The following is a 115,343-nucleotide window of genomic DNA, read 5'->3' as shown; positions in this document are numbered from 1 at the left end:
TTCGTCGACGGCGTCACCGATGCCATGCGCGCACCGGTGCGCTTCCACGAGAAGACGAGAACAGTGCCGGCCAGTATCGGGATCGCTCGGTTCCCGGCCGATGCGAGCGACATCTCCGAGCTGCTCGTGCGCGCTGACGCCGCCATGTACGACGCGAAGGAGCGCGGAGCCGACGACGCGATGCGCTACCGCGAGGGCCTGCTCGAGCATTCAGCCTCACGTCGATTCCTCGGACGGCAGATTGTGGGCGCCATCGCACGCGACGAGTTCACCGTGCTCTATCAGCCGCAGTCGTCGCTGAAGGATGCAGCCGTCGTGGGATGGGAGGCCCTCGTCCGGTGGAGGCACCCCATTCTCGGTCTGCTGCATCCGGGGGAGTTCATCTCCATCGCCGAGGCCAACGGCACCATCGTGCAGCTGGGAGAGTGGGTGCTGCGACGCGCGTGCCGAGATGCAGCGGGCTGGGGCAACAGCTCCCGCGTGGCGGTCAACGTTTCAGCGGCGCAACTCACAGACGATCAGTTTCTGGGGTCGGTGACGCGCGCCCTCGAGGAGAGCGGGCTCGAACCCGGCAGGCTCGAACTGGAGATCACCGAATCAACGCTGATCTCGCACCGGAAAGAGGTCGTCTCGACCTTCGAGGAATTGCAGAGGCTCGGCGTGCTCATCGCGCTCGACGACTTCGGGACCGGTTTCTCATCGTTGGACACGCTGCTCTCGTTCGGTTTCGACCGGGTGAAGATCGACCGCTCCGTGCTGTACGAGAGTCTGCAGCCGTCTCGCACCCGCGATGTGCTTCGGGCGATTCTTGCCCTCGGCCACGCCCTGACGGCCACAGTGCTGGTGGAAGGCGTGGAAACCGAACAGCAGCGCGAGATCCTCAAGCTCGAAGGCTTCGACGAGATCCAGGGATTCCTCACCGGCCGACCAGGTGCCGGGCCGTCGGACCCCTCGCAGAGCGAAGACGCGGATGCGCCCGGTGCTCAGGGAGCCGGTCGTGACACGGGACTCGAAACGGGACAGATCCTGCTCCCGCGCCCATGACGCCGCAGGCGAGGGGACACTCCGCCGATGCGGGGGGCCCGGAGTGCGCGAACGACGAGAATGAGACCATGCGATTGTCTACAGCCGTCGAGCGGTTCCTCGCGGCGGTGCAACTGGAGTACGGCTACTCGGAGCACACCGTGCGCGCCTACCAGCGGGACCTCGCCTGGTTCGTCTCATTCGCTGCGGCTTCCGATCGCGACGATCTCGCCTCCTGCGACATCGAGCTCATGCGCGAGTGGCTGTGGCAGCGGCAGCAGCAAGGGCTCGCGGCGACGACCATCGCCCGTAACGTCGCCACACTGAAGTCGTTCGGAGTCTGGCTCGAGCGTTCCCGACTCGTGCCTGGGAACCCCGCATCCCGACTGCGCGCGCCGAAAGCAGGGCGGGATCTTCCTCGAGTCCTCGCCGATGAGCAGATGCGCCGACTGCTCGCGCGCGTCGAGGCACGTGCGACCGTCGAGCATCCCGAATCGCTCCGCGACCATGCCGTGTTCGAGCTGCTGTACGCCGCCGCGCTGCGCGTTTCCGAGCTGTGCACGCTGCCGCTGAGCGGCGTCGACACGGAAGCCCGCACCGTCCGAGTGCTGGGAAAAGGAGGGAAGGAGCGAGTCGTGCCGTACGGCGGCCCCGCCGCACGCGTGGTGGATTCGTACGCGACGCTCGCTCGCCCCGCGCTGCTCGCCCGCGCTGCGCAGTCGCCCCGCGCTGCTCCGCCCCCGAGCGATCACGGAGCCCTGTTCGTGGGGAGCCGCGGGGGGCGACTGACTCCGAACGCGGTGTACCGCATGGTGGCACGGGAGCTCGGGGAGGAGACGGGAGGAGGCCCGAGGGGGCCGCACACCTTCCGCCACACGGCGGCGACCCATCTGCTGAACGGTGGGGCTGACTTGCGGGTGGTGCAGGAGATGCTGGGGCATTCGAGTCTGGCGAGCACGCAGGTGTACACGCACGTTTCGACCGAGAGGCTGGCGCAGAGCTATCGGCAGGCGCACCCCCGCGCGTGAGAACCGCACCGCCAGCGCTCACCACGGCAGCAGCACGGGTCGGCTGACGAAGTACCGCATCGGATGCACATACGATCCGTCGATGCGCACTCCGAGATGCACGCACCGCGCGCCGCAATGACCGCCCTCGCCGACGGTGCCGATGGGGGAGCCGATGCCCACGGTGTCTCCCTGCCGCACATCGCTGGACACGGGTTCCATCGAGTACACCGTCTGGTCGTCGACGCGCACAGAGATCACGGGTCGGTCCACGACGGAGCCAGCGAAGCTGACCGTCCCGCCCGCGGGCGCCCGCACCACCGCGCCCGTCGGTGCAGCGATGTCGATGCCCCGGTGGCCGGGCCCGTACTCGTGCGGCGGCGCGCGGAATGTCTCGAGGATCACAAAGCCGGGCAGTTCCAGTGGTGGCAGCCAGCGCGCTTCGCCAGAAGCACCCGTCATTGCCGTGGAGTGGGTCAGAGCGAGCCAGAGAGATGCACCGACCATGAGCCAGCGCCCCCGCGGCATCAGTGCGATTCGTGCGTTCATGCAGACATCGTGGACCAACACGTGCTTTGGATGGTCGGTACCAGCGCGGCTGTGAGGAAGTCGCGCGGGTCGTCCGAGAATTGAGTGGTGTGAGCGAATCAAACGGTGACTGCGCTGGTGTACACTGGACCAGCACCTTGCAAGAGGTGACTTCGCGTGCCCACGCATCGGAGTGACGCCAACGGTCCGTGCTCGTATCGAGCGCGGCGGCTGATCCCGAGGGCACCAGGATCTGGTCGCAATCGCGACCGATGTCAACCGTAATAGGCGCGCCCGCGAGGGTGCGCAGGACAGGAGGACGGCAATGGCCGTCGTTACCATGCGCCAGCTGCTCGACAGCGGCGTTCACTTCGGACACCAGACCCGCCGTTGGAACCCGAAGATGAAGCGCTTCATCTTCACCGAGCGCTCGGGCATCTACATCATCGATCTGCAGCAGTCGCTCGGATACATCGATGCTGCGTACGAGTTCGTGAAGCAGACCGTTGCCCGTGGCGGCAACATCCTCTTCGTCGGCACCAAGAAGCAGGCGCAGGAGGCCATCGCCGAGCAGGCGACCCGTGTCAACCAGCCCTACGTGAACCAGCGTTGGCTGGGTGGACTCCTCACCAACTTCCAGACGGTCACCGGTCGACTGGAGCGCATGAAGGAGCTCGAGCAGCTCGACTTCGAGGGCACGACGAGCGGCTTCACGAAGAAGGAGCTCCTCCTCAAGAAGCGCGAACTCGAGAAGCTGCAGAAGTCGCTCGGCGGAATCCGCCACATGGGCAAGACCCCCTCGGCTCTCTGGGTGGTCGACACCAAGAAGGAGCACCTCGCGATCGACGAGGCGAAGAAGCTCGGGATCCCCGTGATCGCGATCCTCGACACCAACTGCGATCCCGACGAGGTCACCTACCCGATTCCGGGCAACGACGACGCGATCCGCTCGGTCGCGCTGCTCACCCGCGTCATCGCCGATGCTGCTGCTGAGGGCCTCATGGAGCGCCACCAGAAGCCGTCGGAGGGTTCCGAGCAGGCCGCTGAGCCGCTCGCCGAGTGGGAGGTCGAGCTGCTCGGCACCGACGCTCCCGCCGCAGAGGCGCCGGCCGCCGACGCTGCCGCTGCCGAGGAGGCACCTGCTGCCGAGGAGGCACCTGCCGCTGCAGAGGCACCCGCAGCGGAAGAGGCACCGGCCGAGGCCGCTGCCGAGACCCCGGCCGCAGAATAATCTCTGACCGTTCACCGAACGACCACTGAAGGAGTCACACATGGCTGCAGTAAGCATGGCCGCTGTGAAGGAGCTGCGCGATCGCCTCGGCGCCGGCATGCTCGACAGCAAGAACGCACTCATCGAGGCTGACGGAGACGTCGAGAAGGCCATCGAGATCCTGCGTCTCAAGGGCCTCAAGGGCGTCGCCAAGCGCGGCGACCGCGAGGCGAGCGAAGGCCTCGTCGCCGTTCGGCAGACCGAGGGCGCCGCAACGATGATCGAGCTCGTCTGCGAGACCGACTTCGTCGCGAAGAACGAGAAGTTCATCGCTCTGGCGGAGCGCGTGCTCGACGCGATCGTCGCGGCGCAGGCCTCGACCGTCGAGGAGGCCCTCGCGGCCCCCGCCGAGGGCAAGACCGTCGCCGACGTCATCACCGAGGAAGCCGCCATCATCGGCGAGCGCATCGAGGTGCGCAAGCTGTCGCGCGTCGAAGCACCAGCTACCTCGGTGTACCTGCACCAGACCTCGAAGGATCTGCCGCCGCAGATCGGCGTGGTCGTGGGGTACGAGGGCGACGACGCCGAGGCTGCGCTCAGCATCGCGCGTCACATCTCATTCGCGGATCCGCTCTACCTGAGCCGCGAGGATGTGCCCGAGGCCGATGTGGAGAAGGAGCGCGCACTCGTCACGGAGATCTCCAAGAACGAGGGCAAGCCCGAGGCCGCACTGCCGAAGATCGTGGAAGGTCGTCTGACCGCGTTCTTCAAGCAGGTCGCACTCAACGAGCAGGTTCACGCGCTCGACGCAGACAAGCGCGAGGTGAAGAAGGTCGCTGAAGCCGCAGGCATCACCGTCACCGGCTTCGCGCGCTGCAAGGTCGGCGCCTAACCACACACACCGGGACCCGGGCCAGACGGCTCGGGTCCCGTGCTGTGTCCGCACTAATATGGGCTCCGGATGCGATCCGGGCCCGACGACGCTTCCAGCGTCCACGTTCGAAACAAGGAGACACCCCACATGACGAAGACCGCCGATCGTAAGCGTCGCGTACTGCTGAAGCTCTCGGGGGAGGCCTTCGGAGGGGGAACGCTGGGAGTGAACCCAGACGTGGTGAGCCAGATCGCGCGCGAGATCGCCGCGGCGATGGAAGAGGCCGAGGTCGCCGTCGTCGTCGGGGGAGGGAACTTCTTCCGCGGCGCTGAGCTCTCGCAGCGCGGCATGGATCGCGCGCGCGCCGATTACATGGGCATGCTGGGAACCGTCATGAACGCGCTCGCCCTGCAGGACTTCCTCGAACAAGCAGGGATCGAGACGCGCGTGCAGTCGGCGATCACGATGACGCAGGTCGCTGAGACGTACATCCCGCTGCGCGCAATCCGACATCTCGAGAAGGGGCGCGTGGTGATCTTCGGGGCGGGAGCCGGCCTTCCGTACTTCTCGACCGACACCGTTGCCGCGCAGCGCGCGCTCGAGATCCAGGCCGATGAGGTGCTGGTCGCGAAGAACGGCGTCGACGGCGTCTACACGGCCGACCCGCGGCAGGAGCCGAATGCGACCCTCATCGAGAAGATCACCTACAACGACGCTCTCGTGCGCGGCCTCAAGGTCGTTGACTCCACATCCTTCAGCCTCTGCATGGACAACGGCATGCCGATGCGCGTCTTCGGCATGGAGCCGGCCGGAAACGTGACAGCTGCGCTGCGAGGCGCAGAACTCGGCACACTCGTCCACGCCTGACACCGCCTTGCGGGCGGTGCCCGCTAAGCTGGAAATCCGAGCGTTTTCACTAAGGAGTACACCGTGATCGAAGAAGTCTTCGCCGACGTCAAGGACCGCATGAGCCGTGTGGTCGAATCCGCGAAGGAGAGCTTCGCCACGGTTCGCACGGGGCGTGCGAACCCGTCGCTGCTGCAGAACGTGCAGGTCGACTATTACGGAACCCCCACGCCCCTGTCGCAGCTCGCTTCGGTGCAGAACCAGGATGCTCGGAGTCTGCTCGTGACCCCCTACGACAAGGGCGCGATGAAGGGCATCGAGCAGGCGATTCGCGATATGCCGAACCTCGGTGCGAACCCGTCCAACGACGGCACGGTCATCCGCTTGTCGCTTCCCGAGCTGACGACTGAGCGCCGCAAGGAGTTCGTCAAGATCGTCAAGGGCAAGGCCGAGGATGCTCGCGTGGCGGTGCGCAACGTGCGTCGCTCCGGCAAGGACGACCTGGACGCCCTCAAGGGCGAGGTCGGCGAGGACGAGATCGCTCGCGCTGAGAAGGAGCTCGAGGCGGTCACCAAGCAGTTCATCGAGCAGATCGACGAGGCGTCCAAGCGCAAAGAAGCCGAGCTGCTGGAGGTCTGATCCGGATGGCCGGCTCGGAGAAACGCGACGAGATTCGAAGCGCGCTCGAATCGACTCGCGCGCAGCTCGAAGCGACGAATGCTCGCATCGAGGCTCGAGCCGGCCGCAATCTCGCATTCGCCATCGCCTCGGGAGTCATTCTCGGCGGTGTGTTCCTCGCGAGTCTGCTGCTGGTGAAGCAGATCTTCATCGTGCTCGTGGCGATCCTGGTCGGGATCGCGCTCGTGGAACTCGCTTCGGCTTTCCGGGTGGCCGGCCGGCGCGTGCCCCGGGTGGGCGTCGTTCTCGCAGGCCTCGTCGTGGTCGCCGGTGCGGCGTTCTGGGGCGCCGAGGGCATGCTCATGGGCCTCTTCGCCGGATCGCTGCTGCTCATTCTCTGGAGGCTGGTCGAAGGCCTCGTGCCGCGTTGGGAGGCGCCGGCGCGGACACTCGTGCGTGACGTCTTCTCCGGCTGGTTCACGCTCGTGTACGTCGCATTCCTGGCATCGTTCACCGTGCTGCTGGTGCTCGCGGAGCACGGCGAGTGGTGGGTGTTCGCGCTCGTTCTGGTCGTCGTCTCGGTCGACGTGGGCGCTTATGCAGCGGGCGTGACGTTCGGCAGGCGCAAGATGACCCCCCGGATCAGTCCGAACAAGACCTGGGAGGGCTTCGCAGGGGCTGCGATCGTTGCGGCAGGAGCGGGCGTCCTGGTATCGGTGCTCGCCCTCGGACAGCCCTGGTGGGTCGGCATCATCATCGGCGTCGTGGTGCTCTTCACCGCGACGGGCGGCGACCTCACCGAGTCCCTCATCAAACGCAATTTGGGTGTGAAAGACATGAGTTCCTGGATTCCTGGTCACGGCGGTTTTCTCGATCGCCTCGATTCTCTGCTGCCGTCCGCGGTGGGCGTCTACGGCGTCGCGCTCGCGCTGGGTGTCGTGTGATGGCGCGGCGCTCTCAGCCGGCGGACACGGCTTCCGTGCAGAATGGTCGGGTGCACACCTCATTCCCGCTCGCGACGGGCTCGCAGCTCGGCTATCAGCCGGAGCAGGTCGACCGCTTCCTGAACGATGCCCGCTCCGCGTACGAAGGTGCGACGGAAGGCGAGGCGATGACCTCCGCCGCGGTGCGGAGCCGCGCGTTCGCGGTGAAGCGCGGCGGGTATTCGGCGCGATACGTTGATGCGGCGATGGATCGCCTGGAAGAGGTGTTCTACGAGCGGGAGCGGCGTGCGCGGGTACGCGCGGCGGGCGAGGACGCCTGGTGGGATGAGACCCGCCAACTGCTCTCGGAAGTGCGCGGACGCATCAATCGTCCGCGAGGCAAGCGGTTTCGGCGTCGTGGGATGTTCGCGACGGGGTACCGCCGGTCTCAGGTCGATGCGTTCCTCGATCGCGTGTCGGAGATGTTCGAGCGCCGTGAGCTCGCCCTGCAGCCCGCAGAGGTGCGCGACGTCGTATTCCATTCGCAGTGGCGCGGGTACGACGAAGAACAGGTGGACGCGCTGCTCGACGCCGTCGTCGAGTTGATCCTTGCCACCCGCTAGCGCTCGGGCAACAGGTTTCGGGACGATCCGCTCCTCCCGGTTGTCGATTCGAGGCTGCCGAGATAGAATCGTTACATTGTGGCTATCGTGAAGTTTGCTCCCGTCTCCCGTTGGTCGAAGCTTCGAGCTCCGGTCGCGGTGCTCGCGGTATCCGGGTTCTTGGGTGCAGCGATCGTCGCTCCGTTCGCGATGCCGAGCGAGCCGGCTGACGCGGAGACGCTGGCGTTCCAGGAGCGCATCCATCAGGAGTTCATCCCGGCGACCACGGCTGAAGCGGATCTCGTCTACACCGAGGTCGGCGTCGTAGAGCTGCCGGATCCCGAGGAGGTTCGGAAGAAGCAAGAGGCGAAGCGGGCTGCCGACGCGGCGAAGGCCGCGAAGGAAGCGGAGGAAGCCGCGAAAGACGAAGCTGAGGCAGGGGGCGCCCCAGCTTCGGATGCCCCCGGAGCTCCGCCGAAGTACACGGGCGGCGGCTCACCGGCGGAGTGGATGGCGGCTGCGGGAATTCCGGAGTCGGACTGGGGCTACGTCGATTACATCGCCTCACGTGAGAGCACGTGGAATCCGAATGCCACGAACGCGAGCTCCGGAGCATGCGGGCTGATTCAGGCCCTTCCGTGCAGCAAGGTTCCCGGCAACGGATACGATCCAGTCGACAATCTCCGGTGGGCTTCGGGCTACGCTGCTGATCGCTACGGGGGATGGGCTCAGGCGTACGCGTTCTGGACCGCCAACCACTGGTGGTGACCGGGCGTCATGGCGAAGCGCCGGGGCCCGAACAAGTACCAGCGCGCGGCGCTCGCCCCGCAGGTTGACGTGACGCGTCTCGCTCACGGAGGTGCCAGGACCGAATCCCGAGCCGGAACCGAGTGGTTCGTTCGCGACATCCCGTCCCAGCGCGCTGAGAAGGCTTACGTATGCCCGTCATGCCGCATCGAGATCCCTCCGGGGCAATCCCACGTCGTAGCCTGGCGGGCCGACGATTTCTTCGGCGACGAGGCCGCGGTCCGGGATCGCCGCCATTATCACGCGCACTGCTGGCGACTGACTTGAGACCGAGCACACCGAGCATCGGCCCTCGCCGATCTCAGTGAACTAGAACAAGGTCGGGGGTGCGACGGTCTGCGGCGCATCGACCACGGGCGACGCGGGAGTCCGTGAGGCAAGGCCCGGGCCATGATCCGGCTGGCGGCCCGCCTGGAACGCCGTCGCGGCGGCACGGGCGCGGAGATCCGCGGCCTCGTTGAGCGGGTGCCCGGCATGACCCTTGACCCACTCGAACGAAACGTCACGTCCTGACATCGCAGCGTCGAGGCGTTCCAGCAACTCGCGATTGAGAACGGGTTTTCCGTCTGCCTTCCGCCAGCCCCGTCGCTTCCATCCGGCCATCCACTGCGTCACGGAATTGATCACGTACTGGCTGTCGCACAGGATGCGCAGGGGCTCTTCTGCGCGGTCCGATGTCGCAGTGAGGAGGTCGAGCACCGCCATCAGTTCGCCCTGGTTGTTCGTGGCGCGCGGCCAGCCGCCTGCCCGCCACTGCTCGTCATCGACGTACCAGGCCCAACCGGCGGGGCCTGGGTTTCCGAGTGCCGAGCCGTCTGCCGCTGCCGTAAGTGCCATGGCTTCTATCCTGCCAGAGCGTAGGCGCCGACCTGGATAGGCTGGTGGCATCAGCTTGGAGTGAAGGGTGAACGGCATGGTGGAGATTACGAGCAATACCGTCTTGCGAGCGCGTCGCGAGGATGTGGAGCTGCATACTGCCGACGGGCTCACACTCTACGGAGAGCTCGCGCTTCCTGCGGACCGCGAGCCTCGAGCCACGCTCGTCACCCTGCACCCGCTCCCGACGGCCGGCGGGTTCATGGAATCCCACATCATTCGGAAGGCCGCGAATCGGCTTCCCGAGCTGGCCGACCTCGCGGTGCTGCGATTCAATACGCGCGGCACCTCATCTCCCCGCGGCACCAGCGAGGGAGAATTCGGCGACGGGGTGTCCGAGGAGCACGACGTAGCGGCGGCGATGGCCTTCGTCGCGGAACGAGGGCTGCCGAATCCCTGGCTGCTCGGGTGGTCGTTCGGAACGGAGCTCGCCTTGAAGTACGGCCTTGCGCATCCGATAGCGGGGGCGATCCTCCTGTCTCCGCCGCTCCACCGTGCGACAGCGGATGACGTCGCGTCATGGCAGCAGGCCGCACCAGAACTCGTCGCGCTGATCCCGGAGTTCGACGACTACCTGCGCCCGGCGGAGGCCGAGCAGCGCTTCGCGAGCGTGCCGCGGATGACGCTCATACCGGTCGAGGGCGGTCGGCACCTGTGGGTGGGGGAGAAGCAGACGCGCCGGGTGCTCGACGAGGTGGTCTCAGCAGTCGGCACTGCAGCCGCTCCGCTTCCGACCGTCGTCGAAGAGGATCGGCTGCAGCGCTAACGCGTCACTGCGTCGTCGAAGACGTGTCGGTCCCTGGCGCTTCAGAGGCGCCCGGCTCCGACGAGTCTGCCGAGGCGGCACGGGCGTCTTCCGGGGTGGAGCGAGCCGCTGCGGTCGACTCGGCCTCGTCGGCTGGCAGCGCCTCAGCGATGGGCTGCGCCACAAGTCGGCCCGCGACCGTGCTCATCTTCTGCGCATTGGTGATGACCTCGCCGAGACTCTCGAAGTAGCGCGCTACGGCACCGCGTTCGACCTTCAACTGCGTCATCCGATCCTCAGCGGCCGCGAGCACCTTGGTCGCGCGCTCTTCAGCAGCGGCGAACGTCGTCTGGGCGCGCTGCTCCGCCTCCATGACGATCTCGGCGGCATGGCGCTCCGCTGCTGCACGCACGTTTCGTGCATCCTGAGTCGCTTCCGTGCTCAGGCGCTCGTATTCCTCGCGCGCGGCTTCCAACTGGGACTTGAGCTCGGAGAGTTCGGATCGCGTGGCTTCGAGTTCCCGTTGCGACGTCTCAGATGCGAGACGCTGACGCTCCGCGAGATCGCGCTCGAAGTCCTCTCGCTGCTGCGCGATGCCGGTGCTGAAGGTCGCGCTCTCCCGCTCGATGCGTTCCGTCATCTGGCGCACCGCGTCCTCGGTCTCTTCGCGCGCACGCGCCAGGCGCGCTTCTTCTTCGGCGCGATGCTCGGCCAGTTCTGCCACAGTGTCTGCGCGCAACAGATCGGTCTCTTCGATGACCGCTGCGCGTTTCGCGGCGACCTCGCGTTCGATAGCGGCTGCCTGCTCCTCGCGCTCGCGCGCGAGGTCCGCCTCGTGCTGCGCGACCGCCGCCGCGATCGTGCGCTCGTGCTCCTCGCGCTCCCGCGACACATCATCGGCGAGGCGTGCTCGCTCGCGCTCGATCTGGAGTTCGAGGCTCTCCCGCTCGAGGCCGAGCGCCTCGGCCGCCTCGTCACGCTGGATCCGGAGCCGCTCCGCCTCGGCGGCGCGCTCATCGGCCAGTCGCTGCTCGTGCTCTCGGGACTGCGATGCCAGGCGCTCTTCGTGAATGGTCGTCTCGTCGGCGATCCTCGCTGCGTGCTCCTGCTGATCCCGCTCCTGCTGACGTGCGATGGTTTCTCGCGTCTCCAGCATTTCGCGCTCGTGAGCGGTGAGCTCCGCGGCAATGCGCTGGCGATGCTCGTCCCATTCGGAGATCACGCGATCCTGATGGGCTGCCAGCTCGGCGCCGAGTCGGTCTTCGTGCGCCGCGACCTCGGCTGTCAGGCGGGCATCGTGTTCTTCCTGCTTCGCGGTGAGTTCCCGTTCGAGCGCTGTCCGCGCAGCCTCCTGCTCGCTCGCGAGCTCGGCACGACCGGCAGCCAGCGCAGCCTCGTGCTCTGCGCGCTCCGCCTGGATCCGCGTCTCGTGCTCACTCAGTTCTGCCGCGAGAGATGCGTCGTGGTCCTCGCGCTCATGCGCGATCGTCGCGCGATGCGCATCCCATTCCTCAGCGATGCGCCGCTCGTGGGCAGCTCGCTCCGAAGCGATCGCCGTATCGTGCGACTCCCGTTCGGATCGAAGATCCGCGTCGTGCTGGGAGCGCTCCTCCGTGATGGCACGGTCGTGAGCGGTCCGCTCCTCGGCGATGGCGGCCTCGTGGGCGTCCCGCTCCTGCGCGAGCCGCGATACGTGAGCGGCGAGTTCATCCGAGAGTCGCACTTCCTGCCGCTGCTGCTCGTCGGCGATGCGGGCCTCGTGCGCCGCTCGCTCGTCGCTGAGGGCGGCATCGTGCGCCGCTCGCTCGTCGCTGAGGGCGGCATCGTGCGCGGCGCGCTCCTCGCGAATGGCGGCCTCGTGCTCCGAGCGCTCGGCGCTGATGCTGGTCTCGTGCTCGTTTCGCTCGCGCGAGATCAGTTCGCGATGCTCGGCGATTTCGGCCGCCAGTGCTGCGTCGTGAGCATCGCGCTCGTTCGACAGCTCCGCTCGGTGCGCTGCAGCTTCACGCTTGAGGAGCCGGTCGTGATCCTCGCGCTGCGCTGCGAGTCGCGTCTCCAGGCTCGCAGCGGCCGCGGCGCGATCCTCGGCCGCCGAGGCGTCGGCTCGCTCTCGTTCTCGTTCTGACTGCGCGGCCCGGCTCGTCAACTCCTGCTCGAGCGCTTCGCGCTCTCGGACGATGCCGGCCTCGTGCTCCGCTCGCTCCTGAGCGATGCGGTCGACGTGCGTCTGAGCCTCGGCGCGCAGGCGACGGTCGTGCACCTCCCGCTCCTGGCTGAGTGCTGCATCGTGCTCGGCCCGCTCTTGCGCGATGCGTCCGCGGAGCGTTTCGACCTCGGTGGTGAGCGCGCGTCGCTGAGCTTCGATGTCCGCCTCGAGGGTGCGCTGCTGCTCGGTGTAGCGCTCCTCCAGCTCAGCTTCTTCGCGCTGTCGTCTCGCTTCGAACTCCGCGCGGGCCCGCTCGCCCTCCTGCACGAGGCGCGCACGCTCGAGTTCCGCCTCGCGCTCGTTCTCCGCCTTCTGGCGCTCGAACGCCTCGGCCTGGATCTCGGTCTGGGCGCGGAGCTCATTGGCCGCGGCACGGGATTCCGTCGTGATCCGCTCGGCCTGCGCTTCGGCCGCGGCGATCGCGGCTTGGGCCTCTCGATGCGCGGTCTCGCGCTCCGAGAGCGCCTCTCGCTCGGCGCTGCTCCGGGTCAGCTCGGCTTCCCTGCGCGCTTCATCGAGGAGCCGCTCGCGCTCGGAATTCGCAGCGGCGCTCTGCGTCGCAACGTCGTTGCGCGCACCCGTCAGAATGATCTCCGCCTGCTCCGAAGCCGACGTCAGCAGTTCGTCGGCGCGTCGCTGCGCCTGGGTGAGCACCCGGCGGCTCTCCTCCTCGGAGGAGCGACGCAGCTTCTCAGCGTCGAGGTCCGCCTGCGCCATCAGTCGCTGGGCGTGATCCTCGGCAACCTGCAGGCTCTTCTCCACTCGAAGCCCGAGCCCGGAGTACCCGGAGGCGCCGAGTTCGGCTACCTGCTCCTGCAGATCGGCGATCAGCTGCCGCTGCTCGTCCCCGGCCTGCGATGCCTGCCGGTGCGCCTGCTGCAGGGATTCGAGGTGCGATTGCAGGGTCGCGATGTGACCGGTCAGCGCGCCGACGCGTTCGTCGACCTCATCACGGTTGTAACCGCGGAACGCGGGGGAGAACTGCTGGGCTGGTTCGGACACGGGCCCTCCGGAATCTGAATGTCGTCGCGTGCCCGACCGGGTCGCGACGAGAACACAATTGCCCCCCAACGATAGCGTAACCGACGGCGGACGGCAGGGGAGCAGAGCCCCTCCGGGCGGTCGTGGCGAAGGCCTCAGAAACGAAGTCCTCATGTCACACCCGGGAAGCTCCGGTAGCGTTGGAGGCTGAAGATCCGTGTTCGGGCCCCGCGGCTTCCATCGCTCGCTCCCGGACCGACGCGAAAGTAGAGGAGATCCCGTGCGACATGCGCTTGCGATCGCAGTGCTCGTGCTGTCTGGAGTGCTTCTGCTGCTCGGGCTCGGGCAGCGCACATTCCTCGCCGGTCCGGCAGAGATCAGTTTGCCCGTCGACACCCAGTCGGAAGCGGCCTTCGCCGTGGTCGACGGCACCGAGTTCTCGAAGCTCCCCGGCCAGGCGAACGTCGTGGTGCAGGGCGCCGACGCGTTCGTCGCCACCGCGATGACACGCGACGTCGATGCCTGGCTGGCCCCGTTCCCGCACGCCGAACTCACCGTGGACCAGCGGAAGCAGCGACTCCTCACGGCGTTGATCCCCGGGGCCCCTGCGGAAGCGCCGGAGACCGGTTCCGGAGCCGCGACGACGGAGGCCGACGAAGCGGGCGACGGGCTCGACCCTCGGGGGAGCGACCTGTGGCTCGACTCCCGATTCATCGACGGCAACGGAGGATCGACCGAGACCGAGACCGAGACGCTCCGCGTTCCGGTGTCCATCGCCGTCGACCAGTCGGTGCTGATCGCGACCAACGGGACGGACCCGATCCCGAGCGAGGTGTCCCTCGTGTGGGCGCAGGATCGCAGCACGCCGTGGGCCGGGCCGTTGCTGGCAGCGGGAGGCGTGCTCGCGATCGTCGGCGCGGTGCTGTACCTGCTCGCCGTCGACCATGATCGTCGGGGCCTCGGTCCTCGCCGTGGACGCCGAGGACCGCTGCAAGGGTTGAGGAATGCGTTCGCACGACCGGAGCGCCGCGGTCGGAGTGCTGCGCCGCGAGCCGATGCCCGTGCAGACGCTCCGCCGAGAGGAGAGCGCATGACGCTGAACATTCGGAACCGAGCGGGTCGGGACGGCATGATCGCCCGAACGAGGCAGAACCGACGATACGGGCGCCGCCTGCTCCCCGTGCTGGGAATCGCCGCGGTGCTCGGGCTGTCGGGTTGCTCCGCCGAGTACTGGCCGCAGATGGGCCCGAAGCCGGTGGAAGAAACTCCGACGGCGCAGCCGTCGTCCATCGCGCCGGTGCCCGTCACGGAAGCGCAACTGCATCGCATCGTCGAGCAGGTCTCCGCGGCGGCGAACGAGGGCGACGACGACCTCGACGCGGCCGCGCTCGACGAGCGGTTCGTCGACGACGCCCTCGCACAGCGCACGGCGAACTACACGATTCGCGCGTCGGTGCCCGATTATGCGGTGGTTCCGCCCAGGATCACCGATGAAGAACTCGACTACGCGCTGGTGCAGAGCACGGAGTCCTGGCCGAGAACCGCGTTCGTCACCGTGGCGTCGTCGTCCGGCAAGACCGATGCCGATGCTGCGGCCGACGGGACCGCCGACGGTTCGGCGGATGCCGCTTCCGAAGCGGCTGACGCCGATGCGGAAGCGGGCGACGGCGCGACCGATGAGCAGACCTCTCCGTCTCTCGCCCTGATCATGACGCAGCAGTCGCCGCAGGAGAACTTCGAGGTGTCGCGCGTGATCGCGCTGCGCGGAGGCATCTCAATGCCTCAGGCGGCTCCGGCCGAGGACGGCACGGCACTGCTTTCCAACGACATCGAGACGCTGATGCTGCCGCCCGGCGAGGTCGGGGCAGCCTACGCTTCGCTGCTCGAGAACGGCACTGAAGCTCCGGAGGCCGAGCTCTTCGACCTCGAGAGCGACACGCTCCTCGAGAACTACGGCAAGGCTCGTGCCGCTGCGGCGCAGCAGCAATCCGACGAGAAGGGGCAGACGATGAAGTACAGCGCGACTGCCCGACAGGGCGACGCGCCGGTCGTCGCGCTCTCGACGGGTGCCGGCGGCGCGCTGGTCGCCACGACCGTCATCGATGAGCAGATCGTCGACGCTGCCGGCGGCCGATTCAAACCGCAGGCGCAGGGTGCGATCACAGCGCTCTCCGGCCTGGAGGGCGAGCAGGAGCGTCTCGTACAGCAAGTCGCGCACCAGATGCTGTTCTTCGTGCCCAGCAAGTCGGAGGATGCGAAGATCGAGCTGCTCGGCGTCACGAGCGAGCTCGTCGGCGTCACGAACTAGCGTCGACGGGGCGCCGCGGCCAGACGGCTCATGCCGCCCCGTCGATGAGGACCGAACATGAGGAAGGATCGATCACGATGACACAGCAGATTCCAGAGCGACTGCCAGGTGGAGGGGTGGATCTCAGCCACCTCGCAGCGCGCGCGGCTGCTCCCCAGGGGGGTGCCCCATCTGCGGCGCCCGGGAGCGCTGCTGGCGGCTCCGTCGTCGATGTCCCGTCGCTCGTCATCGACGTCACCGATGCCACATTCGAGCAGGCCGCTCAGCTTTCCAGCGTCGTCCCCGTCGTGGCACTGCTGTGGTCTGCTCGGAGCGAGCCCTCCGTGTCGCTCGGATCGGTGCTCGAGCAGGTCACTCGCGAACTCGGCGGACGACTGCTCCTGGCCAGGATCGACGTCGATGCCAGCCCCGGTCTCGCGCAGGCGTTCCAGGCGCAGGCGGTTCCAACGGTCATCGCACTGGTCGCGGGGCGGCCGGTTCCCCTCTTCCAAGGCCCGGTTCCCGAGGAGCAGGTTCGCGAGTACTTCGGGCAGCTCCTGCAGCTCGCGGAGCAGCACGGCGTCACCGGCCGCGTGAACGCTCCCGATATCGAGGACGCTGACGAGCAGGCCGCTCCGGCAGAACCGGAGATTCCAGCGGCGCACCTCGCGGCCATCGAAGCCGCCGAGCGCGGTGACTACGAGCAGGCCATCACCGAGTGGGAGGCCGTGCTCACGCGCTCCCCGGCGGACGCCGAAGCGCGAGCTGCGCTCGTGCAGGTGAAACTGCTGCATCGCCTGCAGGGGCTCAGCGCCGACGAGATTCGCAGCGGTGCGGCAGCCGCGCCCGGCGACGTCGAGGCGCAACTCCGCGTCGCAGATCTGGACGTCTCCGGGGGCCATGTGGAAGACGCCTTCCTGCGGCTGCTCGACCTGTTCGTCGAGCAGGATGCCGAGGGGCGAGCAACGATCCGTGAACGGCTGCTCGAACTGTTCGAGGTCGTGGGCGTCGCCGATCCGCGAGTCGCAGCGGCCCGCAGCCGTCTCGCCAACCTCCTCTACTGAGCGCGACGCCATGATGGTGGGCGGGCGCGCGTATCTCGACCATGCTGCGACATCGCCGATGCCCGAAGCGGTGCTGGAGGTCTACACCGATGCACTCCGCACGGTGGGGAACCCGGCGTCGACGCACGGACACGGCCAGCGGGCGAGTCAGCTGCTGGAGGCTGCCCGCGACAGCATCGCCCGGATGGTCGGCTGCGACCACGCCGAGCTCATCCTCACGGCGGGCGGGACAGAGTCGATCAATCTCGCGCTCAAGGGACTCTACTGGTCGCGTCGTCGCTCCGGTTCAGGGCCGGTCGTGCTGATCGCCGAGGGCGAGCATCACGCGACCATGGAGACCGCGGAGTGGCTGCGTGATGTTCAGGGCGCGGAGCTGGTCGGCGTGCCGATCGATGAGAACGGCCTGCTGACGCCGGGGGCGCTCGAAGCCGCGATCGCCGCAGCGGGCGCCGATCGAGTCGCGGTCATCTCGTTTCTCTGGGCGAACAACGAGGTCGGCACGCTGCAACCCGTGCGGGAACTGTGCGCGATAGCCGCGGCCCACGGCGTGCCGGCCCACGTCGACGCCGTCTCGGCGCTCGGGCAGGTTCCGATCGATTTCGCAGCATCGGGAGCCTCGGCGCTCAGCCTTTCGGCGCATAAGGTGGGTGGACCGGTCGGCGTCGGCGCCGTGATCCTCGGCCGCCGGGTCACCGTCGAGCCGCTGCTGCACGGCGGGAGCCAGCAGCGATCCCGTTCCGGTACGCAGGACGTCGCCGGTGCCGTAGCCTTCGCTGCGGCGCTCGAGATGCTCCTCGACGAGGAGGGGCGTCCCCGACGCAATGGCCTCGCCCACCTGGAGCGCCTGCGCGACCGACTCATCTCCGGCGTGCGCGAGGCGGATCCGACCGCGGTGCTCCGCGGAGCCCCAGCCGGTGCGGGCCGACTACCGGGCAATGCCCACTTCACCTTCCCTGGCTGTCAAGGGGATTCGCTCGTCTTCCTCCTCGACGGTGCCGGCGTCTCGGTCTCCGTCGGCTCCGCGTGCCAGGCCGGGGTGGCCGAGCTCTCGCATGTGCTGCTCGCCATGGGGGTCGCGCCCGAAGACGCGGCAGGGGCGCTGCGTTTCACGCTGGGCCAGGAGAGCACGGAGTCGGAGGTGGATGCGCTCCTCGCGGCGCTCCCTGCGGCGCTGCGTTCGGCCCGTGCGGCAGGGCTCAGCTGACTCGAGCCTCGCGGTCCGATCCGCGACGGGCAGCCGACGATTTCGCGGAGTCGACTCCCGGGTTTCGGACGACTAGAATGCTCTGGTGAAGATTTTGGCAGCGATGAGCGGGGGCGTGGACTCTGCCGTGGCCGCCGCCCGCGCTGTAGAGGCCGGCCACGAAGTGGTCGGCGTGCATCTGGCGCTCAGTCGGATGCCCGGCACCATCCGCACCGGCTCGCGGGGGTGCTGCACCATCGAGGATGCGATGGACGCGCGCCGCGCCGCGAATCTGCTCGGCATCCCGTTCTACGTCTGGGACCTGAGCGAGCGGTTCAAAGAAGACGTGGTCGACGACTTCATCGCTGAGTACGCTGCGGGCCGCACACCGAACCCGTGCATGCGCTGCAATGAGAAGATCAAGTTCGCCGCCCTGCTCGACAAGGCGATGGCCCTCGGTTTCGACGCGGTCGCGACGGGACACTACGCGACACTCGCGGAGGGTGCTCACGGCCCGGAGCTGCATCGTGCGAGCGCTTGGGCGAAGGATCAGTCGTACGTGCTCGGCGTGCTGACGGAGCGCCAGCTCGCTCATTGCTATTTCCCGCTCGGCGATACCCCGTCGAAGCAGCTCATCCGGGCCGAGGCCGCGGAGCGCGGATTGCAGGTCGCTCAGAAGCCGGACAGCCACGACATCTGCTTCATCCCCGACGGAGACACGCGAGGATGGCTCTCGGATCACGTCGACCGCACGCCCGGAGACATTCTCGATGAGTCGGGCGACGTCGTCGGCAGTCACGACGGAGCGCACGGATACACGGTGGGCCAGCGCCGCGGGCTGCAGCTCGGGCGCCCGGCTCCGGACGGGAAGCCGAGATACGTGCTCTCCATCCGCCCCGTTTCGAATCAGGTCGTCGTCGGCCCGAAAGAGCAGCTCGAGATCTCCAGGATCGCTGGGGGACGTTTCAGCTGGGCCGGGGAGCCCGGGTTCGAGCTCTCGGAGCGCTTCGGATGCGATGTGCAGATCCGGGCGCACGCCGATCCCGTGCCCGCCTTCGCCAGGCTCGAGCCGATCCTGCCGGAGGAGCGAACGGAGCTGCATCGCGCGGACGCGACCCACGAGGTCGTCGTCGATATCGACCTCGAGCACGCGGAGCCGCTCGTCGGCGTGGCGCCGGGGCAGACAGCCGTGCTCTACGTGGGAACGCGTGTACTCGGGCAGTTCACGATCGATCGTGCGGTGCCGCTGGAGACGGCCGCAACCCGCTCCTGAATGTCGGACCTCGCTTCTACACTGGAGGCGTGAGCACGAACGCGCAGCAGATCCCCGAAGACTTCGACGCAGCCCGCGAGGAGGCGAAGCGTCTCTCCGACGAGGTCGAGCGACTGCGCGTCGCCTACTACTCCGAAGCATCGAGCCTCGTATCGGACGCGGAGTACGACGAGATGTTCCGTCGGCTCGAAGCGATCGAGCGGGCATTCCCCGAGTTGGCGAGCCAGGACAGCCCGACTCGCGAAGTCGGGGCTGCTGTGGTGTCGGCAGGGTTTCCCGAGCACCAGCACGCTGAGCGCATGCTCAGTCTGGACAACGTCTTCTCCATCGAGGAGTTCCGCGAGTGGGCGGCGAAGGTCCGCACCGCAGCCGGTCGCCCCGTGCGCTGGCTCTCCGAGCTCAAGATCGACGGATTGGCGATCAGCCTCGCGTACCGAGACGGCGTACTGGAGACGGCGACCACTCGCGGCGATGGGCGCGTCGGAGAAGACATCACCGAGAATGTGGCTCTCATCCCGGTGATTCCGCGCAGATTGCACGGAAGCGGGTTCCCATCGTTCTTCGAAGCTCGCGGCGAGGTGTTCTTGACCTCCGAGGACTTCGCCGCACTGAATGAGCGCCAGCACGAACTGCAGCAGGCCTACATCGACGAGCAGTCGGCCAAGGGGCGCGACATCGAGCAGATTCCCGTGCGGTACGCCGAATTCGCGAACGCCCGTAACACCGCGGCCGGGAGCCTGCGCCAGCGAGCGGAGAAGAAGTCCGAGACCGAGCTCACCCTCATGCGGGAGCGCCTCGCGAGGCTGTCGCTGTACGTGCACGGCATCGGTGCATGGCCGGATCCGGCCATTGAGAATCAGTCGGACGTGTACGAGCTTCTGGCGGAGTGGGGTCTGCCCGTTTCGCCGCACTCGCGAGTGTTCGACTCGGTCGACGAGGTCGCCGCGTTCATCGAGGATCGGGGGGAGCACCGCCATGATGTCGAGCACGACATCGACGGCATCGTTGTGAAGGTCGACGAGCTCTCGCTGCACGGAGAACTCGGAGAGACGAGCCGGGCCCCGCGGTGGGCGATCGCGTACAAGTACCCGCCCGAGGAGGTGCACACGCGCCTCATCGACATCCGCGTCGGCGTCGGACGCACTGGGCGCGCGACACCGTACGCCGTCATGGAGCCGGTGAAGGTCGCCGGTTCGACGGTGCGCCAGGCGACGCTGCACAATCAGCAGGTCGTCCAGGCCAAGGGCGTGCGGATCGGCGACACCGTCGTGCTGCGCAAGGCGGGCGACGTGATCCCGGAGGTGCTCGGTGCCGTGCTCGAGCTGCGGGATGGCACGGAGCGAGAATGGCAGATGCCCGATGTCTGCCCCGAGTGCGGTACGCCGCTCCGGCCGATGAAGGAGGGCGACATCGACCTCCGCTGCCCGAACGCCCGAGCATGCCCCGCGCAGGTGCGCGGCCGAGTGGAGCACATCGGCTCGCGCGGAGCGCTCGACATCGAGGTACTCGGTGAGATCACCGCGGCGGCACTCACGCAGCCCGAGGTGCCTGCAGCGCCGCCCCTCGAAACCGAGGCGGGGCTCTTCGAGCTGACGTTGGAGCAGATCGTGCCGATCGAGGTGATCGTCCGGGACGCCGAGACGGGCGAGCAGCGCGTCGACGAGGCAACGGGTGAGTTCGTGCGGCGCGCGCCGTTCCAGCGCGTGACTTACGAATACCCACCTGCCGCCGATGGGCTGAGCGCAGCCGAGCGACGTCGAGCGGGGCTTCGCAAAGACCATCGCGTCGTCCGGCCTTCTCGCGACGCCGAGACGTTCCTCTCCGAGCTCGAGAGAGCAAAGACCAAACCGCTCTGGCGTCTGCTGGTCGCGCTCAATATCCGGCACGTCGGGCCCGTAGCGGCTCGGGCGCTCGCCGACTGGTTCGGTTCGCTCGACGCCATCCGCAGCGCGTCGCAGGAGGCGCTCGCCGAGGTCGACGGGGTCGGCGGCATCATCGCGGAATCGTTGATCGCCTGGTTCGACGTCGATTGGCACCGCGAGATCGTGGATCGGTGGAGCGCCGCCGGCGTGCAATGGGCCACTCCCGGGCATGCCGGGCCGGGTGCCGCTGGTGCGGACGGGGTGCTGTCCGGACTCACGATCGTGGCAACGGGATCGCTCGACGGATTCACCCGTGAGGGCGCGACCGAAGCGATCATCGCCGCCGGCGGGAAGGCCGCTTCGAGTGTCTCGAAGAAGACCGATTTCGTCGCTGCCGGGCCAGGGGCGGGCTCGAAGCTCGCGAAAGCCGAAGAACTGGGCATCCCGGTGCTCGATGCAGCTCAGTTCGCGCTGCTCGTGACGGAGGGGCCGGATGCGATCGGACAGCCTGATTCTCCGCCCACAGACGCTGAGTGAGACGAAATTTGTCGACTTATGCACACCCGTCCGCTCGAACATGTCTGCGCATCTCGCGGAAGATACGGTGAGATGACCGATAGCGGCTGCAGGCCGCGCCGATCTTCGTGAAGGAGCGCCGATGGCAGAGAACACTGACACACCGGTTCGCGCAGCATGGGCACTGCAGGATCCGCTGCTGACGGCCTACTACGACGCGGAGTGGGGGATGCCGGTGTTCGACGACGACGGCGTCTTCGAACGTCTCTCCCTCGAGGCGTTCCAATCAGGACTGTCGTGGCTGACGGTGCTGCGCAAGCGCGTCGCATTCCGCGAGGCATTTGACGGTTTCTCGATCGAGCAGGTGTCGCGCTACAGCGATGGCGACGTCACGCGGTTGCTCGCCGATGCGCGCATCATTCGCAACGAGCGGAAGATCATCGCCACGATCGCGAACGCGCGGGCGGCCCTTCGGCTCCGCGAGGAGGATGGGATAGGCCTCGCAGAGTTCGTCTGGTCGTTCCGCCCGGAGCGATCGCCCGTGCCCGCGCGCGACGTCGACGTACCGACGCTCTCCTCGGAATCCACAGCGTTGGCGCGTGCGCTCAAACGCCGAGGGTTCGCGTTCGTCGGTCCGACGACCGTCTACGCCCTGATGACGGCGATCGGGATCGTCGACGCGCATGTGGCGACGAGTCATCGACGCGGATGCTCGGAGCTCTGGTCGCCCGATGGGACCTGGGCGGGAGCCGATCTGCCGTTTCAGGCTCCGGTGACGGCCCCGCGAATCCCCGGCTGAGCGCCGCTGAGATCTCGCGCTCGAGCCGCCGATAGGATGGTGGGCGTTCCCAGATGACCCCTCCCGATGGAGCAGCATGCCTGAAGCCAGCGCGGCGAGCACCGAGATCACGGCGGACACCGTCGCACATCTCGCGGGCCTCGCACGAATCGCCCTCACCAACGACGAGATCGGGGCGCTCACCAGCGACCTCGACTCGATCCTGACCCACATCGCGAAGGTCGGCGAGGTGACGACCCCCGATGTCCCCGCGACCAGTCACCCCATTCCACTGAGCAACGTCACGCGGCCCGACATCGTCTCCGACGTGCTGACGCAGGAGGAAGCGCTCGCGAACGCACCGGAGACCACCGACGGCATGTTCCGCGTGTCGTCGATCCTCGGTGAAGAGCAATGAGCGCCGCGATGAACGACGTGATCCAGCTGACTGCGGCCGAGCTCGCCGCTCGGCTCACCGCGGGTGAGGTGTCCTCCGCAGAAGCGACGCAGGCTCATCTCGATCGCATCGCCGCCGTCGACGGAACACTCAACGCGTTTCTCGCGACCGACGCCGAGATCTCACTCGCAGCGGCGCGCGACATCGACGCCCGCCGCGCATCCGGAGAGTCGCTCGGAGAGCTCGCCGGAGTGCCCCTCGCCATCAAGGACGTGCTCGTCACGACTGACATGCCGGCGACCTCGGGATCGAAGATCCTCGAGGGATACCGTTCGCCCTTCGACGCGACGGCCGTCGCGCGGGCGCGTGCAGCCGGTCTGATTCCCATCGGCAAGACGAACATGGATGAATTCGCGATGGGTTCTTCGACCGAGAACTCGGCCTACGGACCCACGCTGAATCCGTGGAAGCTCGACCGCGTTCCCGGTGGTTCAGGAGGCGGCTCCGCCGTGGCGGTGAGCGCTTTCGAAGCCCCGCTCGCACTCGGCTCTGATACCGGCGGATCGATCCGTCAGCCTGCCGCCCTGACCGGCACCGTCGGCATGAAGCCGACCTACGGCGGCGTGAGCCGATATGGCGCGATCGCGCTCGCCTCGTCGCTCGATCAGATCGGGCCGTGCGCCCGCACGGTGCTCGACACGGCGCTGCTGCACGACGCCATCTCCGGGCACGATCGGCACGACTCGACATCGCTCGACTTCGCGTGGCCGTCGATGGCTGCAGCTGCGCGAAGCGGTGCAGACCCCGCCACCCTCGCCGGCCTGCGCGTCGGCGTCGTGAAGCAGCTGATGATCGACGGCGTGCAATCAGGGGTGCAGGCGCGGTTCGAGCAGGCGCTCGATCTGCTCACCGCTCAGGGTGCGGAGATCGTCGAGATCGATGCGCCGCATTTCGAGTACGCGGTGGCGGCCTACTACCTCATCCTTCCCGCAGAGGCCTCGAGCAATCTCGCGAAGTACGACTCCGTGCGATTCGGGCTCCGCGTGACGCCGCAGGGCGGGGCGACCGTGGAGGGCGTGATGAGCGAGACTCGTGCGGCAGGGTTCGGTGCCGAGGTGAAACGACGCATCATCCTCGGCACCTACGCGCTGTCAGCGGGCTACTACGACGCCTACTACGGCAGCGCCCAGCAGGTGCGCACGCTGATTCAGCGTGATTTCGCCGCCGCTTTCGACCAGGTCGACGTGATCGCCTCGCCGACCGCGCCCACCACCGCTTGGGCGCTCGGCGCTCACTCCGGAGACCCCATGCGCGATTACCTCAATGACGCGACGACGATTCCCGCGAACCTCGCGGGAATCCCCGGCATCAGCCTGCCCATCGGCACGGCGAGCGAAGACGGCCTCCCGGTCGGTCTGCAGCTCATGGCCCCCGCCTTCGAAGACGCGCGGCTCTACCGCGCCGGAAGCGCCATCGAACAGCTCATCGCCGATCGCGACGACGCGCCGTTCTGGACGCAGGCACCGGAGCTCGATGCAGCCTTCCTTGCGACGGCCCAGACCGGAAAGGCGACGAACTGATGGCCAAGACGAAGCTGATGGATTTCGACCGCGCACTCGAGCTCTTCGAACCGGTGATCGGCCTCGAGGTGCACGTCGAGCTCAACACGAAGACCAAGATGTTCTCGACCGCGCCGAACATCTTCGGCTCGGAGCCGAACACGAACCTCGCGCCGGTGTGCCTCGGGTTGCCCGGCTCACTCCCCGTGCTCAACCATGAGGCGGTGCGCTACTCCATCAGCCTGGGTCTGGCGCTCGGATGCGAGATCGCCGAGGTTTCCGGGTTCGCGCGCAAGAACTACTTCTACCCGGATATGGGCAAGAACTACCAGATCTCGCAGTACGACGATCCGATCGCCCACGACGGGTCGGTCGAGATCGAACTCGCGTCAGGTCGCATCATCCATGTGCCGATCGAGCGTGCTCACATGGAAGAGGACGCGGGCAAGCTGAACCACGTCGGAGGATCGACGGGCCGCATTCAGGGCGCCGAGTACTCCCTGGTCGACTACAACCGGGCGGGCGTGCCGCTCGTCGAGATCGTCACCCGTCCGATCTTCGGCGGAGAGGCGGATACCCCGGAGATCGCGGCGGCGTACGTCTCGACCATTCGGGACCTGGTCGTGTCGCTCGGCATCTCAGACGCGCGCATGGAGCGCGGGAACATCCGATGCGACGCGAATGTGTCGCTGCGACCGCGAGGCAATGAGGGCGCCGGAATGTCGGTGCTCGGCACGCGGACCGAGACGAAGAACGTCAACTCCCTGCGCTCCATCGAGCGCGCCGTCCGGTTCGAGATCCAGCGCCAGGCGCTGATTCTCGATGGCGGCGGGACGATCACGCAGGAGACACGGCACTGGCACGAGGATACGGGGGAGACCTCGCCCGGCCGCCCCAAGAGCGATGCAGATGACTACCGTTACTTCCCCGAACCGGATCTCGCCCCGCTCACTCCCGAGCGCGAACTCATCGAGGAACTGCGCGCGCAGCTCCCCGAGCATCCGACGTTGCGTCGTCGACGCCTCCGCGGGGAATGGCAGTTCTCGGCGCTCGAGTTCCAGGACCTCGTCAACGCAGGCCTGCTCACCACCATCGAGCAGACGGTCGCCATCGGGGTGCCCCCGCAGACGGCTCGCAAGTGGTGGACCGGTGAGATCGCGCGCATCGCGAATGAGCGGTCGACGCCCTCGGCGGACCTCATCACGCCCGCCCAGGTCGCCTCGGTCGTCGAGCTCATCGATGCGGGAACGCTCAACGATAAGCTCGCGCGCCAGGTGATCGCCGGAATCATCGACGGCGAGGGGACCGCCGCCGAGATCGTCGAGTCCAGAGGTCTGGCGATCGTCTCGGACGACGGCGCGCTCATCGAGGCCGTGGATGCGGCGCTCGCCCAGCAGCCCGACGTCCTCGCGAAGATTCGCGACGGAAAGGTGCAGGCAGCCGGCGCGATCATCGGAGCGGTCATGAAGGCGATGCGAGGCTCGGCCGACGCGGCGCGCGTGCGAGAACTCGTGCTCGAACGGGCATCAGCCGCCGAATAGCTTCGGGGGAGACGTACAGAGGCCGGCAGCTCGATGAGCTGCCGGCCTCTGTACGCACGCGCGCTGTGTCAGCGCACGTCTTCGTCGACCCAGTCCATGGACTTCGTCACAGCCTTGCGCCACTGACGCAGCAGCCGCTCCTGCTCGGCGGAGTCGAGCTCCGGCTCCCATCGGCGATCCTCCTGCCAGTTGGCGGACAGATCATCGAGCCCCGACCAGAAACCGACCGCGAGCCCCGCCGCGTACGCCGCACCGAGCGCGGTCGTCTCCGAGACGACGGGCCGCACGACCGGTACGCCGAGGATGTCGGCCTGGAACTGCATGAGCATGTCGTTGGCGACCATGCCGCCATCGACTTTCAGCTCGGTGAGATCGACGCCGGCATCTGCGTTCACCGCATCGAGCACGTCCCGCGTCTGGTACGCGACGGCCTCAAGCGCAGCCCGAGACAGGTGTCCCTTGTTGGCGTAGCGCGTGAGTCCGAGGATGGCGCCGCGCGCATCGGGGCGCCAGTAGGGCGCGTACAGGCCGGAGAAGGCGGGCACGATGTACACGCCGCCGTTGTCCGGCACGCTGTCAGCGAGCTGCTCGACCTCCGGCGCGTCCGAGATGATGCCGAGCTGGTCCCGCAGCCACTGGATGAGCGATCCGGTGACGGCGATGGAGCCTTCGAGCGCGTAGTGCGTGGGTCCGTCGCCGAGCTTGTAGCCGACGGTGGTGAGGAGGCCGTTCTTCGAGTGGATGATCTCCTCGCCCGTGTTGAAGATCAGGAAGCAGCCCGTTCCGTACGTGTTCTTCGACTCACCGGCGGTGAACGCCGCCTGGCCGAAGGTAGCTGCCTGCTGGTCGCCCAGGATGCCGGCGATCGGCGTCTCGCGCAGCAACGAGGAATCCTCGGCGGTTCCGTACACCTCGGAGGATGACTTGATCTCGGGAAGCATCGACCTGGGGACGCCGAACGCTTCGAGGATGTCGTCTCGCCATTCGAGAGTCTTCAGATCCATGAACAGCGTGCGCGATGCGTTGGTCACGTCGGTGACGTGCACGCCGTGCTCCGAGCCGCCGGTGAGGTTCCAGATCACCCAGCTGTCGGTGGTGCCGAACAGCAGATCGCCCGCATCGGCGGCTTCGCGCGCCCCCTCGACATTCTCGAGGATCCAGGCGACCTTCGTCCCGGAGAAGTAGGTCGCAAGGGGGAGGCCGACGATGTCCTTGAAACGTTCGATCCCGCCGTCCGCCGCGAGTCGGTCGACGATGTCCTGCGTCCGCGTATCCTGCCAGACGATCGCGTTGTAGACGGGCTTGCCCGTCTTCCGGTTCCAGACGACCGCGGTCTCGCGCTGATTGGTGATGCCGATCGCCGAGATGTCGTGCCGAGTGAGATCGGCTCGCCCCAGTGCGATCCCGATGACCTCCTGCACGTTGCGCCAGATCTCGAGCGCGTCGTGCTCGACCCAGCCGGCCTGCGGCATGATCTGCTCATGCTCCTTCTGACCGACCGAGATGATGGTGCCGCTCTTGTCGAAGATGATCGCCCGACTGGAGGTGGTTCCCTGGTCGATCGCGATGATGTATTCAGACATGGTGTTCCTTTCGTATCAGCTTCGTTGCTCGTGCGGGTGCGCGGGTCAGGCCGCGGCCGCGGCGAGGCCCAGGACCAGCGGGGAGACGAGTGCGGCGATCGCTCCGCCGACGAGCGGTCCGGCGACGGGCACCCAGGCGTAGCCCCAGTCGCTGCCGCCCTTGCCCTTGATCGGCAGGATCGCATGAGCGATGCGCGGGCCCAGGTCTCGGGCGGGGTTGATCGCGTAGCCGGTCGGTCCGCCGAGGGAGGCGCCGATGCCGACGACGACGAGCGCGACGGGAAGCGCGGTCAGCGGCCCGAGGCCCCCGGGCACGCCGACCTGGATGTCGCCGTAATCCGCGAAGGCGAACACCGCGAAGACGAGTACGAAGGTGCCGATGACCTCGGTGAGGAAGTTGCCGAACGGGGTTCGGATCGCCGGGCCGGTCGAGAAGACGCCGAGCTTCGCGGCGGGATCGGGTTCTGCATCGAAGTGCGAACGGTACGCAACCCAGCAGAGCACGGCACCGACGATGGCTCCGAGGAGCTCGGCGGCTGCGGCGACGAGGAACTGCACCACGCTGATCTTGCCGGCGATCGCGAGCCCGATGCCGACGGCGGGGTTCAGGATGGCGCCGGAGTAGGCGGAACCGAGCACGCCGACGAAGACGGCGAGGCCCCAGCCCCAGTTGACCAGCAGGAACCCGCCGGCGTTCCCCTTCGTCTTCGCCAGGGCGACGTTGGCGACGACGCCGCAGCCCAGGAGTACGAGGAGAGCGGTACCGACGAACTCGGAGAGGAAGTAGTACCCGAGATTGACATCTGGCATGTCGTCATTGACCTTTCAAACAAGCGAGGGCTGAGCCTCGCGATGGGTGGTGAGTTCGGGCGCGGAGCGTTGTCGCCGCACCCGACGGGTCGCCCCGCTCAGATATCGACGACCGCGCCTCCGCGTTCGACATCGATACGGTGAGCGGTGCGAAGCAGTTGCGCCATGCGGCGGATCTCCTCATCGACGCGAGCACCGTCCCAGTTCAGGACGGGCGCGATCGCCTCCGCGGCTGCGCGCACGCGCTCGAGGGTCAGTCCCCCCAAGAATGCGATGGAGGTGCGGCGGAGCAGGAGGTCGTCGAGGTGGACGACCTGCTCGGAGGCTGCGAGATGCGCGAGCTCGGGTGCCGTGTATCCCGGGAGCGGAGCGATCGTCTCGTCCTGCTCGGGCGTCGCGGCCAGTACTTCGTCGGCTCGGGTGCCGTACCGGTCGAGCAGCACCTCGACGCGACTGCGGTCGTTGCCGTCCGCGCGCTCCGCCACCCAGCGCGTGCGCGCGGCGCGGCCTTTCGGGAAGTCCTTCCCGCCGCCGATCGCGAGTGTCTCCGTGCCGACGCTGCGGGTCTTCCCGAGCAGCTCGAGGGTGTCGTTCGCGAGGTGCGCGGCGAGTGCTCGGAAGGTGGTCCATTTGCCGCCGACGAGGCTGAGGAGCGGAACCCCGGCGTGCTCGGAGGGCTCGATGCGGTAGTCGCGGGACACGAAGCCGGGCGCCGTGTCGTCGTGGCGGGGAAGCGGCCGGATCCCTGAGAACGTGTAGACGATCTGCGACCGATCGACGGAGATGTCGGGGAAGACGTGGCCCACGAGATCGAAGAAGTAGTCGACCTCCTCGCTCGTGCAGGAGGTCGGCGCGCTGGGGTCCGCGTCGATGTCGGTGGTGCCGACGAGCACGCGATCCTTCAACGGGTAGATCAGCACGATCCGGCCGTCGGAGTGCTCGAAGAAGATCTCTCGTCCACTGGTGGCGGCGAGGAGCTCGGGGTGGTCGAGCACGATGTGCGAGCCCTTCGTGCCGCCCATGAACCGAGTGCCGCGGCCGAGCGCTTCGTTGGTGAGATCGGTCCACGGCCCGCTGGTGTTGAGGATCACCTTCGCCGTGACGTCGAAGACGTCGCCGGTGGTCTCGTCGCGCAGTTGCACTGCACCGTTCTCGAAGCCGACAGCGGGAAGGTAGTTCGCCGCCCGCGCGCGGTCGCCGCCCGCGACGATTCCGTCGTGCAGGACGTCGAGGGCGAGGCGCTCGGGGTCGTGCATCGACGCGTCGTAATAGGTCGCCGTGTACTTCACATCGCTGTTCAGGCGCGGCAGCTCGCTGAGCGATCGGCGGCGTCCCCGGAACTTGTGGCGGGGCACCTGTCCGCCGTCGCGCGAGAAGGTGTCGTACAGCGTCAGCCCGATCTTGATGAGCGCGGCTCCGCGCTCCCGAGCCTTTCCGCGGCCGTGGGTCACGAGCAGACGGAACGGCGCCGAGAGAATGCCGGAGAATGTCGAGAAGATCGGGATCGTCGTCTCGAGGGGGCGCACGTAATGCGGTGCCGTGCGCAGCAGGCGGTTGCGCTCTGCGACCGCCTCCTGGACGAGGCGGAACTCGCCGTTCTCGAGGTAGCGCACCCCGCCGTGCACCATGTGGCTCGATGCCGAGGATGCGCCGGAGACGAAGTCGCCGCGCTCCACGAGTGCGACGTCGACTCCCTGCAGCGCGAGTTCGCGGAATGTCGCAATACCGTTGATGCCGCCGCCGATGATGAGGACTTCGGCGTGGGGGCGATCCCGCAGGCTGCGAACCGCGGGACGGGTGGTCGGCGTGCGATCATTCATGACTTCAACCTTTCGACGTTCGAGGTCAGCTTCCACCCGCCGTGCACCAAGTTGCAAGCTCATTGCACGTATGTGCATGATGTGTTCATCAAAGCGAGCGAAGGGGGCAGTAATGACTGCACATTCGTCCAGATCGCGTGACGCTCTGCGAGCGGCGCAACTCTACTACCTGCAGCATCTCACGATGGAGGCGATCGCGCAGGAGATGCGCGTGTCCCGATCCTCGGTGTCGCGCCTGCTCACGCACGCGCGCGACTCAGGGCTCGTCGAGATCCAGGTGCATTCACCCCAGGAGGCCCGATCCCAGCTCGAACTGCGCATGGCCGAGCGGTACGGCATCACCGCGCACGTCGTGTCCTCTCCCGCGCGCGCGACGGAGGCCGACCGCCTCGAGCGAACTGCGCGCACCGCCGCGCATCGCGTCGCCGCCGCCGTCGTCGATCGTTCGACCGTCGGCGTCGCATGGGGCGCGACCATGAGCGCGGTCGCTCGGCATCTGCCCTCGAAGACGGTGCACGAGGCGCGAGTCGTGCAGATGAACGGTGCGGCCAACGTGCGCACGACGGGCGTGTCCTACTCCGCCGAGCTGCTCGGCGGGTTCGGCAACGCGTTCGCGGCCTCCGTGTACCAGTTCTCCGTCCCGGCGATCTTCGACGACCCCGACACGCGCCGAGCGCTCTGGCGGGAGCGATCCGTGAGCCGAGTGCTCGAATTGCAGGCATCGAGCGACGTCTACGTCTTCGGGCTGGGATCACGGATCGGCGACCCGAGATCGCGGATTTACTCGGGCGGATACCTCGACCGCGAGGACCTGCAGGAGCTCGTGCGGGCCGGTGTGGTGGGCGACTGCGGAACCGTCTTCTACCGCAACGACGGAAGCACCGACGGCGTCGCCCTGAACGAGCGCTCGAGCGGACCTTCGCTCGACACCGTGCGGCGCATCCCGCATCGACTGTGCGTCGTTTCGGGTGCCGCGAAGCGGGAGAGTCTTCGCGGGGCGCTCGCTGCTCGGATCATCACGGAGCTGGTCGTGGACGAAGAACTCGCGCGGCTCGTCGTGGACGCTGGCGGCTGAGCCGTGGACGTGGTGGAATAGTACACATGTTCGATTCGCCGCGAGAGATCGCCTCCGTGCTGCACGTCGACATGGATTCCTTCTTCGTATCGGTGGAATTGCTCGAACGCCCGGAACTCGTGGGGCTGCCGGTGGCGGCCGCGCACGACACCGCGCGTTCCGTGGTGTCGAGTGCCAGCTACGAGGCGCGCCGGTTCGGGGTGCGTTCGGCGATGCCCGTCGCTCGCGCCAAACAGCTCTGCCCGCAGCTCGTGCTCGTCGAGCCCGTCTACGCGAAGTACCGCAGCGCTTCGAAGGCGGTGATGGCCGTGTTCCAGGAATTCACTCCGCTCGTCGAACCGCTGAGCATCGACGAGGCGTTTCTCGACGTCGCCGGCACCGTACGGCTCTTCGGACAGCCGGTGGAGATCGCCCGTGCGATCCGCGAGCGGGTGCGCGAGCGCACGGGCCTGCCCGCTTCGGTGGGTCTCGCCGGGACGAAGTTCGTCGCGAAGCTCGCGTCGCAGCGCGCAAAACCTGACGGCATCCTCGAAATCCCTCCGCATCGCACCCTCGAGTTCTTGCACCCGTTGCCGATCGGAGCGATGTGGGGTGTCGGGCAGGCGACGGAACGGGCACTGCACGCGCGTGCGATTCGGACTGTGGGGGAGCTCGCCCGTGAACCGATCCACTCGCTCGAACGAATCGTCGGTGGGGCGAGCGCACGGCGGCTGCACGAGTTGGCGAATGGCCGAGACGCGCGGCGCATCGAGACCACTCGCTCGGAGAAGAGCATCGGGCACGAGGAGACGTTCGCGCACGACGTCTCAGACGCTGGAGTGCTGCAGCGTGAGCTCCTGCGGCTCGCCACGCGCACGGGCGAGCGCCTGCGCGGAGCCGGAGCCGAGGCGCGGACGATCTCCATCAAGGTTCGCTGGGGCAATTTCGAGACCATCACGCGTTCGCGCACCCTTCCGGAGGCGACGGATGCGACGCAGCGGATCTATCACACCGCACGGGAACTCTTCGACGGGCTCGATCGCGGCGGACGCGCGGTGCGGCTCATCGGCGTCAGAGCCGAGCAGCTGCTGCCCGCAGGCAGCGATATCGCTGCGCTCTGGAGCGAAGACGACGGCTGGCGAGCCGTCGATCAGGCCGTGGACGAGGTTCGTGAGCGGTTCGGCGCCTCCGGGGTGACCTCGGCCAGCCTGCTGACGGGAAGAGGCTCCGTCGTCGATCCGCGTTCCCTTGAGACGCCGGGCTGAAGCGGCCTCAGTCGTCGCCGGGCGTCGGCTCGGCATCGGGATGCGTGCCGGCGGATTCCGGTTCACCCGACTCGACGATGGCGAGCACCGATTCGAGAATCGCGGCGAGCCAATCGAACACGAGCACGGTGCCTCGAGTCTCCTCGTCATCGAGGAGCCGCGGCCGGTCATCGGGCTCGTCGAGACCGATGCGCGCAGCGATCGCGAGGCGGAGCGCCGTCACGGTGCGCACCCATGCGGGAAGCGTCGTCGGGGAGATGTCCACCTCGACCAGCGCCGTGTCGTCGGGGGCCCCGCCCCCGAGCCCCAGAGCGGCCGTGACGTCCATTGCGTCCTGCAGCTTCCGATTGAGCAGCCCCTGCTCGGTGACGCTGCGAAACGCGCCTGCTTCCGCATCCTGCTCGTAGGCGTCTGGGAAGAGGCGGGCGAGCGCCGGATCGTCTGGGGTCGAGTCTGAGCCGCCCACTTCGAGGCTCGCGAACAGGGGATCCGGGTCGAGTGCAGTGCCGCTGTGACTCTGCAGCAACTGGATGAGCTGCGCGATGAGCTGGTCGAGCATGGCCGCCTCGTCGTGGTCGAGCAGGAGCCGCAGGCCATGATCGGGCAGAGGCAGGAGTTTCACAGTTCGCCCGCCCGCCGCACCGTCGCCCAGAGGCCGTATCCGTGCATCGCCTCCACATGCATCTCCATCGTCTCCCGCGAGCCCTCGGCCACGACCGCGCTTCCGGTCTGATGCACCTGCAGCATGAGCTCCTCAGCGCGATCTCGCGTGAACCCGAAGTGCTTCTGGAACACGAACGCGACGTACGACATGAGATTGACCGGATCGTCCCAAACGACGGTCTGCCACACCGGAGACTCCAGATGTGCCGGTTCGCCGAGACGCCGCGTCTGCGCCTCCGGCTGCGCCGCCGACATCAGCCCCACCCGAGTTCGTGGATGCGCTCCTCGGTGATGCCGTAGAAGTGCGCGATCTCGTGCACGAGGGTCACCCGGATCTCGTGGAGGAGATCCGATCGATCGGAGCAGTGGCCCAGCAGGTTCTCTCGGAACAAGATGATGCGGTCCGGCTCCTCGCCGTACCCGTAGACTCCCCGCTCGGCGAGTGAGAAGCCCTCGTACACGCCGAGAATCTCGCTCCCGTCCGACGGGTGGTCCTCGACCAGGAAGATCACGTTGTCGAGCTGCGCGAGCATGTCGTCGTGCAACGAGTCGAGGCCGTCGGCGACCAGCGATTCGAACTCCTCGTGTGAGATGTCGAGCATGTCTTCACCCTACACAGAACCCCTCTGCGGCGTCGTGGAACATTGCGCGAAAACCGGGCGCCCGGTGCGTGACATAATGAGCTGCCGCGTTCATGCACTGAAGCAGGGGAATGCGCCGAACATGGGGAGGAAAGTGGTCGCAGTGAAGCGCTCTGGAGTGGCGAAGGGTGACACCGTATTCGCTGCACCGTTCATCGTCTTCGCGCTCATCGCGATCGGCACCGGCATCGCGCATCTCATCGGGACGGCGCCGTCCTCGTGGACGCTGGTACTCGCCGTCATCGCAAGCGTCATCATCTGCGGGCCTTTCCACATCCGCATCGGCTACGACCGCGGGTTCCCGCAAGCCGGCGTCTCGATCGTGATGCTCTCGATCGAGCCGCTCACCGAGGCTCCGTTCATCGGTGTGTGCATCTGGACGATGGGAGTCCTGATCGCGCAGATCTCCCTTCGACGAAACCTGTGGCTGGCGCTGTACACGACAGGGCTCGCCACCGTCGGGGCAGTCGCCTTCGTCGCCGTTCGCAACGGGCTCGACGCGCTCGGGGTGTGGTTGCTCCCGAGCTTCGTCGCCGCGACCGTGGCCTTCTACGGCGTCGTGCTGCTCGGCGAGTTCGCCCGCCAATGGGGCCGTGAAGAGGTCGACCGCGGCGTGAGCGCGTCTTCGGTGAAACCGAGCCGGCTGGTCCTGCTCGTGGTCGTGGTCTCGCTCACCGCCACACTGATTCACTACATCGATGCGACCGTCATCTCGTGGATCGAGGGCGACCCCGATGTCAGCTTCACGCCGTTCGTCGTGCTGCTCGCCGGTTCGATCTTCTACGTGCTCGCGCAGCGCTCGCGCTCGGACGACATCGAATCCCGTCTCTCCGCGGTGGTGGATGCCGCGATCGAACTCCCGAGGGAGAGCGGTGAGGCGCTGGGCACCGCGCTGCTGAACCGCGCGAGAGGGATCGTGCGCGCCAACGCCGTCGAACTGCGGGACTCACCTCCCGAGAGCGACGAGATCGGCGCCCCGGTGAGCCTCGCCGCAGGGTCGGAGCAGTACCTCGTGGCCTCGCGCAAGCTCGGCGGCAGCGCCTTCAGCCGGGACGACGAGCGGGCCCTGGTCTCACTCGCCCACCTGGCGAGCGAAGCGGCCCGCATGCAGTACGAAGTCGACTCGCTCGAGCAGCGGGCCAACACGGACCCGCTCACGGGCCTGCCGAATTACGGGGCGTTCCAGCAGGCGCTGATCGACGCCAACGAGCACCGCCCCTACCACGAAGGCATCGCGCTGCTGTTCATCGATCTCGATGACTTCAAGAAGCTCAACGACAACTTCGGCCACCGTGCCGGAGACGCGCTCCTCCAAGCCATCGCGGTGCGCCTCGAACGATCGTCGGGCGGCGGCGATTTCGTCTCCCGCGTCGGAGGCGACGAGTTCGTCGTCATCTTCACCGGCCTCGTCTCGATCGATCAGGCCAAAGAGGCCGCCGACCGCGTCATCGCCGCGGTGAGCGAGCGCCTGGACCTCGAGGGGCACGATCTGACGCCGCTGGTGAGCGCCGGTCTGGCCTTCTCGAGCCACCGTGAGATCGATGCTCAGTCCCTCGTCGAGGATGCGGACCGTACGATGCTCCAGGCGAAACGCTCCCGTCGGCAGGGGACGATCGTCGCCGGAAGCACGGTGAGCATCTCGTCGCATCGTTCGACACGGCTCAACGACATCGTGGCCCGAGCCATCGAGGGCAATCGGCTCATGCTCGCCTTCCAACCCATCGTCGACATCTCGACCGGCAAGATCTGGGCGTTCGAGGCGCTGACGCGATACGTCGATCCTGAATTGGGTCCGATCTCGGCTCCATCGCTCATCGCCCGCGCGAAGAGCCTGGGGCTCATGAACGCGCTGACGGAGCAGGTGATCACAAAGGCTCTGCAAGCGGCCGAGCAGTTCCGCAGGCTGGAGCCCAGCATCACCTGCATGACCGTCAACCTCGACCTCGGCCAGATCAGCGACTCCGAGCTCGGACCGTATCTTCGCGAGGCGGCGCAGACGCACCCCGACGTCACCCTCTGCATCGAACTCAACGAGCGCTCCCTGCGTTCCGTCACCGACGAGCTCCGTCGCGATGCGGAGAACCTGCAAGCCGCCGGCCTGATCATCGCGCTCGACGACTACGGCTCGGACGACTCGTCCGTCGGGGCTCTGGTCCACTTCCCGATGAACATCCTCAAGATCGACAAGAGCCTGATCGGCAACCTCGACGACTCCAGGCAGCGGGAGCTCATCAAAGCGCTGCAGGGCTTCGGCGATAATCTCGGTCATACCGTCGTCGTCGAAGGCATCGAGAGCGCCGCCGTAGCGGAGACGCTGCGAGCGCTCGGCGTGCGCAGCGTGCAGGGCTATTACTACGGCCGGCCGCAGTCGTTCGCGCTGACGCGCGACCGGCTCCGTCGCACCGGCACGCGCGCGGAGATCGCGTAGTCGCCGCCCAGTACGTCGGCAGCGGTCAGCGGCCGATGCAGGTCAGTACGCCGCGTCGGCCTCGGGCGACGGGGGAGTGACATCGACGCCCGAGCTGAGGCGCGAGATGGCCTCCGTCGGGACGAAGTGCGGATCCGGTTCGATGAAGGCATCGACGACACCCATGAACGCGAGCGCTGACACGGACCAGGAGTCTTCCTGCGCCTGCTCATCAGCGTTCCCATCGGCGCCCGCAGACGACCCGTCGAAATGCGCCTCGACGAGGGCGGGGACGGTCGCGCGAACGATGCCCAGGCCCTCGATCACTGAGGCCGCAGCGACGACGAACGGCTGGTAATCGTTGTGGAACATCGGCTTCAGGCGATACCCGACCGTGGGGAGGACGTTGCGGTAGAAGCTCTCCATCGTCTCGACGAACGAGAGCTCGCTCGCCTGCAACGCGTCCAGTACACGCGTCCGCGCGGGTCCTTCCGGCCAGGCCACGATGGTGGTCGAGAGCGCTGCGTACGTGCGCCACTTGCTCGATGCCGTGATGACCTCGAAGTTGTACTCCGCGGCGGTGCGAATGATGTCGTTCAACACGCTGCGCCGACCTTCGAGCGTGTGCAGGTCGTCGGTGCGCATGCTGAGGTACTGCCACGTCGTCAGCAGCGTTTCGGTATCAGCGCGGTCGATCTGCGCCTGGTTCGCGAGTTCGCAGAAAAGATCCGCCATGAAAGCGTCAGGGGACGACCACACCTGCGCGAACTGCTTCGCTGAGACACCGGCGTCCGAGCAGATCTGGTCGATGAGTTCTTGCGAGACGCCGAGGGAGAGTCCGACGGTCTCGACGTGCTTCACTGCGCTGAGCAGGACTTTCGCTCCCAGGTCGTCAGTCGTCGAGCGAGATCGAACACTGCTCCCGCGGTTCCAGCCGTCTGCCTGCACCGTTCCCCCAATTTCGACGTCAGTAGTGCACATATGCTAGCATCCCGCTTCCGTCGCCACGCACGCGTCTGCCGCCATCGAATGGCACTCCTTCGCGCATCCGCGACTCGCCGGGCGGCGGAAGCGATGCGCGAAGAACGGCGATTCGGGCACAATAAGACTTACACGAGTCGTTCGAGGTCACACCCGGGCATTCAATGACGTATCCGCGGTGCAGCAGGCCGCGCTAACAGGAGGATCCCCGGCGTTGTCCCATATCGACCGTTCCGTGACGAACCACGACGTTATCCCGGTGATCGGCTCCTCGCTCTTCGTCGATCACCCGACCGCGCGCATGTGCGTCGGCATCATCGCAGAGAACGACGTCGCGCGCCCCGGGCTCGAGGCCGAGTATCTCGCGCACTTCGTGCTGCGGCGCAAGGTCTACGTCGACCAGACGGGACAGCTCGATGAGAGCGAGATCCAGCCGGACGGTACGGATCGCGATAGCGACGACGCACGCTCCGTGACGTTCGCAGTCTTCGAGAACCACGTCGAGGGCGTGCGCGTCGTGGGAGTCTCACGGCTGATCGTGCGGGGCGACGAAAGCCCGCTGCCCGTCGAGGAGTTCTGCCCGGACTCGTTCACCGACGATGGGCTGACTCCGCGCAGCGTCGAGGTCTCGCGAGTGATCGCGCGCCATGAGCACGCCGTCATGCAGGAGCTGGTGCAGTGGCATCTGTTCGCGGTCATGCTCGCGTACGAGGCGAACCACGCGTTGGAGCGCACATTCGCGATCATCGAGCCGTGGCTCGAACGCCATCTGCGCGGAACGATCGCCATTTCGCGCATCGGCGAGCCCAGGTACGTGGAGCACTACCTCGACTATAATCTCCCGATCGAGATCGACATTCCCGCCTCCACGGAGCGCGTGAATGCTCGCCAGGGCGGATTCATCGATCAGTACCGGGCCGAAGACGGCGCCATGACCTACGTCGGCCGCGCCCCGAAGCGCGCGCTCACCGAGCAGCCGCGGTGATGCGTCTGGGCACCGAGGCTCCGCAGTTCTCTCGCAACTACGGCTTCTGGAGCGAAGACGAGCAGCGCGCGCTCGTCGAGTCTCGGGTCGCCATCGCAGGGGTCGGAGGAGACGGCTTCCAACTGGGCGTCAAGCTGGCCCGCATGGGAGTCGCATCGTTCAGCGTCGCTGACCCCGAGGTGTTCGAATTGGAGAACGTGAATCGCGTCGAGGGCGCGAGCACGGCGACGCTGGGCCGGCGCAAGGCCGAGGTGTTTCGGGAGCGCGTGCTCGACATCAACCCGGACGCGGAGGTGCGCACCTTCTTCGATGGCGTGATCCCGGAGAACATCGCGGACTTCATGCAGGGCGCCTCCCTGGTGCTCGACGAGTCGGAGCTCACGAAGCCGGAGATCGGATCGCTCATCGCGCGTCGAGCGCGAATGCAGGGCATTCCAGATCTCCTCGTCATGAACGTCGGCTTCGCCGCGCAGGTCACATCGTTCGCTCCGGCTTCTCCCTGGACGTTCGAACGATTCATGGGGTTCGACGCGGAGATGCCGCTCGACGAGATCGCGGACGCGGGAGTGGATCTCGCTCGGTGCCTGCCGTACATCCCGCCCTACACCGACCTGCGATCGTTGCGTGCGGTTGCGGGGGAGGATGGCCACGAGCCGGCCTCCCTGCCGTCGATCTCGATCGGCGTGGACGCGGCGTCAGCGATCGGCAGCGCGCAGGCGTTTCTGCATCTGACTGCGGGGGTGGCGAATCATCGCCGTTCCCCGATCTGGGCGCCCCGGATCGCCTACACTGACGCCTATCGTCTCCGCACCCGCATCGTGCGGGCGGGGCGCGCCCCGCACGTGCTGGGTCTGCTCGTGGCCGCTGCGAGGCAGAAGCTGAATCTGAATCCGCTCGGCAGCTACACGGTCGCCGACATCACGCGCAGGCGCTCCTAGCGAGCGTCTGCGCCCCTGCCGGCATACGCCGGGGGCGTGGGCGCACGGCACGCCTGGACGCACATTACGCCTGGACGCACAACACGAACGAGGCCCGCCTCGCGCCGGATCTGATCCGTGAATGCGCGAGGCGGGCCTCGGTACTACTTGGGGTGGCTAACGGGACTTGAACCCGCGACCACCGGCACCACAAGCCGGTGCTCTACCGACTGAGCTATAGCCACCATGCTGACCTAACTCGCGCTAGCGCGCCAGGCAACCAGATCATCATAACCCAATGCGAGGCGCCAATGCCAAACCGGGCCCGCTGATGCGCGCGTCGCAGTGAGGACGAGCGATGCGGCGGCGGCTACTCGGCGGAATCGCCGTGCACGAGCGTCGCGAAGCGCTCGGTCGCCCGCTTCGCGTGCGCTGCCGCCGTCGCCTTATCGGGTCCGGGCGCAGCACTCATGACGGCATCGCGGAAGTACGCCAGCTCCTGAATGGACTCCGCGATATCGGCGAGCGCTCGATGCCCTCCGGTCTTCTCGGGCGCTCCTGAGAATGCGGCCGGATACCAGCGGCGGCTGAGCTCTTTGATCGTGGAGACGTCGACGCTGCGGTAGTGCAGTCGTTCTTCGAGCGTCGGCAGATATTTCGCGATGAAGCGGCGGTCCATTCCGATCGTGTTCCCCGCTACGAGCGGGCGTCGGCCGGCGGTCACGAATCGCTCCAGGTAGGCGATGACCTGCTGCTCGGCGTCCTCGAGCGACGCCCCTTCGGCGATGCGGGGGAGGAGACCGGACTTCTCATGCATGGAGCGCACGAAGTCGTTCATGTGGGCGAGTGCATCGTCGCCCGGGTTGATCACGATCTCGAAACCGGAATCCAGCGGCGTCAGGTCGAAGTCGGTCACGATCACCGCAATCTCGCAGAGGCCGTCCTGGTCGACGTCGAGACCGGTCATTTCGCAGTCGATCCAGACGATCTGGTCAGCTGGCGTATTCGGCACAGTGGCTCCTCAGTGCAGTAGCAGTGCGCGGGCGCGCGCCCGCAATCGGTCCAGTCTACTGTTCCGGCCCGGTTCGGTCGGTGGCGGGGCTGTGGCAGAAGGGCGCGCGTCGCAGGACGTAAACTGGACTCCATGGCTGTTCTTCCCATCGTGATCTCCGGTGAACCCGTTCTGCATCGTCCCGCCGCTCCCGTCACAGACTTCGACGACGAACTGCGCGCACTCGTGGACGACATGTTCGACACCACGGAGGCGGCTCCCGGAGTGGGCCTGGCCGCACCTCAGGTGGGCATCGGCAAGCGGGTCTTCGTGTGGATCTACGAAGACCAGGACGAGGGACCGGAACGCGGGGTCGCGATCAACCCCGAGTTGTGGATCACTCCTCCCGAGCCGGGACTGCCTGGCGAGGACGAGGTCGAGGGGTGCCTCTCGTTCCCCGGAGAGCGCTTCGCCCTGCGACGGGCGCCACGGGCGCTGCTGCGTGCGCAGGACGTCGACGGAAAGCCGTTCGAGATCACTGCGAGCGGATGGTTCGCGCGCATCCTGCAGCACGAATTCGACCACCTCAACGGTCTGCTCTACGTCGACCGGCTCGTGCACCCGGAGCACCGCGGAGCGCAGAAGGCTCAGCGGAAGAACGGCTGGGGCACACCGGGCCTGAGCTGGCTCCCGGGTGTCGACGATCTCGAAGGCTGACGCGCCGAGACGAGATGTGATCCGCAGCGCCAGGGACGCTGACGAGCAGTCACGACGGTGACGCCGCCGATGCTGCGGGCGGTCGCGTCGCCGGTGTCAGCGCCCACGCGAGCGCGGCCAGGCCGATGAGCGCCGCTGTCACGCCGAACGCCCAGCCGAATCCGGCGAGGTCGACGATCGCACCGGCGATGAGCGGACCGAGCACGCCGCCGAGATCGCTCGTCATCGAGTACCCGGCGACCACCGATCCGCCTCGGCGTCCGGCGAGAATATCGGCGAGCACGGCCTGCTGGCCCGGATTGACGAGCGCCGACCCTGCTCCCGCGACGAACATCACGGCCAACGCGACCCACAGCTCAGGGGCGAATGGGAAGACCGCATAGCTCGCCGCCAGGATGACCGATCCGGTGATGAGCAGAGGCTTCCGTCCGAGGGTGTCATTCCATCTGCCGGACGGGAAGATGAGTATCGCGTTCCCCGCGGCATAGGCGGCGAGCACCCATGCCGCCATGGTCGCGTCGCCGTGGAACGTCGCCGCAACCAGCAGCGGGATCACCGAGACGCGCACGCCGAACGACGACCATCCGAACGCGAACACGGACAGCAGCAGCGTGCGGTACTGCGGCACGCGCAGTGCCATGCCCAGGGTCATCGTCTCGTCGGCGTCGTTCGAGCCGCGTGGGGAGCGGTCCGCGAGAACGGAGCGTCGGAGCGCGACGGCGACGACGGTGGCGGCGGCGAGGAGCGTGAAGAAGTAGAAGACGAACGGGGCGCGGAGTCCGAAGATCGCGACGGCGCCGCCGAGCACCGGTCCGAGGAGGCCGCCGAGCAGGAATCCGGCGGCGTTCACGCTGGCCACGCGTCCGCGCGCCGAGGGCGGGCTCACCTTGATGAGCAGGGCTGTCGCGGCGACGGTGAACATCGCAGAGCCGATGCCGCCCACCCCCCGCAGCACGACGAACTGGGTGTAGTTGCCCGCGAGTGCCGCAGCGCCCGTCGAGACGGCGACGATGAGGATCCCGATGATGTAGGTGCGTCGCTCGCCGAGGCGGCCGACGACCCAGCCGGCGAGCGGCGCGGACACGAGCCGCATGAGCGCGAACGCGCTGACGATCGCCGAGGCGGCGAAGTTCGAGACGTCGAACTCGAGCGCGAACTGCGGAATGGCCGGTGCGACGACGCCGTACCCGAGGGCGACCGTGAAGCCGCCCGCGACGAGCGCCCAGACTTCGAAGGGAAGCCTGGCCTGCTTCGGGGTGCGCACGCGTTGAGGTCCTTTCGGTGTCGCCGCAGCGAACGCGGAATTCCCAGTGCCTCCGGCAGGATTCGAACCTGCGACCAACGGATTAGAAGGCCGTTGCTCTATCCACTGAGCTACGGAGGCAGCTCTACGAGCGTACACCGAGTTCGATGGGCTCGCAGTCGGCTCAGGAGTTCGCGCCGACTTTGCGGGCGTACATCGCACGGTCCGCCTGCGCGATCGCATCGGCGAGCGTCGCGAGACCCGGGGCTGCGGCTGCCACGCCCATCGCGGCCGACACGCCGGCGCCTTCGAGCGCCGCGTCGAAACGAGAGAAATGGTCGGCTGCCTCGCGAGCGGTGACGCCGTTCGCGAGGATCGCGAATTCGTCGCCACCGATCCGCGCGACCCGGTGCGCCTCGGCCGACGCCGATGCGAGCGCTTCAGCGGCCCGCGTGAGCAGACGGTCGCCGGCGAGGTGGCCCAGCGTGTCGTTGACGCCTTTGAGGCCGTTCAGATCGATGATGGCCACCGACACCGGGTCGCCGAACGCGTCGACCCGCTCTTGCGCGTCGACGAGCACGCGGTCCCAGCCTCGTCGGTTGAGAAGCCCGGTGAGGGCGTCGGTGTGCGCGAGTGCGTCGGCGATCGCGACGCTGCGCCGCCCCCGGTCGATGCCTCGCGAGAGTTCGAGCTGGGACGAGAGGAGTTCGCTCAGCAGGCGGATGAGCTCTTCGTCGACGGACTCGCCCTCCGCGAGCGGGGTCTCGCGCACCCCGCAGAGCACTCCGAATAGGGCTCCCGTGTCGTCCCGAATCGTGTACCCGGCGTACGAACCGATCCGTTCGGCGGCCCCGAGGTCGGCGTACTGCGGATCGGAACGCGAATCGGGGACGACGTGAGCGGCGCCAGCGGACATTCGGCTGCAGAACGACTCACCCCAGTCGATGCGGTCGCCGACCGAGAGCACCTGATCGTGGTGCACGTGCACGTGGATCTGCTCGCCGTTCGTGACGCGGGAGACGGACCAGTCGGTGAGTGGTGTGTGCTCATTCAAGTACGCCACGACGCGTTCTGCCGACTGCGTGAAGGTGACGGCTCCATTGAGCAGATCCGTCATCAGGGCAGCGTCTCGTCGAGCGTGGCGCGCGTGAACTCTTCGGCGTTCCGGTTCATGAGGACCGCTCCGCCTTCGCGGCGGCCTTGGCCGCGCGCTTCGTCTCGCGCACTCGCTGCAGCGATTCCGGTGAGGTGATGTCAGCGACGCTGCGGTATGAGTCGGGCTCGCCGTACGCTCCGGCAGCCTGCTCCCAGCCGTCACCGTCGAAGCCGAGCTGTTTGCCGAGCAGCGCCAGGAAGATCTTCGCCTTCTGCTCGCCGAAGCCGGGTAGCGCCCGCAGCCGTGTGAGCACGGTCTTTCCGTCGGGATCGCCCGAAGTCCAGATGGCGGAGGCGTCGCCGCCCCACTCGTCGACGAGGGTCTGGCACAGCGTTTGCACGCGCGCCGCCATCGAACCAGGGAAGCGGTGAATGGCGGGCGACTCCTTGAACACCGCGAGGAGATCCTCGGGGTCGGCGCTTGCGATCGCCCGCGCGTCGACGCTGCCGAAGCGCTCCTGGATCTTGAGCGGGCCCGCGAACGCGACCTCCATCGCGATCTGCTGATCGAGCAGCATGCCGATGAGCAATGCGAGCGGATTCTCGGTCAGCAGCTCATCGGCGGCTGAATCGTCAGTGAGGTGCAGGCTCATGGAGTCAGTGTACTGCGGACGCAGGTCACTCGAAGCGGTTGACCATGGCGAGCGCGGCGCGTTCGACGTAGTCGCGGAATGCCGCGTCGTGCATGGGGGCGAGACCTGCCGCGTCGAGTGCCGCATGCATGTGTCGAAGCCAGCGATTCCTCGCGTCGGGGGTCACCGCGAAGGGGTGGTGACGCATGCGCAACCGCGGGTGGCCGCGCTGCTCCGAGTACGTTGTCGGGCCGCCCCAGTACTGCTCGAGGAAGGCGCGCAGCCGCCAGGTCGCGCCCTCCCAATCGTCGTCGGGATACATGGGAGCGAGAACGGGGTCTTCGCGCACGCCGCGGTAGAACTCCGACGCGATGAGCTCGAATGTGGGGGTTCCGCCGACCTGCGACCAGAGCGTCTCGGTGACGGCGTCGCCGCTCGCGCTCGAGCGCAGGGTGAGCCGCGGGCCGGGCTGGGTGCTGTCGTTCATACTGCTCCTCCCGGCTGCCTCGGCAGCTCATCGGCGAGCTTGATGTCATGCTCGCCGAACTTGCGGCGCAGCTCGGCGCGCACGCCGCGCTGCACCTCCCATTGTGCCTCCGGGCGGGTCTTCACGAGCAGCCGGAGCGTCGCCCGATCGCCGAAGATGCTCTCGAGACCGAGCAGCTCGGGTGACCCGGTGACCTTGCGCGCGTACTTCTCGGAGCGGAGCAATTCGCGCGCGGCATCGAGTGCGACATCGGAGACCCGCGTCATGTCTTGCCGCGCATCGACGGTGATGTCGATGATCGCCTGGCCCCAGCCCTGCGAAGCGTTGCCCAGGGTCAGGATCTCTCCGTTGCGGATGAACCACAGAGTGCCGTCCATCGCGCGCACCTGCGTCACGCGGATCCCCACGTCTTCGACGGTGCCGCTGATCGTGCCGATGGTCACGATGTCGCCGACCCCGAGCTGGTCTTCGAACACCATGAAGATGCCGTTGAGGAGATCTTTCACGATGTTCTGGGCGCCGAAGGCGAGGCCGGCGGCAACGATGCCGGCAGAGGTGAGCAGTGCTGCGAGATTCACGCCCAGCTGTCCCAGGATGAGGATCATCGCGATGACGACGATCACCCAGGTGATCACGGCACGTCCAACAGTGCCGAGCGTGCGCGTGCGTTGCACCGCCCGCGCGCTGACGTACGGCGCGGCGCGCATCTCAGAGGTCGTATCAACGTCCTGCGCCTTCTTCACCCCGCGCACCACATGCGTGACGGTGCGCATGAGGAGCTTGCGCAGCAGCCAATTCGCGAGGAGCGCCGCGATCACGATCACCGCGATGGCCAGCGGCACCTGATACGCCGTCAGAAAGCCCTGGAAGGCATTCCCGACCGCCTGCTCCACCTCGTCAACGCCTTCCATTCACACCTCCCGGTCTGCGGCCTGCACGCGCAGAGCCCGCTCGACGCCCGACAGGTGCTCCGAGACCATCCGTCGCAGGGCCGCAGGCGCGTCCGCGTTCGCTTCGAGCCAGTTGCGGGTCGCGCTCGCCAGCTCCGTGTTCGCGAGTTCGGCGGGGTAGAACCCCTCGACGAGCTCCTCGGCGATCGCGTAGCTGCGGGATTCCCATACGGGCAGCAGCGCGTCGAAGAAGCGTGCGACGTACGGTTCGAGCAGCGTCAGATCGTGCGCGCGCGTGAATCCTGAGGCGGTCGCGCGAACGATGGCGTTCGGCTGATCGGCCTCATCGAACACAGACGCCCATGCGCGTGCTTTGTCGTCGGCACTGGGAAGCGCCGCCCGAGCGTGAGCTGCAGACTGGTTGCCGTTGGCGGTGCGGTCCTCTGCGAGACGCGCGTCGATCTGCTCGGATGTCGCTCGGCCGCCCGCCGAGAGTGAGACGAGCAGCTCCCAGCCGAGATCGGTATCGATGGCCAGGCCATCGAGCCCACGTGTTCCCTCGAACAGCGCGTGCACGGTGTCGAGCTGAGCATCGCTTCCGGCGAGCTGGGCGAACGACTTCACGAATTGGAACTGTCGATCGGAACCTGGGTCGGCGCTCTCCGCGAGGTTCCAGAGGGCGTCGGCGACCTTCTCGAGCGTCGCGGCACGTCGATCGCGCGCGACGTAGCTCGCCGCAGCGAGCGACAGCTGCCCGAGGAGGGTGCGCAGCGTGGTCGAACCCGTTTCGCTGCCGACGTGGGCGAGAACGATGTCGATGAAGCGGCTGGCTGGGAATTCGCCGTCCCGGGTCGCGTCCCAGAGCGTGCCCCAGAGCAGTGCCCGGGTGAGCGAGTCCTCCGCGTGGCCGAGATGCTGCGCCGCGGTCTCGAGCGATCGGTCGTCCAGTCGAATCTTCGCGTACGTCAGGTCGTCGTCGTTGAGCAGCAGCAGCGCGGGCTGCTCGACCCCGACGAGCTCGGGAACCGCAGTGCCCGCACCGTCGACATCGAGCTCGATGCGCTGCGTGCGGCGCAGCACTCCGCCGTCGAGCGCGTAGAGCCCCACGGCGATGCGGTGCGGTCGGATCGTCGGGTACTCGGCTTCTGCCGACTGCTCGATGGTGAAGCTGCTGTATCTGCCGGCGTCGTCGAGCTCGAAGACGGGACGGAGCGTGTTGACGCCGGCGGTCTCCAACCAGAGCTTCGACCAGTCGGCGAGGTCGCGGCCGCTGCGGGCTTCGAGCTCGGTGAGGAGGTCGGGCAACTCGGTGTTCGAGTGATGGTGCTTGACGAAGTAGTCGTGCACGCCCTGCATGAACGGTTCCCGGCCCACCCATGCGACGAGCTGCTTGAGCACCGAGGCGCCCTTCGCGTAGGTGATGCCGTCGAAGTTCACGAGCACGTCTTCGAGGTCGCGGATCGGTGCGACGATCGGATGGGTCGACGGCAGCTGATCCTGCCGGTATGCCCACGACTTCTCCGAGGCGGCGAACGTCGTCCAGCAATCCGTCCATTCAGTGGCCTCTGCCACGCCGAGTGTCGACATGTACTCGGCGAACGATTCGTTGAGCCACAGGTCGTTCCACCATCGCATTGTGACGAGATCGCCGAACCACATGTGCGCGAGTTCGTGCAGGATCGTGACGACGCGGCGCTCGCGCATCGCGTCGGTCACCTGGCTCCGGAAGACGTAGGCCTCCGTGAAGGTCACGGCGCCCACGTTCTCCATCGCCCCCATGTTGTACTCGGGGACGAAGAGCTGGTCGTACTTGTCGAAGGGGTACGCGTAATCGAACTGCTCTTCGAAGAATGCGAACCCTTCTCGCGTCTTCTCGAAGATGTAGTCGGCGTCCAGGTGCGGCGCCAACGACTCTCGGCAGAATACGCCGAGCGGAATCGTGCGGCCGTCGCGGCTCGTGAGCTCCGAGCGCACGACGTGGTACGGGCCGGCGATGAGCGCGGTGATGTAGCTCGACATCACCGGGGTGGGATCGAACGACCAAGTCGCGATCTCCTGCTCCGGCGAGTCCTCGCCCTGGGCAGCGGCCTTCGTGCCGGCGCCGACGGGGTCGGGGGTCGGCTGGTTGCTCACGATCTGCCAGCGCGCGGGAGCTGTGATCGTGAACGAGAACGTCGCCTTCAGGTCCGGCTGCTCGAAGACCGGGAACATCCGGCGGGAGTCGGGCACCTCGAACTGGGAGTAGAGGTAGACCTCTCCGTCAGCAGGATCGACGAAGCGGTGCAGGCCCTCGCCCGTATTCGTGTAGCGCTGCGTCGAAGCGATGCGCAGGACGTTCCGCTCCGCGAGTCGGGGCAACTGGATGCGCGAGTCCGCGAACACCGCAGCTGGGTCGAGGGCCTCGCCGTTCAAATCGATGCTCTCGACGGAGTCGGCGATCAGATCGATGAAGGTGGCCGCTCCGCGCGTACCACCGAAGTGGACGGTCGTAACCGCTGCGAACTGCTCGGCACCGGTCGTGAGGTCGAGCGCGACCTCGTAACGTTCCGTCGAGACGGCGGCAGCGCGCTCCTGGGCTTCTGCACGGGTGAGATTCGTTCCTGGCACTGATGCTCCTGACGATGGGGAATACGTATGGCTCCAGCCTAGGCCCGACCCTCGACATCAGTGATGAAACCCCTGTACGCCGCATGTGAGGCGCTGCGCTGGGGCCGCTGCCAGCCCCCGTCGTCGCCGTACAGTGGAATGCATGGAACGCGCACTCGGCACCTCAGACCTCCTCGTCTCGTCCGTCGGGCTCGGCTGCAACAATTTCGGCCGGCCGGGAGCCTTCACCGAGGACCAGCACGGGACCGACGCCGTCATCGGAGCGGCGATCGACGCTGGCATCACATTCTTCGACACCGCCGACCTCTACGGGTACGCCTTCGGCCGCAGCGAAGAGATGATGGGACGCGCACTCGGGACGCGGCGCGACGAGATCGTGCTCGCCACCAAGTTCGGGCATCCGGACGCGCAGGCCCCGTACCTCGGACGCCGAGGTTCACGAGAATTCATCAGAGCCTCGGTCGAGGGGTCGCTCACGCGGTTGCAGACGGACCGCATCGATCTCTACCAGATGCATGTTCCGGATCCGGAGACCCCGATCAGCGAGACCCTCGACGCGCTCGACGAACTGGTGCGCGAGGGGAAGGTGCGCAGCATCGGCCACTCGAACTTCTCCGCAGCGCAGATGCATGAGGCCGCGGGCGCAGCGGCAGCAGGGGGAGTTACGGCCTTCGTGTCGGCGCAGAACGAGCTCAGCCTGGTGCAGCGAGAGGCGGACCGAGAGGTCGTTCCAGCTGCCCGGCAGCTCGGACTCGGGTTCCTCCCGTACTTCCCGCTGGCCAACGGGCTGCTCACGGGCAAGTTCGCCCGAGATCGCTTCCCCGAGGACTCGCGCATCATGCGGCAGCGCCCCCACGTCGCGGAGCAGGCCGACTGGGACGCCCTCGACGCGTACCGGGCGCACTGCGCCGACTGGGGAGTCACGATACTCGAAGCGACGTTCGGCTGGTTGCTCGATCATGCGCCGGTCGCGAGCGTCATCGCGGGAGCATCGACCCCGGACCAGGTCCGTCAGAATGCGCTCGCCGGTGAGCGCTGGCGCCCGGATGACGCCCAGCGCGAACGCATCGAAGCCCTCTTCCCGGTGCCGACGTCCTGAAGAGTAGGCTGACCCGCATGAGCATCGAACGCCCCGAATCCGCACAGCCCATCGTCGAGTTCTGGTTCGATCCGATCTGCCCGTGGTGCTGGATGACCAGCCGCTGGGTCTCCGACGTCGCGGCAGCGCGAGGGTTCGACGTCGCGTGGCACCCCGTCAGCCTCAAGATCATCAACGAGGGCAACGACGTCGGCGACCACGAGGAGGGCATGCGCCAGGGCCATCGCCTCGGCCGCGTAGCCGCGGCCGTCGCCCGTGCGCAGGATCCGAGCGCGGTCGGGCGTCTCTACACCGAATTCGGAACGGCGATCCACCCCGGCGGCCGCGACGACTTCGACGGCATTCTCGCCGAGGCGCTCGCCGCAGTCGGGCTCGACGCCGAGCTCGCAGCAGCCGCAGACGACGAGCAGTACGACACCGACCTGCGCGAGAACACCGCGCACGCGCTCGAGATCGCCGGGCCAGACGTCGGGGTGCCCGTGATCTCGGTCGACGGAGTCGCGTTCTTCGGGCCCGTGGTGACGCCGGCACCTCAGGGGGAGCAGGCGCTCCGCCTCTGGGACGGCATCGTCGCGGCCGCGAGCGTGCCGGGATTCTACGAGCTGAAGCGGGGCCGCACCTCCGGCCCCCAGTTCTGAGTCCTCGCTCCGATAGGATCTGATCCATGCGCATTCACGTCGCCACGGACCACGCCGGGCTCGAATTCAGCCAGCAGTTGCAGGATCATCTTCGCGCGCAGGGCCACCAGGTCATCGACCACGGTCCAGCCGAATACGATGCACTCGACGATTACCCGTCGTTCTGCATCAACGCCGCGCTCGGCGTCGCACGTGACGAGCGCGACGGAGTGGAAGCGCTCGGCGTCGTCTTCGGCGGCTCCGGCAATGGTGAGCAGATGGCGGCGAATAAGGTCGCAGGCATTCGAGCAGCACTGGTGTGGAACGACTCCACGGCGACGCTCGCGCGCGAGCACAACAACGCGAACGTGATCTCCATCGGAGCCCGCCAGCACGATGTGGCCGACGCGATCCGCTTCATCGATCTCTTCATCGACACGCCGTTCACCGGCGAGGAGCGCCATGTGCGTCGCATCGCGCAGCTCGGCGAGTACGAGCGCACCGGCGCCATCAGCGGCAAGCACGTCGACAGCCTCTAATGCCTGAGGGGCACAGCGTTCATCGCATTGCTCGTCAGTTCGCGGTGAACTTCGTCGGCACGGCTCCCGAGGTGACGAGCCCGCAGGGGCGCTTCGCCCAGGGCGCAGCGCTGCTGAGTGGACGAGAGATGATCGATGCTCGGGCCGTCGGCAAGCAGATGTTCCTGGAATTCTCGGATGACCGTTGGCTGCGCGTGCATCTCGGCATCTACGGCGCTTGGGATTTCGCGGGAGACGTGCGCGTCGACCCGTCCATTCAGATCCACGGCCAGGCGCCGGGACGCACGAAGCTGGGCCAGACGGGCGAGTACTCGCGGCCGGATCCCGCCCGCCCGCTCGATCGTGATGGCGAAGACTCCGTGACGTCGATCGGGGCGCCCCGTCGTACCCGCGTGCGCATGGCCGAAACCGATCGTGAGACGGCTGCACCCGCGGCGTTTCCTCCTGAGCCCGTCGGGCAGGTGCGAGTGCGGCTGCTGAATGATCTCGTCTGCGCCGACCTGCGCGGTCCGACCGCGTGCGAAGTGCTCACCCCGGCCGAGGTGGATGCCGTGATCCAGAAGCTCGGGCCCGATCCTGCGAACGCGAACACTCCGGCGGAGCGCGAGCGCTTCGTGGAGCGTGCACTGCGCAAGAAGACGCCGATCGGCCTCGTGCTCATGGATCAGTCGGTCATCGCGGGGATCGGCAATGTGTACCGGGCCGAGATGCTCTTCCGGGGGGAGCTGAACCCTCATACTCCCGCGAACACGATCGACCGCACCGTGCTCGAGGCGCTCTGGGACGATTGGGCGCATCTGCTCGAGATCGGCATCACGGTCGGGCAGATGATGACGATCGACGGTCTCGCCGGCGAGGAGTACGAGCGAGCGCTGGTCGATCGCGACGAGCGGCACTCCGTGTACAAGCTCGAGGGCACACCGTGCAAGCGGTGCGGCACGAACATCGCGCTGGAGGAGTTCGGCGCCCGCAAGCTCTACTGGTGCCCGGGCTGTCAGACCTGACGCAGTCAGGTGAACGGCCATTTCTGGCCGTTCATGCAGCCCCCGGCGCCGTCTCGGTGCCGGTGCAGCGCGGTGCGAGGTGCGCGCGTGGCTGTCAGACCTGACGCCCACCCTTGCCGAACCCAAGGGTTCGCGTTGAGACCGAGGGCGTTGCTTGCGGATCTTCCGTCGCGCTCAGCGGGAACCCTCGTGCTCAGGCAGGGGTGGAACGGTGCGGTGCGGTTCGGGCGGCACGGTGCGGTTCAGGCTGCACGGTTCGGGCGGCGGGTGTGAATGTCGGCGGTGCCCGTCAGACTGATGACGGCGACCGCATCGATTGAAGGAGCTCAGCATGACCCGCACCATCTACTACACGGCCACCACCCTCGACGGGTATCTCGCAGATCCCGACGATTCCCTCGACTGGCTGCTGCGCCAGCCGCAGGAGGCCGGCGGTGCCGGTGATTACGATTCGTTCATCAGGGGGATCGGCGCACTCGTCATGGGAGCGACCACCTACGAATGGGTGCTCGAACACGAGCAGGGGGTCTGGAGCTACGAGCTGCCGGCGTTCGTACTCACGCATCGCGATCTGCCGTCCCCCCGGAGTACGACGAATGGAGGGCCAGCCGACGTCCGCTTCAGGCAGGGAGGCATCGCCGAGCTCGGACAGGAGATGCGCGATGCCGCCGGCGCGAACGATCTGTGGGTGGTCGGCGGCGGTGATCTGGCGGGTCAATTCGCCGATCTCGGGCAGCTCGATGAGATTGTGACGTCGATTGCGCCAGTGGTGCTCGGTGCGGGTCGGCCGCTGCTGCCGCGTCGTCTCGATCTCGAGCTGATGCAGGTCGAGCGCAACGGAGCCTTCATCGTCGCGCGGCATCGTGTGCTCGGGTCCCTCGCGGAGGATCAGGAGCGCTCGTCGTCGTCGAGCGCCCAGCGTGCGGCAGAAGTGTGACATAATTGATCCTTGTGCCACGGTGCGGTACTGCCGCGAGGGTCCGCACGGACCGTGAGCCGAACACTCCAGTACTTTTCGATATCCGCGTTCCCGACTTGCGGCGGGCGCAGAGAGTAGACAATCATGCAGAAGCTCGACCTGGTCGACGCCGCGTCGCTCAAGAGCGACATCCCCGATTTCCGCGCAGGCGACACCGTCAAGGTGCACGTGAACATCGTCGAGGGCAACCGCTCGCGTGTTCAGGTGTTCCAGGGCGTCGTGATCTCCCGCCACGGTGAGGGCGTTCGCGAGACGTTCACCGTGCGCAAGATCAGCTTCCAGGTGGGCGTGGAGCGCAAGTTCCCGGTGCACTCGCCCGCGATCGAGAAGATCGAGGTCGTCAGCCGTGGCGACGTGCGTCGTGCGAAGCTCTACTACCTGCGCGGCCTCACCGGCAAGAAGGCGAAGATCAAGGAGAAGCGCGACCGCTAAGTCGCACTTCTCACGGGCCGTTATCAACGCGCCCGCGACGCTCTCAGGCTCCCCCCTGGAATAGGGTGGGAGCCTGAAGTGTCTCACCGATCGGTGAGGCCCGGAGCGTCGGATTCGCACGACCGCTCCCATCGACAGGGGAACCCCACATGAGTGAAGCCGAGGCCACGACCTCACAGCAACGGACGCGTCGAGGCGGAATCCTCGGGTTCCTGCGAGATCTGCTGGTCATCCTCGTGGTGGCGTTCCTGGTCTCGTTTCTGTTGAAGACGTTTCTCGTGCGCAGTTTCTTCATCCCTTCGGAGTCGATGGAGAACACGCTGCAGATCGATGACCGCATCCTCGTGAACCAGTTGGTGCCCGATCTCATCGATGTGCAGCGCGGCGACATCGTGGTGTTCAAGGATCCGGGCGGGTGGTTGTACCCCCGCGGGAGTGAGCCGCCCCGCGGGTTCGAGCGGGTGCTCCAGTCGATCGGTCTCGCGGCTGACACGAGCAATGAGTACGTGGTCAAGCGCGTCATCGGCGTCGGCGGTGATCGTGTCGAGTGCTGCGACGCTCAGGGGCGTGTGATGGTGAACGGTGTGCCCATCGACGAGCCGTACATCGTGAAGCCTGCGGGCGAGGAGCGAGCGTCGGCGATCGATTTCGACGTTACGGTGCCCGAGGGCTCTCTGTGGGTGATGGGCGACAACCGGTATCAGAGCAAGGACTCGCGCTACAACCAGGATCAGCCGGGCAAGGGGTTCGTGCCGGAGGAAGAGGTCGTGGGGCGTGCGTTCGTGTTGAACTGGCCGCTCAACCGGTTCACCTGGTTGGGGACTCCAGAAGGAACGTTCACCGGCGTGGACGCCGCGAAGGAGAACTGAGCCGTGCCCGTCGAGGCAGCACCTACGACGAAGGATCCGACGCTCGACGTCGAACGCGCGTTCTTCGCGGCGGGTGCGCAGATCGTCATCGGCATCGACGAGGTGGGCCGTGGAGCGATCGCCGGGCCGGTCGCCGTCGGCGTGCACGCCGTGGTGGCGGGCACCCACTCGTTTCCGGACGGGCTTCGCGATTCGAAGCTCCTGAGCGAGAAACGACGCGACGCGATCGCGCCGCTCGTGCATGCGTGGGGAGCCGGTGCCGTCGGCTTCGCGAGCGCCGAGGAGATCGATACGCAGGGCATCACGACGATGCTCGGCCATGCCGCGCGTCGCGCGCTGCTCCAGCTGCGTGCGACGGGAGTGCCGGTCGAACGCTCAGTGATCCTGCTCGACGGCGCGCACGACTGGCTCTCCGCAGTGCTGCGCGCTCCGCTCGACGTCCGCACGCGGGTCGGGGCGGATCGCGAGTGCGCCAGCGTGGCCGCCGCTTCGGTGCGGGCGAAGGTCTCGCGCGACGCCCTGATGCGTGAGGCCGATGCAGCGCACCCCGAGTACGCATGGGCGTCGAACAAGGGATACGGCGCGAAGGCACACTTCGCCGGCATCGCGACGAACGGCCTCACCGAACTGCACCGGCATACGTGGATCAAACTCTCCGCGATCGGCTCGGGTAGTCTGGACGGGTGAGTTCGCAGCAGCCAGACGCGTCCGCCCCGATCGGGGTGTTCGACTCGGGAGTCGGCGGTTTGACGGTGGCGCGAGCGATTCACGATCAGCTCCCCGGCGAGTCGATGATCTACGTCGGCGACACCGCCCGCACGCCGTATGGTCCGCGGCCCATCGCGGACGTTCGCCGATTCGCTCTCGAGATCCTCGACGGGCTCGTCGAGCAGGGCGTGAAGATGCTCGTGATCGCCTGCAACACGGCATCTGCGGCGGTGCTGCGCGACGCCCGTGAGCGCTACGACGTGCCTGTCGTCGAAGTCATCGGCCCGACGGTGCGCAGCGCGGCCTCGATCACGAGGAACCGCCGCGTCGGTCTGATCGGCACGCAGGGGACGATCCAATCGCGCGCCTACGACGACCTGTTCGCAATGCGGCCCGAGATCGCGCTGAGCTCTGCGGCGTGCCCGCGGTTCGTGGATCTCGTCGAGGCGGGCGAGACCAGCGGTCCCGCAGTGCACGAGGTCGCGCAGCAGTATCTCGCTCCGCTCGTCGCGCAGGGCATCGACACCCTGGTGCTCGGATGTACGCACTACCCGTTCCTGCGCGGCGCGATTCGGCAGGTGGTCGGGCCGGACGTCGCGCTGGTGTCGAGTGACATCGAGACCGCGAATGCCGTGTTCCAGGTACTCACCGAGTTGCAGTTGCTGCGTCCGCCCGGCTCTGGGGAACCCGAGCTGCGATACGAGGCGACTGGTGAGGATACGGCGGCGTTCGTCGAATTGGCCCGCCGCATGCTCGGGATCGGCATCGATGCCGTCGATCGCCTGGAGACCGGCGCGATCCGCCTGCCCAACTGACTCGCGTTCGCTGTGCGTTCGCCGACCTGATCCGCCGCAACCTCTGGAGACCTGAATGACTGAGACCCTCCGCGCCGACGGGCGCACGCCGCAGCAGACCCGACCCGTCACGATCGAACGGGGTTGGAGCGCCCAGGCCGAAGGCAGCGCGCTCATCTCGTTCGGCAGCACGAAGGTGCTGTGCACCGCTTCGTTCACGCCGGGGGTGCCCCGCTGGCTCACCGGCAAGGGCACCGGTTGGGTGACCGCCGAGTACTCGATGCTGCCCCGCTCCACGAACGAGCGCATGCAGCGCGAGTCGATCAAGGGCAAGGTCGGCGGGCGCACCCACGAGATCTCGCGTCTCATCGGTCGCAGCCTTCGCGCCGTCATCGATACGAAAGCGCTGGGGGAGAACACCATCGTCATCGACTGCGACGTGCTGCAGGCCGACGGCGGAACGCGCACCGCCTCGATCACCGGCGCGTACGTCGCGCTCGTCGACGCGCTGGAGTGGGCTCGTGAGCGCGGGTTCATCGCGAAGAAGGCGAAGCCGCTCACGGACAGCGTCGCTGCGATCTCGGTCGGCATCGTGGGCGGCGTGCCGCTGAGCGACCTCGCCTACGTCGAGGATTCGCGCGCCGAGACCGACATGAACGTCGTCGTGACCGGTTCCGGCGACTTCGTCGAGGTGCAGGGCACCGCCGAGGGTGCTCCGTTCAACCGTGCCGAACTCGACGCGCTGCTCGACCTCGCGCTCGTGAGCACGACCGAGCTGGCTGAGCTGCAGCGATCAGCGCTGGCGGAGGCGCGCCGACCATGACCACCGTGGTACTCGCCTCGCACAATGCGCACAAGCTCGAAGAACTCCGCCGCATTCTCGGCCCGCTGATCCCCGGCGTCGAACTCGTCGGATACGACGGGCCAGAGCCGGTGGAGAACGGCCTGAGCTTCGAGCAGAACGCGTTCATCAAAGCTCGCGCAGCTGCGGCCCGCACCGGGCTTCCAGCGATCGCCGACGACTCCGGCATCGCCGTCGATGTGCTCGGCGGCAGCCCCGGCATCTTCTCGGCGCGGTGGGGCGGGCCGGCGCGCGACGACCGCGCGAACGTCGAGCTCCTGCTCTGGCAGCTGACCGATGTCGCAGACGACCACCGCGACGCCGGATTCGTCTGCGCAGCGGCGCTCGCGCTGCCGGGCGACTCTCGCGACGGCGACATCTGCGAACTGGGCGTGTGGCCCGGCAGGGTGCTGCGGCAGCCGACCGGGGAGCACGGATTCGGGTACGACCCGATCTTCCAGCCGGATGGGGAGTCCCGATCTGCGGCTGAGCTGACCGGTGCCGAGAAGGACGCGCAGTCCCATCGCACGCGCGCCTTCACCGCCCTCGCGCCGGCGATCCGCGCGCTCGCGGAGTAATGCCGCATACCTTCGACGTCGGCTTGTGCGGCCCCACGGCCCGAGCCCGAGTGCACCGCGGCCGCTGCTGCTCCGCAGTGGTGGTCGCGACGCGGCACCCAACACACGAGTGACATCACTTCGACATCAGAGATGGAGATCACGCGATGAGCAACGCTTCAGCGAGTGGATTGGTGCGCCCGGACGTGACCGAGGCCGACGCCAGAACGATTGCACGCGAATGCTACGGGTTGGAGGTGACCGCTACCGAGCTCGGAAGCAATCAGGATCGCAATTTCGCGTTGACGGCCGCCGACGGCTCCCGCAGCGTGCTGCGAATCGACAACCCCGTCTTCGCGGACGACGCGCGGGATGCGCAACACGCCGCATTGGAGGCGTACCGCGCCGCGGGCGTGACAGCGGCCGCGGTGCTGCCCGGCCTCGACGGCGAGCTCACGCAGCACTGGCGCGGATTCGCCGTGCGCCGGAGCGAATTCGCGGCAGGGGAGCCGATGGTCGATCTCGGCTACTTCGCTTCTCCGGTGCTCGAGGCGTTCGGAGCGCTGTCGGCCGCATCGGCGAACGCGCTGGCAGGCCTCGAACACCCCGGCCTCGATCGCGACCACATGTGGGACATGCGTGTCGCCTTCGACGAGATCGGGCGCCTCGCCGGCTCGATCAGCGATGAAGAACTGCGGGATCGCGTCGTTCTCGCCGCCACCTCAGCCGACGAAGCGCTGGAGCCGCTCGTCGACGCGCTGCCGATCCAGGCGATCCACGGCGACCTGACCGATGACAATGTGATGGGTGAACGCGCTGCTGACACTCGCGTTTACCCGTCGACGGTGCTGGATCTCGGCGACCTCTCCTACGGGTGGCGCGTCGCCGAGCTCGCGGTGACGGCGAGCTCTCTGCTGCATCACGAAGCGGATCGACCCCTTCGGGTGCTCGAGACGGTCACCGCGTTCCACCGCGCGGCGCCACTCGCCGTCGCAGAGGCTCGAGCGGTATGGCCGTTGATCGTGCTCCGTGCCGCGCTGCTCGTCGCGAGCGGTTGGCGGCAGCTCGAGATCGACGGCGACAACGCGTACGCACGCGAGCGCGTCGACGGGGAACGCGCGATCTTCGACGCGGCCACATCCGTACCGCTCGCCGAAGCGACGGAGTCCGTGCTCGCCTCGCTCGGATTCGCGGGAGTCGCCGCGGGTAGCGGTCTGCAGCTGGTCACTGCGCCGGCCCGCGTCTCGACACCGCCGCTGCGATCGCTACTGCCAGAGCTCGGTGGTGATGCGGCGGTACTCGATCCTGGCGTCGAATCTGATGATCTCGCATCGGGCGCCTGGCTCGACGCAGATGCTGAAGCGCGGCTCGTACGCGCAGCGTTCGAATCGGGTCATGGCAGCGCCGTCTTCCCGTACGGCGTGTACCGTCTCACCCGCACCCGGGTCGATGCGCAGCGAGCGAGCGAGACCTGGCCCATCGCGACGGAGATCCACCTGGCGCCCGGCGACTCCCTGGGGGTCTCGGCGCCGGCCTCCGGGTCCGTCGCGGTTGCGACGAGTCAAGGCGTGCTGCTCGAACTCGCCGGCGGCTGGCACCTCGCGATCGACGGAGTCGAGGCCGTGGTGGAGCCCGGCGCTCCCGTCGCGGCGGGCGCTCCCGTCGCCCGTGTTCAGGGCGCGACCGGAGCGCGAGTGATCTCGGTGACCCTGGTCCGCGCCGACGCGCTGACCGGTGCCGACGCGCCGATCCTGGCGGTCGACGAGCCGGAAGCAGGATGCGCTCCGCTCGTCACTCCCGAGCGGGTTCCGGCGTGGCGCCGATTCACTCAGGATCCCGCGAGGCTGCTCGGCCTCCCATCGCTCGCCCAGCACGACGCATCCGCGGACGAGCTCGCTCGCCGCTCGGAGATCTTCGCGAGCGCACAGGAGCGGTACTACGAACGCCCGATGCAGGTCGAGCGCGGTTGGCGCCATCACCTCGTCGATACGACCGGTCGGTCGTACATCGACATGGTCAACAACGTGACAGGGCTGGGGCACGGGCATCCGGGCGTCGCCGACGCGGTCAATCGGCAGATCCGGCGACTCAACACGAACTCGCGCTTCCTCTACCGGGAGCTCGCGGAGTACAGCGAGCGTCTGCTCGCACTCCTGCCCGAAGGCTCGGCTCTCGACACGGTGCTCCTCGTGAACAGCGGCTCGGAAGCGGTCGATCTCGCGTTGCGCCTGGCGCAGGCGGCGACCGGGCGAAACACCATCGTGGCGTTGCGGGAGGCCTATCACGGGTGGACCATGGCATCCGATGCGGTGACCACGAGCGCGTACGACAACCCGCACGCGCTCGAGAATCGACCTGACTGGGTGCACGTCGCGGACGTCCCGAACCGCTTTCGAGGAACCTACCGAGGTGCGGGCACCGGTGCGAAGTACGCGGCCGATCTCGGCGCCGACCTGCAGCGACTCGCGGACGAGGGGCGCGACGTGGCCGCCTTCATCTGCGAATCGGTGCTGGGCAACGCGGGCGGGGTGCTGCTGCCCGACGGGTACCTCGCCGACGTCTACGCTCGTGTGCGCGCTGCGGGCGGACTCTGCATCGCCGATGAAGTGCAGGTCGGGTTCGGGCGGATGGGTTCGAGCTTCTGGGGTTTCGAGCAATCCGGCGTGCTGCCCGATATCGTCACGATCGCGAAGCCGATGGGAAACGGATTTCCGATCGGGGGAGTCATCACGTCGAAGCGCATCGCCGATGCGCTCGCGATGCAGGGCCAGTTCTTCTCGTCGGCGGGCGGGAATCCGCTGAGCTGCCGAGTGGGCATCGCGGTACTCGACGCCATGGAGCAGGAGGGCTTGCAGCAGAACGCGCTCCGGGTCGGCGGGCGACTCGCCGACGGCTTCCGCGCACTCGCGGAACGCCACGAGATCGTCGGGCCGATCCACGGCGAGGGGCTGTATCTCGGCGTGGAACTCGTGCGCGATCGCGAAACGCTGGAGCCCGCCACAGCCGAGGCGGCCGCGATCTGCGAGCGGCTCAGAGAACTCGGCGTGATCGTCCTCACGACCTCCGAGCGTTCGAACGTGCTGAAGGTGAAGCCGCCGCTCTGCCTCACCGAGGAGAGCGCTGACGCCGTGCTCGCAGCCCTCGACCGGGTGCTCACCGAAGGCTGGTAGCGCCGCAACCCCTCGTCGAGCCCCTGCCCGCGCGCCGAACCCCCAGGGGATGCGCGTACAGCGGGCTGGGGCTCGTCGAGCGCGGAGGGGCTCGGCGCGAGCGCGGGGGCTCGGCGATCCTGCTGGCCCCGACGGCGGTTAGAGGCCGAGCACGGCGGAGGCGATCCCGAAGTAGACGAGGAGGCCGGTCGCATCGACGAATGTCGAGATGAACGGGTTCGAGAAGACGGCCGGGTCGACGCGCACCGTCCGGGCGAGCAGCGGCATGCAGCCGCCCACCACCGCGGCGACCGTGCAGACCGCGAGCAGGGTGAACCCGATCACTGTGCCGATCTGAACGGAGTAGAACGCCCAGGCGATTCCGAATCCGAGCGAGCCCAGCAGCAGGCCCAGCAGTGCCCCCGTGCGGAACTCGCGCGCGAGCACGCGGAGAATGTCGCGGGGGCGCACGTCTCCCAGCGCAAGCGCGCGTGTGACGGTGGTCGCGGCCTGATTGCCCGTGTTGCCTCCGGTTCCGATGAGGAGCGGCACGAAGAGCGCGAGCACAGTGACCTGTTCGATTGTCGCCTCGAAAATCTCGAGCACCTGAACGGTGAGTGTGGCGCCGACGGCCAGGACGAGCAGCCACACCACGCGAGAGCGCACGAGCGTGCGCACCGGCGTGGACAGGTACGGGCGCCGCAGCGGCTCGGAGCCGCCCTGACGCGCCGCGTCCTCGTTCTCGACGTGTTCGATGATCCGGATCGCGTCGTCGATCGTCAGCATGCCGACCAGCCGCTCCTCGCTGTCGACGATCGGCAGCGCCAGCAGGGAAAGATCCGCGCATCGACGTGCGGCGTACTCATCCGACTCGGTCGCGACGGCCGTGTGCGCCGGCTGCATCAAGTCGGCGACGAAGTCGTCGGGGCTCGCGGCCAGCAGCTCGCGCAGGCTGATGATGCCGACCACGACCCGCGTGCCGTCGAGCACCGGAATCGTATACACCGTCTCGGCGTCCGAGAGGTGGGCGCGAACACGTTCGAGCGTTTCAGCGACGGTCAGCGAAGCGCGAGTCGATACGTACTCGGGCGTCATGCGCCGGCCCACGCTGCCCTGCGGATACCCGAGCAGCTCGGCGGTCTGCAGGCGATCCTGCTCGGGCAAGCCGCGCAGCATCTGGGTCGCGAGCACCGACGGCACCTCGTCGAGCAGCCAGAGCCGATCGTCGGGGTCGAGCTCGGTGAAGAGCCGACTCACCTCGGTGTTCTGCAACCCGGCGAGCAGATCACCCTGCAATGAGGGCGGCAGCGCCTCGAAGAGCTCCATTGCGCGCTGCTTGGAGAGCAGCCTGAAGAGCACGGCGCGCTGCCGCAGATCGAGTCGCTCGAAGAGCGGCACGAGCTCCGTAGCGGAGAAGGGGGCGAGATCGCGGGTGAGCGCGGGAAGATCGCCTGCAGCGAGATGCTGCAGGATGCCGTCGAACGAGGCTTCGATGATCGGAATCTGCTGAGTGGTCATGACGGGTCTCCTCGCATGGACGCCGCTGGCGCCGCTCGGCGGGCGCACGGGCGCGTCCTGAAACGTATGGAACGTGCGGAGCCGGGCGTGCGCGGCGGGCGACGAGAACGACCGCTAGAGGGAACGCGTCGGAGCGTGCGCGAGACCCGGCTGATGACTGCAACTGTCACTGGACATCGGGCTCACCTCGCTTCGGTTCGGGATCGGGCTGATCAGGGGAACCCTAACAGTCCGATGCGCGATCCCCAAACGCACCCGCGGCTCGTGGCTCGAGACCGTTCATGTGCCGGATCCGTCGGCGCCACCAGCGGTTCATCGTCGATCGGGAGGATGAACGAGGCCCGCCCCGGTGTCTGCGGACGTGCCGTCTCGAACCCCTATCGGAAGGCTTCCGTGCTGATCTCCTCGACCTCACCCGAGTCCTATTCGCGCCTCCGGCTCGCTGCGCTCGGGCTTGCCGGTGCCCTGCTCGCGGCACCGCTCGTCATCGCCTCAATCGGCCCCGCAACGGCGCACTCCCTGGACCAGCCCGAACCCGCTGCTGTCACCACCGCTGCGTCCTACGCGGATGCGCAGGTCGGAGACCTGGTCGACGTGCGCATCGGCGACGTGCACCCGACCCAGCCCTCCGTCGGATACGACGAGGTCTACTACAAGCTCGGTCGCTACTCGGAACTCGGGAAGGACGCCGTCAACAAGCGTTTCGGCGACTGGTGCGAGGCCAACGGGCAATTGGACGCTGTCGCTGCCGAATCCGACGCGACACTGCACGACCCGGCGTCCTTCACCTGCGAGCTGCCGCTCGGCGGCGAGACCGAGCAGAGCATCGCCGAGATGAAGACCGTCGTCATCGGGCCCGAGGGCGCCCTGTACCTCACCGACGGGCACCACACGCTGACCTCGTTCGCGGAAACCGCTGATGGCGGCCTCGACCTGCACGTGCGGCTTCGCGTCACGGCGAACCTGAGCGACCAGGCGCCCGCGCAGTTCTGGCAGACGATGATCGCCAATCAGTGGACGTGGCTCGAGCAGGTCGACGGGGCACCGATCACTCCCGCAGACCTGCCCGCCTCGGTCGGTCTCGGCAACTTCGCCGACGACCCCAACCGCAGCCTCCTGTACTTCGCGCGCGACATCGGCTTCGCATCCGGAACGATCCCGTTCCAGGAGTTCTACTGGGGCGCGTGGGTGCGCGATGCGCAGCCCGTCGATCTCTCAGGATGGAACACGAATGATCGCGACAGTTACCTCGCGACCGTCCGCTCGCTCTCCGAAGCGCAGGTCGCGCTCGACCCGGCGGCACCCATCGCCGGTGGGTTCACGGCAGCCGACCTCGGAGTGCTGTCAGCATGGAACGATGGCAAGGCGGAGACGAAGGGAGAGTGGAACAAGCTCTCGCAGCCCTATGAAGCCGAGAAGCCCGGCAAGCTCGCCTACGCGATGGCGTACAAGTCGCAGCTGCCGCCCTCCGGAGAGGAGCCCGGTGGTGAAGAGCCGCCTGTGGATCCCGGAACTGTGCACGGGGCCCTCGCTGTGAGCGGGGATCTGCGCCCGGGCGGCGAGATCACGGTCAGCGGAAGCGGATTCGCGCCGTCGACCACGGGGTACGCGCTCGAAATGCGGTCGGAGCCGGTGCAGCTCGCCGAAGTATCCACGGATGAGACGGGCGCCTTCGCCGCGACCGTGACGCTTCCGAGGGCAGTCGCGACAGGAGCGCACCGTATCGCCCTGCTCTGGAACGGCGTCGAGGTCGGCGCCACCGAGGTGCAGATCGAAGCCGACGCACGTGCTGATGGCGGTGCCGGGGCCGGCGCGGGCGGCAGTGGCGTCGGTGGACCGGGCGAGGCCGGTGGCACCGCAGCCGGCGGCAACTCCGGGGCCGGAGCGACTCCCGCAGCCGCTCAGGCGCCACCCACGGCGGCGAAGCTCGCTGAGACGGGCGGCGCTCCCGTGATTGCCGCGACGACGGCGGCGCTCGCGATGATGCTCGTCGGAGGCGCGGTCACGGTGCTGCACACGCGTCGCCGCCGGGCCGAGTAGCCGCGCAGCTCCCCAAATCTGCGAGCGGGGTCACTGTTCGTGGGTGTCGCATGTCCGACACGCACGAACAGTGACCCCGCTGCTGCGTGCGCGGCCACACCACGGGCCGGTCGCCGGCGCTGCATGCGGCGCAGCGCTTCGGCGTAGAATTCATTAAGGGGGGCAACCACGAGAACCGCTGGCGCAACCGAAGGCAACGTACGGGCGCCTTTCGTTGGATCAGCGGTCGGGCCCAGCGGCCCTGACCGAAAGAACCGTTCGATGAAACAGCCCCCGTACTCGGTACAACTCCTCGACGACCCGAATCTTCCGCCAGAGGTGCTGGCGCACATCGCAGCAACGCATCCGGAACTCTGGGACGCGATTCTTCTCCACCAGCAGTGCTACCCGGCACTGGGGGAATGGATCGTAAACCAGCGGGCAACACCGCAACGTTCTGCTCAGCAATCGCAGCCCATGCCTGCGGACGTTTGGGCCTCCGAGTTCCAGAGCAAGTACGGCCGGGAAGCGACGATGCGCGAGTACCAGGAGGCAGTTGCTGCCGGTGAGACCGTCGCTCCCGAAACGCCCACGCATACGCTTGGCGAGGGTGTGCAAACCATGCCGCTCCAGTATCTGAAGGGCGTCAACAGGTGGATTGCGCGCGCGCCAAAGCTCGTGTTCGCGGCAGGGTTCCTCGCGGTGCTCTCATTGTTGACGTCGCTATGGTCCGCGGAGGACATTTCCGCGGACTTACTCAGTCCCGAGAACGTCAGCAGAAGTAGCTTTCATGCCCTGACGATGCTCGTCGTCGCTGAGTGCGCGATTCTCATCACGGTGGTGAAGCGGCGGTGGGCCGTGGTGTGCACCGGAGTTTTCGCGCTTATCCTCGGGAGTTCCGCGGTGGTTGACGGCCTCATTCTGCCGTGGGCCGGTGCCGGCGTTTCCATCTGGTTGGGAGGCATCGGGCTCGGAGCATCAGGCCTCGTGATGGTGGCGGGCGGAATGCTGATCCTGCAATCGTTGAGGGAGCGTTTCGTTTCGTTATACCCCCGTCCCACGAGCACGTGATGCATCGCAGCTCGGGGCACCACCGAGCTCGAGGTGGACGAATGGTCAGAAACGAAGAACCAGTGTGCCTGCGTCGAACTCGGGCCCGGCAGATGCATCCCGCGAGCCCGCTCGACAATTTCGGTCATGAGTCTCGTGCCGATTCCCGAGCCGCGATGCACCGCTGCTACCCCAACACTGCGTGCTTTTCGCTAGCGCGGCAGTTGGCCGGCTTCTCGTTGCTCCTCCGAGTGTGTTCGCAGCGCAGAGAGAACCCCGGCTCGAATGACGGCCCAGAGAATCAGCCACCAGAGAATGAAGCCGACGATGCCGGCCGCGATGTATATGAACAGTAGGAGCTGAGCGTTATCCATTCGCTCAGAATATCTGCGTGCGCGGCCGTGCCGCGAAGGAACCTTGTACGTGCGCGAGGGGGGACTTGAACCCCCACGTCCGAAGACACTGGAACCTAAATCCAGCGCGTCTGCCAATTCCGCCACTCGCGCGTGGGCCGGCGAGACCGGCCGAGAACCACCTTATCGGTCGTTCGGCAGGACCTCGGCGCCCTCGGGAAGGCGAGTTCCTGCGGGGATGCGAACCGTGACGAAGCCTGTGTCTGCAGGAGCAGGAGCAGGGGCGCCGACGGGAACGGCGGCCGGGGATTCGTCGCCGCGCAGGCCGGCTTCGATCTTGCCGACGCTCAGGCCGCCCGTCTCGCCGGTGGGGTGGTGCTGGCTCATGCGGTCGATCCACGCGAGCGCGATGGCCGAGACGATGAACGCGAGATGGATCGCGACTTCCCACATCACGCCATCCGACGAGTAGAGCACGCTGCCGTCCGCGTTGAGCACGACGCCGTTGTCCATCCGTCCGACCTCGATGAATGTCTTGAGCAGGTGGATCGAGGAGATCGAGATGATCGATACGGCGAGCTTGACCTTGAGCAGGTTCGTGTTGACGTGCGACAGCCATTCGGGCTCATCGTGGTGCCCTTGGACGCGGATCTTCGAGACGAAGGTCTCGTAGCCTCCGATGATCACCATGATCAGCAGGTTCGCGATCATGACGATGTCGATGAGTGCGAGCACACTCAGCATCACGTCGGTCTCGGTGATGTGCCCGGTGGCGATGACGTTCTCGACGAGGTGCCAGAGCTCGACGAAGAAGAGCACGACGTAGACGGCCTGCGCGACGATGAGGCCGAGGTACAGCGGCGCCTGGAGCCAGCGGCTCGCGAAGATGAAGGCGGCGAGTGTGCGCGAAGCAGGCCCCGGACCGGCCTGCGCGCTGCGTTCGGTGATGCTGGGTCGCTTGCTCACGTGGGTGGCCCTCTCGTGCTGGTGGAGTGCACCGCATGCTGATGAAGTGCACCATATGCTAGCGCAGCACAAATGTGGATTCGGGGGTCGAGGGATCGGCACCGAGCCGCAACGCGGCTAGGATGGCGGGAGCGAAAGGGAGTATTCCACTTCGCCCGTGTCGTCAAGACGCGTCGCTCCGCAGCGGCGCCGGTGCGGGCGCGGCGCATGCGACGGAAGTCGGGCGCCGGGAAGAGACTTTCGGCCCAGCCGTGCGCCCCGCGCCCCAGCCGTAAGGAAGTACACAACGGTGACTTCAGTTCTCCCGCTCGGGTTCGAGATCGGTTCGATGATCGCGCTCGTCGTGATCCTCGTCATCGACCTCGCACTGATCGTTCGTCGTCCCCACGTCCCCTCCATGCGCGAGGCGAGCCTGTGGGTCGGCTTCTACGTGCTGCTCGCACTGATCTTCGCCGGCGCCATCTTCCTGCTGGGCGATGTGCAGCACGGCACGGAGTTCTTGGCCGGCTGGCTCACCGAGTACAGCCTCTCGATCGACAACCTCTTCGTGTTCGTGCTGATCCTCGCCAGCTTCAAGGTGCCGAGCGCCTACCAGCAGCGCGCGCTGATGATCGGCATCGTGCTCGCACTGATCTTCCGCGGCGCATTCATCCTGGTGGGCGCCGCGATCATCGAACGCTTCATCGCGATCTTCTTCATCTTCGGCGCGTGGCTGATCTGGACGGCTTGGCAGCAGGTGAAGCCGGGCGGGCACGACGAGCAGGGCGAGAGCTGGGTCATCCGCCAGGTCAAGAAGGTGCTGCCCTTCAGCGACCACTACGATGGCGGCAAGCTGCGCACCACGGTTGACGGCAAGCGCATGTTCACCCCCTTCCTGCTGGTGCTCATCTCGTTGGGCGTGACCGACCTCCTCTTCGCCCTCGACTCGATTCCCGCAATCTTCGGCATCACGCAGAGCCCCTTCATCGTGTTCACGGCGAATGTGTTCGCCCTCATGGGCCTCCGGCAGCTGTACTTCCTGCTCGGCGGTCTGCTCGAGCGGCTGGAGTACCTCAAGTACGGCATCGCGGCGATCCTGGCGTTCATCGGCGTGAAACTGATCCTGCATGCGCTGCACGAGAACGAGCTGCCGTTCATCAACGGCGGCGAGCACGTGCCGGTGCCCGAGATCAATACGTGGATGTCGCTCGGCTTCATCGTCGCGGCGATGCTGGTGGCCACAGTGGCGAGCGTGATCAAGGCGAATCGCGAGGCTCGTGCGCGCGGCGAGCACCTGCACCTCGGCGCCGCCGAGCCCATGGAGAAGCCGTCGCAGGGCCACGATCGCGCCAACCGTCACTAGGAAAGCGGTGGTGGCTCGTCATCGGCGCCGCCACCTTCTCGGCCGCATCGGGCACTCCGCATCGCGCGGTGATAGACTCTCGCCATGCGTTCGCGGGCTCTGCTTCTTCACAGCCGCGACGGGGTCTAGTCCATCGGCCGCCCGTCGCGGAGTTCTCGCATGGTCGATCCACCGCGTCGAAGCTCGCGAAATACATTCGTGCCGCGCGGTGTTGAACAGCACAGTGCTGAGTGCACAGAACCGGGAAGAGAAGCACACATGAGCGAGCAGTTTGCGTCGGAGTCGGCCGCACGGCCACGCACCCTGGCTGAGAAACTCTGGGACGACCACGTCGTCGTCAAGGGGGAGAACGGCCAGCCCGATCTCATCTACATCGATCTCCACCTCATCCACGAGGTGACGAGTCCGCAGGCGTTCGACGGTCTGCGTGTCGCAGGGCGACCGCTTCGCCGCGTCGACCTGATGATCGCGACGGAGGATCACAACACCCCGACCGTCAACATCACGCGGCAGATCGAGGACCCGACGAGCCGTCTCCAGATCGAGACGCTGCGGCAGAACGTCGCCGAGTTCGGTGTGCGGGCGCACCCCCTCGGCGACCGCGAACAGGGCATCGTGCACGTCGTCGGACCGCAGTTGGGCTTGTCGATGCCGGGAATCACCGTGGTGTGCGGTGACAGCCACACCTCGACCCACGGGGCGTTCGGCGCTCTGGCGTTCGGCATCGGCACCAGCGAGGTCGAGCACGTCATGGCGACGCAGACCCTGCCGCTGAAGCCGTTCAAGACCATGGCGATCAACGTCGAGGGAGAGCTGCGTCCGGGTGTCACCGCGAAGGACATCATTCTGGCCGTCATCGCGAAGATCGGCACCGGCGGCGGCCAGGGCTACGTGCTCGAGTACCGCGGGTCCGCGATCCGCGGTCTCTCGATGGACGGTCGCATGACGATGTGCAACATGTCGATCGAAGCCGGCGCACGTGCGGGCATGGTGGCCCCTGACGAGACGACGTTCGAGTACGTCAAGGGCCGCCCCCACGCCCCGCGCGGCGCCGATTGGGACGACGCGGTCGCGTACTGGAAGACGCTCCCGACCGATGAGGGCGCCGTGTTCGACAAGGAAGTGTTCATCGACGCCGAGTCGCTCGAACCGTTTGTGACGTGGGGCACGAACCCCGGGCAGGGCGTGCTGCTCAGCGAATCGGTGCCCGATCCCGATGCGATCGCTGATCCCAACGAGCGCGCCGCCGCCGAGCGCGCGCTCGAATACATGGATCTCGAGGCGGGGACGCCGATGAAGGAGATCCCCGTCGACGCCGTCTTCATGGGCTCGTGCACGAATAGCCGTCTCGACGATCTGCGCACCTTCGCCGAGATCATCAAGGGCAAGCAGAAGGCCGAGGGCGTGCGGCTCATGGTGGTCCCCGGGTCGGCCCGCGTGCGCGCCGAGGCCGAAGCCGAGGGGATCGACCGCATCGTCGAGGCGTTCGGAGGCGAGTGGCGATTCGCCGGCTGCTCGATGTGCCTGGGCATGAACCCGGACCAGCTGGCGCCGGGCGAACGATGCGCGTCGACGTCGAATCGAAACTTCGAGGGGCGTCAGGGCAAGGGCGGGCGCACCCATCTGGTCTCGCCGCTCGTGGCAGCGGCGACCGCGATCCGAGGCACGCTGTCGAGCCCGTGGGACTTGCAGGACGACCTCGCGAAGGGCATCTCCCACGACGCTCCGGAGGGGTCCGACCTCCCTGTGCGTCGCCGTATTCCGATCATGCCCGTCTCCGAGAAGGCGGGAGCCTGAACCATGCAGAAGTTTACGACTTTCACTGGCATCGCCGCGCCGCTCCAGCGATCGAACGTCGATACCGACCAGATCATCCCCGCAGTGTTCTTGAAGCGGGTCACGAAGACCGGCTTCGAAGACGCGCTGTTCTCCCACTGGCGGCAGGACGAGAACTTCGTCTTGAACCAGCCCGCCTTCCAAGGCGCTGAGATCCTCGTCGCCGGCGCCGACTTCGGCACGGGATCGTCGCGCGAGCACGCGGTGTGGGCGCTTCGCGACTACGGTTTCAGGGTCGTCATCTCGCCTCGCTTCGCGGATATCTTCCGCGGCAACTCGGGGAAGCAGGGGCTGCTCGCGGCTCAGGTGACCGAGGACGAAGTGAAGCAGATCTGGGCCGCGATCGATGCCGATCCCGGAATGAGCGTCACGGTGAGTCTCGAGGACTGCACGATCACTGCGGGCGCGCTCACGATTCCCTTCGAAGTGGACGAATACACGCGTTGGCGCCTGATGGAAGGGCACGACGATATCTCCTTGACGCTCCGCGACGCGGACGCCATCACCAGGTTCGAGGCGAACCGCCCGAACTGGATGCCGACAACGACCCCCGTGGAGGCCGAATGACCAAGCACACCGTGAACGAGGCCCAGCTGGAGACGGAAGCGGAGGCGCCCGAGGAGGCGGCCGCCGTGTCGACGGAAGAATCGGAAGCCGCCGGGCGCAAGCTCGACGCGCAGAAGGCGGGCGCCCGTGTGGGCCTGACCTCTGACGAGATCATCATCAACGGCGGCCGCCCGCTGAAGGGCCGTATCGAGGTGCGCGGCGCGAAGAACCTCGCGACGAAGGCGATGGTCGCCGCACTGCTCGGCAAGACGCCGAGCGTGCTGCGCAACGTCCCCAACATCTCCGACGTGCGCGTCGTGGCCGGGCTGCTCGCCCTCCACGGTGTGCTCATCACGCGCGGCGAGCAGGGCGGCGAGTGGCGCCTGGACCCGTCGAACGTCGAGGTGGCCCACCAGGCCGACATCGACGCGCACGCGGGCTCGTCGCGCATTCCGATCCTCTTCTGCGGACCGCTGCTGCACCGCCTCGGTGAGGCGTTCATCCCCGATCTCGGCGGATGCCGGATCGGCGATCGCCCGATCGACTTCCACCTCGATGCGCTGCGCAACTTCGGCGCCGTCATCGAGAAGCTGCCGAGCGGCATCAGCCTCACCGCGCCCGACGGTCTCAAGGGAGCCAACATCGAGCTGCCGTACCCCTCCGTCGGAGCGACGGAGCAGGTGCTGCTGACTGCCGTCCTCGCCGAGGGGCAGACGGAGCTGCGCAATGCGGCGATCGAGCCGGAGATCGTCGATCTCATCTGCATCCTGCAGAAGATGGGCGCGATCATCTCGATGGAGCCCAACCGGGTGATCTTCATCGAGGGGGTACCGGAGCTCCGCGGGTACGATCATCGGGCCATCTTCGACCGGAACGAGGCCGCCAGCTGGGCTGCAGCAGCCCTGGCGACGAAGGGCGACGTGTTCGTCGGCGGCGTCGAGCAGGAAGAGATGATGACCTTCCTCAACGTCTTCCGCAAGGTCGGCGGCGACTTCGACGTGCACGACGACGGCATCCGCTTCTGGCACCCGGGTGGTGCGCTCAAGCCGGTCACCATTGAGACCGATGTGCACCCGGGATTCATGACGGACTGGCAGCAGCCGCTCGTCGTGGCGCTCACGCAGGCCGAGGGCCAGTCGACCATCCACGAGACGGTGTACGAGAACCGGTTCGGATTCACCGACGCCCTCGTCAAGATGGGTGCCGACATCGTGGTGTACAAGGAGGGCCTGCACGACGCGACTCGTCGCGTGAAGCGACGGGAGTTCGAGCAGGCCGCCGTCATCACCGGACCGACGCCGCTCCACGGAGCCGATATCGAGGTGCCCGACCTGCGCGGCGGCTTCAGCCACCTCATCGCTGCGCTGACCGCGGAGGGCCAGTCGAAGGTCACGAACCTCGGCATCATCTCGCGCGGGTACGAGAACTTCATCGAGAAGCTGCATCTGCTCGGCGCTGATTTCGTCTACGAGAGCTGAGCGCAGAAACTCTCCTGCGAATGCGGCGGTTGCCCGGGGCGTATGCCACTGGGCAACCGCCGCATTCGAGATAATGGACCTATGACTGACACCGTGAAGTTCCGGAGCCGACTGTCGCCTGAGAAGCGTCGGCCCTCGGCGTTCTGGGTGCTGGCCCTCATGATCCTGCCGTTCTGGTCGCTCATGGTGCGGTACCGTTTCACGCCGCAGTCGAAGCTTCCGGAGCGCGGGCCCTTCATCCTCGCCCCGAATCACTACAGCGAAGTCGACCCGATCGCGGTGGGCGCCGCTGTATGGCATCTCGGCCGCTTGCCGCGCTTCATGGCGAAGGCCAGCCTCTTCACAGTGCCCGTCCTCGGGTGGCTCATGCGGGCATCCGGTCAGGTGCCGGTGCAGCGCGACGGTGTCGCCCGCTCCGCGAGCCGCGACGGCAACCCGATGAGCGCGGCCTCGCAGATCATCGAACGGCAGGACGGTGTGATCGTGTACCCGGAGGGCACGCTCACCCGCGATCCCGACCTGTGGCCGATGCGGGGCAAGAGCGGTGCCGTGAGACTCGCACTCGAAGCGGGTATCCCACTGATCCCGGTGGCCCACTGGGGCACGCATCGGCTGATGCCGCGCTATGCGAAGCGGCTGCACCCGTTTCCGCGCAAGACGATCGAGGTCGCCATCGGCGAACCGCTCGATCTCAGTCGCTACGCGGGCAAACCGGTCGATCAGCGAACCATCAACGAGGCGACGCGGGAGCTGATGGACGCCATCACGGCGCTCCTCGCCGGGCTCCGAGGCGAACAGCCGCCGGCTGAACGCTGGGATCCGAGCAAGCACCAGCAGAGCGAAACGGGGCGCTTTTGACTATTCGATCCGCAGCAGCGGGATCGGTCCACAGTGATCGCAATCGGGGCCGAAGGGTCGCGGTCATCGGCGCGGGGAGCTGGGGAACCACCTTCGCCAAGGTGCTCGCCGACGCGGGGTGCGACGTCACGATGTGGGCGCGTCGCCCCGAGATCGCGAATGAGATCCAGGTCGCGCGCCGTAACAGTCAGTATCTGCCTGGCGTGAATCTGCCGAAGACGCTCACGGCGACGGACGATCTGGCCACGGCGCTGGAGGGGGCGCGACTCGTCTTCCTCGCCGTCCCGAGCCAGACGCTGCGTCAGAATCTCATCGACCTCGAACCGTATCTCGATCGACGGTCCGTGCTCGTGAGCCTGGTGAAAGGCGTCGAGAAGACCACGACCATGCGGATGTCGGAGGTGATCGCCGACACGCTCGATCTCGGACCCGAGCGCATCGCGGTGGTATCGGGCCCCAACATCGCCCTGGAGATCGCGAAAGAACAGCCGACTGGAGCCGTGGCTTCGTGCGTGGACCTCGGCGTCGCTCAAGAAGTGGCGATGGCTGCGAACGCGCCGTACTTCCGAACGTACGTGAATACTGACGTCATCGGAACGGAACTCGGCGGCGTGCTGAAGAACCTCATCGCGCTCGCCATCGGCATCGTGGACGGCGTCGGCTACGGCGAGAACACGAAGGCCGCGATCATCACTCGCGGGCTCGCCGAGATGACGGAGTTCTCGGTAGCCTCAGGCGCCGATCCCGCGACCCTCTCCGGTCTCGCGGGCCTCGGCGATCTCATCGCCACCTGCCAGTCGCCGCTCTCCCGCAACAACACCGCAGGCCGCCTCATCGGTCAGGGGTACACGCAGGAGGAGACCCGCGAGCAGATGCAGCAGATCGCCGAAGGCATCACGTCGGTGCCGCCCGTGCTCGAACTCGCTCGGGAACGCGGAATCGTCATGCCGATCGTCGAGCAGGTGCAGATGGTGCTCAGCGGCAAGATGCAGCCCAAGTACCTCGGCCCGCACCTCGCCACCGAAGACGACGTGCCGCAAGCGGAACTCAGCTTGGGATCGCCCCAGATAGGTCGACTGAAACGACTGTTCGACCGTATGAAGGGAACACGCGGGTGACTGCCAACGCACTCCGAGAAGATGCCCCGGCGAAGCGCACGGTGGTGCTGCTGTTCGGCGGCCGGTCGAGTGAGCACGGCATCAGCTGTGTGACCGCGGCGGGTGTGCTCCGCGCGATCGACCGTGCGAAGTTCGACGTGATTCCCGTGGGAATCACTCAGCAGGGCGCCACCGTGCTGATGGAAGAATCGGATCTCGACGAGTACCGGCTCGACGCAGCAGCGCTTCCCGAAGTCGCCGACAACGGCACCCGCGTGCTGTGGCCGGCGTCGACCGCCACCCGTGTCATCAGCGTGATCGACCCTTCGGGGCGAGTCCGAGAGCTCGGGAGTGCTGACGCAGTGCTGCCGATGCTGCACGGCCCCTACGGCGAAGACGGCACCGTGCAGGGCATGCTCGATCTCGTGGATCTGCCCTACGTGGGGAGCGGCGTGCTGGGCTCGGCCCTGTGCATGGACAAGCACGCGGTCAAGACCGTGCTGGCAGATGCGGGCATCGCCGTAGCGCCGTGGAACACGGTGACGCGTTCTCAGCTCGACGCCGACCCCGCACTGGTCTCCCGGCTCGACGCAGATCTGACGTACCCGCTCTTCGTGAAGCCCGCCCGGGCGGGATCGAGCGTTGGCGTCAGCAAGGTCGTCGCGCCGACGGAGCTGCCCGCGGCGCTGGAAGTCGCGTTCGCCGAGGATCGCACCGTGCTCATCGAATCGGGCGTCGTCGGCCGCGAGGTCGAGATCGCAGTGCTCGAGGGCCGCCGCGACGCGCGCCCGCGAACGAGCACCGTGATCGGCGAGATCGTGATCTCCGGCGGCGGCTTCTACGACTTCGCGTCGAAGTACCTGGACGGTTCAGGCGTGCGCCTGGACCTGCCCGCCGAGGTGAGCGAAGCGGAGTTCGCGGCGCTGCAACGCGACGCCGTCCTCGCGTTCGAGATCGCCCAGTGCGCCGGGCTTGCGCGAGTCGATTTCTTCTTGACGGAGAACGGTCCGGTGCTCAACGAGATCAACACGCTTCCCGGTTTCACGCCGATCTCGATGTACCCTCGCCTCTGGGAAGCATCGGGCCTGAGCTACACCGAACTCATCACGGAGCTCATCGAGCTCGCGATCGAGCGCCGCCCGGCGTACTGAGCTGCCTCGACGTTACGGGTGCGTCGTCACTGCTTCGCTCCGGGGACGTCGAACGTGTCGGAGAGCGTGGTGCACTCGCGCTCTTGAGGGAGCTGCTGCACGACCGCATTGAGGTCAACCGTCGTTTCGGTGCCGCTCACCTGCTCGGAGTCGACGAAGACCGCGAGGCCGGGCGTTCGACCGTACGGCTCGAAGCGATAGATGGGAGCGGCTGAGTCGTCGATCACCCAATCGACGCCGTTGACGTTCACGCACGTGTCCGTGGTCGGTCCGCTCGGCTCGACACCGCACACGAGTTGCACGGCGCCGTCACCCCAAGCGCCGGTCGCCTGCGCGTTCGTGTAGCGCCGTTCCTCCCCGGCGACGATGTCGGGCAGCCGCACGATCACATTGGCGCACGCCGGATTATTCGCGTCCTCCGCAGCGTCCATCGGCACGATGGGAGCGCATGCCGACAGGAGGGTCGCGGTACTCGCGAGTGCTGCTGAGAGTGCGACGATCTTGAGGGCCCGAAACTTCACCGTTCCAGCCTACTCGCCGGGGCCTGGTCGAGTGCCGGGCGCGGTGGCGAGGCGTGGGCGCGGGAGCGACGGTAGCGTAGGAACGTGGAACCACGAGAGACGTTCGCGCCCACGGTCGGAGAACTGGGGGAGTCCGGCGTGCTCGCGCGCGTACTCGCGCAGCTCTCAGAGGCGAGCGCCGTCGAGCTGGGCCCGGGCGACGACTGCGCGGTGCTGCGGCACGAGGGCGACATCGTCGTGACGACCGACACCATGATCGAGGGCCCCGATTTCCGCCTCGCTTGGCATGACGGCTTCGAACTCGGCTGGAAGTTGGCGGCGACGAACCTCTCAGACGTTGCCGCCATGGGCGCGCGTCCGACCGCACTGACCGTCGCGCTCGCAGTACCGCTCGATACTCCCGTGCATCTCCTCGAGCGAATCGCGGAGGGTCTCGACGCTGCGTGTCGTGCGCTGGCGCCGGGGTGCGGTGTGGTGGGCGGTGACCTGGGGAGAGCGCCTGTGGTGACTGCCGCGGTCACGGCGCTCGGCGACCTCGAAGGGCGGGCACCGGTGCTGCGTTCCGGCGCCCGCGCGGGCGACGTCGTGGCGTATGCGGGGGAGTTGGGGCTCGCAGGGCTCGGTCTCTCGCTGCTCTTCGCGGAGGGCCTCGCGTCCGATGGCACCGCGAGTGCGGATGCCGTCCCCAGGCTCTGGGCCGCGCATCCGGAGGTCATCGCCGCGCAGCTCGCACCGGCGCCTCCCATACCGCTCGGCATCGCAGCTGCACAGGGCGGGGCAACGGCCATGATGGACGTCTCCGACGCTCTCTCGATCGACAGTGAGCGCCTGGCTCGCGCGAGCGACGTGCAGATCGGCTTCTCCTCGGCGCTGCTCGAACAGGGCTTCGGCGAGCAGAGCGGAGTCGTGGTGCCGGTCGAAGCGATGCTGCACGGCGGCGAGGATCACGGTCTGCTCGCGACCTTCCCCGCCGACGTCGCGCTGCCCGCCGGGTTCCGGCCCATCGGCACGGTCGATCCGGTGACGGGATTCGGGCCGTCCGCCGGGCGGTTGTCACTCGACGGCAAGGGGTTCGAGGCTCGCGGATGGGATCCGTATACCGTGCAGTACCCGGGTTCCTCATGATCGACGACCTCGGTGCGCGTGGGCGCGGCCTCGTGCCTCTGCGCCGAGAGAGCGTCAGAGCCGGTTCGTCCAAGCCTGGAACACCCCTCGCGGAGCGAAAGAGTTTTCTGCTGATATGCAGTGGATCGAAGACTGCATACCGAAGTCGGTGTACTGCTCTTGACCTCCTCGGTGCGTAAAGGTGACACTGTTACCGCTTGCAGGGGATTCCGCTGTGCGACTCTGTTGAACGGTGCGGGTATGTGGGTGAATTGAAGCGGCATTTCTCGCTCTGAACATTCGGCAGAGCGCCCACTCACGGGCCCGACGGAAGCGAGACGAATCGATGAAAGCTCAGCCCCAAACGTTTCGACGGCGAGTGTCATCCGGGCTGCTTGGTGTCACCATGACGACGGCGCTCATCGCCGGGATCGGGGCGCCGGCCATGGCCGCGGCGCCGATTCCGATCTGGACGCCGGCGATTCAGCAGGAGTTCTACTGGAATCACATCGGCACCGTCGACGCAGGAACGGCTCCGCTGTCCGAGACTCTGCCGTCGTCAGGCGACCTCGACTATTCGCAGGCCCATTTCGCAGGGATGACTCCCGATAGTTATGCGGGTGTTCGCATGGGGTTCGACAACGACACGGAGTACTCGCTCGCTGTGCGCCCCGTCGAAGCCGTGGTCGGCGGTGACATCGCTCCATATATCAACGCCTACTTCGACGCCTCGTGGGCGGACGCGGAGGGGCTCGCGAAAGACCGCGTGCTCGCCGCGGGTGAAGGAGTGCCGGCCACGACTCAGGTTGTCGGCATGCCGTACACGGTCGGCAATGAAGCGCGGGGTCTCGAAGGAACATTCGGGTGGAGCTGGCAGATCTACGCCGTCCCCATCACGGTCGACGACTCTGGCTACACCACGACCTCCGGGCAGCCGATCACGATCACGGACTGGAAAGCGAACGACACCCTCGCTCCCGCAGAGCTGCTCGATACGATCTCCTTCTCGCTCGGCGAGAGCGACCCTGCTGCGGGCACCTGGGAACTCGACGACACCGGAGCGATCACGTTCACGCCGGCGGACGGCTTCGTCGGGATCGCTTCCGTCGCGTACACGGCCTCAGGGATCGGCGGATACAGCTCGACGTCGACGATCAGCGTCGACGTGCAGGCGGATCCTGTCGGCGAGCCGCCCGTCGCCCGCGACGACCGCGCCGAAACGGTCTCGGGCACGCCGGTCACCGTTGCCGTGCTCGACAACGACTCGGAGATCGACGCTGAGGCAGAGGTGACGATCATCGAATCGGACGATGCGCAAGGCGACTGGGTTGTGGAACCGTCGCGTTCCGTGACGTTCACGCCAGCGAGTGCATTCGTCGGCGCTGCTGAGGCGACGTACCGGGTGGAGAACCCCGATGGACAGTTCTCGACGGCGATCATCACGATCGATGTCGCCGCGCCGGGGATCCCCGTGCCCGACCCTGGAGACCCGGTCGATCCGGCGCCCGTGCCGCCCGGCGCTCCCGCCGAACCCGCGCCGCCCGTGCAGCCCAGTCCCGCTCCCGAAGGCCGGCCCGCGGCGTCGGGTACCCCTGCCGGTGCGGGTGTCGCGCACACCCAGCTCGCACGTACGGGAGCCGCTGACCCTTCGGCAGGCGCGATGTTCGGAGGCGGCCTGCTCCTCCTCGGCGCGATCGGTGTCGCAGCCGCAGCTCGCCTGCGTGTTCGCCGATAGCCCGTCCGGCGACTCGGAGCGCTCCTAGTCAGGAGTTCGTGCTGTCAGACGGAGCGCCGCCCACAACTCGGCGCGCGTATCGGGGGAGTCCAGGTCGACCTGCAGGAGCTGGGCTGCCGTCTGCACGCGAGAGCGGAGCGTATGGCGGTGCACCCCGAGTTCGGTGGACGCGGCGCTCGTCTGTCCATGGTGGGCGAGCCAGCCGGTCAAGGCCTCCTCGATGCGATCGTCGTGCCGCAGGTCGTGATGCCGCACGGGAGCGAGCAGCAGTTCCGCTCGCTGCTTCGCCTCTGGGAGCCCGTCGAGCAGGTGGATCACGCCCTCGTGGGTGGCGGGCGAATACTCGACCGGTGCACGTACGGCGGTCGTGGCAGAGCGTTCGAGCGCGAGTTCCGCCTGCATCAACCCCTCGCGCAGATTCTCGAGGGCGACGCGGTCGGAGATGCCGGCTCCGAGCCCGTGTGCGGTGAAGAGGCGCCGGATCGCGGGAAGATGGCGCGACTCTGCCACGATGAGCGGAGCCGCGTGCGTCGTCGCCGTGAAGAGGCCGGGGCTCCCGGCGTCGAGCGACTGCAGATCTTCCGCGAAGGTCGGGTCGAGGCGATCCGGCATCGCATATCGCACCACGACGACGGGTCCACGAGGAAACCGCGTCAGCGCATCGCTCGAGAGGCGTTCGGCCAGGGGAAGCTGCTCGGCGAGCAGCAGTTCGACGATGGCATCGCGGAGCACCGCCTGCGCCGAGCGGATCCCGCTGCGGTGCTCCAGCTGGACGGTGGCGAGGGCGGCGACGAGCCCGTGCAAGGCACGTTCGGCGATGTCTGGCACTCCGCGTTCTTCGATGGCAAGCACGCCGAGCACATGCCCCTGGCGGCCCAGTGCTTGGAGCTGCATTCCCGTGCCGGATTCCGTTTCGATGCGCCCGGCGCTCACCCCGCGCTCGATGAGTCGGCGGGCCTCCCGGCGCACCCATTCGACCGGGAGATCGGGCCGCGCGCGCTCGGGCGCGAATTCGACGACCCGCCCGAAGCGATCGGTGACGCAGACCCAGTGCCCGAGTCGTGACGCGGCTTCTCGCACGGCTGCGCCCAGGCCGTCGCGATGCAGGGACGCGTTTGCGACGGCTCGCTGCGACTCGAGTGACCAGATGTCGCGATCTCGGGTCTTCGCCTCGAGGAGGCGGGCGGCCGTCTGCACGATCTCGATGAACGCAGTGTCGTACGGCACCCTGAAGAGTGGCAGGTCGAGTCGGTCGCAGGCCGACACCACGAGTGCCGGCACCCGGTCCCAGTGCAGCCCGACGGCGACGCCGAGTGCCGTCACGCCGGCGTCGATGAGGCGCTGGACGTAGTCGCCCGCGTCGGCATCGGTGCGCATCGAGCCGAAGCGTGCGCCGGTCGTGAGCAGCACGGTTCGCGGCGTCAGGAATGGCGCGGGGTCCTCGAGCTCGCTGACGTGCACCCACTGCACGGGACGACTCGAGGCTGCGCGGCTCGCTCCCGCGATGAGCGCGAGCTCCAGCTGGTACTGGTGCAGCAGCTCGCCCAACTCGATGGTCGGCCCCTGCACCGCTTGCACAGACACCGGGAGGGTGGGCGCGGTGCGCGCACCGGAATTCGATTGGGGCGTGATTTCCATGGCTGCTCCGCATCCGCCCCTGCCGGAGTGGCGAAACTTACGGGGCTTGAACTCCATTCTGGCAGATCGGGAAACGAGGTGCAGGCCGTAGGCTGTTCCCGAATCACCCTGAACCCGTGGACGCGGGTTCTCTCGAGACTCATAAGGAGAATCAGTCATGACAGCAGTCACCGGCGGTCCCTCGCTTCCGCAGGAGCGCAAGCTCGTCACCAGCATCCCCGGCCCCAAGTCGCAGGAGCTGCTCGCACGCAAGAACGCGGCAGTCGCCTCCGGCGTCGGCGTCGCACTGCCCGTTTCCATCGTCGCAGCGGGCGGTGGCGTCATGGTTGACGTCGACGGAAACTCCCTGATCGACCTCGGCTCCGGAATCGCCGTGACCGGCGTCGGCAACTCGGCGCCCGCCGTCGTCGAAGCCGTGACCAACCAGGTCCAGCAGTTCACGCACACCTGCTTCACCGTGACCCCCTACGAGGGGTACGTCGCAGTGGCCGAGAAGCTCAACGAAGTGACCCCTGGCGACCATGAGAAGCGCTCAGCACTCTTCAACTCGGGCGCAGAAGCCGTCGAGAACGCGATCAAGATCGCGCGCCACTACACGAAGAAGAACGCCGTCGTCGTCTTCGATCACGCGTACCACGGTCGCACCAACCTGACCATGGGCATGACCGCGAAGAACATCCCGTACAAGGACGGCTTCGGTCCGTTCGCTCCAGAGGTGTACCGCGTGCCGACGTCGTACCCGTTCCGTGACGGCCTCTCGGGCGCCGACGCCGCGTCGGTCGCGCTGAGCCAGATCGAGAAGCAGGTCGGTGCCGGCAACCTTGCTGCGATCATCATCGAGCCCATCCAGGGCGAGGGCGGTTTCATCGCTCCGGCCGAGGGATTCCTTCCCGCGCTGCAGGAGTGGGCGACCGCGAACAATGTCGTCTTCATCCTCGACGAGGTGCAGACCGGCTTCGCCCGCACCGGCGACCTCTTCGCCGCGAACCACGAAGGCGTCGTGCCCGATCTCGTCACCACGGCGAAGGGCATCGCCGGCGGCCTGCCGCTGTCGGCTGTGACCGGCCGCGCCGAGATCATGGATTCGGCGCACGCGGGCGGCCTCGGCGGCACCTACGCCGGCAGCCCGATCGCCTGCGCCGCGGCACTCGCGACGATCGACACCTACGAGCGCGAGAACCTCACCGAGCGCGCCCGCGAGATCGGCGCGATCATCGACGACTTCTTCGGCGAACTGCAGAAGTCCGATGACCGCATCGGCGACATCCGCGGACGCGGTGCGATGAAGGCCATCGAGCTCGTCGAGTCGGGTTCGCAGAAGCCCGCAGCCGCGCTCACCGGCGCGATCGCCAAGGCAGCAGGCGAGCAGGCAGTGGTCGTGCTCACCTGCGGCACCTTCGGAAACGTCATCCGCTTCCTCCCGCCGCTCTCGATCTCCGACGAGCTGCTGCGCGAAGGCCTGCAGGTCGTCGCCGATGCTCTCGCAGCGAACTGACGCGCGCGCACTCCGATCCAGAATTCTCTGAAAGGACACCGAATATGGCTTTGAAGCCCAACGAGCAGGATCTGCTCGACCGTGTCGCCTCCGGCCTCGGCATCGGCGGCACCTGGGAGCCGTCGACCTCCGGAGCGACGCTCGATGTGCACGACCCGGCCACCGGCGCCGTCATCAAGTCGATCGCCGACGCGACGGTCGAGGACGCGGTTCGCGCGCTCGACGCCGCCGTCGATGCTCAGGCCGAGTGGGCGGCGACCTCGAGTCGCGAACGCTCGAACATTCTGCGTCGCGCATTCGACCTGCTGATGGAGCGCAAGGAGGAGTTCGCGCTTCTCATGAGCATGGAGATGGGCAAGCCCATCGCCGAAGCTCGCGGCGAGGTCGTCTACGGCGGCGAGTTCCTCCGCTGGTTCTCGGAAGAGGCTGTGCGGGTTCCGGGCGATTACCGCCAGAACCCCGAGGGCACCGGCACGATGATCGTCTCGCAGATGCCGGTCGGCCCCTGCTACTTCATCACGCCCTGGAACTTCCCGCTCGCGATGGCCACCCGCAAGATCGCTCCCGCGCTTGCCGCGGGCTGCACGGTCGTCATCAAGCCGGCGGCGCTCACCCCGCTGACGACGATCTTCTTCGCACAGCTCCTCGAAGAGGCCGGCCTTCCGGCGGGCGTCGTGAACGTGGTCGCCACCTCGAAGTCGAGTGCTCAGTCGAGCGCCCTGCTCTCCGATCCGCGTCTGCGCAAGCTCTCCTTCACCGGTTCGACGCCGGTCGGTGTGAAGCTGCTCCAGGCAGCGGCGCAGAACGTGCTGCGCACCTCGATGGAGCTCGGCGGCAACGCCCCGTTCATCGTCTTCGAGGATGCGGATCTCGATAAGGCCGTCGAAGGGGCGATGCTCGCGAAGTTCCGCAACATCGGCCAGGCCTGCACCGCCGCGAACCGCATCATCGTGCACGAGTCCGTCGCCGACGAGTTCGCGCGTCGCGTCGGCGAGAAAGTCGCCGCGATGACCATCGGGCGCGGTGCAGACGAGGGCAACGACATCGGCGCGCTCGTCGAGGAGAAGGCCGTGACGAACACGGCGCGTCTCGTCGCGGACGCCGTGGAGACCGGGGCGAAGATCGTCACCGGCGGCGAAGCCGTCGATGGGCCGGGACACTTCTTCCAGCCCACGGTGATCGACCACATCAGCCCGCAGGCTGCGATCATGCGCGAGGAGATCTTCGGGCCGGTGCTCGGCATCATCCGCTTCTCCACGGAGGAGGAGGCGGTCGAGATCGCCAACAACACCGAGTACGGTCTCGTGAGCTACGTGTTCACCGAGAACATCGGTCGCGGTCACCGCATGATCGAAAAGCTCGAAACCGGCATGATGGGCCTGAACACCGGCCTCGTCTCGAACGCTGCGGCGCCCTTCGGCGGCGTGAAGCAGTCGGGCATCGGCCGTGAGGGCGGGTTCGAGGGCATCCACGAGTTCCTCTCGTCGAAGTACACCCTCCTGCCGCGCTCCTGAGCGTCGGCGAAGTCCGGTGAACGGGCCCGGGATCGCGAGATCCCGGGCCCGTTCCTGTTTCCCGGCCCGTGATTCCCCACTGATTCAGACGCTGGTGGCGACGTCCGGCGTCGCGCAGCGAATGCCTCGTTGCACGGCGCCCGTGCGGAGCCAGCGCCCGAGCGGAGCGGGATCGCCTGCGGGAGGCGATGCCCCGACCGGTGAGTTCGCTACAGTGCGGGCTCCGCCCACCACAGTGCGGTCTCGCCGTAGCGCTTCTCGCGAATGGGCTGAATGCCTGAGGGCCAGGTCGGTTCCGGCGTGCGCGTGCTGCGTTCGACGAGCACCGCGGCTCCCTCTGCGAGCAGCGGCGCGAGCGCGCTGAGTACGTCGGAGATCTCCGTCTCCGAATGGTCGTAGGGCGGATCGATCATCACCACGTCCCACGTCGGGGTCACGGATCGCTCGCCCTCGGAAGCCAGAAACGTCTGCACCGACTGGCGCACGACATCGATTCGAGGCGCTGCAGTGGACGCCCGCGAGAATGCGCCGAGTACCGTGCGCGTGTTGCGCTTCGCGATCTCAGCGGCCTGCGGGTGCTTCTCGACGAGTGTGACGGTCGCGGCGCCGCGGCTTGCCGCTTCGAGCCCGAGCGCGCCGGATCCGGCGTAGAGATCGAGCACCCGCACCCCCTCGATGAGGTCCCACGACGTCAGTGTGGAGAAGATCGCCTCGCGCACGCGGTCGCTCGTCGGGCGCGTGCCCGACTTCGGAACCTCGAGACGCAGGGAACCGGCTGCTCCGGAGATGATTCTCGTCACAGGTTCGAGCGTAGCGCGTCGGCGGTCGGCGATACGCTGGGTGCATGACTCGCGCGACCCTCGACACGCCTCTCGTCGGAGTCGTGGGCGACCGAACTGCGAAGCCGCTCGAGCGGGCATTCGGCATGCGCACCGTCGGCGACCTGCTCTATCACTTTCCGCGGCGGTACTCTCGCCGGGGTGAGCTGACTCCGTTGAACGACCTGCCGGTGGGGGAGCCGATCGCAGTGGTGGCGCAGGTGCTCGACGTGCGCGAGCGCCAGATGCAGCGCCGCAACGGCAAATTGCTCGAGGTGCGCATCACCGACGGCACGGGCACCCTGACCCTCACCTTCTTCAACCAGCAGTGGCGAGGGCGTGAGCTCTTGCCGGGCAAACGCGGACTGTTCGCGGGCAAGGTGAGTGAGTATCGCAATCAGCTGCAGCTGCAGCATCCCGAGTACGAGCTCTTCGAGAATCGCGAGGATACTCCCGGCGGCGACCAGCTCGACGAGGCGGCCGCGAAGGCATGGTCGGAGACGCCCGTGCCGATCTATCCGGCCACGTCGCAGCTGCCAACGTGGACCCTGCAGCGCGCAGTCGAACTCGCACTCGACGCCCTCGGAGACGTACCGGATCCGCTTCCCGACCAGATCAGGGAATCTGAAGGCATCGAGCGACTCGGCCGGGCGTTCGAGCACATCCACCGCCCCCAGCATGACGCCGACTGGCGGGCCGCGCGAGACAGCTTCCGCTTTCGCGAGGCGTTCGAGCTGCAGCTCGCGCTGCTCGATCGGAGGCGACGCGCCGGACTGGAGTCAAGCACGCCGCGACCGGCGGGCACCGATGGCGGCCCTCTGGCGAGATTCGACGCAGCGCTGCCGTTCGAGTTGACCGGCGATCAGCGGCGTGCGGGGGCGACGATCTCAGCCGAGCTCGCCGAGCCGCATCCGATGCATCGGCTGCTGCAGGGAGAGGTCGGATCGGGGAAGACGCTCGTCGCGCTGCGAGCCATGCTCCAGGTCGCGGAGGGGGACGGGCAGAGCGCGCTGCTCGCGCCGACCGAGGTGCTCGCGGCGCAGCACTTCCGCTCGATCGTCGAGGCCCTCGGCCCCGCACTCACCGAAGAGCTGAGGCCCGTGCTGCTCACGGGACGGATGCCGGCGGCGGAGCGGAAGCGTGTACTCCTCGCGCTGGTGTCGGGGGCCTCGCGGATCGCCGTCGGCACCCATGCACTGATCAGCGAAGGGGTGACGTTCCTCGATCTCGGGCTGATCGTCGTCGACGAACAGCATCGGTTCGGTGTCGAGCAGCGCGAAGCGCTGCGCCAGAAGGGCGCCCAGCCGCACGTCCTGGCGATGACGGCCACGCCGATTCCGCGAACGGTCGCGCTCACCGCATTCGGGGATCTGGAGGTCACGACGATCCGGGAGCTGCCGCCCGGGCGCCAGGGGATCTCCACGTTCGCGGTGCCAGAGATCGAGATGCCCAATCGTGCCGCGCGCGTTTGGGCGCGTTCGGGCGAGGACCTGGCTGCAGGACGCCAGATCTATGTCGTCTGCCCCGCCATCGCCCCCGGTGAGGTCGAGGCAGGTGCGGAGGAGCCGGACCGGGGTGACGCGGCCGGAGGCGACGGACGCGCTCCGGAGACGGCTGACACCCGCCGTCTCGCGAACGTCGAGGAGACCGTCGAAGAACTGCGCCGGCACCCCGCGTTCGCGGGGGTCGTGATCGCCGGCCTGCACGGAGGTATGGCGCCCGACGAGAAGGACCGCGTGATGCGGGGCTTCGCGTCGGGCGCCATCGGGGTGCTCGTGGCGACCACGGTGATCGAGGTCGGCGTGAACGTGCCGAACGCGTCGATCATGATCGTCCGAGACGCCGACCGGTTCGGTATCTCCCAATTGCACCAGTTGCGCGGCCGCGTGGGTCGAGGCGAGCACGCCGGCCTCTGCCTCCTGATGACCACCGCTGAGGCCGGCACGGTAGCGCGGGAGCGCATCGATGCGGTCGCTGCAACCTCAGACGGATTCGCGCTCGCAGAGATAGATCTCGAACTGCGTCGCGAGGGCGACATCCTCGGGACGGCCCAGTCCGGCGGGCGATCGACGCTCCGACTGCTCCGGGTTGCAGAGCACGGCCCGCTCATCGCGCACGCGCGGGAGGTGGCTGGCGAACTGCTCGCCCGCGATCCCGAACTCACGGGGGCACCCGGCCTGGCCGAACTGATCGCCAAGGATCAGGAAGCGGGCCTGCTCGACAACCTCGCGAAATCGTAGCGAGCAAGGCGCGCCCCGCGCCGACCGCCTGCGCGACGCTGCGGGCGCCCGGTACTCGGGTACCACGACGGGCGGCACCTGCGATGGATGTGCGCGCGAGGCGTCGAACCTACCGTTGAAGCAACGCCGGAAGTTCGGCAGCAGCAGAAACGGAGACATCATGATCGAAGCGCGCGGACTCACGAAGCAGTACGGCAGCACAACGGCGGTCGACGACGTCAGCTTCAGCATCGCACCGGGGCAGGTCACCGGCTTTCTCGGGCCGAACGGCGCCGGCAAGTCGACGAGCATGCGGTTGATGGTCGGACTCGACCGGCCGACGTCGGGCACCGTCACGGTGAACGGTGCGAAATACGCCGACACGGCCGCCCCACTCGCCGAGGTCGGGGCCCTGCTCGACGCGAAGGGCGTGCACCCGGGACGGAGCGCGCGAAGCCATCTGCGCGCTCTTGCAGCAACGCACGGAATCCCGGACACCCGCGTCTCGGAAGTGCTCGAGCAGACGGGTCTCTCAGCGGTCGCCAACCGGCGTGTCGGCGGCTTCTCGCTCGGCATGGGCCAGCGCCTGGGCATCGCAGCGGCGCTGCTCGGCGATCCGCAGATCCTGATACTCGACGAGCCGGTCAACGGTCTCGATCCGGACGGGGTGCTCTGGGTGCGGCAACTGCTGCGTCATCTCGCATCAGAAGGGCGCACGGTGCTGCTCTCGAGTCACCTCATGAGCGAGATGGCGCAAACCGCCGACCACGTGATCGTGCTCGGTCGGGGGCGCGTCGTCGCTGACGCGCCGATCGCCGAGTTCATCGGGGGAGTTCGGAGCGGGAGCGTGACCGTGCGCAGCCCGCAGGCCACGAAGCTTGCATCGTTGCTCATGAACTCGCACCGGGAGGGGGCTGTGCTCGAACCGCTCGGCGACGAGGGCTTCAGCGCTCGCGGCTTCACCGCCGCCGACATCGGATCGGTAGCCGCGGCGTACCAGATCGAGCTCCACGAACTGAGCCCGCAGACGGCGAGCCTCGAGGAGGCCTACCTGGAACTCACGCGCGGCGAGGTCGAGTTCACCGCCTCATGAGGATGCCGGCCGAGCCCGCCCCCGGCGCTCACTCCACACTTCGATGACACCTCGACACAGAAACGAGACACCCATGACTTCCACCATCGTGATCGACGCCGGTTCGGCGCCATCGCAACCGCCAGCACGACCGCGCACGCCAGGCGGCGCGAGATCGGCAGGCGTCACCTTCGCCGGGGTGCTTCGCTCTGAGCGCATCAAACTGACATCGCTCCGCAGCATCAAGCTCACGCTGATCATCACGGTGGTGGTCGGCATCGGGTTGAGCGCCGCGATCGCTCTCCTCTTCAGCAACGAGATGCGGTCGGCCGCCGGTGGCTCGGAAGGCGCCGCATTCGGTGCCGGCGCCAGCGACCTGCAGTTCTATCTCCTCGTCGTCTCGACCTTCGCAGCACCGTTTCTCGCGCTGATCTTCGGAGTGCTCGGGGTGTTCGCGATCTCGAGCGAGTACTCGAGCGGCATGATTCTCTCGACGCTCACCGCGGTGCCGAAGCGCACCCCGGTGTTTCTCGGGAAAGCGATCGTGCTCGCCGGGGTCTCGGCGCTCACGGCGCTGGTGCTCGTCGCAGGCGGCCTCTCCGTCGCACTGATCTGCTACCCCGCGAGCGCGGCGCAGCTCGGCAGTTCCATGGTGGTCTCCGGGGTGCTCGGAACGGTCGCCTACCTCGTGCTGATCTCACTGTTCGCCTTCGGCGTCTCGGTGCTGCTGCGCTCGACCGCCGGCGGCATCGCGGTCGTGGCAGGGGTGACGTTCGTTCTGCCGATCGTGTTCCAGGTGCTGACCATGACCGGCTGGGCGTGGGTCACCACCGTCAGCGAGTACCTCCCGGCGCAGCTGGGCACCGTGATGTCGCGCGGCATCGTCGACGTCGCCAGCGGCCCGACATTCTGGGTCGCCACGCTCGCGATGATCGTCTGGGTCGCCGCCGTCGTGCTTCCTGCCGTCGGCGTCTTCAAGCGTCGGGACGCTCACTGACCGAGAGCGATGCGGGAGGCGGGCCAGTACAGTGAACGGTATGACGCCGGACGCCGAGGTGCGCCTCCCTCGCCCGCCCGGAGTGATCCGGCGGGCCTTCGCCGCGCACCCCCGCGCAGTCGACATCACGATCGTCGTCTGGTATTTCATCGGCAGCGCTCTGGGGATCAGCCTGGACATCGCCGCGTCAGCGACCTGGGACGAGGCGACGGGCTCAAGCACGTGGGCCGGCGTACCCGAGCACCTCACCTGGCCATGGGTGCTCATCGCCGCGGCCCGCATCCTCCTCATCGCCGCGACGCTGTTGTACCGACGCCGGTTCCCGCTGCTCGGCCTCATCGTCATCGTGGTCGTCACGTTCGGAGAACAGGGGATGCAGAGCCTCGCAAACGGCGTGGCTCTCATGTTCCTGCTCTACGCGGTGCCGGTCTATCGCAGCGTCGCCGCCGGGTGGGTCGCCTACGGCATCGCCGTCGGCGGGGCACTGCTGCAGTCCGCACTGTCGTTCTGGCGCGGTACGACCGAGTTCGAGACCACGAGCCCGGCGAATCTCATCGCGGCCGACACCGGCGCAGTGCAGAGCATCGGCGAGCTGGTCACGCTGTCGGTCGTGAGCGCGATGTGGCTCCTGGCGATCCTCATGCTCGGAATCAACCTCGGCAACCGCCGCAGATACATCGCCGCGGTCATCGATCGGGCGCACCAACTGGTGCGCGAACGCGACCAGCTCGCGCAACTCGCCGTCGCGGAAGAGCGTTCGCGCATCGCTCGCGAGATGCACGACATCGTCGCCCACTCCGTGTCCGTGATGATCGCCCTCTCGGAAGGCGCGGCGCGCGCATCGGAGCGCGCGCCCGAGGCCGCAGCCGACGCGATGCGGCGCAGCGCCGAGACCGGGCGCACCGCGCTCGCCGAGATGCGACGACTGCTCGGTGCGCTGCATTCCACTGGTGAGCAGGCCGACCTGCTCCCGCAGCCCGGCGTCGAAGACCTTCCGCAGCTCGTCGACGGGTTCGTGGATGCCGGGCTCGCGGTGACGCTGCAGGTCACCGGCGAGGCGGCCGGCGACCGTGGCCAGGATCTCGCGGTCTACCGGGTGGTGCAGGAGGGGCTCACCAACGTGCTGCGGTACGCGGGAACCGGTGCGCGCGTCCGCGTGCAGGTGCAGCGCGACACTGATCGCACCACCGTGCTGGTGCGCGACTTCGGCCCGGCGCCCGGTGAGCCGCAACCGGTGGCCGGCCTCGGGTCGGGGCGCGGCCTCGCGGGGCTCGCCGAACGAGCCAGAGTATTCGGTGGCAAGATCGAATCGGGCCCGGTGGCGAGCAGCGAAGGCGGAGGATGGCGGTTGTGGGCCGTCCTTCCGGTGAGCGCCGCCGCCAGTGGAGCCGACGGATCCGCAGGGCCCCCGCCGCCGATGCAGGCCGGCCCGCCACCCGTACCGCCACGAGAGGAGCGCCGATGAGCGCAGAGGACATCCGAGTCATGCTGGTCGACGATCAAGAACTGATCCGCACCGGCTTCAAGCTGGTGCTGCTGGGGGAGCCGGGCATCGACGTGATCGCTGAGGCGGCAGACGGAGCGGCTGCGCTCGAACAGCTCGAGGCACTCGGAACGAACGGCTGCGACCTCGTGCTCATGGATGTGCGGATGCCGGGAATGAACGGCATCGATGCGACCGCTGAGATCGTGCGCCGGTTCCCCGATGTCCGCGTCGTCGTGCTCACCACGTTCGACCTCGACGAGTACGCGACCGGTGCGATCCAGGCGGGGGCGAGCGGTTTCCTATTGAAGGACGCGCGCCCGACGGAACTGATCGACGCGATCCGCAGGGTCGCTGCGGGGGACGCGGCCATGGCGCCGAGCGTCACCCGTCGGCTGCTCGATCAACTGCGCACGGGCGGAGGTGCCGGGCTCGGTGCGGGAGAAACCGCAGACCTTCCGGCGCGCGACACGGCCCTCGAAGCGCTCACGGATCGAGAGCTCGACGTCTTGCGTCTCATCGCGGAGGGCAAGAACAACGCGGAGATCAGCGCCGAGCTGTACCTCTCGGAGTCCACGGTGAAGACCCACGTCGGCCGAGTCCTCGCCAAACTGCAGTTGCGCGATCGCGTGCACGCAGTGATCTTCGCCAAGCAGCACGGGCTCTGAACGCGCTCAGCCGCCGAATTCCACTCGGAGCATCGTGCCTCGCCGATGCCCCTCGCCGATCACACAGGGAGACCCTCGTGAGCACGTCCCCATACCGCCTCTTCCACGTCGTCGTAGCCTCGGCGACGCGGCCTTCGCCCGGGTTCGTGCGCGTGGTGCTGACCGGGGAGGGTCTCGAACGCTTCGGATACGTGGGCACGGATCAGCGCGTCAAGCTGCTGCTGCCGAACCGGCGAGGTGCAATTCCGCCGCTCGAAGACGGCGACGGGTGGTACCAGTCCTGGTGCGCCCTCGACGACGACGAGCGGCCGCCGATGCGCACGTACACCCCGAGAGCGTTCTCGCACGACGAATCGGGTGCGAGGCTGACCATTGATTTCGCGCGCCACGGGGAGAACCCGGGGCCCGCCTCGGCCTGGGCGGAAGCGGCGGCCGTCGGAGATGCGCTCGTGATCCTCGGCCCCGACGCCGAGCACGGGGCGCCGAATACGGCGGTCGGGTGGATTCCTCCGCGCGACGCGCGCCGGTTCCTGATCGTGGGCGACGATACTGCGCTCCCAGCAATCGCAGGCATCCTCGAATCGCTCGACGACGATGCCTGCGCCCGAGTGATTCTCGAGGTCGCCCATGCTTCCGACGCGTCGCTGCTCCAAGCCGGTGCGATGCGGGCAGCGGGGCGACTGGAGCTCGTGGTGCTCGAGCGCGATGATGCGGATCGCGGAGCCGCTCTCGTGGCAGCGGTGCGCGCGCTCGACGCGGTATTTCCCGGTTCGCCAGCAGATGCGCTGGGGAAGCGCGTCGACGGCGGCGAAACACGCGGGCGCGAACTGCAGGAGATCGATGTGGATCGCGAGATCCTCTGGGAGGTGCCGGGCATGGACGCCGCCACTGGAGCGCGGGTCCCGATCGATGAGCGGCGCTCCGATGGCTACGCGTGGCTCGCCGGAGAGGCGGGCGCCATCAAACTGATCCGGCGCCACCTCGTCGCCGAGCGCGGCATAGACCGCCAATCCGTGGCTTTCATGGGGTACTGGCGTCGCGGGCGTGCCGAGAACTGATCGACGGCCGGCCCTCCGTATCGGTGCATTCCCAAGGAATCCTGCGGCGGTAAACCCTAGGCTGATGGCATGACGAAAATCGCTGTGGTTCCCGGCTCCTTCGACCCGGTGACGATGGGGCACCTCGACGTCATTCTCAGGGCCGCCGGCATCTTCGATGAATTGCACGTACTGGTCGTGCACAATCCCAACAAGCACGCGATGCTGCCGACCTCTGAGCGGATGACGTTGATTCAGAAGTCCCTCGACGAAGCCGGGGCGCCCCAGAACATCACGGTGGCGTCGTGGTCGGTCGGCCTGCTCGTGGACTACTGCACCGAAGTCGGCGCTTCCGTGCTGGTGAAGGGCATCCGCTCTCAGATCGATGTCTCCTATGAGACGCCGATGGCGATCATGAACCGGAGCCTCGCTGAAGTCGAGACGGTGTTCATGCTGCCCGACCCCGCTCACGCGCACGTCTCGAGCACGTTGGTGCGCCAGGTCTCTGGCATGGGCGGAGATGTGAGCCCGTATGTTCCGCCCGCTGTCGCGCGCTTCCTCGACAAGCGCCGTCCGGCGTGACGCGCGCACGGCAGTGTTTCGCCCGCCGTGGAGGAGAACGTTCGAAGGCGTGGACCGCGGTAGAATGTATCGGTGAGTAAGAGCCGAGTCTACGAGGAGAACGTTCGCGACATCATCAACCGTCCGGGGGAGATGCGAGAGCGCTCGCGCACGGTGACGGTACCGGAGAAGCTGGGCGAAAGCCTGGCGGAGATTCCGGAGGGGGTCGAACTCGACCTCGATGTGCGTCTCGAGTCCGTGCACGAGGGGATTCTCGTGTCTGCCGAGGTCGACACGACGATGCATGCGCAGTGCGGCCGATGCCTGAAAGATTTCACCACGCCGTTTCAAGTCGAGTTCCAGGAACTTTTCGCGTATACTCCTACGGAGGCCGACGAGTATGAGGTTCACGGTGATCACGTGGATCTTGAACCTCCGCTCCGAGACGCGGTAGTGCTTGCACTTCCGTTCCAGCCTGTGTGTCGTCCGGACTGCCCGGGTCTCGATCCCGAGTCCGGTGAGTTGCGCGATACCGAGGCTGCAGCGAATAACAGTGTGGAGATCGATCCTCGCTGGGCAGCGCTGGCGGGCTTTGCTCCGGAAGGAGCAGCGACCAATGCAGTCGAGGCTGAAGTAGACCACGGCTCGGGTGAGACTCCCGAGTCCGCAAGCAAGTAGGAAAGAGAGCATCATGGCTGTTCCCAAGCGGAAGATGTCGCGATCGAACACCCGTCACCGTCGTTCGGCGTGGAAGGCTACGGCACCCACCCTGGTGAAGACCGAAGAGAACGGTCGCACCGTGTACAGCCTGCCGCACCGCGCCCGCGTGGTCGAGGACTCGCAGGGCAACGCCCTGTTCCTCGAGTACAAGGGTCGCAAGGTCGCCGACGCCTGAGTTGACTCAGAGCGTTGCAAAGCCGCCGGGCTCCCCGAAAGGGGACCCCGGCGGCTTTCTCCATGCATTCGGAGTTCGGGCTGATCCCGAACTCGTACAGCTCGCGCTCACACACCGTTCGTGGGCGTACGAGCACGGCGGTGCGCCGCACAACGAGCGACTCGAGTTTCTCGGCGACTCCGTGCTCGGTCAAGCGGTCACAGTCGAGCTCTTCACGGCCTTTCCCGATCTGAGCGAGGGCGAGCTCGCGAAGCGCCGTGCCGCGCTGGTGTCGACAGTGGCACTTGCGGCGGTCGCCCGTCAGCACGGACTCGGAGACATGCTGCGCCTCGGCAAAGGCGAGGAGCTCACGGGCGGTCGCGACAAGGATTCGCTGCTGGCCGACGCGGTCGAGGCGATCATCGGCGCGGTGTACCTGTCGACGGATCCGGTGACGGCGACCGCGTTCGTGCTCGATCTCGTCGCGCCGCTGCTCGACGACGCGGAGCGCTTCCTCGACGCGCTCGAGGCGCTCGACCCGAAGACGTCGTTGCAGCAGGAGGCGTCTCGCCGCGGTGTGCCGCACCCCGCCTATGAGACGACCGGAACGGGGCCGGATCACGAACGCCGATATGCGTCGCGCGTGACCCTCGACGGTGTGACCGGTACGGGGGAGGGGACGAGCAAGAAGGCCGCAGAACTCGCCGCCGCGCGAGATGCGGTCACCCGACTGCGTCTTCCGGCCGCTCAGCGCCGTGCCTGAGCTCCCCGAGGTCGAAGTCGTACGCGCTGGGCTGGCCCCGGCGGTGACCGGCGCGCGCGTCGTCGCCGCCGAGGTGCGGGATCCTCGCGCACTCAAGCGGCATGTGCCCGTGTCCGGAGACGACGGCCTCGGCGGCCACGGCGTCACGCTCAGCGCCGCTGCCAGCGCCGCTCGCAGCGCGGATTTCGAGCGTCGCATCGCCGGGATCAGCCTCGAAGCACCGGAACGCCGGGGCAAGTTCATGTGGATCCCCACATCCGGTGTGAGCGCCGATGGTGCGCCGCTCGCGCTCCTGGCGCACCTCGGCATGAGCGGTCAAGTGCTGCTGCGCGCGCACGACGCTGCCGACGAGCGGCACGTGCGGATCCGCCTGTGGATCGAGCACCCGGAGCACGGCGAGCACCGCGTCGACTTCGCCGACCAGCGGTTGTTCGGCTCGCTTGCGCTCGACGCGCTGCGCAAGGCGAGCGATGGTCCAGGGCTCGTGCCCGCGCAGGCAGCGCACATCGCTCGCGACCCCGTCGATCCGGCGTTCGACGACGGGCGTTTCATCGCTGTGCTGCGCAACCGCAGCTCAGGAGTGAAGAAGCTGCTGCTCGACCAGACGCTGATCAGCGGTGTGGGCAACATCTACGCCGACGAAGCGTTATGGCGTGCTCGACTGCACCCGGACACCCCGGGAATCGCGATCGGCCCGCGGAAGGCCGTCGAGCTGCTCGCGGTACTGCGAGCGGTATTCGCGCAGGCGCTCAGCGAAGGCGGTACGAGTTTCGACGAGCAGTACGTGAACGTGAACGGGCAGGCCGGCTACTTCGCGCACTCGCTGCACGCCTACGGGCAGGCTGGGCGGCCGTGCGACCGCTGCGGCACGCCGATCAGGCGCGTGCCATTCGGCGGGCGGTCGAGTCACTTCTGCCCCAAGTGCCAGCGGCGCCGTCCGTCTGTTGTGCGTGACGCACGCGGCCGGGCGGGTGACCCCTCAGGGCATCGCGACGTTCAAGCCAGCGGCCCAGTCGCGGATGGCCTGGCGCTCTGATGCATCGCAGACGTAGCCTGTTCCTTGGCTTTCCGAGCCGTTGGACAGTGACCACCGGTCGTAATAGGCGAGCGCGAAGCAATCGGACATGGCTTCAACGCTGCCTTGGAACAGGCCCTGCGCGAGAAGGTCGTTGTACGCTCCTGAGTAGTCGTCGGCTCCGGCATCGTCGGCTCGCTGGTAGACATGCGAGAGTTCGTGTGTCACGAGCATCTCGTTCATCCAGGCGCTGCCCACCTCGGTCTCCGGCAGTAAGTGGACCGTCAAGGGATCGGCTGATCGGACGCAGCCGATGTTCTCCTTGCCGGGCGTGGATGAGACGTCGCATGCCGTCGCCGCATCCCATTGGACGTCGATGAAGCCATTCCCTGCGGCATCGACAATGCTCTCGGTGAGCGAGCCCGAAGCGTTCGCTCGTCGTGACTCGGCACTCGCGATGCTCTGCTCGAGTGATGCGCGGAGGGCGGCGGCTCGCTCGGCGATCGGTCGTGCTTCGAAGATGCCGATCGTCGGATCATCCGCGCGAGTCGCATCCAGGCGGAACGTACGGAGGTCGGCGACGAGCGGGGCGACAGGGTTGCCTTCGAGCTGAGCCGCGAGCTCGGTGATCTTCGATCGGTCTGACGTGAAGCGCGCGATCTGCTCTGCGACCGCCGGGTCCGTCGGTGTGGCAGGGGCGGGCTGGCTGTTCGGGGCGGCGGACGGAACAGGTGCACGGTCGCTCTCAGCACCAGAGGGCGCCAGTGCCGCGCCGAGTCCGAGGAACGTCACCACGCCGCCGATGGCGAGCGCGGCGACCGCGAGACAGCCGCAACCGGCGAACCACCAACCAGCGCTGCTGCGACGCGCGGGTGCTGGCGGTGCTGCGCTCGCAGGGTTCACCGTGCGCATCCACTGGATCAGTTCAGGGTACGCATTGGGGTTCGCAGCGATGTCTGAATGGAGATCCCAGCGGCGGGCCGCGATGTCCGCCAACACTCGCGGCGGCACGCCTGATGCGTTGGCCGCGGCCCGATCCGTGTCCCTCGACGCGTCGGTCATTCGTTCCTCCTGAGAGTCTCATCCGGCCGAGGGCTCGGCCCCAGTCTGCCAGTTGGCGCGGCCGGCGCCGGGCTGGTTCTTCGCGGGCGTTACCAGCCGAGTACGAGAACCGTGATGGCGGTCACTGCGATGACGATGGCGAGGCCCGCGCCGCACCCGATCGCGAGGATGGGGCCGTAGCCGAGACGCGACGACTTCGCGCCCGACTGACGGGCCGCGGCGATGAACGCAGGCCCGCCGCCGATGTGGAATGCGCGAGCTGCGCCAGCCATGTTCATGCTCCGGCCGACGTCGGCGCTCAACGCGACCTTCGGGGCGTCGATGATCCCCGCCACCGCCCCGGCGGCTCCGAATTCGATGGCGCGGTCCACCGAACTCGGGTCCGCGAGTAGTGGGTAGCTCTGTCCGCCGACCACGAGGGTGATGCGCTGCGCAGCCGACTTCACCACGGTCTCGTGCGCCGGCACGCTGAAATACCGGGTCCAACCGCTGGGGGACGCCACCCACAATGTCACGGCGCCACCGCTCACCTCCGCGCGCGCGGGCACATACTGACCGGATGCACTGTCTCCCAGGGCGCCGCTGAACACGGCGTAGGGGTGTTGGGCCGGTGTGGTCATGGCGTCCTGCTCTCCAGTGGGCTCGGGAATGCGGCAGCCGCACCCGTTCAGCGTAGGGCAGGGAGGGGATGAGCGCCCGGCTGCCCTGCGTTGCAGCGCGGGCGGACTGATTACTTCGTGCCCTAACTAATCTGGTAGGCTGCACACGTGCGTGAACGAAAACGGCGGCTGTGGCATGCGACTCCCTGGGATGGTCAGCCGGGCTTCTGGGCCGCCTGGCGACGCTTCTTCTATCAGTTCGAGGGCACCGCTCAGCTCGGTGATCCCAATGAGCCGGCGTACGTGCCGCCCGCGAACCCGAAATGCCCGATCTGTCGGCACCCGATGAGCGACCACCGATTCGATCGCGGGGGGCCGGGAAAGCCGACCTACGTGCAGTGCCCGAAGGGTGGATCCGCCGTGCAGTCCGAGCCGCTGGAGCACCCAGACGAGTCCACGAACCGGCAGGGGTCGCACTGACGCGTCGCTCAGCGAACGCGGTTCAGGAGTTCGATCACGCGTTCGAGCTCCGCCTGGTCGACGTCGTCCAGTTCCTCCGCGCCACCGGCCGCGGTGACGGCGGCTGCGAGCACGATCTCCGCCTCAGCGGCTCGGGCCGACGCGATGAGCAGCTCGCCGAGAGCGGATGCGGCGCGCAGACGGAGCGGTAGGTCGGACGTGATCTCGAGCAGCTGGCTGAGCTCACTGGTCGCCACCAGCGCGTCGCCCTGATCGGCCGATGACAGGGCGCGCTGCAGCAGCAGTTCGGGGTTCTCCGACCGACTGGCCGCCCCGCGATGCGCGTCGAGCTCCAGCGAGACGTATGCGGAGATGAGCGCACGATACGCGGACTCGACCACCTCGGGCGATGCTCCGGCTTCCGAGGCGAGCAAGCGCACCTTCGCGATCACCTGCTCGACCCGTGCAGGCGCCCGCACGGCGGCCTCGTCGGTCTTCAGCGATCCTGCGCGCAGCACCCACTGCTGACGCTCGGCGAGGAGCGCGACGATACGGCGGTCGATGGCATCGATCTGGCTGCGGACCTCGGCGAGGCGATCGGGCTCGGTCATACGGTCAGCGTACTGGGCAGTGGGCGGCGGGAGCGAAGCTCGTAGACTGGGAGCCATGAATCTGATGCGTCTGAGTTGGGGAATGGGCGCCGCGGTCTGGTTCGCCGTCATCGTGCTCGTGTGCGTCGCGCTCGGGCCCGCCGCCGTGATCGTAGCCCTGGCGTTCGGGCTCGGACCCGATGTCGCGCTCATCGGCGCGTTCGCCGAGCGCGGCAGGCTGAAGCCAACGCGCGTGCGTCTGTACAACACGCTGCACACGATGACGCTGCCGATCGTGCTGCTCGTAATCGGGTTGGTGACCTTCTTCATCACCGGCGGCATCGACGGCGGCTTCATCTACATCGCGCTCGCCGGCGCTGCATGGTTCGTGCACATCGCAGCCGACCGCGCCTTCGGGTTCGGCTTTCGCGATTCCGACGGCTCGATCATCCCGGTCGGCTTCGTCGTTTAGCGCGCGGGTGCGAATCCGTCCGTCGGGGGAGTGCCACGCTCGTCAGGATCGAGCTGTGCCATACAGTAGGCACCAGCGTCCGCGAGGGTGAACGGAAGGGAGACGGCGTGCATCTGAAGAGCCTCACGCTCAAAGGCTTCAAGTCTTTCGCACAGCCGACCACATTCCAGTTCGAGCCCGGCGTCACCGCGATCGTCGGGCCGAACGGCTCGGGCAAGTCGAACGTCGTGGATGCGCTCGCCTGGGTCATGGGGGAGCAAGGCGCGAAGACGCTCCGGGGCGGGAAGATGGAAGACGTCATCTTCGCGGGGACTTCGACGCGCGGGCCGCTGGGACGCGCCGAGGTGAAGCTCACCATCGACAACTCCGACGGGGCGCTGCCCATCGAGTACACCGAGGTGACGATCAGCCGCACGCTCTTCCGCAACGGCTCGAGCGAGTACGCGATCAACGGCGACGCGTGCCGATTGCTCGACGTGCAGGAACTGCTGAGCGACTCCGGTCTGGGGCGCGAGATGCACGTGATCGTCGGGCAGGGCCAGCTCGACGCCGTGCTGCGGGCGACCGCGGAGGATCGGCGGGGGTTCATCGAAGAAGCCGCCGGGATCCTGAAGCATCGGCGCCGCAAGGAGCGCACGCTGCGCAAGCTCGAGGCGATGGAGACGAATCTCACCCGCCTCAACGATCTCGCCGGGGAGATCCGGCGACAGCTGAAACCACTCGGCAGACAGGCGGAGGTGGCGCGCGCGGCCCAGGGGATCGCAGCCGAGGTGCGGGACGCGAAGGCGCGTCTGCTCGCCGACGACGTGCACCGCCTGCGTACGGAGCTCGACGCGCTCACCCGCGATGAGGCAGAGCAGCACTCGGAGCGCATCGTGCTGCAAGAGCAGGTGGAGCAGAAGCAGCTGCGCATCCAGCGATTGGAGCAGAGCCAGCAGAGCGACGAGCTCGACGCCGCACGGCGCGTCACCATCGGTCTCGAATCGGTGCAGTCGAAGCTTCGCGGTCTCTACGCGCAGACCCAGCAGCGGCTCACGTTCCTCGCGACGCAGGCCGAGGCGCCTGAGCAGACGCATCGGGTGACTCGCGCATCGGTCGACGAAGCCGGCGAGGAGGTCGAGCGGCTCGAAGCACTCATCCCGGAGGCCGAGGCCGCGTGGCAGCGCGCAGGGGCGGCGACGCGCACGGCGCAGCAGGCCCTCGACGCAATCGACGAGCACATCGCAGCCCAGAGCGAGCTCGTCTCACGGCACGACCTGCAGCTGTCTCAGCTGAGGGGCCGTGCAGCGGCAGCGGAGCAGAAGCGCGCGACGGTGGCGCAGGAGGTCGAACGGCGCGAGCACGCCGTCGCCCAGGCCGAATCCCGCGCCGAGCAGGCCCGCCGCGAGCTCGCCGGGTTCGAGGAGCGCGAGGAACTCGGCAGCGACGCGGAGAACGACGGTTCGGGCGAAGAGCACGACGAGGCGTACCGCGCGGCGCAGGAACGACAGGCCGCCGCCGAGCTGCGACGGGACGAAGTGCGGGATCAGCTGCACCGTCTCGAGCAGGAACTCGCGGGCCTCGACGCCCGGGTGAGTGCGCTGACCCGCTCGCTCGATCAGCGCGATGCCTCGGCGGCCCTCCTCGCAGAGGCCCCCGACGGCATCACCGGTCGCGTCGCCGATCACGTCCGCGTGTCGGAGGGGTTCGAATCGGCGATCGCCGCGGCGCTCGGCACATTCGCCGATGCGCTGCTCGCGGAGCACTTGGATGCCGCTGGCCGCGCCGTGGAGCGGGCGCGCGAGCAGGATCTCGGACGACTGCGAGCCGTGATCGCCGATGCCGAGAAGCGCGATCGCGCCCCTGAGGCGAACGCCTCGGCGCCCGAGGTCGCGGGCGCGACGCGCGCATCCGACGCGCTGCTCGATGCACCGCCCGGCGTGCGGGCGCTGCTCGAGCGAAGCTTCATCGCGTCGAACCTGGAGGCCGCAGTCGCCGCAGCATCCGAGCTCGGCGGACACTGGCCGAACGGCGGCTTCACCGTCGTCACGGCCGCGGGCGACGTCGTCACGGCGAACACCCTCAGCGGTGGATCGACCCTCGCGCCCTCTCGTATCGAGCTGACTGCTGAACTCGAGCAGGCCGCCCTGAACCGGTCCTCGGTCGCGGCGGCCGTCGCGGAACACGAGGCAGAACTCGACGAGTTGCGCGCGGCGTCGGTGCAGGCGAAGTCGGACGCCCAGCGGGCGTTCGCCGAGCTCCGTGCAGCGGATGCGCGTCTTGCTGAGATCTCGAAGGAGCGCAATCGGCTGTCAGCGCGTTCGGAATCTGCGGCGGCCGAAGCCGAGCGCGCGCGGCAAGCACTCGCTGCCGTTGCCGAAGCCGCCGGAGGCGCCGCGGCGGAAGCCGAGCGCGCGGCGCACGTGTTGGAGGAGGCAGCGTCTCAGCCGCGGCCGATGCTCGATGCGAGTCAGCGCGAGGGGGTGTTGAAAGAGGTCGAGCAGGCCCGCGCTCTCGAGCTCGAGGCGCGACTGGCGCTCGAGACCGCGCGCGAGCGCGCGAGAGCCGCCGCGGTGCATCGCAAGACGCTCGGCGAGCAACTCGAAGCCGAGCGCCGAGCGGCTGAAGAAGCTGCACGGCGGTCGGTGCTGCGCGCACGGCAGGTAGCCCAGGCAGAGCGTGTCGGCGGGCTGCTTCCCGCGATCCTCGACGCGTGCGACCGCTCGCTCGCAGAGGCGCGCCTCGCTCAGCAGCACGCGGAGCGGGAACGAGCGCGGCACAGCCAGGAACTCACACTGCTGCGGGCGGAGGAGTCCGGCCTGCGCCAGAAACTGCAAACGCTCGCCGAGCGAGTGCACGGCGCCGAGCTGAAGAGCTACGAGCGCAAGCTGCAGCTCTCATCGCTCCTCGAGCGATCGGGCAACGAACTCGGTCTCGTCGAGGACGTGCTGATCGCGGAGTACGGACCGGAGGTGCCGATTCCGGAGCCGCACCCGGTCGACGCCGCGGAGCCTTCTCGCACCGACGCAGCCGTTGAGCACCCGCAGTACGCCAACGATCTCGAAGCGCAGCTCGCCGCCGAACTGGGGTTGGACGCCCGTGCCGAGGCGGACTTCGCAAGCTCTGAGAGGTCCGCGACGAACGATGCGCAGGCCGAACGCGAACCCGCTTCCAGCCCGCCCGTGCCGACGCGGCCGTTCGTGCGGGCCGAGCAGGAGCGCCGCCTCGCACAGGCCGAGCGCCGGCTCGCCGAGCTCGGGCGCATCAATCCGCTCGCACTCGAGGAGTTCGCAGCGCTCGAGCAGCGGCACAGCTTCCTCAGCGAGCAGCTCCAAGACCTCTCCAGGACGCGCGCCGACCTCATGGCGATCATCGAGGAACTCGACCACAAGATGCAGGGCATCTTCGCGGCGGCCTTCGAGGACACCCGAGCCGCGTTCGCCGAGGTCTTTCCCATTCTCTTCCCGGGAGGCTCCGGAGAGATCACGCTGAGCGATCCCGACGACCTGTTGCAGACCGGCATCGACATCGCCGTGCGGCCGGCCGGGAAGAAAGTGGAGCGCATGTCGCTCCTCTCCGGCGGCGAGCGCTCACTCGCAGCGGTGGCGTGGTTGATGGCGATCTTCCAGGCGCGTCCGAGCCCGTTCTACATCGTCGACGAAGTCGAAGCCGCCCTCGACGATGCGAATCTCGGCCGCCTCCTGCAGGTCTTCGAGCGCCTGCGGGAGAACTCGCAGCTGATCATCATCACCCATCAGAAGCGCACGATGGAGATCGCCGACGCTCTGTACGGTGTGTCGATGCGGCAAGACGGAATCTCCGCAGTTGTCGGTCAGCGCGTGGGGCAAGAGGTGGCCTGAGCCGTGCGGCTCACGGCATGATGGAGCGATGACACCGGACGAGTTGCTCGCAGGTCCTCGGGGGCGGCGTCTGTGCCTCGAACTCGCGCGCGCCACGATCTCCGCATTGCCCGAGGGCCACGCGGATGCGGTGCGCTGGCGAGATGGAGTGTTCTGGGCGGGTGTGCTGCTGAGCCCGCCTTCCGACGCGCCTCGAGTCGTGCTGTATGCGCCGACGTCACCGGGTGAAGACGCGTCAGCCCCGCCACCCGAACCGTCGCGCGATGGTGTCGTCTCCGACGCGCTCGACGCGATCGCGCGAGTTCCGCTCCCCGAGCTCACCGCGGCGATGCTGCTCGAGGCCGTGACGGAGGCCGTGGACGCGGCGATGTACTGGCAGGCTCCGAATGGAGACGACGTGCTCGCGGCGATGCCGGATGCGAGGGCGGGCTTGCGCAGGTTCGCCGCACTCGTGACCGATTCCCCGCACAGCGAGTGGTGGTCGCGCGGTGTGCTCGACACCCCGCAGTTCGCAGTCGTGTGGGATCCGCTGGAGCCCGCACCCGCAGCGTCTGCCGCAGAGCCGACTGAGCTGCCACTCGAGGATCTCAGCTCGTACTACGCCGGCTTCATGCTGACCGCATGGCGAGCCGAGCGGCGAGCGGTGGAGGCGCGGAGCGTTGCCGAGCTGCAGGATGACCCGGAAGGTTCGAGCGGGGAGTGGTGGTCGTTCCCGCCCGCGGGCGCGCTCGATACGACGGCTTCCATTCCCGGGTTCGGCCCTGCGGGCCTGTATCTGAAAGAGGACTCGCATGGCTGGGAGGCGGCGGCCGTCGTCCCGATCGAGCCGCACCCGGCGTCTCGCGTCTTCCGGATCACGGGCACTGAGGACTGGGCAGCGCTCTGCGCAGCCTACCCGCTCGATGTCTCGGCGCAGATGCGCTACGTCTGGGGAGAGACCACCGGGCGCATCGGAGCGTGGGTGATGCCGGACTGGGCGCGAGTCGGCGAACGATGGGACGCGGTGCACCTGGGGGTGGACGGCTACCTCAGCAGCGCCGGCCGCGCCATCGACTGCGGGAACGGACGCGGGAGCGTGATCGCCGGCTGGGGCCCGGGAGCGACGTACTGGTTGAGCGACGTCGTACGCCCCGGTGACGGCGCCGAGCGCTGGACCCGCTCCGAACCCGAGACCCATGTCAACGTGCACGCGTGGGCCCGCGTTGTTACGACTTGGTGACGCCTCGAACCGCGTGTTCTAAGGGGCCGCCCAGCAGACTATGCTCGGATCAACGCTCCAGCGTCGGGGCGTCATTTTCTGCTTCAGAAAGGTGCACCAATGAAGGTTCACTCCAAGACATCCGTTGGCGTACTCGCGCTGGTCGCGAGCGCAGCGCTCGTGCTCTCCGGCTGCTCGTCGAGCGGCGAATCCGAGCCGACCGAATCGAGCGGTGAGGGCGGTGGCGGCAGCAGTGAGGCGCTGCAGATCGCCACCCTGCTGCCCCAGACCGGTTCGCTCGGATTCCTCATGCCGCCGGTCCAGGCCGGAATCGCCCAGGCGCTCTCCGACATCAACGGCGCCGGGGGCGTGCTCGGCCAAGACGTCGAGATCGTCGCCGAGGCGAACGAGGGCGACGCGAGTGACCTGACGGTCGTCGAGAAGGGCGCTGACGACGTCATCTCGAGCGGTGCGTCATTCGTGCTCGGCGCGATGGGGTCGGGGCGCAGCCAGCACGTCGTCGATCGCGTCGCGGAGGCCGGCATCCTGATGGGCTCGCCGTCGAACACCTCGGCCGATCTCAGCGGGATCAGCCCCAACTACTTCCGCACCGCACCGCCCGACACGGTGCAGGGCGATGCGCTCGGGAATCAGATCGTCTCCGACGGCGTCACCAGCGTCGCCTTCCTCACTTTCAACGACCCGTACGGCCTCGGTCTGCGCGATGTCATACAGGAGACGGTCGAGGCGGCAGGAGCTGAGGTCGTCTACGGCGGCAAGGGCGACGGCAACGAGTTCCCGGTCGAGCAGACCTCGTTCGCCTCCGAGATCACCGCCGCGAAGGATTCGGGCGCCGAGGCCATCGTCGTCGTGACGTACGACCAGTTCAAGCAGATCGTCCCGGAGGCCGTGAACCAGGGGCTCGACCTCTCGACGTTCTACCTCGTCGACGGCAACGCGAACGGGTACGAGAGCGATTTCGAGGCAGGAACGCTCGAGAACGCCCAGGCGTCGATTCCCGGCGCTCAGGCGAACGACGACTTCCAGGCGCAGCTGAAGGACATCTACGCTGCCGAGTACGACGGCGAGCTCGAGAGCTTCACCTACGCGCCGGAGGCGTACGACCTGGTCACCCTGGTCGCGCTGGCGGCGGAGAAGGCGGGCTCGACTGATTCCGCGTCGATCCAGGAGAACCTGCACGCCGTTTCGGGCAGCGAGGGCGGCGAAGAGTGCTCCACCTTCGAGGAATGCGCGAAGCTGATCGCAGACGGTTCCGACATCCAGTACGTCGGCAAGGCGGGTACGGGGCCGCTGAACGACAACAACGATCCTTCGTCGGCCTTCATCGGCATCTACAAGTACGACGGAACGAACAACCCGGTGTTCCAGAAGGCGGTCGAGGGCCAGACGGAGTAACCGCAGCGGAAGCGAAGAGCCCCTGGCGCCGTACGGGCGCCAGGGGCTCGTTCATGTCCTCACCGCTCGCCGGGGGCCGACTTCTTCTCGACATCGGCGGCGAGCGTGCCGAGGTACAGCTCGATCACCTTCGGATCGTTCGCGAGCTCGCGGCCGGGGCCCTCGTACGAGTTGCGCCCCTGATCGAGCACGTAGGCGCGATCGCAGATCTGCAGACAGCGGCGCGCGTTCTGCTCCACCATGATGATGGTGACGCCGGTCTTGTTGATCTGCCGGGTGCGGATGAACGTCTCGTCCTGCCGCACGGGGGAGAGCCCCGCGCTCGGCTCGTCGAGGAGCAGCACCTTCGGGTTCATCATGAGCGCTCGGGCCATGGCTACCGATTGCCGCTCGCCGCCCGACAACGATCCGGCGCGCTGCCGACGGCGATCCGCGAGCATCGGGAAGAGCTCCCACATCTCTTCCGCGCGGGCCGCGAACGCTTTCGGCTTGAGGAAGAGCCCCATCTGCAGGTTCTCCTCGATGCTCAACGAGGGGAAGACGTTGTTGGTCTGAGGGACGAACCCGATGCCTTTGCGCACGAGATGATTCGTGGACGTGTGCGTGATGTCGTCGCCGTCGAGCGTCACTGCGCCCTCGCGAATGTTCACCAGCCCGAAGAGCGCCTTGAGCAGGGTCGACTTGCCGGCGCCGTTGGGGCCGATGATGCCGATGAGTTCGCCGGAGTACGCCTCGAGCGTGCACCCGTTCAGAATGTTGATGCCGGGGAGGTACCCGGCGGTGAGATTGTCGGCCTTGATCACCAGAGGGGCAGCAGTGTTCATCGGGTCTCCTCTTCGACCTCGGTGGCGATGGCTCGGATCACTCCGGTGGTCAGCACGTCGTCGTCGCCGAGATCCCGATCATGGTGCGCCCCGAGGTAGGCGTCGACGACGGCCTCGCTCGCCATCACCTGTTCCGGCTCGCCCTCGGCGATGATGGTGCCCTGCGCCATGACGACGACCCAGTCGGAGATGTGACGCACCATATGCATGTCGTGCTCGACGAAGAGCACGGTGGTGCCTTCGTCGCGCAGCGCCTGGATGTGATCGAGCAGGCTCTGAGTGAGCGCGGGATTCACTCCCGCCATCGGTTCGTCGAGCATGATCATCGCCGGGTTCGACATCAACGCGCGCGCCATCTCGAGCAGCTTCTTCTGGCCTCCCGAGAGATCGCCGGCCATGTCATCGCGTTTCGTGTCCAGCTTGAACCGGGCGAGGAGCTCGTCGGCGCGCGCGATGTTCTCGCGCTCCCGCTTCGCCCAGAGCGGTTTGATGAGCCCGACGAACAGGTTCTCGCCCGGCTGGTCGTTCGCGCCGATGAGCATGTTCTCGAGCACGGTCATGCGCGACAGCGCCTTGGTGAGCTGGAACGTGCGGACCATTCCGGATCGCGCCACTTGCGAAGCGCCGGTGCGATTGAGTGCCTTGCCGTTGAACGTCCAGGTCGCGTCGCCGCCGCCGATGAGACGTTTGCCGTTCGACGGTCGGTCGAAACCGGTGATGAGGTTGAAGAACGTGGTCTTGCCTGCGCCGTTCGGGCCGATCAGCGCCGTGATCGCGCCGCGCTGCACCTCGAGATGATCGACCTTCACCGCCTGCAGTCCGCCGAATCGGCGCACGATGCTGTCGACCGAGAGAATCGGATCGGGCTTCGCAACGCCCGGCACCTGATCGAGGGTCGCGAGCTCCGCTCGCAGCGCGGCCCGGTCGCTGGGGTAGTTCTGCGCGTCAGACATTGAACGACAGCTCCTTCTTATTGCCGAGTATGCCTTGCGGTCTGAAGACCACCAGCAGGATGAGCGAGATGCCGATCAGAATCCAGGCCAGCTGTTCGGTCTGCTGCGCGCTCAGCACCGACGCAGGCACGAACTCACCGGCGAGGCTCGTGAGCACGAGCCTGATCACGAAGAACAGGATGCTGCCGAGCAGCGGGCCGAAGATGGTCGCGGCGCCGCCGAGGAGCATGATCATCCAGAGGTTGAACGTCGTGGGTCGCCCCATGGAATCGGGCTGCATCGCGGCGGGGAGTGCCATGACGATTCCGCCGAAGGCGCCCATCACGCCGCCGAGGATGAGAGCCTGCAACTTGTAGGCGAAGGAGCTCTTGCCGAGACTGCGCACCGCGTCCTCGTCTTCGCGGATGCCCTTGAGCACACGGCCCCAAGGGCTCCGCACGAGCGCCCAGGTGATGAGGATGAAGAGTGCGACGAGGCCCCACGCCACCAGCCTCGTCCACCAGTCGTCGACCCCGGTGTTCGCGTAGGTGAGTCCGAGGATCGTCGTCTTCCCCTCGGGAAGCGGCGAGAGCTCGGTGAAGACGTGCCGGTACTTCTGGCCGGGGATTCCCGTCGGCCCACCGGTGATGTCCTGCAGCGCCGCCAGTTTCACGACCATGCGGATGATCTCCGCCGCACTGATGGTGACGATCGCGAGATAGTCGCCGCGCAGTTTGAGCGTCGGGATGCCGAGGATGAGTGCGAACAGCACAGCGGCGAGGATCGCGATGAGCATCGCCGTCCAGAAGCCTGCTCCGAGCACCACGGACACGCCGAAGCCGTACGCGCCGACGAGCATGAAGCCGGCCTGCCCCATGTTCATGAGGCCGGTGAAGCCGAAGTGCACATTGAGGCCGATGGCGGCGAGTACGAACGCCGCGGTGGTGGGGGAGAGCGCGGTCTGCAGGATGCTCTGCAGGAGTCCAGTCCAGAATTCCATGATGTCCTAGCCGATCCGCTCTTTGCGTCCGAAAATGCCCTGCGGTCTGACCAGCAGGATCAGGATGAGGAGGAGCAGTGCGCTCGCGTACTTGAGATCGCCGGGAAGCCAGATGTTCGTGAGCTCGACGATCATCCCGATGATCATCGACCCGACGAACGCCCCGAACGCGGTGCCCAGCCCGCCGAGCGTGACGGCGGCGAAGAACATGAGCAGCATCGTGCCGCCCGTGAACCAGTTGAGGCCGTTGAAGACGAGCCCGAAGAACACGCCTGCGAGCCCGGCGAGGCCGCCCCCGACCACCCACACGATGTTGATGACGCGATCCACGTCGATGCCCGAGGCTCGTGCGAGCGCCGGATTATCGGAGATCGCGCGCGTCGCGCGACCGAACCGGGTGTACATGAGACCGAGCCCGACCGCGATGATCGCGAGGAGAGACACGCCCATGGCGACGTACGACTGCGTCGTCAGCGTGACGCCGGCGATCGTGATGGTCTCCGCCGTGCTCTTGTCGATGCGCACGACGCCGGAGCCGAAGAAGAACTGGAAGGTGTACTGCAGTGTGATCGAGAGCCCGATCGAGACGATCATCAGCTGCATGAGACTGAGACGGCGCTTGCGCAGCGGTTTCCAGAGCACTTTGTCTTGCACCCAGCCGAAGCCCGCGCAGGCGATCACCGCGAACAGCCCGGCGAGCCACAGGTTCCCCGTCAGGCCCATGAACGCTGCGGCCAGCAAGCCGCCCATCGTGACCATCTCTCCCTGGGCGAAGTTGCTGAGACCCGTCGTGCCGAATACGAGCGAAAGCCCGAGCGACGCGAGGGCGATGAGCAGGCCCATGCGGATGCCGGAGACGAACTGCTGCCAGAAGCGCGGCCACGAGAACGCGTCGGCCGAGGAGGCCGCGGAGGCGGGCTTCGCGTCTGCATCATCGCCCCCCGTCTCAGGTGTGGTGTTCGCGGCTTCCGGGTCGTCCGTGAGGGGGAACAGCGCGCTCGCGGTGCTGTGCAGGGAGACTTCGACCTCGCGTTCGCCCGCCGACTTGAAGAACTGGCCCTCCGGCAGCGTGGTCTCGTCGATCGCCACGGTGTAGGTGCCGGCCTCCGTCGCGCTGAACACCCAGCGCCCGGCGTCATCCGTCGTCGCCGTCGATTCGGCCCCCGCTCCGCTGAGCGTGACTTCGATACCGGCCGCCGGCTCGCCGCTGCTCAGCTTTACGACGCCCTGCACGCAGCCGGTGGCGGGGTCGGGCTCGCAGGTGTCGGCCGCATGAGCCGGAACTGCCGAGAGTGCGGCGCCGAACAGGACGAGAACGGTACTGAGCACCAGCATCAGGATTCCCCTGATGGGCATTCGTCTGCGGTGCAGAGTGGGGTTCACCGGACCTCCATTGGTCGTTGAACGGTCGAGACGACGAGTGCGCCCTGACAACAGTGTCGCCCAAATATATACCGACACATCGCCCGCAGGTACGCATTGTGGGTCCCGGACAAAAATTCATCCAGGATCGGGGGCTCGAATGCGCGTCTGCGGTCGGCGGTAGTCTGGGGACATGGCAGAGCGATCCTGGTCTTTCTCGAAAGCATTCCGCAACATCTTCAGCGGGCCCGAGCTCATCACGGACGAGACCTGGGACGACCTCGAGACGGCCTTGATCACCGCGGACTTCGGTCCCGATGTCACCGACTCCATCCTCGATGCGCTCCGCGCCGACGTGGAGCGTCATCGCGTCACGGAGGTGGCAGAGATGCGGCGCATGCTGCGCGACGCGATCGAGGAACGCCTCGCCGCCTACGATCCGACGCTGCGCCTCTCCGAACGCCCGGCCGTGATTCTCGTCGTCGGCGTCAACGGCGTCGGCAAGACGACGACGATCGGCAAGTTCGCCAAGTACCTGACCGCCTTCGACAAGCGCGTGCTCGTCGGTGCGGCCGACACGTTCCGCGCGGCCGCCGTCGAGCAGCTGGCCACCTGGGCGGATCGCGCCGGCGTCGACATCGTGAAACCGCAGCAGGCGGGGCAGGATCCGGCTTCCGTCGCGTTCCAGACGGTGCAGCGGGCCATCGACGCCGACTACGAGATCGCCATCATCGACACCGCCGGCCGACTGCAGACCAAGGGCGGGCTCATGGACGAGCTCGGCAAGGTGCGACGCGTCATCGAGAAGCAGGCTCCGGTCTCCGAGGTGCTCCTCGTGCTCGACGCGACGACCGGTCAGAACGGTCTGGCGCAGGCGGAAGCTTTCATCCAGCACGCCGGCGTCACCGGACTCGTGCTCACGAAGCTCGACGGCTCGGCGAAGGGCGGGTTCGTGCTCTCGGTGCAGGAGAAGACGGGCCTCCCGGTCAAGCTGATCGGGCAGGGCGAGGGCATCGGAGACCTCACCGGATTCACGCCGCACGTGTTCGCGCAGCAGTTGATCGGCTGAGTCCCTCCGCTGCCGCTCGGAGGCCCTGATCGCCCTGCGCGAAATGTGCAGCGCACCTGCCGTACGAGGAGTAGACCGGGGGTGTAGGCAGGCTCTGGCCCACCAGGCCGGATCCATCGAGAAAGGGTCATCATGCAGCGTCTCACCGTACTCGGCACCGGAGTGCTCGGTTCTCAGATCATCTTCCAAGCGGCGTACTTCGGCAAAGAAGTGGTTGCGTACGACATCAACGATGAGGCGTTGGAGAAGCTGCCCGCTCGCTGGGAGTACCTCAAGCCGCTCTATATCCGCGACCTTCCCGACGCGACGCCCGAGAAGCTCGACGCCGCCGTCGCGCGCATTCGCGTCACGACCGATCTGGGGGAGGCGCTGGCACAAGCTGAGCTCGTGATCGAAGCCGTGCCTGAGAACCTCGAGATCAAGCGCGACACGTGGCGCCGCGTCGGCGAACTGGCTCCCGAGACCGCGATCTTCGCGACGAATTCGTCGACGCTCTTGCCGAGCGACATCGCGCCGGCCTCCGGCCACCCCGAGCGGTTCCTCGCGCTGCACTTCGCGAACGAGGTGTGGAAGAACAACACCGGCGAGGTGATGGGCCACGACGGCACCGATCCTGCCGCATTCGAGGCCGTCGCGCAGTTCGCCGACGAGATCGGGATGGTGCCGATCCGCGTGCTGAAAGAGCAGCCGGGCTACGTGCTGAACTCGCTCCTCGTCCCGTTGCTCGACGCAGCGAGCGGGCTCTTGATGGGAGGCGTCGCGACGCCGGAGGACATCGACCGCACGTGGCGCATCGGCACGGGCGCGCCACTGGGGCCGTTCCAGATCTTCGACGTCATCGGCATGATGACTCCGTACATGCTCAACAAGGACAGCGACAAGCCCGGGGCTCGCGAATTCGCGGAGTACCTCAAGCGCGAGTACATCGACAAGGGGTACCTCGGAAAGGGGAGCGGCCGCGGCTTCTACACCTACGAATAGGTGGGCCGCCGGTCCAGCCGCCGGCCCAGCGATGGGTCCAGCCGCCGGCCCAGCGATGGGCCCAGCCATCGGCATCGGTGACACATTCGACCTCGGTGAGCCCCCATTGCGGGAGAACGGATCACCGGGGCCGACTTCCCGACCGATGCGAGCTAGAATGAACCCGCTATGGCTACTTTCGGAAACCTCTCGGCGCGACTGACCGACACCCTCAAGAATCTTCGTTCGAAGGGCAAGCTCTCCGCGTCCGACGTCGACAGCACGGTCCGCGAGATCCGCCGCGCCCTGCTCGAAGCCGACGTCGCGCTCGACGTCGTCAAGGAATTCACGTCGAAGGTGCGCGAACGCGCGCTCGGCGATGAGGTGAACCAGGCGCTCAACCCGGCGCAGCAGGTGGTCCAGATCGTCAACGAGGAGCTCGTGGCGATTCTCGGCGGAGAGCAGCGGCGCCTGCAGTTCGCGAAGAACCCTCCGACCATCATCATGCTCGCCGGGCTCCAGGGCGCCGGTAAGACCACGCTCGCCGGGAAGCTCGCGAAATGGCTGCGCGATCAGGGGCACACGCCGCTGCTCGTCGCCTGCGACTTGCAGCGACCGAACGCCGTGACCCAGCTGGGAGTCGTCGCCGAGCAGGCGGGAGCCGAGATCTTCGCACCCGAGCCGGGCAACGGAGTCGGCGATCCCGTGCAGGTGGCGAAGCGCGGCGTCGCCGAGGCCCGTTCCAAGCACTACGACTTCGTCATCATCGATACCGCAGGCCGACTCGGCGTCGATGCGGAGCTGATGCGGCAGGCGTCGGACATCCGCAAGGCGACCGATCCCGACGAGGTGCTCTTCGTCATCGACGCGATGATCGGACAGGACGCCGTCGCTACGGCTCAGGCTTTCCAGGAGGGCGTCGACTTCACCGGCGTCGTGCTCACGAAACTCGACGGCGATGCGCGCGGCGGCGCCGCGCTCTCCATCCGCAGCGTGACCGGCCGCCCGATCCTCTTCGCCTCCACCGGTGAGGGGCTGAACGACTTCGAGCCGTTCCACCCGGACCGCATGGCGAGCCGCATTCTCGACCTCGGCGACATTCTGACCCTCATCGAGCAGGCGCAGTCCGCGTTCAACGAGGACGAAGCCCGCAAGGTCGCGGAGAAGATCTCGCAGGACGCCTTCACCCTCGACGACTTCCTCGGTCAGATGCAGCAACTGCGCAAAGCCGGTTCGCTCAAGAAGATGATGGGCATGCTGCCCGGCATGGGCAAGATGCAGTCTCAGCTCGACAATTTCGACGAGCAGGAGATCGTGCACACCGAGGCCATCATCCAGTCGATGACGAAGGCCGAGCGCGAGAACCCGAAACTGCTGAACGGCTCCCGGCGGCTGCGCATCGCCAAGGGATCGGGCATGACCGTGACCGACGTGAACCAGCTCGTGCAGCGCTTCGAGCAGGCGGCGAAGATGATGAAGACCGTCGCCCGCGGCGGCTTGCCGCAGATTCCCGGAATGGGGCCGGTGCCAGGGATGGGCGGCGGCCGCAAGAAGCAGCAGCCCGCGAAGGGCAAGGGCAAGCGACGTTCTGGCAACCCGGCGAAGCGTGCTCAGGAGGCCGCCGGAATCGCCGCGAAGCCAGCCGGCGCGTCCGAGGGCGGCTCCGGATTCGGCCTGGGCGGAGGCGGCGCTGCGCAGCCGAATGAGGAGGATCTGGCCAAGCTGCAGCAGATGCTCGGCAAGGGTCTGCGGTAAGAAAGCCTGTTCGCAGCATAAATTGCAATATGCCGCCGAGTGTGGCACTATTGACGGGTTCGCGCATCTTGCGCGCCCACGCTTCCGCGATCCGGCCGTCTGGCACGAGATGCGGCATCGTTCACCGATTCAAGGAGTCATCATGGCTGTCAAGATCCGTCTCAAGCGCCTCGGCAAGATCCGCGCGCCCTACTACCGCATCGTCGTCGCTGACTCGCGCACCAAGCGCGATGGCCGCGTCATCGAGGAGATCGGCAAGTACCACCCGACCGAGAACCCCTCGTTCATCGAGGTCGACTCGGATCGTGCGCAGTACTGGCTGAGCGTCGGCGCTCAGCCGACCGAGCAGGTCGCGGCGATCCTGAAGCTCTCGGGCGACTGGGGCAAGTACACCGGAACCGGCGAGACCGAGTCCAAGATCCTCGCTCCCGAGGCGAAGGTCCCCTTCGAGGCCGATGCTGCGAAGAAGCCCGTACTGCGCCCGAAGGCTGAGAAGCCCGCTGCCGCTGCCGAGGAAGCCCCGGCCGAAGACGCTGCAGCCGAGTCGACCGAGGCCTGACACCTTTGGCTCAGCAGGCACTCGGAGAGGCGCTCGCGCACCTCGTGCGCGGAATCGTCGATCACCCTGATCGGGTGCGCGTCGATGTGCGCGACGGTGGGCGCGGCGACGTTCTCGAGGTGCACGTGCACCCGAGTGATCTCGGTCGTGTCATCGGTCGAGGCGGTCGCACTGCCTCGTCGCTGCGCACGCTCGTGCTCTCGCTCGCCGGCGGTGAACGTGTGCGCGTCGATGTCGTCGACACCGACGCTGCCGACAGTGCGGAGACCGAAGCCTGATGGCGGATCCGCAAGGGCGAGCGCAGGCTCCCCGTCCCGCGAGCGGGGCGGGGAGCCTGCGCGTTGGTCGCCTCACGAAACCGCATGGTCTCAAGGGCGGGCTCAAGGTCGAGCTCTTCACCGATAATCCGGAGCTCCGCTTCGTGCCGGGCGCAGAATTCCACCTGCAAGTTCCCACGGATTCGCCCTGGTTCGGTCGCACCATCACGATGCGCGACCTGCGCTGGTTCAACGAGTCTCCGGTCGGCTTCTTCGCCGAGGTTCCGGACCGCACGACGGCCGAGAGCATCGTCCGCGCGATTCTGTGGATCGATGAGCAGGCCGTTGCGGAGGGCGAGGAAGACGACGCCTGGTACCACCACCAGCTCGTCGGCCTCGACGTCGTTCGCGACGCAGCCGAGCCGGGCGGCGAGGCGGTCAAGCTGGGTGTCGTGGCGGAGGTGCAGCATCTCCCCGCGCAGGACCTGTTGGTGGTCACGACCGCCGACGGTCCCGTCCTCGTGCCGTTCGTGACCGCGATCGTGCCGAGCGTCGACATCGCCGCAGGCGTCGTACATGTGACGCCGCCGCCTGGGCTCTTCGACGAGTCCGAGGCGGAATCCGACGGAACTGATGCTCCGCAAAGCGGCAACGCCGGTGATTCGCGGTCAGGCGGCTCGGAGGAGAGTCCGGAATGAGGATCGACGTCGTCTCGATCTTCCCCGGCTATTTCGACGCGCTCGAGCTCTCGCTGCTCGGCAAGGCGAGGCAGCGGGGACTCATCGAGGTGCACGTGCACGATCTGCGGGATTCCGCGCACGATAAGCACCGGACCGTCGATGACACCCCCGCTGGCGGCGGTGCGGGAATGGTGATGAAGCCGGAGCCCTGGGGCGAGGCCCTGGACGGCATCCTCGGCGAGGCCGAGCCGGACGCGGACCCGCTCGTGATCTTCCCATCGCCCGCCGGCGATGTCTTCACGCAGACGATGGCCCGCGAGCTCGCCGACGAAACGCACCTCGTCTTCGGGTGCGGCCGGTACGAGGGCATCGACCAGCGCGTCTTCGACGAGTATGCGAGTCGCGGGCGAGTCCGGCTCGTCAGCATCGGGGACTACGTACTGAACGGGGGAGAGGTCGCTGCGATCGCGATGATCGAGGCGATCGGCCGGCTCGTTCCCGGCGTCGTCGGGAATCCCGAGAGCTTGGTCGAGGAATCGCATGAAGAGGACGGACTCCTCGAGTACCCGAGCTTCACCAAACCCGCGAACTGGCGCGATCGATCGGTGCCAGAGGTGCTGTTGAGCGGCAATCATGCCGCGATCGACGCGTGGCGTCGCGAACAGCGCATCGAACGCACCGGGCGGGTCAGACCCGAACTGCTGTCGCGCGAGATGCTGGGCCGACCTCCGGGGCGGCACGCGGCCGAGTGATCGCCACGCCGCCTGTGCGGCGCGCGCGTTCGGCTGCATTCGTCGCTGCCTCTAGGCTGGGAGCATGCGTGATGTGGTTTCAGCCGGTATCGGCAAGGCGGTGCGGCAGGTCGCCCGGCTCCGCGGCGGCGGGTCGGCTCTGCCCGGCCTCGTGATCGAGAAGCTCGACCCCGGCTTTCTGAGCCGTGTCCTTGGCCGGCTGCCGTACGGGGTCGTGGCGGTCAGCGGAACCAACGGGAAGACGACGACGACGAAGATGGTCGTCGAACTGCTCGAGGCCCGTGGGCTGCGCGTCTTCACGAATCGGACGGGTTCGAATTTCTCCCGCGGGGTCGTCGCCGCAGCGATTCAGGAGAGCGATCTGCGCGGTCGTCTCGATGCGGATGTCGCCGTGCTCGAACTCGATGAAGCCCACGCGATGTACTTCATCGACCGAGTGGCTCCTCGGTTCACACTGCTGTTGAACGTGCTGCGCGATCAGCTCGACCGTTTCGGTGAGATCGATACGACCGCCAAACTTCTGCAGCGGATCGCAGATGCCACGACCGAGGGCCTGGTGGTGAATCGTGAAGATCGACTGATCGCAGCCATCGGCGAGCTCACTCGAGCCCGCACCGGCGCGCACGTCGACGTTCGCGAGTTCGGTCTCTCCGATGCGCTCCTCGCCATGTTCCCGAGTGACGACGATTTCCATCTTTCGGCGACGCCGGCAGAGGCGGCGCGGGAACAGCGCACGCCGGCTGACGTGATGCTGCTCGAGGTCGGGGACCATGAAGCGGTGTTCGGCGTCGACGGCGGTCAGTACCGGACCTCGCTCAAGCTGGAAGGGCTGTACAACACCTTCAACGCGGCGGCTGCGCTCGCCCTCGTGCGTCAGATTCTGGATGCCGGGCCGATCGCTCCTGAGGCCCCGGGGCAACGCGCGGCAGCCACGACCGGCGAACTTGTGACGGCGCTCTCGGAGATCCGCCCGGCATTCGGGCGAGGCGAGCAGCTGGTGCTCGACGGGGAGCCGCTCGAACTCGTCCTCGTGAAGAATCCGGCTGGATTCCGACTGGGGCTCGCGTCGTTCCAGGCCGAGGGCGTCGCCGCGATGATCGCGATCAACGATCAGTACGCGGACGGCCGGGACATGTCGTGGCTGTGGGATGTCGATTTCACCTCTCTCGCGGAGTCCGGCGTCGATACGGTGTGCGGTACGCGTGCCTGGGACATGGCACTGCGTCTCGAGCACGACGACGTCCCGGTCGGGCACGTCGAGGAAGACCCCCGTCGCGCGCTGGCGACCTTCCGTGAGCGCACGCTCGGTCGCCCGCGGCGCATCTACTGCACGTACACCGCGATGCTCGACCTGCGTCGCGCCCTCGCCGATCTGACCGATGTGGAGGACGTCTGGTGAACGATATCGATCGCGAACTCGCCATCGTCTCGCTCTACCCGCGAGACATGAATATCTACGGTGACCGCGGCAATGTGCTCTCGCTCTCGCGCCGAGCCGCCGCCCATGGTTTCTCGCCGCGGGTGGTCGATGTGAACCCCGGCGACCCGCTTCCGGACACCATCGACATCATCGTCGGCGGGGGCGGGCAGGACTCGGGTCAGGGCAGGGTCGCGCTCGATCTCGCGCAGCGGGCGGATCAGATGCGCACCCTCGCCGACGACGGTGTGCCGATGCTCATGATCTGCGGTCTCTATCAATTGTTCGGCCACCGCTTCATCACGCATGCGGGTGACGAGCTCACTGGGATCGGCGTGCTCGACGTCGAGACCCTCGGCGGGACGGAACGGATGATCGGGAACGTCGTGCTCGACACGGAGGCGTTCGGCGAGATCATCGGCTATGAGAACCACAGCGGCAGCACGCAGCTCGGGACCGGCTCTGCGCCCCTGGGCCGGGTGGTGCAGGGAGCCGGCAATGCCCCCGGCGCCGGTGTGGAGGGAGCGCGCACGGCGAATGTGATCGGCAGCTACCTGCACGGATCCCTGCTGCCCAAGAATCCCGCGCTCAGCGATTTCCTCATCGGGGAAGCCGCGCGCAGGCGCTACGGCTCCTTCACGCCGGTCGCGGCGACGCCCGACACCGTGCTCCGTGCGCGCGAAAGCGCGAAGCGACGCCCCCGATAGCCCCGGAGCCGCGCGCGGAAAAGTTTCTGCTCGTACCCGGGAATATTCGTCTGCATGTAATAGTTGTGCTCATCGGACCTCGCACACTCAATCGAAAGGCATGACATGACCATCACCGCAGAGCAGATCCCCGGGTACCGCGTCGGAACGTGGGCCGTCGACCCCACGCACTCCGAGGTCGGCTTCTCCGTTCGCCACCTCGCCATCAGCAAGGTCAAGGGCAAGTTCGAGTCCTTCGAAGCCACCTTCACGACGGCGGAGAACCCCCTCGAGTCGAGCGTCACCGCGAGCGCCGACGTCGCCTCCGTGAACACGAACGAGAAGAACCGCGACGGCCACCTGGCCACCGGTGATTTCTTCGCCGCCGATGAGTTCCCGAAGCTGACCTTCGTGTCGACGGGCGTGCGCGAGGAGAACGGCAACTTCTTCGTCGACGGCGATCTGACGCTCCGCGGGGTGACGAAGCCGGTGACCTTCGACTTCGAGTTCGGCGGCTTCGGCGAGGACGCCTACGGCAATTACAAGGCCGGTTTCACCGCGACCACGCGGATCAAGCGCGAGGACTTCGGGCTGACCTGGAACGCTCCCCTCGAAAAGGGCGGGCTGCTGCTCGGCTCCGATGTG

General features: G+C 67.4%; 105 protein-coding genes and 3 tRNA genes (2 of these 108 running past the window's edge). 76 read left to right on the top strand and 32 right to left on the bottom strand.

What is annotated here, in order from left to right; genetic code table 11:
• Together JE033_RS02670 and JE033_RS02665 are read left to right on the top strand one after the other, a co-directional pair.
• Positions 1-1,044, top strand: partial view of a bifunctional diguanylate cyclase/phosphodiesterase gene (locus JE033_RS02670; protein ID WP_234037224.1) — the 3' portion only. 729 nt of this gene lie to the left of the window's left edge; 1,044 of the gene's 1,773 nt are visible here — the last part of the coding sequence; its start codon lies beyond the left edge, outside the window; it ends in the stop codon at positions 1,042-1,044.
• Between the two features lie 68 nt (positions 1,045-1,112).
• On the top strand, positions 1,113-2,051 hold the full coding sequence (locus tag JE033_RS02665; RefSeq protein ID WP_200329297.1) for a tyrosine recombinase XerC: 939 nt from the start codon (positions 1,113-1,115) through the stop codon (positions 2,049-2,051).
• 18 nt (positions 2,052-2,069) lie between these two features.
• Here JE033_RS02665 and JE033_RS02660 read toward each other — a convergent pair whose 3' ends face one another.
• Positions 2,070-2,579 carry a murein hydrolase activator EnvC gene (locus JE033_RS02660; RefSeq protein WP_200329295.1) on the bottom strand — a complete coding sequence of 170 codons (510 nt, stop codon included), beginning with the start codon at positions 2,577-2,579 and terminating at the stop codon, positions 2,070-2,072.
• Between the two features lie 304 nt (positions 2,580-2,883).
• On the opposite strand from JE033_RS02660, the gene rpsB reads away from it, so the two are divergent.
• The 7 genes from rpsB to JE033_RS02625 all read left to right on the top strand — a co-directional run bounded on the left by rpsB (position 2,884) and on the right by JE033_RS02625 (position 8,399).
• Positions 2,884-3,789 (top strand): 30S ribosomal protein S2, encoded by a 906-nt coding sequence (gene rpsB, locus JE033_RS02655; RefSeq protein ID WP_200329293.1) that lies wholly within the window; start codon positions 2,884-2,886, stop codon positions 3,787-3,789.
• Between the two features lie 40 nt (positions 3,790-3,829).
• A complete protein-coding gene (gene tsf, locus JE033_RS02650; protein ID WP_090148248.1) occupies positions 3,830-4,660 on the top strand; it encodes a translation elongation factor Ts in 831 nt (276 codons plus the stop codon).
• 129 nt (positions 4,661-4,789) lie between these two features.
• Positions 4,790-5,509: a UMP kinase gene (gene pyrH, locus JE033_RS02645; RefSeq protein ID WP_200329291.1), complete on the top strand. Its 720-nt coding sequence runs from the start codon at positions 4,790-4,792 to the stop codon at positions 5,507-5,509.
• A 63-nt stretch (positions 5,510-5,572) separates the two neighbouring features.
• Positions 5,573-6,127: a ribosome recycling factor gene (gene frr / locus JE033_RS02640; protein ID WP_090148253.1), complete on the top strand. Its 555-nt coding sequence runs from the start codon at positions 5,573-5,575 to the stop codon at positions 6,125-6,127.
• 5 nt (positions 6,128-6,132) lie between these two features.
• Positions 6,133-7,050 (top strand): phosphatidate cytidylyltransferase, encoded by a 918-nt coding sequence (locus tag JE033_RS02635; protein ID WP_200329289.1) that lies wholly within the window; start codon positions 6,133-6,135, stop codon positions 7,048-7,050.
• Positions 7,051-7,100: 50 nt separating this feature from the next.
• Positions 7,101-7,652 carry a DivIVA domain-containing protein gene (locus tag JE033_RS02630; protein WP_370567888.1) on the top strand — a complete coding sequence of 184 codons (552 nt, stop codon included), beginning with the start codon at positions 7,101-7,103 and terminating at the stop codon, positions 7,650-7,652.
• A 78-nt stretch (positions 7,653-7,730) separates the two neighbouring features.
• Positions 7,731-8,399 carry a transglycosylase SLT domain-containing protein gene (locus JE033_RS02625; protein WP_090148261.1) on the top strand — a complete coding sequence of 223 codons (669 nt, stop codon included), beginning with the start codon at positions 7,731-7,733 and terminating at the stop codon, positions 8,397-8,399.
• Between the two features lie 348 nt (positions 8,400-8,747).
• Here JE033_RS02625 and JE033_RS02620 read toward each other — a convergent pair whose 3' ends face one another.
• The gene (locus JE033_RS02620; protein ID WP_200329286.1) at positions 8,748-9,275 is read right to left on the bottom strand and encodes a ribonuclease H; all 528 of its coding nucleotides are present in this window, start codon (positions 9,273-9,275) and stop codon (positions 8,748-8,750) included.
• Between the two features lie 76 nt (positions 9,276-9,351).
• On the opposite strand from JE033_RS02620, the gene JE033_RS02615 reads away from it, so the two are divergent.
• Positions 9,352-10,080 carry an alpha/beta hydrolase gene (locus JE033_RS02615; protein WP_090148269.1) on the top strand — a complete coding sequence of 243 codons (729 nt, stop codon included), beginning with the start codon at positions 9,352-9,354 and terminating at the stop codon, positions 10,078-10,080.
• A gap of 4 nt (positions 10,081-10,084) precedes the next feature.
• Here JE033_RS02615 and JE033_RS02610 read toward each other — a convergent pair whose 3' ends face one another.
• Entirely contained in the window at positions 10,085-13,267 is a 3,183-nt protein-coding gene (locus JE033_RS02610) for a hypothetical protein (protein WP_200329283.1), read from the bottom strand.
• 259 nt (positions 13,268-13,526) lie between these two features.
• On the opposite strand from JE033_RS02610, the gene JE033_RS02605 reads away from it, so the two are divergent.
• The 9 genes from JE033_RS02605 (at position 13,527) to gatB (ending at position 25,706) form a co-directional block, all read left to right on the top strand.
• Positions 13,527-15,554, top strand: a complete 2,028-nt coding sequence (locus tag JE033_RS02605; RefSeq protein WP_200329281.1) for a glycosyltransferase — start codon at positions 13,527-13,529, stop codon at positions 15,552-15,554.
• A 77-nt stretch (positions 15,555-15,631) separates the two neighbouring features.
• A complete protein-coding gene (locus JE033_RS02600) occupies positions 15,632-16,597 on the top strand; it encodes a tetratricopeptide repeat protein (RefSeq protein WP_200329279.1) in 966 nt (321 codons plus the stop codon).
• A 10-nt stretch (positions 16,598-16,607) separates the two neighbouring features.
• On the top strand, positions 16,608-17,801 hold the full coding sequence (locus JE033_RS02595; RefSeq protein WP_200329277.1) for a cysteine desulfurase family protein: 1,194 nt from the start codon (positions 16,608-16,610) through the stop codon (positions 17,799-17,801).
• 85 nt (positions 17,802-17,886) lie between these two features.
• The gene (gene mnmA, locus JE033_RS02590) at positions 17,887-19,053 is read left to right on the top strand and encodes a tRNA 2-thiouridine(34) synthase MnmA (protein ID WP_090148280.1); all 1,167 of its coding nucleotides are present in this window, start codon (positions 17,887-17,889) and stop codon (positions 19,051-19,053) included.
• A gap of 29 nt (positions 19,054-19,082) precedes the next feature.
• Complete coding sequence (gene ligA / locus JE033_RS02585) at positions 19,083-21,452, top strand: NAD-dependent DNA ligase LigA (protein ID WP_200329275.1); 2,370 nt, start codon at positions 19,083-19,085, stop codon at positions 21,450-21,452.
• Positions 21,453-21,573: 121 nt separating this feature from the next.
• On the top strand, positions 21,574-22,230 hold the full coding sequence (locus JE033_RS02580) for a DNA-3-methyladenine glycosylase I (protein WP_200329273.1): 657 nt from the start codon (positions 21,574-21,576) through the stop codon (positions 22,228-22,230).
• Between the two features lie 76 nt (positions 22,231-22,306).
• Positions 22,307-22,627, top strand: coding sequence for an Asp-tRNA(Asn)/Glu-tRNA(Gln) amidotransferase subunit GatC (gene gatC / locus JE033_RS02575; RefSeq protein WP_090148286.1), 321 nt, complete (start codon positions 22,307-22,309; stop codon positions 22,625-22,627).
• Positions 22,628-22,635: 8 nt separating this feature from the next.
• Positions 22,636-24,186, top strand: a complete 1,551-nt coding sequence (gatA, locus tag JE033_RS02570) for an Asp-tRNA(Asn)/Glu-tRNA(Gln) amidotransferase subunit GatA (protein WP_200329271.1) — start codon at positions 22,636-22,638, stop codon at positions 24,184-24,186.
• Positions 24,186-25,706 carry an Asp-tRNA(Asn)/Glu-tRNA(Gln) amidotransferase subunit GatB gene (gatB, locus tag JE033_RS02565; protein WP_200329269.1) on the top strand — a complete coding sequence of 507 codons (1,521 nt, stop codon included), beginning with the start codon at positions 24,186-24,188 and terminating at the stop codon, positions 25,704-25,706. Before gatA ends, gatB begins: the two co-directional genes overlap by 1 nt.
• Positions 25,707-25,774: 68 nt before the next feature.
• Here gatB and glpK read toward each other — a convergent pair whose 3' ends face one another.
• The 3 genes from glpK to JE033_RS02550 all read right to left on the bottom strand — a co-directional run bounded on the left by glpK (position 25,775) and on the right by JE033_RS02550 (position 29,919).
• Positions 25,775-27,289 carry a glycerol kinase GlpK gene (glpK, locus tag JE033_RS02560; RefSeq protein WP_200329267.1) on the bottom strand — a complete coding sequence of 505 codons (1,515 nt, stop codon included), beginning with the start codon at positions 27,287-27,289 and terminating at the stop codon, positions 25,775-25,777.
• 45 nt (positions 27,290-27,334) lie between these two features.
• Positions 27,335-28,099 (bottom strand): MIP/aquaporin family protein, encoded by a 765-nt coding sequence (locus JE033_RS02555; RefSeq protein WP_090148294.1) that lies wholly within the window; start codon positions 28,097-28,099, stop codon positions 27,335-27,337.
• Between the two features lie 98 nt (positions 28,100-28,197).
• Positions 28,198-29,919, bottom strand: coding sequence for a glycerol-3-phosphate dehydrogenase/oxidase (locus JE033_RS02550; protein ID WP_200329265.1), 1,722 nt, complete (start codon positions 29,917-29,919; stop codon positions 28,198-28,200).
• 112 nt (positions 29,920-30,031) lie between these two features.
• On the opposite strand from JE033_RS02550, the gene JE033_RS02545 reads away from it, so the two are divergent.
• On the top strand, positions 30,032-30,994 hold the full coding sequence (locus JE033_RS02545) for a sugar-binding transcriptional regulator (protein ID WP_090148297.1): 963 nt from the start codon (positions 30,032-30,034) through the stop codon (positions 30,992-30,994).
• Between the two features lie 26 nt (positions 30,995-31,020).
• The gene (dinB, locus tag JE033_RS02540; protein ID WP_200329263.1) at positions 31,021-32,238 is read left to right on the top strand and encodes a DNA polymerase IV; all 1,218 of its coding nucleotides are present in this window, start codon (positions 31,021-31,023) and stop codon (positions 32,236-32,238) included.
• A 7-nt stretch (positions 32,239-32,245) separates the two neighbouring features.
• Here the strand turns inward: dinB and JE033_RS02535 are convergent, their stop codons facing one another.
• Genes JE033_RS02535 through JE033_RS02525 form a run of 3 tightly spaced genes read right to left on the bottom strand, consistent with a single transcriptional unit; the run spans position 32,246 to position 33,503 of the window.
• Positions 32,246-32,860, bottom strand: a complete 615-nt coding sequence (locus tag JE033_RS02535; RefSeq protein WP_200329261.1) for a DUF2017 family protein — start codon at positions 32,858-32,860, stop codon at positions 32,246-32,248.
• Positions 32,857-33,165, bottom strand: coding sequence for an ATP-dependent Clp protease adapter ClpS (clpS, locus tag JE033_RS02530; RefSeq protein ID WP_370567887.1), 309 nt, complete (start codon positions 33,163-33,165; stop codon positions 32,857-32,859). The genes JE033_RS02535 and clpS overlap by 4 nt, the downstream gene beginning before the upstream one ends.
• Entirely contained in the window at positions 33,156-33,503 is a 348-nt protein-coding gene (locus JE033_RS02525) for a metallopeptidase family protein (RefSeq protein ID WP_200329256.1), read from the bottom strand. Before JE033_RS02525 ends, clpS begins: the two co-directional genes overlap by 10 nt.
• Positions 33,504-33,645: 142 nt before the next feature.
• Here JE033_RS02525 and JE033_RS14875 point away from each other — a divergent pair, with 142 nt between their 5' ends.
• The gene (locus tag JE033_RS14875) at positions 33,646-35,970 is read left to right on the top strand and encodes a bifunctional diguanylate cyclase/phosphodiesterase (protein WP_200329254.1); all 2,325 of its coding nucleotides are present in this window, start codon (positions 33,646-33,648) and stop codon (positions 35,968-35,970) included.
• A gap of 42 nt (positions 35,971-36,012) precedes the next feature.
• On the opposite strand, the gene JE033_RS02515 is transcribed toward JE033_RS14875, so the two are convergent.
• Positions 36,013-36,930 (bottom strand): hypothetical protein, encoded by a 918-nt coding sequence (locus JE033_RS02515; protein WP_234037067.1) that lies wholly within the window; start codon positions 36,928-36,930, stop codon positions 36,013-36,015.
• A 214-nt stretch (positions 36,931-37,144) separates the two neighbouring features.
• Between JE033_RS02515 and JE033_RS02510 the strand changes: the two genes are divergently transcribed.
• Together JE033_RS02510 and JE033_RS02505 are read left to right on the top strand one after the other, a co-directional pair.
• The gene (locus JE033_RS02510) at positions 37,145-37,915 is read left to right on the top strand and encodes a hypothetical protein (RefSeq protein WP_090148311.1); all 771 of its coding nucleotides are present in this window, start codon (positions 37,145-37,147) and stop codon (positions 37,913-37,915) included.
• The gene (locus JE033_RS02505; protein ID WP_234037066.1) at positions 37,915-38,853 is read left to right on the top strand and encodes a ThiF family adenylyltransferase; all 939 of its coding nucleotides are present in this window, start codon (positions 37,915-37,917) and stop codon (positions 38,851-38,853) included. Before JE033_RS02510 ends, JE033_RS02505 begins: the two co-directional genes overlap by 1 nt.
• Before the next feature lie 148 nt (positions 38,854-39,001).
• Here the strand turns inward: JE033_RS02505 and JE033_RS02500 are convergent.
• Positions 39,002-39,077 (bottom strand) — tRNA-His (locus JE033_RS02500).
• A 125-nt stretch (positions 39,078-39,202) separates the two neighbouring features.
• Positions 39,203-39,844 (bottom strand): oligoribonuclease, encoded by a 642-nt coding sequence (gene orn, locus JE033_RS02495; protein ID WP_090148317.1) that lies wholly within the window; start codon positions 39,842-39,844, stop codon positions 39,203-39,205.
• Between the two features lie 132 nt (positions 39,845-39,976).
• Between orn and def the strand changes: the two genes are divergently transcribed.
• On the top strand, positions 39,977-40,540 hold the full coding sequence (gene def, locus JE033_RS02490) for a peptide deformylase (protein ID WP_200329250.1): 564 nt from the start codon (positions 39,977-39,979) through the stop codon (positions 40,538-40,540).
• Positions 40,541-40,589: 49 nt separating this feature from the next.
• Here def and JE033_RS02485 read toward each other — a convergent pair whose 3' ends face one another.
• The 7 genes from JE033_RS02485 to pepN all read right to left on the bottom strand — a co-directional run bounded on the left by JE033_RS02485 (position 40,590) and on the right by pepN (position 47,494).
• Positions 40,590-41,804, bottom strand: coding sequence for an MFS transporter (locus tag JE033_RS02485; RefSeq protein WP_200329248.1), 1,215 nt, complete (start codon positions 41,802-41,804; stop codon positions 40,590-40,592).
• Positions 41,805-41,851: 47 nt separating this feature from the next.
• Positions 41,852-41,924: transfer RNA gene (locus JE033_RS02480), tRNA-Arg, on the bottom strand.
• 43 nt (positions 41,925-41,967) lie between these two features.
• On the bottom strand, positions 41,968-42,900 hold the full coding sequence (locus tag JE033_RS02475; protein ID WP_200329246.1) for a GGDEF domain-containing protein: 933 nt from the start codon (positions 42,898-42,900) through the stop codon (positions 41,968-41,970).
• 52 nt (positions 42,901-42,952) lie between these two features.
• Complete coding sequence (locus tag JE033_RS02470; protein WP_200329244.1) at positions 42,953-43,531, bottom strand: HhH-GPD-type base excision DNA repair protein; 579 nt, start codon at positions 43,529-43,531, stop codon at positions 42,953-42,955.
• Between the two features lie 25 nt (positions 43,532-43,556).
• Positions 43,557-43,997, bottom strand: coding sequence for a globin (locus JE033_RS02465; protein ID WP_234037064.1), 441 nt, complete (start codon positions 43,995-43,997; stop codon positions 43,557-43,559).
• Positions 43,994-44,908, bottom strand: coding sequence for a mechanosensitive ion channel family protein (locus JE033_RS02460; protein ID WP_200329242.1), 915 nt, complete (start codon positions 44,906-44,908; stop codon positions 43,994-43,996). Before JE033_RS02460 ends, JE033_RS02465 begins: the two co-directional genes overlap by 4 nt.
• Positions 44,909-47,494 (bottom strand): aminopeptidase N, encoded by a 2,586-nt coding sequence (pepN, locus tag JE033_RS02455; RefSeq protein ID WP_200329240.1) that lies wholly within the window; start codon positions 47,492-47,494, stop codon positions 44,909-44,911.
• Between the two features lie 142 nt (positions 47,495-47,636).
• Between pepN and JE033_RS02450 the strand changes: the two genes are divergently transcribed.
• The 12 genes from JE033_RS02450 (at position 47,637) to JE033_RS02395 (ending at position 59,103) form a co-directional block, all read left to right on the top strand.
• Positions 47,637-48,593 (top strand): aldo/keto reductase, encoded by a 957-nt coding sequence (locus JE033_RS02450; RefSeq protein ID WP_200329238.1) that lies wholly within the window; start codon positions 47,637-47,639, stop codon positions 48,591-48,593.
• 17 nt (positions 48,594-48,610) lie between these two features.
• A complete protein-coding gene (locus JE033_RS02445) occupies positions 48,611-49,231 on the top strand; it encodes a DsbA family protein (RefSeq protein ID WP_200329236.1) in 621 nt (206 codons plus the stop codon).
• A 26-nt stretch (positions 49,232-49,257) separates the two neighbouring features.
• Entirely contained in the window at positions 49,258-49,749 is a 492-nt protein-coding gene (locus tag JE033_RS02440) for a ribose-5-phosphate isomerase (RefSeq protein WP_090148341.1), read from the top strand.
• Positions 49,749-50,753, top strand: a complete 1,005-nt coding sequence (locus tag JE033_RS02435) for an Fpg/Nei family DNA glycosylase (protein WP_200329234.1) — start codon at positions 49,749-49,751, stop codon at positions 50,751-50,753. The genes JE033_RS02440 and JE033_RS02435 overlap by 1 nt, the downstream gene beginning before the upstream one ends.
• A 331-nt stretch (positions 50,754-51,084) precedes the next feature.
• Entirely contained in the window at positions 51,085-51,690 is a 606-nt protein-coding gene (locus JE033_RS02430; protein WP_200329232.1) for a dihydrofolate reductase family protein, read from the top strand.
• A 126-nt stretch (positions 51,691-51,816) separates the two neighbouring features.
• Positions 51,817-52,164 carry a 50S ribosomal protein L19 gene (rplS, locus tag JE033_RS02425; RefSeq protein ID WP_090148347.1) on the top strand — a complete coding sequence of 116 codons (348 nt, stop codon included), beginning with the start codon at positions 51,817-51,819 and terminating at the stop codon, positions 52,162-52,164.
• A 149-nt stretch (positions 52,165-52,313) separates the two neighbouring features.
• The gene (gene lepB / locus JE033_RS02420; protein ID WP_200329230.1) at positions 52,314-53,033 is read left to right on the top strand and encodes a signal peptidase I; all 720 of its coding nucleotides are present in this window, start codon (positions 52,314-52,316) and stop codon (positions 53,031-53,033) included.
• Between the two features lie 3 nt (positions 53,034-53,036).
• Complete coding sequence (locus tag JE033_RS02415) at positions 53,037-53,720, top strand: ribonuclease HII (RefSeq protein WP_200329228.1); 684 nt, start codon at positions 53,037-53,039, stop codon at positions 53,718-53,720.
• The gene (gene murI, locus JE033_RS02410; protein ID WP_200329226.1) at positions 53,717-54,556 is read left to right on the top strand and encodes a glutamate racemase; all 840 of its coding nucleotides are present in this window, start codon (positions 53,717-53,719) and stop codon (positions 54,554-54,556) included. Before JE033_RS02415 ends, murI begins: the two co-directional genes overlap by 4 nt.
• 55 nt (positions 54,557-54,611) lie before the next feature.
• Positions 54,612-55,358: a ribonuclease PH gene (rph, locus tag JE033_RS02405; protein ID WP_200329224.1), complete on the top strand. Its 747-nt coding sequence runs from the start codon at positions 54,612-54,614 to the stop codon at positions 55,356-55,358.
• Entirely contained in the window at positions 55,355-55,954 is a 600-nt protein-coding gene (locus JE033_RS02400) for a non-canonical purine NTP pyrophosphatase (RefSeq protein WP_090148362.1), read from the top strand. The genes rph and JE033_RS02400 overlap by 4 nt, the downstream gene beginning before the upstream one ends.
• Positions 55,955-56,100: 146 nt before the next feature.
• Positions 56,101-59,103 (top strand): aminotransferase, encoded by a 3,003-nt coding sequence (locus tag JE033_RS02395; protein WP_200329222.1) that lies wholly within the window; start codon positions 56,101-56,103, stop codon positions 59,101-59,103.
• A 138-nt stretch (positions 59,104-59,241) separates the two neighbouring features.
• Here the strand turns inward: JE033_RS02395 and mgtE are convergent, their stop codons facing one another.
• Entirely contained in the window at positions 59,242-60,600 is a 1,359-nt protein-coding gene (gene mgtE / locus JE033_RS02390; protein ID WP_200329220.1) for a magnesium transporter, read from the bottom strand.
• 330 nt (positions 60,601-60,930) lie between these two features.
• Here mgtE and JE033_RS02385 point away from each other — a divergent pair, with 330 nt between their 5' ends.
• Together JE033_RS02385 and JE033_RS14610 are read left to right on the top strand one after the other, a co-directional pair.
• The gene (locus JE033_RS02385; protein WP_200329218.1) at positions 60,931-62,640 is read left to right on the top strand and encodes a ParB/Srx family N-terminal domain-containing protein; all 1,710 of its coding nucleotides are present in this window, start codon (positions 60,931-60,933) and stop codon (positions 62,638-62,640) included.
• 261 nt (positions 62,641-62,901) lie between these two features.
• The gene (locus tag JE033_RS14610) at positions 62,902-63,690 is read left to right on the top strand and encodes a hypothetical protein (protein ID WP_234037063.1); all 789 of its coding nucleotides are present in this window, start codon (positions 62,902-62,904) and stop codon (positions 63,688-63,690) included.
• 403 nt (positions 63,691-64,093) lie between these two features.
• Here JE033_RS14610 and JE033_RS02375 read toward each other — a convergent pair.
• Positions 64,094-64,175, bottom strand: a tRNA-Leu gene (locus JE033_RS02375).
• Positions 64,176-64,205: 30 nt separating this feature from the next.
• Positions 64,206-64,988, bottom strand: coding sequence for a TIGR00645 family protein (locus JE033_RS02370; protein ID WP_370567886.1), 783 nt, complete (start codon positions 64,986-64,988; stop codon positions 64,206-64,208).
• 289 nt (positions 64,989-65,277) lie between these two features.
• Here JE033_RS02370 and JE033_RS02365 point away from each other — a divergent pair, with 289 nt between their 5' ends.
• The 7 genes from JE033_RS02365 (at position 65,278) to JE033_RS02335 (ending at position 73,296) form a co-directional block, all read left to right on the top strand.
• A complete protein-coding gene (locus JE033_RS02365) occupies positions 65,278-66,330 on the top strand; it encodes a TerC family protein (RefSeq protein ID WP_200329214.1) in 1,053 nt (350 codons plus the stop codon).
• Between the two features lie 258 nt (positions 66,331-66,588).
• Positions 66,589-68,127, top strand: a complete 1,539-nt coding sequence (gene leuC, locus JE033_RS02360; RefSeq protein ID WP_090148376.1) for a 3-isopropylmalate dehydratase large subunit — start codon at positions 66,589-66,591, stop codon at positions 68,125-68,127.
• A 3-nt stretch (positions 68,128-68,130) separates the two neighbouring features.
• Positions 68,131-68,733: a 3-isopropylmalate dehydratase small subunit gene (leuD, locus tag JE033_RS02355; protein ID WP_090148378.1), complete on the top strand. Its 603-nt coding sequence runs from the start codon at positions 68,131-68,133 to the stop codon at positions 68,731-68,733.
• Between the two features lie 128 nt (positions 68,734-68,861).
• Positions 68,862-70,190, top strand: a complete 1,329-nt coding sequence (gene murA, locus JE033_RS02350) for a UDP-N-acetylglucosamine 1-carboxyvinyltransferase (protein ID WP_090149698.1) — start codon at positions 68,862-68,864, stop codon at positions 70,188-70,190.
• Between the two features lie 81 nt (positions 70,191-70,271).
• Positions 70,272-71,048: a 1-acyl-sn-glycerol-3-phosphate acyltransferase gene (locus JE033_RS02345; RefSeq protein WP_176698316.1), complete on the top strand. Its 777-nt coding sequence runs from the start codon at positions 70,272-70,274 to the stop codon at positions 71,046-71,048.
• Entirely contained in the window at positions 71,045-72,166 is a 1,122-nt protein-coding gene (locus JE033_RS02340) for an NAD(P)H-dependent glycerol-3-phosphate dehydrogenase (protein WP_200329212.1), read from the top strand. Before JE033_RS02345 ends, JE033_RS02340 begins: the two co-directional genes overlap by 4 nt.
• Positions 72,163-73,296, top strand: coding sequence for a D-alanine--D-alanine ligase family protein (locus JE033_RS02335; RefSeq protein ID WP_200329210.1), 1,134 nt, complete (start codon positions 72,163-72,165; stop codon positions 73,294-73,296). Before JE033_RS02340 ends, JE033_RS02335 begins: the two co-directional genes overlap by 4 nt.
• A gap of 26 nt (positions 73,297-73,322) precedes the next feature.
• On the opposite strand, the gene JE033_RS02330 is transcribed toward JE033_RS02335, so the two are convergent.
• Entirely contained in the window at positions 73,323-73,817 is a 495-nt protein-coding gene (locus JE033_RS02330; RefSeq protein ID WP_200329208.1) for a DUF3515 family protein, read from the bottom strand.
• Between the two features lie 84 nt (positions 73,818-73,901).
• Here JE033_RS02330 and thiL point away from each other — a divergent pair, with 84 nt between their 5' ends.
• Both thiL and JE033_RS02320 read left to right on the top strand, forming a co-directional pair.
• Positions 73,902-74,942, top strand: coding sequence for a thiamine-phosphate kinase (gene thiL, locus JE033_RS02325; RefSeq protein ID WP_370567885.1), 1,041 nt, complete (start codon positions 73,902-73,904; stop codon positions 74,940-74,942).
• 385 nt (positions 74,943-75,327) lie between these two features.
• A complete protein-coding gene (locus tag JE033_RS02320; RefSeq protein WP_200329206.1) occupies positions 75,328-76,656 on the top strand; it encodes an Ig-like domain-containing protein in 1,329 nt (442 codons plus the stop codon).
• A gap of 24 nt (positions 76,657-76,680) precedes the next feature.
• On the opposite strand, the gene JE033_RS02315 is transcribed toward JE033_RS02320, so the two are convergent.
• Positions 76,681-78,294, bottom strand: a complete 1,614-nt coding sequence (locus tag JE033_RS02315; protein WP_234037060.1) for a PucR family transcriptional regulator — start codon at positions 78,292-78,294, stop codon at positions 76,681-76,683.
• A 157-nt stretch (positions 78,295-78,451) separates the two neighbouring features.
• Between JE033_RS02315 and gabT the strand changes: the two genes are divergently transcribed.
• Complete coding sequence (gabT, locus tag JE033_RS02310) at positions 78,452-79,789, top strand: 4-aminobutyrate--2-oxoglutarate transaminase (RefSeq protein ID WP_090148393.1); 1,338 nt, start codon at positions 78,452-78,454, stop codon at positions 79,787-79,789.
• Positions 79,790-79,833: 44 nt separating this feature from the next.
• Positions 79,834-81,303: an NAD-dependent succinate-semialdehyde dehydrogenase gene (locus JE033_RS02305; RefSeq protein ID WP_090148395.1), complete on the top strand. Its 1,470-nt coding sequence runs from the start codon at positions 79,834-79,836 to the stop codon at positions 81,301-81,303.
• 209 nt (positions 81,304-81,512) lie between these two features.
• Here JE033_RS02305 and rsmD read toward each other — a convergent pair whose 3' ends face one another.
• Positions 81,513-82,103, bottom strand: coding sequence for a 16S rRNA (guanine(966)-N(2))-methyltransferase RsmD (gene rsmD, locus JE033_RS02300; RefSeq protein ID WP_200329204.1), 591 nt, complete (start codon positions 82,101-82,103; stop codon positions 81,513-81,515).
• 44 nt (positions 82,104-82,147) lie between these two features.
• On the opposite strand from rsmD, the gene JE033_RS02295 reads away from it, so the two are divergent.
• From JE033_RS02295 to mutM, 11 genes are all read left to right on the top strand, one after another.
• Positions 82,148-84,361: an ATP-dependent DNA helicase RecG gene (locus JE033_RS02295; protein ID WP_200329202.1), complete on the top strand. Its 2,214-nt coding sequence runs from the start codon at positions 82,148-82,150 to the stop codon at positions 84,359-84,361.
• 160 nt (positions 84,362-84,521) lie between these two features.
• Positions 84,522-85,433: an ABC transporter ATP-binding protein gene (locus JE033_RS02290; RefSeq protein WP_200329200.1), complete on the top strand. Its 912-nt coding sequence runs from the start codon at positions 84,522-84,524 to the stop codon at positions 85,431-85,433.
• A gap of 73 nt (positions 85,434-85,506) precedes the next feature.
• The gene (locus JE033_RS02285; RefSeq protein WP_200329198.1) at positions 85,507-86,409 is read left to right on the top strand and encodes an ABC transporter permease; all 903 of its coding nucleotides are present in this window, start codon (positions 85,507-85,509) and stop codon (positions 86,407-86,409) included.
• A 40-nt stretch (positions 86,410-86,449) separates the two neighbouring features.
• A complete protein-coding gene (locus tag JE033_RS02280) occupies positions 86,450-87,874 on the top strand; it encodes a sensor histidine kinase (RefSeq protein ID WP_234037059.1) in 1,425 nt (474 codons plus the stop codon).
• Positions 87,871-88,560 carry a response regulator transcription factor gene (locus tag JE033_RS02275; RefSeq protein WP_200329194.1) on the top strand — a complete coding sequence of 230 codons (690 nt, stop codon included), beginning with the start codon at positions 87,871-87,873 and terminating at the stop codon, positions 88,558-88,560. Before JE033_RS02280 ends, JE033_RS02275 begins: the two co-directional genes overlap by 4 nt.
• A gap of 77 nt (positions 88,561-88,637) precedes the next feature.
• Entirely contained in the window at positions 88,638-89,618 is a 981-nt protein-coding gene (locus JE033_RS02270) for a siderophore-interacting protein (protein WP_200329192.1), read from the top strand.
• 69 nt (positions 89,619-89,687) lie between these two features.
• Complete coding sequence (gene coaD / locus JE033_RS02265; RefSeq protein WP_200329190.1) at positions 89,688-90,179, top strand: pantetheine-phosphate adenylyltransferase; 492 nt, start codon at positions 89,688-89,690, stop codon at positions 90,177-90,179.
• 72 nt (positions 90,180-90,251) lie between these two features.
• Positions 90,252-90,836, top strand: a complete 585-nt coding sequence (locus JE033_RS02260; RefSeq protein ID WP_090148412.1) for a YceD family protein — start codon at positions 90,252-90,254, stop codon at positions 90,834-90,836.
• Positions 90,837-90,849: 13 nt separating this feature from the next.
• On the top strand, positions 90,850-91,053 hold the full coding sequence (rpmF, locus tag JE033_RS02255) for a 50S ribosomal protein L32 (protein WP_090148415.1): 204 nt from the start codon (positions 90,850-90,852) through the stop codon (positions 91,051-91,053).
• Between the two features lies 1 nt (position 91,054).
• The gene (rnc, locus tag JE033_RS02250; RefSeq protein WP_200329187.1) at positions 91,055-91,795 is read left to right on the top strand and encodes a ribonuclease III; all 741 of its coding nucleotides are present in this window, start codon (positions 91,055-91,057) and stop codon (positions 91,793-91,795) included.
• Positions 91,788-92,831 carry a bifunctional DNA-formamidopyrimidine glycosylase/DNA-(apurinic or apyrimidinic site) lyase gene (gene mutM, locus JE033_RS02245; protein WP_200329185.1) on the top strand — a complete coding sequence of 348 codons (1,044 nt, stop codon included), beginning with the start codon at positions 91,788-91,790 and terminating at the stop codon, positions 92,829-92,831. The genes rnc and mutM overlap by 8 nt, the downstream gene beginning before the upstream one ends.
• On the opposite strand, the gene JE033_RS02240 is transcribed toward mutM, so the two are convergent.
• Positions 92,775-93,872 (bottom strand): hypothetical protein, encoded by a 1,098-nt coding sequence (locus tag JE033_RS02240; protein WP_200329183.1) that lies wholly within the window; start codon positions 93,870-93,872, stop codon positions 92,775-92,777. The two genes, mutM and JE033_RS02240, sit on opposite strands and share 57 nt — an antisense overlap.
• A gap of 89 nt (positions 93,873-93,961) precedes the next feature.
• Positions 93,962-94,492 (bottom strand): hypothetical protein, encoded by a 531-nt coding sequence (locus JE033_RS02235; RefSeq protein WP_200329181.1) that lies wholly within the window; start codon positions 94,490-94,492, stop codon positions 93,962-93,964.
• A 147-nt stretch (positions 94,493-94,639) separates the two neighbouring features.
• Here JE033_RS02235 and JE033_RS02230 point away from each other — a divergent pair, with 147 nt between their 5' ends.
• On the top strand, positions 94,640-94,951 hold the full coding sequence (locus tag JE033_RS02230; protein WP_370567884.1) for a hypothetical protein: 312 nt from the start codon (positions 94,640-94,642) through the stop codon (positions 94,949-94,951).
• Between the two features lie 8 nt (positions 94,952-94,959).
• On the opposite strand, the gene JE033_RS02225 is transcribed toward JE033_RS02230, so the two are convergent.
• Positions 94,960-95,541, bottom strand: coding sequence for a chorismate mutase (locus JE033_RS02225; RefSeq protein WP_200329179.1), 582 nt, complete (start codon positions 95,539-95,541; stop codon positions 94,960-94,962).
• Between the two features lie 55 nt (positions 95,542-95,596).
• Between JE033_RS02225 and JE033_RS02220 the strand changes: the two genes are divergently transcribed.
• The 4 genes from JE033_RS02220 (at position 95,597) to JE033_RS02205 (ending at position 102,445) form a co-directional block, all read left to right on the top strand.
• Positions 95,597-95,992: a DUF4260 family protein gene (locus JE033_RS02220; RefSeq protein WP_234037058.1), complete on the top strand. Its 396-nt coding sequence runs from the start codon at positions 95,597-95,599 to the stop codon at positions 95,990-95,992.
• A gap of 107 nt (positions 95,993-96,099) precedes the next feature.
• Positions 96,100-99,831, top strand: coding sequence for an AAA family ATPase (locus tag JE033_RS02215; RefSeq protein WP_200329176.1), 3,732 nt, complete (start codon positions 96,100-96,102; stop codon positions 99,829-99,831).
• 28 nt (positions 99,832-99,859) lie between these two features.
• Entirely contained in the window at positions 99,860-101,050 is a 1,191-nt protein-coding gene (locus JE033_RS02210; protein ID WP_200329174.1) for a hypothetical protein, read from the top strand.
• A gap of 99 nt (positions 101,051-101,149) precedes the next feature.
• Positions 101,150-102,445, top strand: a complete 1,296-nt coding sequence (locus tag JE033_RS02205) for an ABC transporter substrate-binding protein (protein WP_200329172.1) — start codon at positions 101,150-101,152, stop codon at positions 102,443-102,445.
• 59 nt (positions 102,446-102,504) lie between these two features.
• Here JE033_RS02205 and JE033_RS02200 read toward each other — a convergent pair whose 3' ends face one another.
• From JE033_RS02200 to JE033_RS02185, 4 genes are read right to left on the bottom strand one after another with little or no spacing between them, the layout of a single operon-like run.
• Positions 102,505-103,269 carry an ABC transporter ATP-binding protein gene (locus tag JE033_RS02200; protein ID WP_090148444.1) on the bottom strand — a complete coding sequence of 255 codons (765 nt, stop codon included), beginning with the start codon at positions 103,267-103,269 and terminating at the stop codon, positions 102,505-102,507.
• A complete protein-coding gene (locus JE033_RS02195; protein ID WP_090148447.1) occupies positions 103,266-104,222 on the bottom strand; it encodes an ABC transporter ATP-binding protein in 957 nt (318 codons plus the stop codon). Before JE033_RS02195 ends, JE033_RS02200 begins: the two co-directional genes overlap by 4 nt.
• Complete coding sequence (locus tag JE033_RS02190; protein WP_090148449.1) at positions 104,215-105,201, bottom strand: branched-chain amino acid ABC transporter permease; 987 nt, start codon at positions 105,199-105,201, stop codon at positions 104,215-104,217. Before JE033_RS02190 ends, JE033_RS02195 begins: the two co-directional genes overlap by 8 nt.
• A 6-nt stretch (positions 105,202-105,207) precedes the next feature.
• Positions 105,208-106,584, bottom strand: coding sequence for a branched-chain amino acid ABC transporter permease (locus tag JE033_RS02185; RefSeq protein WP_370567883.1), 1,377 nt, complete (start codon positions 106,582-106,584; stop codon positions 105,208-105,210).
• Positions 106,585-106,756: 172 nt separating this feature from the next.
• Between JE033_RS02185 and ftsY the strand changes: the two genes are divergently transcribed.
• The 10 genes from ftsY to JE033_RS02135 form a co-directional block, all read left to right on the top strand.
• On the top strand, positions 106,757-107,632 hold the full coding sequence (gene ftsY / locus JE033_RS02180; protein ID WP_090148455.1) for a signal recognition particle-docking protein FtsY: 876 nt from the start codon (positions 106,757-106,759) through the stop codon (positions 107,630-107,632).
• A 132-nt stretch (positions 107,633-107,764) separates the two neighbouring features.
• Positions 107,765-108,613: a 3-hydroxyacyl-CoA dehydrogenase gene (locus tag JE033_RS02175; RefSeq protein WP_200329170.1), complete on the top strand. Its 849-nt coding sequence runs from the start codon at positions 107,765-107,767 to the stop codon at positions 108,611-108,613.
• A gap of 168 nt (positions 108,614-108,781) precedes the next feature.
• Positions 108,782-110,347 carry a signal recognition particle protein gene (gene ffh, locus JE033_RS02170; RefSeq protein ID WP_200329168.1) on the top strand — a complete coding sequence of 522 codons (1,566 nt, stop codon included), beginning with the start codon at positions 108,782-108,784 and terminating at the stop codon, positions 110,345-110,347.
• 142 nt (positions 110,348-110,489) lie between these two features.
• Complete coding sequence (rpsP, locus tag JE033_RS02165) at positions 110,490-110,906, top strand: 30S ribosomal protein S16 (RefSeq protein WP_090148462.1); 417 nt, start codon at positions 110,490-110,492, stop codon at positions 110,904-110,906.
• Between the two features lie 5 nt (positions 110,907-110,911).
• Positions 110,912-111,184 carry an RNA-binding protein gene (locus tag JE033_RS02160; protein ID WP_090148465.1) on the top strand — a complete coding sequence of 91 codons (273 nt, stop codon included), beginning with the start codon at positions 110,912-110,914 and terminating at the stop codon, positions 111,182-111,184.
• Positions 111,184-111,861, top strand: coding sequence for a ribosome maturation factor RimM (gene rimM / locus JE033_RS02155; protein ID WP_234037057.1), 678 nt, complete (start codon positions 111,184-111,186; stop codon positions 111,859-111,861). The genes JE033_RS02160 and rimM overlap by 1 nt, the downstream gene beginning before the upstream one ends.
• Positions 111,858-112,595: a tRNA (guanosine(37)-N1)-methyltransferase TrmD gene (gene trmD / locus JE033_RS02150; protein ID WP_200329166.1), complete on the top strand. Its 738-nt coding sequence runs from the start codon at positions 111,858-111,860 to the stop codon at positions 112,593-112,595. The genes rimM and trmD overlap by 4 nt, the downstream gene beginning before the upstream one ends.
• 64 nt (positions 112,596-112,659) lie before the next feature.
• Positions 112,660-113,994, top strand: coding sequence for a Mur ligase family protein (locus JE033_RS02145; RefSeq protein ID WP_090148471.1), 1,335 nt, complete (start codon positions 112,660-112,662; stop codon positions 113,992-113,994).
• Entirely contained in the window at positions 113,991-114,719 is a 729-nt protein-coding gene (locus tag JE033_RS02140) for a type 1 glutamine amidotransferase (protein WP_090148474.1), read from the top strand. The genes JE033_RS02145 and JE033_RS02140 overlap by 4 nt, the downstream gene beginning before the upstream one ends.
• 105 nt (positions 114,720-114,824) lie before the next feature.
• A protein-coding gene (locus JE033_RS02135; RefSeq protein ID WP_090148477.1) for a YceI family protein crosses the window boundary here: on the top strand, positions 114,825-115,343 show its 5' portion. 39 nt of this gene lie beyond the right edge of the window; only the first 519 of its 558 coding nucleotides appear in the window; its start codon is at positions 114,825-114,827; the stop codon falls past the right edge of the window.

This window comes from Leucobacter sp. L43, assembly GCF_016597785.1.
GTDB lineage: Bacteria > Actinomycetota > Actinomycetes > Actinomycetales > Microbacteriaceae > Leucobacter > Leucobacter alluvii.
This window is presented reverse-complemented; position numbering and strand designations above follow the sequence as displayed.

Coding starts and splice junctions, on each gene's coding strand:
- JE033_RS02665 (WP_200329297.1), top strand. CDS start 1,113: ATGCGATTGTCTACAGCCGTCGAGCGGTTCCTCGCGGCGGTGCAACTG.
- JE033_RS02660 (WP_200329295.1), bottom strand. CDS start 2,579: ATGAACGCACGAATCGCACTGATGCCGCGGGGGCGCTGGCTCATGGTC.
- rpsB (WP_200329293.1), top strand. CDS start 2,884: ATGGCCGTCGTTACCATGCGCCAGCTGCTCGACAGCGGCGTTCACTTC.
- tsf (WP_090148248.1), top strand. CDS start 3,830: ATGGCTGCAGTAAGCATGGCCGCTGTGAAGGAGCTGCGCGATCGCCTC.
- pyrH (WP_200329291.1), top strand. CDS start 4,790: ATGACGAAGACCGCCGATCGTAAGCGTCGCGTACTGCTGAAGCTCTCG.
- JE033_RS02635 (WP_200329289.1), top strand. CDS start 6,133: ATGGCCGGCTCGGAGAAACGCGACGAGATTCGAAGCGCGCTCGAATCG.
- JE033_RS02620 (WP_200329286.1), bottom strand. CDS start 9,275: ATGGCACTTACGGCAGCGGCAGACGGCTCGGCACTCGGAAACCCAGGC.
- JE033_RS02615 (WP_090148269.1), top strand. CDS start 9,352: ATGGTGGAGATTACGAGCAATACCGTCTTGCGAGCGCGTCGCGAGGAT.
- JE033_RS02600 (WP_200329279.1), top strand. CDS start 15,632: ATGACACAGCAGATTCCAGAGCGACTGCCAGGTGGAGGGGTGGATCTC.
- JE033_RS02595 (WP_200329277.1), top strand. CDS start 16,608: ATGATGGTGGGCGGGCGCGCGTATCTCGACCATGCTGCGACATCGCCG.
- JE033_RS02580 (WP_200329273.1), top strand. CDS start 21,574: ATGGCAGAGAACACTGACACACCGGTTCGCGCAGCATGGGCACTGCAG.
- gatC (WP_090148286.1), top strand. CDS start 22,307: ATGCCTGAAGCCAGCGCGGCGAGCACCGAGATCACGGCGGACACCGTC.
- gatA (WP_200329271.1), top strand. CDS start 22,636: ATGAACGACGTGATCCAGCTGACTGCGGCCGAGCTCGCCGCTCGGCTC.
- gatB (WP_200329269.1), top strand. CDS start 24,186: ATGGCCAAGACGAAGCTGATGGATTTCGACCGCGCACTCGAGCTCTTC.
- glpK (WP_200329267.1), bottom strand. CDS start 27,289: ATGTCTGAATACATCATCGCGATCGACCAGGGAACCACCTCCAGTCGG.
- JE033_RS02555 (WP_090148294.1), bottom strand. CDS start 28,099: ATGCCAGATGTCAATCTCGGGTACTACTTCCTCTCCGAGTTCGTCGGT.
- JE033_RS02550 (WP_200329265.1), bottom strand. CDS start 29,919: ATGAATGATCGCACGCCGACCACCCGTCCCGCGGTTCGCAGCCTGCGG.
- JE033_RS02545 (WP_090148297.1), top strand. CDS start 30,032: ATGACTGCACATTCGTCCAGATCGCGTGACGCTCTGCGAGCGGCGCAA.
- dinB (WP_200329263.1), top strand. CDS start 31,021: ATGTTCGATTCGCCGCGAGAGATCGCCTCCGTGCTGCACGTCGACATG.
- JE033_RS02525 (WP_200329256.1), bottom strand. CDS start 33,503: ATGCTCGACATCTCACACGAGGAGTTCGAATCGCTGGTCGCCGACGGC.
- JE033_RS02515 (WP_234037067.1), bottom strand. CDS start 36,930: ATGTGCACTACTGACGTCGAAATTGGGGGAACGGTGCAGGCAGACGGC.
- JE033_RS02505 (WP_234037066.1), top strand. CDS start 37,915: ATGCGTCTGGGCACCGAGGCTCCGCAGTTCTCTCGCAACTACGGCTTC.
- def (WP_200329250.1), top strand. CDS start 39,977: ATGGCTGTTCTTCCCATCGTGATCTCCGGTGAACCCGTTCTGCATCGT.
- JE033_RS02475 (WP_200329246.1), bottom strand. CDS start 42,900: ATGACGGATCTGCTCAATGGAGCCGTCACCTTCACGCAGTCGGCAGAA.
- JE033_RS02470 (WP_200329244.1), bottom strand. CDS start 43,531: ATGAGCCTGCACCTCACTGACGATTCAGCCGCCGATGAGCTGCTGACC.
- JE033_RS02465 (WP_234037064.1), bottom strand. CDS start 43,997: ATGAACGACAGCACCCAGCCCGGCCCGCGGCTCACCCTGCGCTCGAGC.
- JE033_RS02460 (WP_200329242.1), bottom strand. CDS start 44,908: ATGGAAGGCGTTGACGAGGTGGAGCAGGCGGTCGGGAATGCCTTCCAG.
- JE033_RS02450 (WP_200329238.1), top strand. CDS start 47,637: ATGGAACGCGCACTCGGCACCTCAGACCTCCTCGTCTCGTCCGTCGGG.
- JE033_RS02445 (WP_200329236.1), top strand. CDS start 48,611: ATGAGCATCGAACGCCCCGAATCCGCACAGCCCATCGTCGAGTTCTGG.
- JE033_RS02440 (WP_090148341.1), top strand. CDS start 49,258: ATGCGCATTCACGTCGCCACGGACCACGCCGGGCTCGAATTCAGCCAG.
- JE033_RS02435 (WP_200329234.1), top strand. CDS start 49,749: ATGCCTGAGGGGCACAGCGTTCATCGCATTGCTCGTCAGTTCGCGGTG.
- JE033_RS02430 (WP_200329232.1), top strand. CDS start 51,085: ATGACCCGCACCATCTACTACACGGCCACCACCCTCGACGGGTATCTC.
- rplS (WP_090148347.1), top strand. CDS start 51,817: ATGCAGAAGCTCGACCTGGTCGACGCCGCGTCGCTCAAGAGCGACATC.
- lepB (WP_200329230.1), top strand. CDS start 52,314: ATGAGTGAAGCCGAGGCCACGACCTCACAGCAACGGACGCGTCGAGGC.
- rph (WP_200329224.1), top strand. CDS start 54,612: ATGACTGAGACCCTCCGCGCCGACGGGCGCACGCCGCAGCAGACCCGA.
- JE033_RS02400 (WP_090148362.1), top strand. CDS start 55,355: ATGACCACCGTGGTACTCGCCTCGCACAATGCGCACAAGCTCGAAGAA.
- JE033_RS02395 (WP_200329222.1), top strand. CDS start 56,101: ATGAGCAACGCTTCAGCGAGTGGATTGGTGCGCCCGGACGTGACCGAG.
- mgtE (WP_200329220.1), bottom strand. CDS start 60,600: ATGACCACTCAGCAGATTCCGATCATCGAAGCCTCGTTCGACGGCATC.
- JE033_RS02385 (WP_200329218.1), top strand. CDS start 60,931: ATGAACGAGGCCCGCCCCGGTGTCTGCGGACGTGCCGTCTCGAACCCC.
- JE033_RS14610 (WP_234037063.1), top strand. CDS start 62,902: ATGAAACAGCCCCCGTACTCGGTACAACTCCTCGACGACCCGAATCTT.
- leuC (WP_090148376.1), top strand. CDS start 66,589: ATGAGCGAGCAGTTTGCGTCGGAGTCGGCCGCACGGCCACGCACCCTG.
- leuD (WP_090148378.1), top strand. CDS start 68,131: ATGCAGAAGTTTACGACTTTCACTGGCATCGCCGCGCCGCTCCAGCGA.
- JE033_RS02345 (WP_176698316.1), top strand. CDS start 70,272: ATGACTGACACCGTGAAGTTCCGGAGCCGACTGTCGCCTGAGAAGCGT.
- JE033_RS02320 (WP_200329206.1), top strand. CDS start 75,328: ATGACGACGGCGCTCATCGCCGGGATCGGGGCGCCGGCCATGGCCGCG.
- JE033_RS02315 (WP_234037060.1), bottom strand. CDS start 78,294: ATGGAAATCACGCCCCAATCGAATTCCGGTGCGCGCACCGCGCCCACC.
- gabT (WP_090148393.1), top strand. CDS start 78,452: ATGACAGCAGTCACCGGCGGTCCCTCGCTTCCGCAGGAGCGCAAGCTC.
- JE033_RS02305 (WP_090148395.1), top strand. CDS start 79,834: ATGGCTTTGAAGCCCAACGAGCAGGATCTGCTCGACCGTGTCGCCTCC.
- JE033_RS02295 (WP_200329202.1), top strand. CDS start 82,148: ATGACTCGCGCGACCCTCGACACGCCTCTCGTCGGAGTCGTGGGCGAC.
- JE033_RS02290 (WP_200329200.1), top strand. CDS start 84,522: ATGATCGAAGCGCGCGGACTCACGAAGCAGTACGGCAGCACAACGGCG.
- JE033_RS02285 (WP_200329198.1), top strand. CDS start 85,507: ATGACTTCCACCATCGTGATCGACGCCGGTTCGGCGCCATCGCAACCG.
- JE033_RS02280 (WP_234037059.1), top strand. CDS start 86,450: ATGACGCCGGACGCCGAGGTGCGCCTCCCTCGCCCGCCCGGAGTGATC.
- JE033_RS02275 (WP_200329194.1), top strand. CDS start 87,871: ATGAGCGCAGAGGACATCCGAGTCATGCTGGTCGACGATCAAGAACTG.
- coaD (WP_200329190.1), top strand. CDS start 89,688: ATGACGAAAATCGCTGTGGTTCCCGGCTCCTTCGACCCGGTGACGATG.
- rpmF (WP_090148415.1), top strand. CDS start 90,850: ATGGCTGTTCCCAAGCGGAAGATGTCGCGATCGAACACCCGTCACCGT.
- JE033_RS02240 (WP_200329183.1), bottom strand. CDS start 93,872: ATGACCGACGCGTCGAGGGACACGGATCGGGCCGCGGCCAACGCATCA.
- JE033_RS02235 (WP_200329181.1), bottom strand. CDS start 94,492: ATGACCACACCGGCCCAACACCCCTACGCCGTGTTCAGCGGCGCCCTG.
- JE033_RS02225 (WP_200329179.1), bottom strand. CDS start 95,541: ATGACCGAGCCCGATCGCCTCGCCGAGGTCCGCAGCCAGATCGATGCC.
- JE033_RS02220 (WP_234037058.1), top strand. CDS start 95,597: ATGAATCTGATGCGTCTGAGTTGGGGAATGGGCGCCGCGGTCTGGTTC.
- JE033_RS02210 (WP_200329174.1), top strand. CDS start 99,860: ATGACACCGGACGAGTTGCTCGCAGGTCCTCGGGGGCGGCGTCTGTGC.
- JE033_RS02205 (WP_200329172.1), top strand. CDS start 101,150: ATGAAGGTTCACTCCAAGACATCCGTTGGCGTACTCGCGCTGGTCGCG.
- JE033_RS02200 (WP_090148444.1), bottom strand. CDS start 103,269: ATGAACACTGCTGCCCCTCTGGTGATCAAGGCCGACAATCTCACCGCC.
- JE033_RS02195 (WP_090148447.1), bottom strand. CDS start 104,222: ATGTCTGACGCGCAGAACTACCCCAGCGACCGGGCCGCGCTGCGAGCG.
- JE033_RS02190 (WP_090148449.1), bottom strand. CDS start 105,201: ATGGAATTCTGGACTGGACTCCTGCAGAGCATCCTGCAGACCGCGCTC.
- ftsY (WP_090148455.1), top strand. CDS start 106,757: ATGGCAGAGCGATCCTGGTCTTTCTCGAAAGCATTCCGCAACATCTTC.
- JE033_RS02175 (WP_200329170.1), top strand. CDS start 107,765: ATGCAGCGTCTCACCGTACTCGGCACCGGAGTGCTCGGTTCTCAGATC.
- ffh (WP_200329168.1), top strand. CDS start 108,782: ATGGCTACTTTCGGAAACCTCTCGGCGCGACTGACCGACACCCTCAAG.
- rpsP (WP_090148462.1), top strand. CDS start 110,490: ATGGCTGTCAAGATCCGTCTCAAGCGCCTCGGCAAGATCCGCGCGCCC.
- rimM (WP_234037057.1), top strand. CDS start 111,184: ATGGCGGATCCGCAAGGGCGAGCGCAGGCTCCCCGTCCCGCGAGCGGG.
- trmD (WP_200329166.1), top strand. CDS start 111,858: ATGAGGATCGACGTCGTCTCGATCTTCCCCGGCTATTTCGACGCGCTC.
- JE033_RS02145 (WP_090148471.1), top strand. CDS start 112,660: ATGCGTGATGTGGTTTCAGCCGGTATCGGCAAGGCGGTGCGGCAGGTC.